We start from the raw sequence: 115343 nt of genomic DNA, 5'->3' as shown, positions 1-115343 counted from the left end.
GAGCAGGCCGAGCACGTGCGGGACCGCCTCGGCGGCGACGACGAGCGAGAGGGTGCCGGCGTCGGCCCCGGGCAGGTCGAGCACCCCGAAGGCCAGTGCCACCGGTGCGAAGGCGAGCCCGAGCATCGACAGGGTGCGCGCGGCGAAGAGCGAGGCGAAGCGTCGCTCGCGCAGCAGACTCAGGTCCTCGCGCATCGGGCTCACCGGCGCAAGATACTCCTGAGTGGTCTCGAGGCTCGCCAGCTCGCACCTCGACCCCCGTTGGTCGAGGTGGCCGAGCGCCAGCGAGGCCCTCGAGACCCGGGGCGCGTGGTAGGCAGAGGACATGGTGCGCGTCCTCTTCGCTCCCGAGACCTTCAACCTGGGGGAGACCTCCCGCGGGGTCGAGGTCGCGCGCCGCATGCGAGCGGACGGGCACGAGGTCATCGTCTGCGGGTACTCGACGCGCTTCAGCGGTCACGTGACGGACGCCGGGCTGCCCCTCGAGTTGCTCGAGCCCCGCCTGAGCGAGGCGGACGCCGACCGTCTCCTCGCCGTCGACCAGGGGCGTGCGGTGCGGCACCCCTTCACCGTCGACATGTTGCGCCGGCGAGTGCGCAGCGAGCTCGACCTCATGGACGAGTGGCGACCCGACGTCGTCGTCATCGGGTCGACGATGAGCACCTTCGTCTCGGCCCGTGCGGCCGGGATCCCCCTCGTCTACGTCAAGCCCTACGCCATGAGTCGCGGGCACCTGTCGTCCATGAGCGACTTCCCGGTGGTTGCCGGGCGGGGGCGCCTCGCGACGGCGGCCAACGCGGTGGCGGGTCGGACGATCCGGACGGTGGGCCAGAGGCTGACCTACCTGCCGGGGGCCTTCCGCGCCGTCGCGGCGGAGCACGGTGTGTGCCTGCCCCCAACCACGCTCGAGGCGCTGGACGGCGATCTCAACCTCATCGCCTCGCTCCCGCCCGCGCTCGAGCCGCTGCCGCTCGGGCCGAGGGACGAGGTCATCGGTCCGGTCTACTCCCGGACGGCGGGGGAGTTGCCGCAGGAGGTCCACGCCCTGACCGCCACCGGCCGGCCCGTCGTCTACGTGGGCATGGGGTCCTCGGCACGCCGCGACCTCGTGCTCGCGGTCCTCGAGGCGGTCGGGGCCCTCGACGTGGAGATCGTCTCCGGGGCCGGCCAGTACCTCACGGACGCCGACCGTCGCCGGCTTCCCCGCTCGGTGGTCATGACCGACTTCATCCCGGCACACCGACTGGCCGGGCTCGTCGACGCGTCCGTGACCCACGGTGGCGAGGGCACGGTGCAGACGGCGTGCGTCTCCGGTGCCCCCTTCGCCGGGATCGGGCTGCAGGCGGAGCAGCGCTGGAACATCCGGCAGTGCGAGCTCGCCGGTCATGCCCTCCCCTTCACCGCCCGACAGCTGCGCCGCGGCGAGCTGCCGGGGATCGTCGATCGCCTGCTCCGCGATCCACGGCTGCGCGAGGCGGCGCGGAAGGTCCGGGACCGGGCCGCTGCGATCGACGGCCCGGCCGCCGCCTCGCGGGCCATCGCCGCCCTCGCCGGGTGATCGGTGTCGGGGCTCCGACGTAGGCTGGAGGGCGAGATGAGCAGCCTCTTCGACGACCTTCCCGATGCCCTCCCCGGTGAGTGGACCACCGACGTCTCCGATGCGGGGGTGCCCACGTGGGCCGTGTCCGCCGAGGGGCCGACGCGGGCCGCGCACAGCCCGCACCAGCGCCCGCCGGAGCGCGACCCCGAGGAGCTCGTCGCGGGTCTCAACCCCGCCCAGCGCGAGGCGGTCCTGCACTCGGGTGGCCCGCTGCTCATCGTCGCGGGCGCCGGCTCGGGCAAGACCCGGGTGCTCACCCACCGCATCGCCCACCTGCTCGCCGCCCGCGGTGCCCAGCCGGGGCAGATCCTCGCGATCACCTTCACCAACAAGGCCGCCGCGGAGATGCGCGAGCGGGTCGAGGACCTCGTCGGTCCCCGGGCCAAGGCGATGTGGGTGATGACCTTCCACTCGGCGTGCGTGCGCATCCTGCGCCGCGAGGCCACCAAGGTCGGCATGAAGAGCAGCTTCTCGATCTACGACGCCGCCGACAGCCAGCGGCTCATCGCCCTCGTCATGCGCGACCTCGACCTCGACCCCAAGCGCTTCCCGCCGAGGGCCATGGGGCACCGGATCAGCAACCTCAAGAACGAGCTCGTCGACGAGGAGGAGTACGCCCGCCGGGTCGCGGCCGACGAGGACGCGCAGCAGCCGGGAGGCACGCAGCAGGACCAGACGCTGTCGCAGGTCTACACCGAGTACCAGCGTCGGCTGCGCCAGGCCAATGCGCTCGACTTCGACGACATCATCATGACGACGGTGCACATCCTGCAGGCCTTCCCCGACGTGGCCGAGCACTACCGTCGCCGCTTCCGCCACGTGCTCGTCGACGAGTACCAGGACACCAACCACGCGCAGTACATGCTCGTCAAGGAGCTCGTGGGCGGCGACAAGGACGCGACCCGGGGCGAGCACGCCGTCGAGCCGAGCGAGCTCGTCGTCGTCGGTGACGCCGACCAGTCGATCTACGCCTTCCGCGGGGCCTCGATCCGCAACATCATCGAGTTCGAGGAGGACTACCCGGACGCGCGCTCGATCCTGCTGGAGCAAAACTACCGCTCGACCCAGACGATCCTCACCGCGGCCAATGCCGTCATCGAGCGCAACGAGTCCCGTCGCAAGAAGAACCTCTGGACGCAGTCCGGCGAGGGCGAGCCGATCGTCGGCTACGTCGGCGACAACGAGCACGACGAGGCCTCCTTCATCGCCAAGACCATCGACGAGCTCCACGACGAGCACGGCGTGCGGCCCGGCGACGTCGCCGTCTTCTACCGGACCAATGCGCAGTCGCGCGCCATCGAGGAGGTCTTCGTCCGGGTCGGCCTGCCCTACAAGGTCGTCGGTGGCACCCGCTTCTACGAGCGGCGCGAGGTCAAGGACGCCCTGGCCTACCTGCGCGTCGTCGCCAACCCCGCCGACACCGTCAACCTGCGCCGGATCATCAACGTCCCCAAGCGGGGCATCGGCGACCGGGCCCAGGCCGCCGTGGCGCAGCTCGCCGAGCGCGAGCGGATCCCCTTCGTCGCGGCGCTCGGTCGGGTCGAGGACGCACCGGGCATCGCGACCCGGTCGGTGACGGCCGTGCGTGGCTTCACCGCGCTCCTCGAGGGTCTGGGCGCGCTGCAGGAGGAGGGGGCCGGCATCGGTGACCTCCTCGAGGCCGTCCTCGACCGCACCGGCTACGTCGCCGAGCTGCAGGCCAGCCGCGACCCGCAGGACGAGACCCGCCTCGAAAATCTGCAAGAGCTGGTCGGCGTCGCCCGCGAGTTCGACGCGACCCGCGAGGAGACCGGTGAGGTCATCAGCCTCGACGACTTCCTCGAGCAGGTCAGCCTCGTCGCCGACGCCGACGAGATCCCCGACGACGAGGCCGACGACCAGGGCGTCGTCACGCTCATGACCCTGCACACGGCCAAGGGTCTGGAGTTCCCGGTCGTCTTCCTCACCGGCATGGAGGACGGCACCTTCCCGCACCAGCGCAGCCTGGGCAAGGAGGTCGAGCTCGAGGAGGAGCGGCGGCTGGCCTACGTCGGCATCACCCGTGCCCGGGAGCGGCTGCACCTGTCGCGGGCCGCGGTCCGCAGCGCCTTCGGTGCGCCGCAGTACAACCCCGCGTCGCGCTTCCTCGACGAGATCCCGCAGCACCTCGTGCGGTGGGAGCGCACCGGGCCGCCGGTCGGCCCGACCCGCTCGACGCGTGCCCCGGCGGTCGCTCGACTGGCTGCGCGGCCCGGTGTCCGCTCGCCCGGCAACCGTCCGGTGATCGCCCTGTCCGACGGCGACAAGGTCACCCATGACAGCTTCGGTCTGGGCACCGTGATCCGGGTCGAGGGCGAGGGCGACAAGGCCATGGCCCACGTCGACTTCGGGGGCGAGGACGGCGTCAAGCGCCTCCTGCTGCGCTATGCCCCCCTCGAAAAGCTCTGAGACGGCATTGCCCTACGGCAATGCAGCCTCGAGGGCGGCCCCCTTCGCATTGCCCTACGGCAATGCAGCCTCAACGGCGGCCCCCTTCGCATTGCCCTACGGCAATGCAGCCTCCGGACGACCGAAGGGGGCCGACGACCAGTGGTCGTCGGCCCCCTTCGGGGTGGCTGGGTGGGTCAGCTGATCCCGCGCTCGGCTAGCCAGCCGGCGGGGTCGATCGGCTCGCCGCCGCCCGGGTGGATCTCCATGTGCAGGTGCGGGCCGGTCGAGCGGCCGGTGTTGCCCGACAGGGCGACGGTGTCGCCCGGGGCGACCTGCTGGCCGACGGAGGCGCTCACCGAGCTCAGGTGCCCGTAGCGCGAGACCGTGCCGTCCCAGTACTTGATGTCGATGTAGATGCCGTAGCCGTCCATCGGACCGGCGCCGATGACCTCACCGCTGCTCATCGCCTTGAGCGGGGTGCCGACGGCGGCGGCGTAGTCCTGACCGGCGTGCAGGCGACCCCAGCGGTGACCGAAGGGGGAGGTGAAGACGGCGTTGTCGAGCGGCTTGACCCAGCCCTGGGCACCGACCGAGTTGGCGTCACCGGAGTCGCTGGTCTCGGCACCGGCGGCCGTGGTGGTCGAGCCCGAGGTGCTCTCGGCGGAGCGCTCGCGGGCGGCGCGCTTCTTGGCCTCGGCGCGGTCGGCGGCCAGCTGCTTGCGGGCCTTGTCGCGGGCGACGCGCTGGCGCTCCTGGGTGCGGCCCTGGTCCTGAGCGACCGAGGTCGACGCGGCCTGGCGGCGCTGGGCGAGACCGTCGGTCTCGTCGGTGATCGTGGCGGACTGGGCGCGGGCGCTCTCGACGACGTCGGGGTCGGAGAGCAGCGCAGCGGCGCTCGGGGTCTCGGCGCCGGCCGGGGTGAAGGCGGCCTGCGCGTGCGAGGCGGCCGAGGTGAACGGCGAGGACTGCGCGGCGGTGGCGCCGGCAGCCGTCAGCACGAGGGCCGCGGCGGCCGCGGTGGGCAGCGCGTAGGCGGGGCCGAAGCTCTTGGGGAGGCGCGATCGGCGCTGCTGGGCGCGGCGCTCGGCGCGGGTGGGCGGCCGGTGTCGACCGGTGTACTCACTCATGAAGGGGACGTCCTCGCAGGGGATCTCGGACTCAGCCCCTGGGGTGGGACCGTGGACAAATCTCGGCAACCCTAGCGTGACCATTTCGTTATGCAAAACTGAGGGTGGCCCAAGCCACACGAGTGTGGTCGACCCCGTCGAGGCCGTCGCGCGCGAGCGCCCGATCAGGCGGAGATGTCGGTGACCGACGCGGTCTGGTTGCCCTCGGAGTCGATCTGCACGAGGCTCGTCGCGATCTTGTGCACGACGGTCGGCAGGATCGGCAGCGACAGGTGTCCGACGCCCCGCAGGCGCACATTGGTCACCTCGACGCCCTCCTGCCGGAGCGAGGCCCCAACCGCCGGAACGATCACCTCGTCGGTGTCGGACCAGAAGGCGATGATCCGGGTCCGGCAGCCGGGCGCGGGCTCGTTGAGCTCCTGCATCAGCGCACTGCCGGGGCGCAACTGGCGGGTGAGCGAGGTGGGCAGGAGGTAGGCCGCGAGCGTGCCCGTGTGCGGCGCGCCGAGCGTGGCGAGGGTGTGGATGCGCTCGTCACCACCGAGGCGGGTGACGTAGTAGCGGGCGACGACCCCACCCAAGCTGTGCGCGACGATGTGGATCCGCTCGTAGCCGGTCTCCTCGACGATCGCCTCGACCTCCTCCGCGAGCTGGGCGGCGGCCGTGCGCACGTCGCGGGTGCGCACGGAGTAGTTCATCGCGAAGACCCGGCTGAAGCCGCGCCGCAGCAGGCCGCGACGCAGCACGGTGAAGATCGAGTGGTTGTCGGCGAAGCCGTGGAGCAGCAGGATCGGCGTCCCGCTCTCGACGAGGCCGGCGACGAGCATGCCGCGGCGCACGGGGTTGAGGTGCTCGATGCGGTAGCCGTGGCGCGGGCCGCCGCGGCGGGGCGAGCGGGCGCCGAAGGGGTAGAGGGAGAAGTGCGTCGTCGCCCAGACGAGCTCGACGGCGGCGAAGACCATCGCCTGCGTCGTCGCCATCCGCCGGGCCTGGTCGACCACGCCGGACCGCAGGCTCGCCGACGTCGGTGCCGGGTCGCCGGTCGCGAGGTCGCCGTCGTGCGGCTGCTGCGTGGCCATGGTGACCCGAGGGTAACCCCGCTTCGGTGCCGTGAGCGAGATCTCGTGACGACTCCGTGATCCACGGTTGAACGACCCCGCGTCGCGAGCGCTCGCGAGACCGGACGTGCTCCCCCTTCGTCCGGGGGCTAGTCTCGTCCCGCACCCCGTTACCACAGCAGAGGACGGAATCACCCTCGTGGATCTCTTCGAGTACCAAGCACGCGACGTGTTCGAGAAGCACGGCGTCCCGGTTCTTGCCGGCGCCGTCGCCACCACCCCCCAGGAGGCTCGAGCAGCCGCCGAGACCATCGGCGCCAAGAGCGGCGGTGTCACCGTCGTCAAGGCCCAGGTCAAGACCGGTGGCCGCGGCAAGGCCGGCGGCGTCAAGGTCGCCAAGACCGCTGACGAGGCCGAGGCGCACGCCGAGGCCATCCTGGGCATGGACATCAAGGGCCACACGGTCCACAAGGTCATGATCGCCCAGGGCGCGCAGATCGCCGAGGAGTACTACTTCTCGATCCTGCTCGACCGCGCCAACCGCACGTACCTCGCCATGTGCTCCAAGGAGGGCGGGATGGAGATCGAGCAGCTCGCCGTCGAGCGCCCCGAGGCCCTCGCCCGCATCGCGGTCGACCCCAACGTCGGCATCGACGACGCCAAGGCCACCGAGATCGTCCAGGCCGCGGGCTTCGACGAGGCCGACCAGGCCAAGATCGCCGACGTCCTGAAGAAGCTGTGGGTCGTCTACCGCGACGAGGACGCGACCCTCGTCGAGGTCAACCCCCTCGTCAAGACCGAGCAGGGCGACATCGTCGCCCTCGACGGCAAGGTCACCCTCGACGGCAACGCCGACTTCCGCCATCCGGACCACGCCGAGCTCGAGGACAAGGCTGCGGCCGACCCGCTCGAGGCCAAGGCCAAGAGCCTGGGCCTCAACTACGTCAAGCTCGACGGCAACGTCGGCATCATCGGCAACGGCGCCGGGCTCGTCATGAGCACCCTCGACGTCGTCGCCTACGCCGGTGAGGACTTCACCGGCGGCAAGGCCAAGCCGGCCAACTTCCTCGACATCGGTGGCGGCGCCTCGGCCGAGGTCATGGCCAACGGCCTCGACGTCATCCTCGGCGACGAGCAAGTCAACTCCGTCTTCGTCAACGTCTTCGGTGGCATCACCGCGTGCGACGCGGTCGCGGACGGCATCGTCGGCGCCCTCAAGACCCTCGGTGACTCGGCGACCAAGCCGCTCGTCGTGCGTCTCGACGGCAACAACGTCGACGAGGGTCGTCGCATCCTCGCCGAGTTCAACCACCCCCTCGTGACCGTCGAGGCCACCATGGACGGCGCCGCCCGCAAGGCCGCCGAGCTGGCCGCGAAGTAAAGGACGACTGAAACAGACATGGCAATCTTCCTCACCGCTGACTCCAAGGTCATCGTCCAGGGCATGACCGGCTCGGAGGGCATGAAGCACACGACGCGCATGCTCGCCTCGGGCACCAACGTCGTGGGTGGCGTCAACCCCAAGAAGGCCGGCCAGAGCGTCGACTTCCCGGGTGGCCAGTCCGTCCCCGTCTTCGGCTCCGTCGCCGACGCGATCAAGGAGACCGGCGCCGACGTGTCGGTCATCTTCGTGCCGCCGGCCTTCGCCAAGTCCGCCGTCGTCGAGGCCGTCGACGCCGAGATCGGCCTCGCCGTCATCATCACCGAGGGCATCCCCGTCAGGGACTCCGCGGAGTTCTACAACTACTCCGTCGGCAAGGCCACGCGCCTCATCGGCCCCAACTGCCCCGGCCTGATCAGCCCCGGCAAGTCCAACGCCGGCATCATCCCGGCGGACATCGCCGGCGCCGGTCGCATCGGCCTGGTCTCCAAGTCGGGCACGCTGACCTACCAGATGATGTACGAGCTGCGTGAGTTCGGCTTCTCCACGGCCGTCGGCATCGGTGGCGACCCGGTCATCGGCACCACGCACATCGACTGCCTCGAGGCCTTCGAGGCCGACCCCGAGACCGACGCGATCGTCATGATCGGCGAGATCGGTGGCGACGCCGAGGAGCGGGCCGCGGCCTACATCAAGGACAACGTCACCAAGCCGGTCGTCGGCTACGTGGCCGGATTCACCGCCCCGGAGGGCAAGACCATGGGCCACGCCGGCGCCATCGTCTCCGGCTCCTCCGGTACGGCCGCCGCCAAGAAGGAGGCCCTCGAGGCCGCCGGCGTCAAGGTCGGCAAGACGCCGTCCGAGACCGCTGCCCTCATGCGCGAGATCATGCAGGGTCTGGGCAAGTAACCAGCCCGACCCACGAGCGAAGGGGAGGGGAGACCGCGAAGTCTTCCCTCCCCTTCGTCGTGCCCGGCAGATCCTGACGAAGGTCTGACCGCAGCGAGGGGAGTTCGTGGGCCCCTCGTCACCTGCGGTCCCTAGGGTCCACGCGGGCCGCCTGCCGCGGCCCGCACCCGACGCCAGGAGACCTCCATGTCCCGCACGACCACCGTGTTCGCCGCGCTGCTCGCGGCGACCGCCCTCACGGCCACGACCGCCTCGGCCGCACCCACCCAGGACCGCCCGACACCCGAGGCCAAGGCGGCCGGCATCACCGAGCCCGGCGACGCGCGCATGGGGTGGAAGGAGCGCTCGCAGCAGCCGACGGCGCGCAGCAGCGCAACCGTGGCCGCGCCCGCGGGCGTCCCGGGCATCGACGTGTCCAACTGGCAGGGCTCGGTCGACTGGACCGCGCAGTGGAATGCCGGCAAGCGCTTCGCCTACGTCAAGGCGACCGAGGGGACCGGCTACACCAGCCCCTCCTTCGCCCAGCAGTACAACGGCTCCTACAACGTGGGCATGATCCGCGGCAGCTACCACTTCGCGCTGCCCAACACGTCCTCGGGCTCCACCCAGGCCAACTACTTCGTCGACCACGGGGGCGGCTGGTCCGCCGACGGCAAGACGCTGCCCGGCGTCCTCGACGTCGAGTGGAACCCCTACGGCAGCACCTGCTACGGACTGACCCAGAGCGGCATGCGGACCTGGATCAACTCCTTCCTCAACCAGTACAAGGCGCGCACCGGCCGCTACCCGGTGATCTACACCAACACCAACTGGTGGAACGAGTGCGTCGGCCACGACACGAGCTTCGCGGCGAAGTCGCCGCTGTGGATCGCCCGCTACTCCAGCAGCGTCGGCACCCTGCCCACCGGCTGGGGCACCTACTCCTTCTGGCAGTACACCGACAGCCCGATCGACCAGAACGTCTGGAACGGCTCGCTCGACCGGCTGCGCTACTTCGCGAAGAACTGACGCGACATCCTCCGGGCCGGTGCCGTGTGGTGAGACCCACGGTGGCACCGACCCGTGAGGGGAGTAGCCTGATGCGCGTACGAGTTCAGTCGTACGCGTGCTCCGGGGTCGGTGTAATTCCGAGCCGGCGGTAACAGTCCGCGAGCCCGTCCTCTCGAGGCCGGGTTGAGCTGGTGGAACTCCAGCACCGACGGTGAAAGTCCGGATGGGAGGCAGCACGCGACGGCGTGGGCCGTGCCGTGCGGGCTCCCTCGGGTGACCGCGTGGTGCGGTCGTCACCGGCTACCCGGTGGTCCCACGTCGTCGTCACGCCATCGGCGTGCCTTCCTGTGCCCCGTGGTCCGCGTCGGACCACGGAGAGGCAGATGCAGCAACCGGTCACCATCGAGTGGGCCATGACCCGCGCCGTCGAGCTGGCGGCGCGCGGGCTCGGTCGCACCGCCCCCAACCCCGTCGTCGGGTGCGTCGTCCTCGATGTGGACGGTGTCGTCGTGGGCGAAGGGTGGCACTCCCGGGCCGGTGGCCCCCACGCCGAGGTCGAGGCGCTGGCTGCCGCCGGAGACGCCGCACGCGGCGGCACCGCCGTCGTCACCCTCGAGCCCTGCCGCCACACCGGTCGCACCGGCCCCTGCACGAGCGCCCTCCTCGCCGCCGGCGTCGCCCGGGTCGTCGTCGCCGTCCCCGACCCCACCGAGACCGCCGGCGGGGGAGCGGACCTGTTGCGCCGCAACGGCGTCGAGGTCGTCGAGGGGGTCGGCCGAGAGGCGGCCGAGCACGGCAACCGGGCCTGGCTGCACGCCGTGCGCACCGGTCGGCCGTGGGTGACGTGGAAGCTCGCCACGACCCTCGACGGACGCACATCGGCCGCCGACGGCACGAGCCGCTGGATCACCGGCGCGACGGCCCGCGAGGCGGTCCACCGGCTGCGCGCCGAGCGTGACGCCGTCCTCGTCGGCGCCGGCACCCTGCGCGCGGACGACCCGCACCTGGCGGTCCGCGGCCTCGACGACGTCACCCAGCCGCTGCGCGTGGTCCTCGACCCGCGCGCCGAGATCGCGCTCACCGCCCGGGTCCTCGACGACGTCGCGCCGACGCTCGTCGTCGTCGCCGAGGGCGCCGACGCGACCCGGCTCACCACCGCGGGCGTCGACGTGCTCGCCCTGCCGGCGGGGGAGCGGGGCCTCGACCTCGCGGCCCTGCTCGCGGCCCTCCACGGGCGCGGAGTGCACTCCGTCCTGCTCGAGGGCGGCGCGCGACTGGCCGCGTCCGCCGTCGCCGACGACCTCGTCGACGAGGTCGTCGCCCACATCGCCCCCGCACTGCTCGGGGCCGGCTCGCCGGTCCTCGCCGACGCGGGGATCACGACCATCACCGAGGCCCTGCGCCTCACCACCACCGACGTCGCCCGCCTCGGCGACGACGTCGCCGTCACCGCCACCGTGAGGAGGGAGCGCTGATGTTCACCGGGATCATCGAGGAGCTCGGGGAGGTGGTCACCATCGAGCCGGGCGCCGACTCCAGCCGGCTCACCGTCCGTGGCGAGGTGACGACCACCGAGGTCGCCCACGGGGCGTCGATCGCCGTCAACGGCGCCTGCCTGACCGTCACCGACCACGAGGCGAAGGGGGGAGTCGTCACCTTCGACGTCATGGCCGAGAGCCTGCGGCGCACCGTCCTCGGCGACCTCGCCGTCGGCGACGTGGTCAACCTCGAGCGGCCGATGGTGCTCGGCGCGCGCCTCGACGGGCACCTCGTCCAGGGGCACGTCGACGGGACCGCGACGATCACCGAGCGACGCCCGGGGGATCGCTGGGAGGAGGTGCGGCTCTCGCTCGCACCGGAGCTGGCCCCCTTCGTCGTGGACAAGGGCTCGATCTGCCTCGACGGGGTGAGCCTGACCCTCACCGCGGTCGGCGACGACCACGTCGAGGTCGCCCTCATCCCGACGACCTTGGAGCTGACGACCCTGGGCCGCAAGGGAGTCGGCGACAGGGTCAACGTCGAGGTCGACATCCTCGGCAAGTACGTGCAGCGCACCCTCGCGCTCGGGACGAAGGACGCACGATGAGCCACGACGAGAGCCTGCTCGACCCGGTCGAGACCGCCGTCGAGGCCATGGCCGCCGGTCGTCCCGTGCTCGTCGTCGACGACGCCGACCGGGAGAACGAGGGCGACATCATCTTCGCCGCGGACGCCGCGACCGACGAGATCATGGGTGCCACCGTGCGCCTCGGCAGCGGGGTCATCTGCGTCGCGATGACGGGCGAGGACCTCGACCGCCTCGCCCTGCCGCCGATGACGGCGATCAACGAGGACGCCAAGGGCACCGCATACACGATCTCGGTCGACGCGCGCGAGGGTGTGACGACCGGCATCAGCGCCGCCGACCGGGCCCGCACGGCGCGGCTGCTCGCCGACCCGGCGACCGGTCGCGAGGACCTGGCCCGCCCGGGCCACGTCTTCCCCCTTCGGGCTCGTGACGGGGGTGTCCTCGTGCGCCGCGGGCACACCGAGGCCGCCGTCGACCTGTGCCGGCTCGCGGGCCGCCGCCCGGCCGGCGTCATCTGCGAGGTCGTCGAGGAGGACGGCTCGATGTCGCGGCTGCCGCAGCTGCGCCGGCTCGCCGACGAGCGCGGCTGGCCGCTGGTGAGCATCGCCGACCTCGTCGACCTGCGCCGGCGCACCGAGGCGCTCGTCGAGCGGGTCGTCTCGACGCGGCTGCCGACGGTGCACGGCGAGTTCACCGCCCACGGCTACCGCAGCGGTGTCGACGGCAGCGAGCACATCGCGCTCGTCCACGGCGACATCAGCGAGGGCACCCCCCTCGTGCGGGTGCACAGCGAGTGCCTGACCGGAGACGTCTTCGGCTCCAAGCGCTGCGACTGCGGCCCGCAGCTCGAGGCGGCCCAGTCGGCCGTCGTGCGAGCCGGGGCCGGCGTCATCGTCTACGTCCGCGGCCACGAGGGGCGCGGCATCGGGCTCGTCGACAAGCTGCGCGCCTACGCCGCCCAGGACGCCGGCGCCGACACCGTCGACGCCAACTCCGAGCTCGGCCTGCCCGTCGACGCGCGGGACTACACGCACGCCGCCCAGGTGCTGCGCGACCTCGGGCTCGGCACCGTGCGCCTGCTGAGCAACAACCCGGCGAAGGTCGAGGCGCTCACCTCGCTCGGCATCGAGGTGTCCGGCCGGGAGCCGTTGCCGCCGAGCATCACCAGCGACAACCTCCACTACCTGCGCACCAAGCGCGACCGGATGGGCCACGACCTCCCGTGGCTGCCGGAGACCCACGACGAAGGGAGCACCCGATGAGCGGGCACGGAGCACCTCGGATCGACCTCGGCGACGCGAGCGACCTGCGGGTCGCGATCGTCGCGTCGAGCTGGCACACCCAGGTCATGGACGGCCTCGTCGCCGGCGCGCGGGCGGCGCTGGGCGAGGCGGGCATCGAGCCGACCTTCGTCCCGGTGCCGGGCAGCTTCGAGCTGCCGGTCGTCGCGGCGCAGCTGGCGAGGACCCACGACGCGGTCGTGGCCCTGGGGGTGGTGATCCGCGGTGGCACACCGCACTTCGACTACGTCTGCTCCGCGGCGACCGACGGGTTGTCGCGGGTGGCGATCGAGACCGGGACCCCGGTGGGCTTCGGCCTGCTGACCTGCGACGACGACGCGCAGGCCCTCGACCGTGCCGGGCTGCCGGGGTCGCGCGAGGACAAGGGGCGTGAGGCGGCGGAGGCCGCGGTGTCGACCGCGCTCACCCTGCGCTCCCTGCGTGGGTGACGCAGGACACATCCGGACGGTGGGGTCCGGGGAGTGACGTGCAGTCCTCCCCGGGCCTACCCTTGGCGACACAGCGCCGACCCGGTCGATCCCCCCTGCTCCCGGGTCGGCGTTGCCGTGCTCGCCGGGAGTGCATCGCCGCGGCTGTCGCTGCGGTCAGTAGGTGATCTCGGCGCCGTCCGGGCCGGTCGTCGTGCTGACGCCGTCACCCGGCATCCAGCCGGTGTCGGTCACCAGGTCGACGTCGCCCAGCGCGGCCTTGGCGAGGTTGCGCATCTCGTCGCTCGAGTAGGTCATGCCGTCGACCTCGGCGACGGTGAGGAAGGTCGTCGTGCGACCTCGTGAGGCCTCGACCCACCAGTAGGTCGAGCCGTCGGGGCCGGTGGCGTGCCACGAGCGGTAGCTCGCGTCGCCGGTGGTGAGCGGCAGCTGCTCGGTGATGCGCGAGGAGACGGTGTAGGTCTCCTCGCAGCGGGCGACGGCCTCGTCGACCGCGTCGGTCGGGGCGTCGGTGCTCGTGGTCGAGGTGCCGATCCACTGCCCGGCGATGACCCGGCCGTCGGCGAGCGTGGAGACGCGTCGGTCCCAGGACCCGCTCTCGGGGGTCTGGAAGCACTGGCCCTGCGGGTCGGCCGACGAACGGGTGCTGGTCACGTCGAGCCCGAGCGCGGCGCTCCACTCCTGCGAGTCGAGCAGGGCGATCGCATCGTCGGTGGCGGTGACGGTCGTGGTGCCGGCGGGTGCGGTGCCGGGTCGGTCCACGACGATCACCGCGGCCGAGGTCGCGACGAGTGCGGCGGCGGCCACGCCGGCGACGACCGCAAAGGTCCGGCGCCGGCGGCGGCCGAGCTCGACGACGGTGCCGGTGGCGTCGTGCTCCCGGTCCCTCGAGCCCTCGGCCCGGGCGCGGATGAAGGCGGGCTCGGGCAGCGGCTCGTCGCGGACGTCGTCCATGAGCGACATGAGCGCCGCCCGGACCAGCTCGTCGTCCTCGGGGTCCCACGGCGGGTCGTGACGGTCAGTCATCGTGGGCCTCCTTGTCGGCGAGGATCTTGGCGAGCTGCGCGCGCCCGCGGTGCAGGCGCGCCTTGATGGTGCCCGGCGGGGTGCCGGTCTGGCGGGAGATCTCCTCCACGGAGAGGTCGGTGAGGTAGTGCAGGGCGAGCGTCTCGCGCACGTCCGGACCGAGGGTGCGCAGGGCAGCCACGACCGCCACGCGGTCCTCGTTGGGAGCGGTGGGGGCGGAGCCCTCGCCGTGGCGTTCCATCGCCGTGGTCCGGTTGGTGTCCTTGCGCCATGCGGAGATCGCAATGCGGCGTGCCACGGTTCGTACCCAGGCGCCCGGCTCGTCCGTGGCGCGGACCTGGTCCCACCGCTGCCACGCCCTGGCGAAGGCCTCCTGGGTGGAGTCCCGAGCCAGCTCGAGGTCGCCCGTCGAGGCATAGACGAGGTGCACGACGCGCTGCGCCGTGGAGCGGTAGAAGTCGTCGAACTCGGCCTCCGCCGATGCTTCGCCTCCCTTCATTCACCCCTCCAGACGCGTCAGGGGGGCACTCGGTTGCCCCCGATCCCGAAATCTTTTGCCGAGCCTCGGCTTGCCTCCACCACCGGCCCCGCGTCGTCGGTGACGATGGGGGTGTGACGGTGATGGAGATGATCCGGTCGGCCACGACCGGGCACGACGCTACCCGCCAGCGGCCCGAGGTGCGGGCTGCGGGGGTCGGCGCGGCGACCGCGGCCGCCGGGTGGTGCGTCACCGTCCTGCTCGTCGTCCTCGCCGGTCTGGCCGTACCGCGGGCCACCGCGAGCTTCGGTGACGTGCTCGGCTCGGGCAGCCTGCTGTGGCTCGTCCTCGGCGGCGGCCGCCTGCACGTGGGCGAGGGCGTCCTCGCCCTCACCCCGCTGCTCGGCACCCTCCTGCTCGTGCTGCTCGCCCGGTGGGGCGCCCGTCGCGGTCTGCCCGACGAGTCCGAGCCGCGGCTGCAGGGCGCCTGGGTCGGCGGTTACGCGCTCTTCGGTCTCGTCGCCGCACTGCTCGGTCTGCTGTCCCCGGCCGCTCCCGGCTGGGCCAGCCTGCCCGTGCCCCTCGTCGTCGTGCCGGTCCTCGGCCTGCTCCTCGCGCACGGCCTGCCCGAGCCGGTCGCCGAGCGGTGGGCGAGCGCGCCGCTCGCGCTGCGTCGTGGCCTGCGGCCCGGGGCGAAGGGGGCCGCCACCCTCGTCGGAATGGGTTCCCTGCTCGTCGTCGTCGCGACGGCGATCCACCTGGGCCGGGTCGGGCACATCCAGTCCGAGCTCGAGGCCGGCTTCTTCGGCGGCCTGCTCCTCGTGCTCCTCCAGCTGCTGCTGCTGCCCAACCTCGGCATCTGGGCGCTGTCCTTCGCCGCCGGCCCGGGTGTCGCCACCGCCGGCGGGGCGATGACCACCTGGTCGGGGGCCGAGGCCGGGCTGCTGCCGATGGTGCCCGTGCTCGCCGCCCAGCCCCAGCCCGGTGACCTGCCGTGGGTGACCCGGCTCCTGGTGCTGCTGCCCGTGGTCGTCGGGGTCCTCGTCGCCCGCTGGGCCCTCCGCGAGGTGCCGCGCCTGGCCCCCACCCAGGCCAAGCTCGCGGCCGTCGCCACCGCCGTCCTCGTCGCCGCCGTCGGGGTGGCCGTGCTCGACGGTCTCGGCGGCGGCTCGATCGGTGCGGTGCGCCTGAGCAACCTCGGTGCTCCCGCGCTGCCGCTCATGCTCGTGCTGCTGCTCGAGCTGGGGCTGGGCGCCCTGGCCGTGCTCGCCCTTGACTGGTGGGTCCTGCGCCGCTGAGCGGATCCCCCTTCGTCCCGCCGGAGTCGGTCCCGGGGTGCGTGACCGACTCGTGATGCAACCGGATCGCGGCTCCGACCGTCTGCTGGGGTGAGCGGCCCCGCAGGGGGAGCCGCAGGACAGGGGCACTCCGATGAACCGCAGGACCCGACCGATCATGACCGTGGCGGCCGCCGCCATCGCCGCGCTCTCGCTCGCAGCCTGTGGCGGTTCCGACCAGGCCGGCGACCCGGCGTCGCAGACCACGGTGACCGAGCGCTCGCAGACGACCACCTCGGCGACGACGACGCAGACTGCCTCCCCGACCGCGAGCGCCACGTCGACCGCGGCCCCGGCCGCGCCCAGCAGCAGCGGGCCCTCCGCGGCGCCGACCGATCCGAGCGAACCCGGGACCGTGCCGCCCGATGCCAACGCGTCCGCACCGTCGGGCGGCGGCGACGAGCTGACGACCCGGGACTCCGAAGCGCTCTTCGTCTCGCCGAGCGGCAGGATCAGCTGTCACATGACCGCCATGGGCACCACCCAGGTGCGGTGCGACCTCGTCGGCGCCACCTTCCCCGTCGCCGATGACGTCGCCGCCGACTGCGAGTGGGACACCGGCACGAGCATGCACGTGAGCAGTGACGGAGGTGCGCAGGTCGGCTGCGTGAGTGACGTCGTCGCCACCGGCAGAGCCGACTCCGAGCAGGCGCGGCTGTGGTGGCAGGAGTCCTTCGGCACCGCGGGCATAGGGCAGGCCGTCCTGCCCTATGGCAAGAGCCTCAACGTCGGTGGCGCCCGGTGCACGAGCACCCGGGAGCACGTGCGGTGCACGGTCGATGGCCAGGGATTCACGATCAGCACCGGCGGGTACACGCTCGTCTGACGTCGACGACGGGTCTCGTCCCCGGGACGACGAGGGGCGCTCACCCACGCGACCTAGACTCGCGGGGTGAGCGCCCCCCTTCGTCTCCTCGTCCTCGTCTCCGGCTCCGGGTCTCTCCTGCAGGCCCTGCTCGACGCCCAGTCCGCGGGCACCCTGCCCGCGCAGGTCGTCGCCGTCGGCGCCGACAAGGAGTGCACCGGCCTGGAGCGCGCGCGGTCGACCGGGGTGGAGACCTTCGTCGAGGCGGTGGGTGACCATGCCGACCGCGGCGCGTGGGACGCGGCCCTGGCCGCCCGCATCGCCGAGCACGCGCCCGACCTCGTCGTCACGGCCGGCTTCATGAAGATCCTCGGGCCGCAGGCCCTGGCCGCCGCCACCTTCGTCAACACCCACCCGGCGCTGCTGCCCGCCTTCCCCGGTGCCCACGGGGTGCGCGATGCCCTCGCGTACGGCGTGACCGTCACCGGCTCGACCGCCCACCTCGTCGACTCCGGCGTCGACACCGGGCCGATCATCGAGCAGCGCACCGTGGCGATCGCGCCCGACGACACCGAGGAGACGCTGCACGAGCGGATCAAGGTCGTCGAGCGCGAGATGCTCGTCGACGTCGTCACCGCCATGGCCACCGGCGGCTGGCGGGTCGAGGGACGACGGGTGCACATCGGCTGAGCCCGTAGACTCGGGGGCACACGACTGGCGAAGGTGGATCACCACCGGGGAGTGAGAGTCGGGGTGCATCGCCCGCCTGGGTGCACCCGCCGCACCGCAGCAGATCTCCAGGAGTACTCGTGTCAGACCGTCGTCCCGTCCGCCGTGCCCTCGTCTCCGTCTTCGACAAGACCGGCCTCGAGGACCTCGTCCGCGGCCTCGCCGACGCCGGCGTCGAGCTCGTCTCGACCGGCGGCTCGGCCGCCACGATCGCCGGTCTCGGCCTGCCGGTGACCAAGGTCGAGGACCTCACCGGCTTCCCCGAGTGCCTCGACGGCCGGGTCAAGACGCTCCACCCGCGGGTCCACGCGGGCATCCTCGCCGACACCCGGCTCGAGGACCACGTGCGGCAGCTCGAGGAGCTGGAAGTCGCCCCCTTCGACCTCGTCGTCGTCAACCTCTATCCCTTCGCCGACACCGTCGCCTCCGGTGCAGGCGTGCAGGACTGCATCGAGAAGATCGACATCGGCGGCCCGACCATGGTGCGCGCCGCGGCCAAGAACCACGCCTCCGTCGCGATCGTCACCGACCCCACGACCTACGGTGACGTCCTCGAGGCGGTGCGCGGTGGCGGCTTCACCCTCGCCCAGCGCCAGCGCCTGGCCACCGACGCCTTCGTCCACACGGCCACCTACGACGTGGCCGTCGCCTCGTGGATGGGCTCGGTCGTCAGCACGAGCGACGAGACGCCCTTCCCCGGCTGGGTCGGTGGCACGTGGGCCAAGAAGTCCGGCCTGCGGTACGGCGAGAACCCGCACCAGGCCGCCGCGCTGTACGTCTCCGAGGGCGGGGGCGGCATCGCCGGCGCCGAGCAGCTGCACGGCAAGGAGATGTCGTACAACAACTACATCGACGGTGACGCCGCGCTGCGCGCCGCCCACGACCACGGCGACCAGCCGACCGTGGCGATCATCAAGCACGCCAACCCGTGCGGCATCGCGGTGGGGGAGAGCATCGAGGTCGCCTACGAGCGCGCCCACGCGTGCGACCCCGTCTCCGCCTACGGCGGCATCGTCGCGACCAACCGCCCGGTGACCGCGGCGATGGCCACGGCCCTCAACGACACCTTCTCCGAGGTCGTCGTCGCGCCCGACTTCGAGCCGGACGCGCTGGAGATCCTCAAGGAGAAGAAGAACCGTCGCCTGCTCAAGGTCGCGACTCCTGCCCCGGGCGGCGTCGAGACCCGGCCGGTCTCAGGTGGCCTGCTCGTCCAGCAGCGCGATGCCCTCGACGGCGTCGTCGAGGCGACGGGGGACGACAAGCCGACGCAGGGCCACGGCGACGACCCGAGCGCCTGGGCGCTCGTCACCGGTGAGGCCGCCGACGAGGCGACCCTCGCCGACCTCGCCTTCGCCTGGCGCGCGGTGCGCGCGACGAAGTCCAATGCGATCCTGCTCGCCAAGAACCAGGGCTCGGTCGGCATCGGCATGGGCCAGGTCAACCGCGTCGACTCCTGCCACCTCGCGGTGAGCCGGGCCGGCGAGGAGCGGGCGAAGGGGGCTGTCGCCGCCTCGGACGCCTTCTTCCCCTTCGCCGACGGGCTGCAGGTGCTGCTCGACGCCGGCGTCAGCGCCGTCGTCGCCCCCGGTGGATCCGTCCGCGACGACGAGGTCGTCGCTGCGGCGCAGGCCGCGGGCATCACGATGTACTTCACCGGTACCCGCCACTTTGCCCACTGACGCCCCCCGGGCGCCCGCGAGCCGGTACCGGCTGGCGCTCATCCTGGCCTTCGCCAGCGGGTGGGGCATGTCGGCCCAGTCGCGGATGAACGGCGAGGTCTCGTCGGTGCTCGGCGCGCCCGCGCAGGCGGCGGTGTGGAGCTTCGGCTCCGGGCTGGTCCTGCTTGGGCTCGCGACGCTCTTGTCGGCCCGGGTCCGTCGCGGCATCGGCCGCATCGCCGCTGCCCTTCGCGAGGAGCGGCTGCGCTGGTGGCAGTGCCTCGGCGGCGTCGGCGGCGGGTTCTTCGTCGCCATCCAGACCGCGGCGGTGCCGCTCGTGGGCGTCGCGATCTTCACCGTCGCGACGGTCGCCGGCCAGACGGCCACCGGCCTGCTCGTCGACCGGCTCGGGATCGGTCCCGGTGGACGCCGCCCGATCCTGCCCAGCCGGGTGATCGCGGCCGTCCTCGCCGTCGCCGGCGTGGGCGTGACCGTCTCCGGCTCCCTGGGCGAAGGTGGACTCTCCCCCCTTCCCGTCGTCCTCGCGGTGGTGGCCGGCGCCGGCCTCGCGATGCAGCAGGGGGTCAACGGCCGGGTCAACCTCGTCAGCCGTGACGTCCTTGCGACGACGGGGCAGAACTTCCTCACCGGCACCGCCTTTCTCGTCGTCTTCCTCGGCGTCCAGTGGCTGCGTGGTGCCTATGAGCCGGTGTCCTTCGCCGGCGTGCCGTGGTGGGCGTGGTGGGGCGGCTGCATCGGCGTGGTCTTCATCGCCGTGGCCGCGTGGGCCGTGCAGCACCTGGGTGTGCTCGTCTTCGGTCTGGCCCTGCTCAGCGGACAGATCCTCTCGGCCCTGGCCATCGATCTGGCCGTGCCCACGGCCGGCCACGAGGTCACCCTCGTCATGGCCCTCGGAGCCGGCGTGACCTTGGCCGCGGCCACCGTCGCCGGGTGGTTCGCCCGCCCCACGCGGACCGCACCCGACCCCTCGACCCTCGTGAAAGGATGAGATCCGTGACTGCACAGATCCTCGACGGCAAGGCGGCGCTCGCGTCGATCAAGACCGAGCTCGCCACGCGGGTGGCGGCGCTCAAGGACCAGGGGATCACCCCCGGTCTTGGCACCGTGCTCGTCGGCGACGACCCCGGGAGCTCGTGGTACGTCGCCGCGAAGCACAAGGACTGCGCCGAGATCGGCATCACGAGCATCCGCCGTGACCTGCCGGGCACCGCGACCCTCGACGAGGTCCTCGAGGTCGTGCGCGGGCTCAACGACGACCCGGCCTGCACGGGCTTCCTCGTGCAGCAGCCGACCGGCCTGGACGAGAACAGGATCCTCTCGACGGTCGACCCGGCCAAGGACGTCGACGGGCTGCACCCGACCAACCTCGGGTGGCTGGTCCTCGGCGAGCCGGCCCCGCTGCCGTGCACCCCGATGGGCTGCATCGAGCTGCTGCGCCGCCACGACGTGCCGATCGCCGGCGCACGCGTCGCGATCGTGGGTCGGGGGATCACCGTCGGCCGTCCGCTCGGGCTGATCCTCACCCGCCGCAGCGAGAACGCCACCGTCGTCTCCTGCCACACCGGCACGCGTGACCTGGCCGCCGAGGTGCGTCAGGCGGACATCGTCGTCGCGGCCGCCGGTGTGCCGGGCATCATCACCGCCGACATGGTCAAGCCGGGCGCCGCGGTGCTCGACGTGGGCGTCAGCCGGGTCGACGGCAAGATCGCCGGCGACGTGGCCGACGACGTCGCCGAGGTCGCCGGGTGGATCAGCCCCAACCCCGGGGGCGTCGGCCCGATGACGCGTGCGATGCTGCTGACCAATGTCGTCGAGGCCGCCGAGCGTCAGCTGCGATGACCGAGCCGGAGCAGCCGACGGTCCCTGCGCGACCGCCACTCGACGTCTCACCGCTCGCCGGCTGGTGGCTCGTCGCGGCGGGCGTGGCCGTCGGGATGCTCTTCCTCGCGACCGACCACGTCCTGCGGGCGACCCTGTGCGTCGGTGGGAGCCTGCTGCTCGCGGCGCTGCTGCGGGTGACCGTGCGCGGGTCGACGATGGGCGGCATCGCCGTGCGGGGGCCGCTCGTCGACGTCATCACCCTCGTCGTCCTGGGTGTCGCGGTCCTCGTCTCGGGCTTCACCCTCGACCTCACCGCGCGCTGAGTGCGACCGTAAATATTCCTTGCGGAAATGGTCAGCGGTCAGTAAATTCACGTCATGACTCATCCCAGAAGCATGGCCCGGCGGGGAGCCCTCGCTGTCTGCGCACTCTCATTGGGGGCGGGACTCGCTGGTGTCGTCGTGACGAGCGCCGCACAGGCAGCGCCCGCGGAGCACGTCACCATCTGCCACGCGACGGGGACACCCGACACCGCGGGCAACGGCTACGTGGTGATCAGCCCGTCGAAGAACGGCGTGATCAAGGGCCATGCCAACTGGGACTTCAAGAACCACGTGGTCGGGGACAACGGTCACGCGGCCGACATCATCCCGCCCTTCGACTACGAGGACAACAAGGGCGTCGCGCGCTCCTTCCCCGGGCAGAACTGGGACACGGAGGGCCAGACGATCTGGCGCGGCGGCTGCACCGGTGACACGAGCGTCTCGGCCCCGATCTGACGCCCATCCACCGGCACGACGAAGGGGGCCCGCCACACCATCACGGTGCGGCGGGCCCCCTTCGCGCTGTCGGGGGTGGCAGGCCCCTCGCCGAGCCCTGGGTCAGCCCTTGATGAGGCCGAGCTTGGTCACGGCGTCGCGCTCCTCGGCGAGCTCGGCGACCGAGGCGTCGATCTTGCCGCGGGAGAAGTCGTCGATCTCGAGGCCCTGGACGATCTCCCACTTGCCGTCCTTGACCGTGACGGGGAAGGAGGAGATGAGGCCCTCGGGGACACCGTAGGAGCCGTCGGAGCAGACCGACATCGAGACCCAGTCGCCCTCGGGGGTGCCGAGCGCCCAGTCACGGGCGTGGTCGACGGTGGCCGAGGCGGCGGAGGCCGCGGAGGAGGCGCCACGCGCCTCGATGATCGCGGCGCCGCGCTTGGCAACGGTCGGGATGAAGGTGCTCTCCAGCCACTCCTGGTCGCCGACGGCCTCGGCGGCGTTCTTGCCGGAGACCTCGGCGTGGAAGAGGTCGGGGTACTGGGTGGCGGAGTGGTTGCCCCAGATCGTCATCTTCTTGATCTCGGTGACCGGCACGCCGAGCTTGGCGGACAGCTGGCTGATCGCCCGGTTGTGGTCCAGGCGGGTCAGGGCGCTGAAGCGCTCGTTGGGGATGTCGGGCGCGTTGTTCATCGCGATGAGGGCGTTGGTGTTGGCCGGGTTGCCCGTGATCGTCACGCGCACGTCGTCGGCCGCGACCTTGTTGAGGGCCGCGCCCTGCGGGGCGAAGATGCCGCCGTTGGCCTCGAGGAGGTCACCGCGCTCCATGCCCGGGCCGCGGGGGCGGGCACCGACGAGCAGCGCGTGGTTGACGCCGTCGAAGACCTTTTCGGCGTCGTCGCCGATCTCGACACCGGCGAGGGTCGGGAAGGCGCAGTCGTCGAGCTCCATGACGACACCCTCGAGGGCCTTGAGGGCCGGGGTGATCTCGAGCAGTCGCAGCTCGACCGGGGTGTCGGGGCCGAAGAGCGACCCGCTGGCGATGCGGAAGAGAAGGCTGTAGCCGATCTGGCCGGCGGCGCCGGTAACGGCGACCTTGACGGGAGTGGTGCTCACGAGAAGTCGTACCCCTTCGTGCGGTGATTGGGGAGCAGATACGGTCTCGACCCTACTCCGAGGCGGGGTGCCGGTGTCACCGGCGTCCGTCAGCCCAGCGCCACGAGTGCCACGGGGTCGGTCGTCGGCTGCTGGGACCCTCCAGTGGGCTCGACGCTCAGGCCGACGCCCTCAGCTGCGGTGACATCACCCTCGAGCACCATCTCGCCGTCGGTGCCGGGCACCATCCCGGCGGAGGTCATGGCGCCCGAGGGGTCCTGCAGCCAGGCCTGGTAAGCGTGCCCGTCGCCGGGGTCGGCGAGCCCTTCGACGCGCAGCACGGCCTTGCCCATGCGCTCGGAGCGCACGACCCGGACCGTGCCGCCGTCGGCGGTGGTGACCTCCTGGGTGCGCGCATCGGGTGCCGCCGCGACCTCCTCGGAGATGCTCGTGGTGGCGCGGTCGACGACCTGCCAGGTGACACCGCCGCCGACGAGGAGGGCGGCAGCCGCGGCGAGGGCGACCCAGCGGCGCCGCGCCCGCCGGCGAAGGGGGAGCACCTCCGCCTCGTCGTCGGCGTGGGTCGGTGCGCGGTGCGCGGCGGGTGGCGGGTCCTGACGGGTCCGAGCGGCCCGGGCCAGGATGTCGTCCCGCAGCGACGGCGGCGGGGTGACCGCGACCGTCTCGGCGAGCAGCGGGGTGACCGTGCCGAAGGAGTCGACCTCGTCGCGGCAGGTCGCGCAGCGGGCGAGGTGCTCCTCGAAGTCGGCGCGCTCGTCGGCGTCGAGGGCGTCGAGGGCGTAGGCCCCGGAGAGGCTGTGCAGGTCGTCGCTCATGGGGTCACTCCCAGCTGGTCCCTCAGACGGATGAGTCCGTCGCGGATACGTGTCTTGGCGGTGCCGAGTGGTAGGTCGAGGAGGGTGGCGACCTCCGTGTGGGTGTAGCCGCCCAGGTAGGCCAGGCTCACGGCCTCGCGCTGGTTGGCGGTCAGGCCGTCGAGGGCCGAGCGCACCCGCGCGGCCTCGATGCGGGCCGTCGCCGTCTCCGCGGTGGTGTCGAAGTCGACCTCTCGGGAGCGGGCGTGCCAGCCGTCGTCGCGGACCGCGGCGGCCTGGCTCGAGCGCACCCGGTCGATGGCGCGGCGGTGGGCCATCGTCAGCAGCCAGCCGATCGCCGACCCGCGCCGCGGGTCGAAGTGGCTGGCCCGGCGCCACACCTCGAGGTAGACCTCCTGGGTCACTTCCTCGGACTGCGCCGGGTTGCGCAGGATCCGCAGGACGAGACCGTGCAGTCGGGGAGCTGTCTCGTCGTAGACGGCGGCGAAGGCGACCTCGTCCCCCTTCGCCACCTGCTTGAGGCGGTGGGCGAGCCGGTCGTGGCCCCCGTGGGCAGGCTCCCGCGCGGAGCCTGTGGGGGCATCCGGCGGGTCCTGCTCACGGGGAGGGGGCACGAGGTCCATGGTGAGGGATCAGGTCACTTCTTGGCGGTCGGCATGAGGACCGAGTCGACGATGTAGACCGTGGCGTTGGCGGTCTGCACGTCGCCGCAGACGACGGTGGCGTCACCGACGGTGAAGTCCTCGCCCGAACCCTTGACGGTGATCTTGTCGCCGGCGAGGGTCTCGTGGGTGCCGGCGAGGTCCTCGGGAGCGAGGCGGCCTTCGACGACGTGGTGGGTGAGCACGGTCGTCAGCAGGCCCTTGGGGTCACCCATCGCCTTGTCGAGCGTGGCCTGGTCCATGGCGGCGAAGGCGTCGTCGGTCGGGGCGAAGACGGTGATGTCCTCCGAGGAGTTGAGTGTCTTGGCCAGGTCGGCCTCGGTGACGGCCTTGACGAGGGTCTTGAGGAGCGGGTTGTTGCTCGCGGCGGTCGCGACCGGGTCGGTCGCCATGCCGTCGAAGGAGCCCTTGCCGTCCTCGGGCACGGAGGCGCACCCCTCGCCGAAGGGAGCACCCGCCTCGGCGGCGTCGGTGGACGAGGACATCGAGTCGTCGGACCCCATCGACTCCGAGCTGCTCGACGAGCTCGCGGAGCTGCCGGTGTCGGTGTCGTCACCGCAGGCGGTGAGGGCGAAGGGGAGCGCGGCTGCGGCGAGCAGGGCGACGGTGCGGGTCGTGGTCATGCGGGACATGTCGTGCCTCCGGTCATCGTGGGTGGCTGTGCGACAAGGGATTCGGAGCCGTCGGGCGTGCGGATGGGTCAGTCCGTCACGGTCACGGCGATCGAGTGCCAGCCGGTGGCGCCGGCGGGGAAGGGAGTGGCCTCCTGACGCGTCTGCACCTCGCCCGTGCCGTCGGTGGCGCGCACGGTGAGGTCGTGCCGACCCGGGGTCGCGTTCCACGGCAGGAACCACTGGCGCCAGCAGTCGACGTCGGCCTCGGTGCCGAGGGTGGCGCGCTGCCAGTCGCCGTCGTCGATGCGCACCTCGACGCGCGAGATGCCCCGTCGCTGCGCCCAGGCGACGCCGCCGATGACGGTGCGCCCGGGGCCGATGCGGCGCAGGGCCCGCGGGGTGTCGATCCGCGCCTGGGTGCGCACCCGGCCGTCGGTCGCCCAGTCGCGGTCGGTCCAGTAGGCGCTCGCCGCGTCGTAGCGGGTGACGGTCATCCGGGTCAGCCACTTCGTCGCGCCGACGAACCCGTAGAGCCCGGGCGTGACGAGGCGGGCGGGGAACCCGTGCTCGCGGGGCAGGGGCGCGCCGTTCATCCCGACGGCCACGAGCGCGTCCCGGTCGTCGAGGAGCGCAGAGAGCGGCGTCGAGATCGTCATGCCGTCGGTCGACGTCGAGAGCACCTGCAGGTCGGGGTCGCGTGGGTCGGTGTCGAGTCCGGCGCGGGCGAGCAGCTCGCGGGTGGGCACGCCGAGCCAGCGGGCGTGGCCGATGTAGGGGCCGCCGACCTCGTTGGAGACGCAGTTGAGGGTGATGTCGCGCTCGACCATGGGCGTGGCGAGCAGCTCGTCGATGCCCATCGTCACCTCACGCGGCACGTCACCGTCGATCGTCAGCGACCACTCGCCGGGGTCGACGCGCGGGGCGAGGAGTGCGGTGTCGATCCGGTAGAAGTCGGCATTCGCCGTGACGAAGGGGGAGATCCCGGACTTGCCGACGTCCACCCCCTTCGGCAGGGCGGGCAGGGGCCGCGTCGGTCGCGGCAGGGTGAGCGTGGGCGGCGCGGACCGGGCGACGAGCGCCTGCCCTGAGCCGCCGATCGCCAGCGCGGCGGCGCCGGTGCCCCCGAGGGCGACGACCCGACGTCGCGTCGGGTGCGTGGGGTCGGCGTGGGCGGAGCCCGAGGGCAGCACCCGGGCGACGAGCAGGTCGAGCGTCAGGATCCCGACGACGGCCGCGACGAGGGCGGGGAGCCAGGCCAGGTCGTCGGCGGTGGGCCGCAGCACCGCGGCCGCGCCGGCGAGGCCGGTGAGCAGCAGGAGGAGCAGCGTCGAGGCCAGCCGGGAGCGTGGCCGCACGGCGCCCGCGACGGCCGCGAGGAGCAGGGAGACGACGGCGACCGAGCCGATGAGGATCGGCTTGTCGGCCGTGCCGAAGGTGCCGACCGCCCACTCCTTGACCGGGGTCGGGGTCGCGTCGATGACCTGGCTGCCGACGGCGAGGACCGGCGACGACGCGGGGGAGGTCAGGGCCGCGACGAGGTGCGCGGCGGCCGTGCCGAGGCCTGCCGCGAGGACTCCGCAGGCGGCGGGGAGTGCTGACCGAGAGCTCATGGCAGGGGTTCGGTGTGACTGCACCAGACGGATGGGTCTCTAGAGGTAACGGAGCCCGAGGCGGACGCTGCCGACGACCCGGCCCCAGGTCTGAGCTGCCTCTCGGACCCACGTCCATCGATACGGTTCCGAGGCGAGGGCTCGCGGCAGCCGCAGCGCAAGAAGCCCCCACCGGCCGATGGTCCGCGGCCAGCTCGAGCGCGGCATGCCGCTGTCGCGGAAGTCGCGGTAGAGGCGCACGTGCGCCTGGCCGGTGCGATACGACTTGCGGGCCGCCGAGGCCAGGGTGGCCCGGTGCCGATAGGCGACGACCGCCTCCGGGGCGTACGCCAGCTCGTACCCAGCGAGCTGGACTCGCCAGCAGAACTCGGTGTCGGTACTGCCGTACTCGTACTCCTCGTTGAACCCCCCGACGTGTGACCAGACGGAACGGCGGACCCCAAAGTTGGCGGTCACGGCCCGCTGGAGGAACCGACCGGTGACCGGGAGCCTGTCGGGGTGGCGGGGCATGTGGCCGGGCGGGAAGGTCTCGTTGTCGAGGCGACCACCGACGGCGTCGTGCAGCTCGAGGGAGGCCGTCATCGCGCCGACCCAGGACGGGTGGACGACGTCGTCGGCGTCGCAGTAGAGCAGGTGGGCGCCGCGGGCCATCTCCGCGCCCGTGTTGCGTGCGGCGTTGGCCCCGGGGCGCTCGCACACCAGGTGGCGAACCCGGGGCCAACGATCGGCGTACTCCCGGATGATGCTCGGGCTCTCGTCTCGGGAGCCGTTGTCGACGAGCAACAGCTCCCACTCGACGTCTGTGTCCTGGGCGGCCAGCGCCGCCAGCTGCTCGGGCAGGGTCAGAGCAGCATCCCGGATGGGGACGATGACGCTGGCCGTCACCCGGTCGGGCCAGTCCGGCTGCGTCGGCATGCTCACCCCCCGACGTCGTGGGCGTCGATGAAGGCCTGGATGTCGTCGGACATCAGCTGGGGGAGAGCAGCGATGAGGCGCTCCTCGCTCCAGTCCCACCACTTGATCCGTTGGAGGGCCTCGATCTGCTCGGCCGGGAACCGGAAACCGGCCACGCGGGCCGGGTTGCCCACCACGAGGGCGTACGGCGGGGCGCTGGCTCGGACCACGCTGCCCGCCCCCACGATGACGCCGTCGCCCAGGGTGACGCCGGAGAGGATGAGGGCCTCGTGCCCGATCCACACGTCGTTGCCGATGGTGACGTCACCGCCCCCCACCGTCGCCCAGTCGACCTTCTCGGCGCTGGCCTCCTTGAACGGCGGGTAGGACGGGAATCGGTAGGTCGAGACGAATTCCGCGTGGTGCTCGCCGCCGAGGATGATCCGGGTGCCGTAGGCGAAGGAGCAGAACTGGCCCACGGACAACCCGCAACCAGCGGTCCGGTAGGACACCGTCAGGTGGCCCCAGGAGTAGCGCCCGATTTGGTACTCCTGCAGGTCCGGGCGCTGGTCCAGTCGTTGTGGGCGAGGCAGCAGGTCCGTGCGGGTCGGAGGCTTCAGCCGCTGGCGCACTCTCTTGACTGCGTGCTTGACCTGTCGGCGCATCGCGTGTTCCCCCTCGCAACCAGGGTGGGGTCGAGCGGCCCCTCGTCGTGATGTTAGTGGAGTCTGGGGTCTGGTGGTACCTCCGACAGAGCGTGCGGGATCGCCTCCGAGGCGGTGCTGCTCAGCGACGCGAGGCCCTTGCGCCGGGCTGTATGTTGCTTGCATAGATCCCGACGAGCGGATGTGCCGATGAACCAGCGCCACGCCCGCGACGGCGTCATCGGCCGTCGACCGTGAGCACCCCCGAGCCGGGATCGCCGCCGCGGTCAGGACCGCTGGGCACCGTGGTTCGCCTGCGGGATGCATGGCGTCGGCTCGCGCCCTTCTTCCGCTCCTCCAGATGGCCGCTCGTGGCAGTCGTCGTCATGTCCATCGTGGCCGGATTCGTCGAGGCCGGCTTGTTGACGCTCATCGCGACGATGGCGGTCGGGGTGGCCGACGGCCGCGACGTCTCCTCGTTCTCGATCGGACCGGTGTCACTGCGCGTGGACCCCTCGACCACCTTCGTGATCGCCATCGGGCTGGCGCTGCTGCGCGCCGCACTGCAGCTCGTCCTCGCCTATCTCCCGGCGCAGATGAGCGCCCGGGTGCTCGCGGACCTGCGTGGCCAGCTGTTCGAGACCTTCACGTCGGCCGCGTGGCCGGTGAAGTCCACCGAGCGCGATGGGGCCTTCCAGACGCTGATGATGCAGAACGCGTCGTACGCGGCCCTGACGGTGATCAGCATGGGTACGGGGCTCACGGCTCTCATCATGTTCGTGACGATCGCGGTGGGCGCCTTCGTGCAGAACTTCGTCGCGGCCGCGGTCTTCCTCGTTGCTGCCATCGGGCTCTTCCTGGCCCTCCGCCCGTTGTCGCGCCGGCTGAGGCGACATGCCAAGCGGCTGAGCGCCGAGAACATGACCTTCTCGAACACCGTCCAGGAAGTCGTCCTGATGGCCGAGGAGACGGAGGTCTTCGGTGCCACCCCCGCCTTCCGTGCCGGCCTCCACGACCGCATCCGGTCCGTGCAGGCCCCTTATGTGCGAACGCGGTTCATGTCGATCGCGCTGCCCGGCCTCTACCAGAGCGTCGCGATGCTGCTCCTCGTCGTGGCCCTCATGGTCGTGGCCCTGGTGGGAGCCGGCGAGCTCGCCGCCCTGGCGGCAGTCATCCTGCTGCTGATCCGTGCCTTGACCTACGCACAGCAGATCCAGTCCTCGATCACGGCCATCGACGAGCGCGTCCCCTTCCTCAACCACATCGCTGACGCCTTGGACCGCTACGGCGACCACCCGCAGCAGGACGGTGAGACCCCCCTCGAGGACGTCGAGGTCATCGCCCTCTCACATGTCTCCCTCGCCTACAAGAGCGGTGTCGACGTGCTGCACGACGTCAGCTTCGACCTGCACCGAGGAGAGGCCATCGGCATCGTCGGCCCCTCTGGCGCCGGCAAGTCCACGATCGTGCAGGTCCTGCTGCGACTGCGGGACCCCCACGAGGGGGCACTGCTCGTCAACGGCACGGATGCCCGAGCCTTCCGGCGTGCCGACTGGCAGCGGCGCGTCGCGTACGTGCCCCAGTCCTCGCAGGTCATCTGGGGCACGGTGCGCGACAACATCGCCTTCTTCCGCGACTGGCTCACCGACGAGGCCATCGTGGCGGCAGCCAAGCGGGCGCACATCCACGACGACATCATGTCGTGGGACCACGGCTACGACACCGTCATCGGCCAACGCGTCAACGCCGTGTCCGGTGGCCAACGGCAACGCATCTGCCTGGCGAGGGCCCTGGTCGAGTCCCCCGACGTCCTCGTGCTCGACGAACCCACCAGCGCGTTGGACGCCAGGTCGGAGGAGCTGGTGCAGGCCTCGCTCGTGGAGATCAAACGGGACACCATGACGGTCCTGGTCGCCCACCGGCTCTCGACCTTGGCGGTGTGCGACCGGGTCGTGGTCATGTCGGACGGCCGGGTCTCTGCCCTGGGTTCGCACGCCGAGCTGATCGAGCAGAGCGAGTTCTTCCGCGAGGTGCACGACATCACGCGCCGTCAGAGCGAGGTCTGACCCTCACCAGCGATCGCCAGGGCCGTGGCCATCGCGTGGTCGGGTGCGCTGGCCATCGAGAGGCGGAAGGACCCGACCCCGCGCGTGAGGGCCAGGTCGCGCATCCGGCCGTGCAGCAGCACCGCCGGCCCGGGGACGATCTCGATGTCGCGCCAGAGGAGCGGGCCGTCGCCGGGGACACGCAGCGCCTTCGCCACGGCCTCCTTGGCCGCCAGCAGCGCGGCGACCTGACGCCCGTCCGCCTCGGCCGCGAAACTCCGCAGCTCGGTCGGGCGGAACCAGCGATCGAGGAACCGGGTTCCGCCTCTGTCGATCAGGCGGGTGAGCCGAGCGATATCCACCACGTCCGTGCCCAGCCCGACGATGCCCGAAGGGGGTCTCACACCGTGGCCTCGACGAGGGCCAGCGACTTCAGGTCGGCCTTGACGACCTTGCCGTTGGCGTTCAGGGGCAGTCGCTCGATCCGTCGCACCTCGTGCGGCACCAGGTGTCGCGCCAGGGATGCCCGGCAGTGGGCGAGCACATCTTCGGGCTGGACACCGTCGGCGGCGACGTAGAAGAGGACGATGGCTTCACCCGCGGCCTCATCGGGTCTCCCCACTGCCGCAGCCGCACTCACCCCGGACAGCTCGATGACGGCATCCTCGATCTCCTGGCTGGACACCCGGATGCCCCACGACTTGATGAAGTCGGCCTTGCGGTCGACGATGTGGATGAACCCGTCCGGGTCGGCGTAGCCGAGGTCGCCGGTGCGCAGCCCGCCGTCCACGAATCGCGTGGCCGTGCCCTCCGGGTCGCGCCAGTACCCCTTTGTGACGCTGGCCCCGCGCGCGAAGACCTCGCCGACGGTCCCAGCCGCGACCTCCTGACCATCGTCGTCGACCACGCTCAGGGTGACTCCGGGAATGCCTCGGCCGATGGAACCTCGGCGTTCCTGACGCAGCTCGGGTGGGAGGTAGGACATGCGGGACGTGGCCTCCGTGGCGCCGTACATGACGAACAGGCGTGCGTGCGGCTGGCAGTCGGCCACCGCGTCGACCTGTGGCTGGGGCAGACGCCCGCCAGCCTGCTGCAGCACCCGGAGCGTCGGAAGGGGGGTGGTCCCGAACGAGCTGGCCCGCAGCAGGAGCTGGTACGTGGACGGGACCCCCGCGAGGACCGTGCACCGGTCCCGCTGGATCAGCTCGACCACGGTCTCGGGGAAGGTGAACGTGTCGCAGATCGAGAGGCTGGCCCCGACGCGCAGGTGCGTGTGCAGGAGGGAGGCGCCATAGCAGTACGAGAAGGGGAGCACGACGGCGATCCGGTCCTGCGGCGTGAGGGCGAGGTACTGCACGATCGCATCGGTGTTGGCGGCGATGTTGCGGTGGCTGACGCGCACGGCACGCGGAGCCGAGGTGGTCCCGGACGTGAACATCAGGACGGCGTCGTCGTCCGGGGCCACAGGGGCGACGGACGGCTCGGCGGCCGACGGCGGTCCGTCGAGGACGGTCGGGTCCACGACCCGGGTGGCAGCAGCTGCCACCCGGGCAGCGGTCGCACCGATCCCGGGGTCGATGAAGAACGAGTCGCAGTCGACGAACTCGGCCTTGACGAGCAGGTCCTGGGGCGCGAGCGTCGTCGCGAAGGGGACGGCGACCTGTCCGGTCCGCAGAATCGCGAGGTACGACGCAGCCCAGAAGAGCGAGTTGCGGCTGAGCACGCCGATCCGGGAGCCGGCGGGAAGGTCCCACGTGGTGACGACTGCTGCCAGCGCGTTCGTGGCCTGTCGGAGGGTGGCGTAGGTGTGGGCGCCGCTGCGGTCGATGAGTGCGACGTCCTCGTCTCGGCCCGCGCCGAGGAGCAGGTCGCCGATGTTGGCCGAGCGTTGGTCCATCTGCCACCCCGTGTGGATCGGAACCCCTGTTCCTTACCGAACCCTTAGAGTAGCGTGACTGTCGTTCGGGGGAAGCCGATCCACACAACTGGAGTGAGGTTGGAATGGGCGACAACGTGCTGGGCGAGGTCCGTCAGTTCATCCTGACCAACTTCCTCTTCGGTGAGGCATCGAAGATGCCGGGTGACTCGGACTCACTGCTGGCCAGCGGTGTCCTGGACTCGACAGGAGTGCTGGAGCTGGTGGAGTTCGTCGAGGGCGACCTCTCCGTCCCCGTCGCTGACCACGAGACGGTCCCGGCCAACTTCGACAGCATGGACAACATCGCCTCCTTCGTGCTCCGCAAGAGGGCCACGACGGCTGTGTGACCCACCCCCCGCTCGCCGGTGTCGACGCCGGTCAACCCCCCCCGGAGGTCGGAATGCCACGGATGCACCGTCGCCATCGAACGTGGGCAGTGACCGCGGTGATGGCTCTGACCGTCTCGGCGGGCTGCAGCGAGTCGACCACGGCCGAGGAACCACCGCGGGGTGGGCCGGTGCCGAGCCCGTCCGATGCGTCGACGTCTGAAACCTCCAGCGGCAGCTCGAGCAGCGGACCTTCGAGCACCGAGCCTTCGGGCAGCACGACGAACAGGCCCGTGCGGTCCGGGGGCGTCCGGCTCGCCGAGGCGGTGGCGGAGAAGCTGCACACGCCGTGGGACGTCGACTTCCTCCCTGACGACTCGGCGCTCGTGACGCTGCGGGACTCGGGGGAGGTGCTCCGCATCGATGACGACGGGACGACCAAGCTCGATGCCGGGGGCGAAGGCGGGGCGGTGGAGGGAGTGCAGCACCAGAATGAGGATGGCCTCCTGGGTCTGGCCATCGGCCCCGACAACGGCATCTACATGTACCTGACGACGGAGTCGGACAACCGGATCGTGCGCTACACCCTGCGCGGCGATGACCTCGTGGACCCCGAGGTCATCCTCGACGGGATCCCCACCAACGAGACCCACTCAGGCGGGCGACTCGCTTTCGGCCCCGACGGCTACCTGTACGTGACCACAGGCGACGCCCGCGACCTCGATCTGCCGCAGGACACCTCGAGCCTGGCCGGCAAGATCCTGCGGCTGACCACGTCGGGCGACCCGGCCCCGGGCAACCCCTTCGACAACGAGGTCTTCAGCTACGGGCACCGCAACGTCCAGGGGATCGGCTGGACCAGCGACGGCACCATGTACGCCTCCGAGTTCGGCAGCCAGAAGTACGACGAGATCAACCGCATCGAGCCAGGCGGCAACTACGGGTGGCCACACATCGAGGGGTGGGCGGATGACAGCGACTACATCAACCCGCTCGTCACGTGGACGACGGACGAAGCCTCACCGTCCGGGATCGCCGTCACCGATGACGGCATCTGGATGACTGCACTCCGGGGGGAGCGGCTGTGGTACGTGCCGATCGAGGCGACCGGAGACCTGGGCACGCCCCAGGACCATCAGCTCGACCTGGGCCGGCTGCGAGCCGTCACGATGTCGCCGGACGACGACCTGTGGGTGGTGACGTCCAACACCGACGGACGAGGCGACCCGTCAGCCACAGATGACCAGATCGTTCGACTGGAGGTCGACTGACCGGACGTGTGGCTGACGGGTCGCTGTTCACCGGTGGTCAGCGGACGGGGTTGCCGGTGTCGTGCCAGACGTTGCTGTCGTCCCAGGTGCTGCCGTCCTGGAGGTTGGCGACGGCGCCGTAGCGGTAGTCCCGGCCGAAGCGGTTGTCGGCGTAGTGGGCGCTGTCGGTGTCTCCCTTGCGGCCACCGTTGATGGTGTAGTTGCCGCCGTTCATGAGGTTGCCGATGACCCGCAGGTTGGTGATCGGGTCGGTGCCGGCGAGGGAGCCGATCTGGAGCGAGGCGTTGAGCGGGGTGTCCAGGGAGGCGACGTAGGCCTGCAGGTTGTTGCGGCGGATGGTCACGTTGTCGCCGCTGCGGATCTGGATGGAGTCGTGGTGCCCGCCCTCGTAGGGCTGCAGGTCGTGGATGTAGGAGTCCTCGACCACCACGTCGTCGGCCTGGATCCGGATGCCGTCCTCGGCGGAGTGGATGTCGGCGTTTCGGATCGTGGCGGTGCCCTGCAGGTAGATGCCGATGCCGGTGCCGCCCTCGTTGTCGATCTCGACGTCCTCGATGAGCGCGCCGGTGCTGCCAGGGGTGACCTTGATCGGGTACATGTCGGTGGGGCTCTGGACCAGGGTGTTGCGGACGGTGACGTTGTCCGCGTCGATGGTGATGGTCCCGTCCACGTGCAGGCCGTCGATGACGGTGTTGTCCTCGGTGATGACCAGCTTGTCAGAGGGCTTGAGCCGGGTCCCGGACGGAACTCCTGTGCTCGCCGCGTTCGGAAACTCGGGGACCACGGACGTCGAGGACGCGCTGGTGTCCGGCGTCGAGGTTCCGGATCGCGGGGACCCGGCGTCTGACGACACCTCGTCTGCCGAACCGTTCTGGCAGGCGCCGAGAGTCACGACGGCCAGGGCGGCGGCCACGGACCTGGTCGCCGGGGTCATCGGGTGGCCCGGCGGCGGGTCGCGGACGTCAGCGTGTCGAAGACGCGCACGTACTCGTCTGCCTGGAGCTTCCAGGCGAGGGTGCCCTCGATCCGGGCGCGACCACGCTGTCCCATCTCCCGGCGTCGACCGGGGTCGTCGAGGAGGTCCGAGATCGCGCGAGCTGCCTCGATCCGACTGGTCCCCGAGACGTACAGCGCGGCGTCCTCTGCGCATCGTCGGGTCTCACGCAGGTCCACGGCCACCACGGGGACCTCGTGGGCCATGTACTCGAGGGTCTTGTTCATCGTCGACCGATGGTTGAACTCGTTGGGCGGGTCGGGGGTGACGCCGATGTCTGCGGTGGACAGCCACCGGCCGATCTCGGCGTGGTCAACCCGCCCGGTGAAGGTCACCCACGGGTCGAGTCCCAGGGCGGTGCACTCCGCGCGCAGCTCATCGGCGCTGTCGCCGAAGCCCAGGAGCGCGAAGTGCGTGTCGCCCCGACCCAGCTCGTGGACGAACGCGTCGATGGTTTCGATGAGGTTGTCGACGCCATCCTGGGGTCCCATGATCCCCACGTAGCACACGAGGTGCTTGCGCGAGTGCCGCAGCTCGGGGTGCTCCGCGCCGCGCTTCATGACCTCCGCATCCGGGGTGCTCATGACGACGGAGGTCAGGTGCCGGGGGACCTTGCCCCGGTCGCAGGCGATGTCCTGGTACCCGGGATTGGGCGAGATGACCCGGTCGGCCACCCTGTAGGTCAGGCCTTCATGCCACAACAGCGCGGAATGCACGAGACCCCCTGGACCGAAGCGGGCCTCGTACACCTCGGGGCAGAGATCGTGCTGGTCGAAGACGAAGGCCCGCCCGGTGAGCTTCCAGAAGGCCCCGAGCAGCCAGTACGTGTCCGGCGGGTTGCACGCCTGCAGGACGTCGAAGGGAGCGGCCCGGTGGACGCGCACGCTCAGTCGTGATGCCTGGACGAAGCTGGTGCCGAACTCCCACACGTACGACAGCAGGGTGCCGGTGCTCTCGAACGCTGGGTACGAGTGGACGTGCACTCCGTCGAGATCGTGCGCGTCGGGTTCTCCGGGGTCTTCCTTCGGGCAGATGACGCTCACTGCATACCCGGCCTGGATCAGCGCCTGGCACTCGTGGCGAACTCGTCGGTCCAGGCGCAACGGGAGGTTCTCGATGATGATGGCCACGTGCGGCTGCTCACCTCGAGGGGCACGGGAGCGCCGGCTCGCGTCGCCCTGGGCTGTCGTGAGGACACGGGCACCCAGCTCCCGTGACCGACGCGCCATCTCTCGAATCCCCATGTGCCCTCCTCGGAGGGGGCCGAATCTCGATCATATGGGCGCGGGAGCGCTGCGGGCTAGACTCATGCATGGTCAGTCTCCGCGCGCGCGCCAGCCGGACGAGGCCGCCCAGCATGTCGGTCGCCCCGGCGGTGCTGGCGGCATTCGGGCTGGACCCGGCATCGGTGGTGACGGTCTCGCCATTGATCTCGGGTGGAGGCATCGTGACCGGAGCCTTGCTGAGGTCGGATGCACAAAAGTGGGCGCTCAAGGGATACACCACGGGCGCCGCGCGTGAACGTCTCGCCATGGCCCACGCCCTGGAGGCCAGGCTGGCCGCGGCCGGTTTTCCGGTGGCAGCGCTCCATGCCGCCCCGGGAGGCGACACCATCGTCAGGGTGGGGCCTGCGTGGTATGCGTTGCACGACTGGGTTGACGGCCGGCACCTGTCCGTCCTTGATCGTGACGGGGTGACGGAGGCCGGGCCGCGCCTCGTCGGTCAGCTGGGGAGCTTGATCGCGACCCTGCACACCACCAGCAGCCGCATCCCCTTCGACGGGGTGCCCGAGGACCCCGATCGGCTCCTGCGGGCCCCCCGGGCGACCCTGCGCCACGTCCGCTGGTCGCGCCGGCGCTGGTTGTCCGGATGGCAGAGGCTGCGCCTGAAGCCGGGCAAGTCCGCCTTCGACTGGTGGGTGCTGGACATCCTCCCCGAGATCGCCCAGCGCGCCGACGCCTTCGCCGAGACCTCCATCGCTGCCCGCGTGCATCCGTGGGAGATCGGGCTCATCCACAACGACGTCAACTGGGAGAACCTCGTCCTCGACGAGCAGCTCGGGGTGCGAGCCGTGATCGACTTCGACAACGTCGTCCGGGCGCCGTGGGTCCTGGAGGTCGGAGCTGCTGCCGTCGTGCTCGTCGGGTCGGCTCCGGACAAGGTCGAGGAATTCGTGTCGGCCTACGAGGACGTCGTGGGGCACGATCTCGATCGTGACCTCGTCCGGTTGGGCATGGAGCTGAAGTGCGTCCGATCGCTCGCGACGTCCATCGCCGCCCACCTCGATGGTCGTGTCGATCCTGGACGGATCGCGCCGTGGTGTCACGATCTCCACGACTCGCTGCGGGCGCTGGACCGGGCGTGACCTGAGCAGCGGACATGGCCCGTTCCGGCGGAGTCACACCTCAGGGACGTCGCCGGCCAGCTCGGGTGCCAGGTGGAGATACTCGGTGGCCCTCCGCTTCTGGTCGATGTCGCGGTAGACGCGATCGAGCTGCTCCGGGGTCAGGCCGGCTGCGGCAGCGACCTCCGCTGTCGGGATGCCGTTGTTCTTGCCGTAGAGGCAGAGGTCCATCCGGTCGTGCGGCAGCGAGAAGTAGAACTCCTCCTGGGACTGCGCCAGCGAGTAGGTGTCCGTCGTCGACGGGCGACGACGGATCTGCTCCGGGACGCCGAGGTGCTCGGCGAGCGCATACACCTGGCACTTGTACAGGTGCGCGATCGGCTTGATGTCGGCGGCACCGTCCCCGAGCTTGACGAAGAAGCCTTGGTCGAACTCAAGCCGGTTGGGTGTACCCGCGACGCCGTAGTTCAGCCGGTCGGCGTGGAAGTACTCCAGTGCCTTGCGCGAGCGTTGCTTGAAATTCGTCGCTGCCACGATGCTCAGGTAGGCCTGCGGCGTCAGTCGGTACTGCTGCTGCTTGCCGTCGGGGTCCACGACCACCACGGAATAGAGGCGGTAGCTGTCCGAGTCGACCACCGACGGGAGCACGATCTTGGACCGGTGGCCCGGGCCGTACTCGGGGCAGACGAGCCGGATCGCGTCGTCCCTGCGGCGATAGGCGCCGAAGGCGTCGAGGATGTCGGTGATGTCCTCTGTGGCGGAGTCGATGCCCAGGGCGTCGGAGAGGCTCGTGCTGATGGTCAGGGTCTCGGGTGACGACTCCCTCTCGGGCATGTGGATCCCGAAGACGCGATCGGCGCCGAGTGCCTCGACGGCGAGTGCTGCCACGACGCTGGAGTCGATCCCGCCGGAGAGCCCGACGACGAGGCCCTTCCTCCGGGTGCGCCGCAGGTGGTCGCGAATGCGGTCGCCGATCTGCTCGGTCGTGCGCGGGAGGTCGATCGCGAGCGTGTGCGGCCCGAATGAAGGTGTCATGTCCATCCCTATCTGTGCGTGGCGTGGTCGATCAGCGTGAAAGGCTCCGGCAAGGGCAGATCCCCTTCGGGCGCACCGTCCTCGACGATGAACTGACGGTGGATCAACTGGGTCGAGAGCATGGCCAGGGCACGCATGTTGTCCGTGTTACCCATGCCCCTGCCCTGCTTCCGCCGACACTTGGCCAGGAGTGCCCCGACGGCGCCGGGATCGAAGATGCCGGCCGCGGTCACTGCCGCCGGATCCATCACGTCATCCACCCATTCGGGTGATCCGCCGCCGAAGAAAGCGGTTGCATCCGGGGACCGATAGGGCTGCTTCGGTCTGGTCAGGATGGACGGCGGCAGCAGGTCGGCGAAGGCGGTCTTGAGCACGTGCTTCTCGTCCAGGCCGAGCAGCTTGTGCCGGGCAGGCAGACGGTTGGCCAGGTCGACGACGTCGCGGTCGAGGAAGGGGAAGCGGCCCTCGACCGAGTTGGCCATGAGCATCCGGTCTCCTTGTGACGCCAGGATGTAGCCGGGCAGCAGGGTCGTCATCTCCAGCCACTGCGCCCGGCTCAACGGGTCCCAGTGGTGGTGCTCCTCAGGCATCCGGTCGACGAGGTCGGCCGTGACATCGGCGGGCCAGTCCGGGTGCGGTGTGACGAGGCCCAGCAGGGAGGCCGTGCTGTCCCAGCGGGGCCGATGGGACATCGCCGGATCGTCCGGCGAGAGGTTGCGGCCGAAGAACTCCCGAGCAAATGCGGGTGCTCGACCCGGAGCCCGCGCCATCCACGGGTAGAGCAGGTCGAGCGCCTCGGGGCGCAGACGGGACGAGGGGTCCCGGGCCACGAACTCGCGCAGCCGGGCCTCACGGAAGATGTCGTACCCGGCGAAGACCTCGTCCGCGCCCTCCCCGGTCACCACCACCTTGTACCCGTGCTCCGCGACAAGTGCGGACAGGAGCAGCATCGGCGCCGGGGCGGCGCGCAGGACCGGGGTCTCCGCGTGCCGCACCACGTCCGGGAAGGCCGCGCCGATGTCGTCGGAGCAGACCGTCACCTCGTGGTGCTCCGTGCCCAGACGCTGCGCCATCTCGCGTTGGAAGGGCCCCTCGTCGAAGTCGGCGTCCGCGAACCGCAGCGAGAAGGTCTGGAGCGGTACGTCGGTGTACCGGGCGATGACGGCGGCGATGACGGCCGAGTCGATGCCTCCGGACAGGTAGGCGCCCACGAGGACGTCGCTGCGCAGGAATCGCAGGCGGACGGCCTCGACGAGCCGCTCGCGCAGGTCGTCCGCGTTGCGCTGGAGGTCCTGCGACTCCTCGCGCCCGCGCTCGGGGAACTCCGGGCGCCAGTACGGGCGGACGTGGTGCCCCTCCCGCGTGATGGTGACCAGGTGTCCCGGTGGCAGCTGCTCGATGCCGACGAAGACCGTGCGTGGTGCGACCGGGCTCCAGAAGGTCATCGTCTGGGCCAGGCCCACCCGGTCGAGCGACCGGGGGACTTCCGGCACCGCGAAGATCGCCTTGACCTCCGAGGCGAAGACGACCCGATCGCGCTGTCGGGTCAGGTACAGCGGCCGCACGCCCAGTCGGTCCCGGGAGAGGACCAGGCGCTCGGCGTCCCGCTCCCAGATCGCGATGGCCCACTGTCCGTTGAACCGGCTGAAGCAGTCTTCCTGCCACTGCTCCCAGGCATGGACGATCACCTCCGTGTCGCTGTGGCTGCGGAACCGATGACCGAGGGCGACCAGCTCCTGCCGCAGCTCGACGTGGTTGAAGATCTCGCCGTTGAAGGTGACCCAGACCGTGCCGTCATCGTTGCCCATCGGTTGCGCCCCACCGGCGACGTCCAGGATGGCCAGCCGCGTGTGCCCGAGCAGGACGCGCGCGTCCCGGTAGATGCCGCTGCCGTCGGGACCGCGGTGTGCCAGTCGCGAGACCATGCGCCGTCCGAGGTCCACGCCCGGGGTGTGGTCGAAGGAGAGAACGCCGGCGATCCCGCACATGGGACTAGTCCTCCAGTCCGTCCAGGACGGCCTGGACCGACTCGCGGTCGCGCAGGTGCTCGACGGTGATCAGCGCGTCGTCGAGGACCACCCCGCAGCCGTCCTCGAGGGCCACGGCGATGGCGATGGCATCCAGGCGGGTGGCCTCCGGCCCGAGCGGGAGCGGCAGCTCGGCGACCACGCGGCCACGATCGGTGCTCATCCGCGTCGCCGTGCTCGAGGAGCGACGATGTCACGTCCGTGCGGCCCGTACTCGGGTCCCCGGATCCCGAGGCCGATGGCCCGCTGCTCCAGCCGGTGCTGCGCGATCTCCCACAGCTCTCCCAGGTGCCGGTCGACGTCGGCCCGCATCACGTGATTGCCGCCGGGGTCGGGGGTGATCTCACCGAAGCAGATGCCCTGGTGGGTGTCGTACATGTCGATGCGGACGTACGGGGACCGGATGGCCTCGGAGAGGGTGCGGCCGGCAGCCACCAGGTCGTCGAGGTGTGGCGGTGACGGGAGCCGCGAGTCGATCAGGGTGTCGGCTGCGGCGTTGCCGAGGTCGGTCCCGTCCGGCGCGAAGTACCGCGAGGCGAGTCGTCGACCGGCGCGTTGCGTGCGCCCGATCACGGCGATCATCCCGACGGCGCCGTGGAAGCAGTGCAGCTTGTAGTCAGGAGGGACGCTGAGGGGCGAGTCGTCGGGGGCGGGCAGGAACTCCTCCAGGAGCACCGTGGCCGGCTCGTCCGCGCGCATGGCATCGTCGACCCGAGCTGTGAGGTCGGCGCGGGAGATCACGTCCGGAGCGCCGCTCAGCAGATCGCGGTACCCGTCGCCGTCGGCGGCCAGCGGCCACACCGCCTGGGCGACGGTCCCGCAGGTCACCTTGACGACGAAGCGATCGGGGACCCCGTCCCAGTCGATCTCCTCAGCCCCGGCGAACTGACCGTAGACGCGGGGGATCGGGACGCCGTGGCTGCGGGCGAAGGCATACCCGGCGGCCTTGTCGTTCAGCTCCCACACGGGGGCGGGGGAGTCCTCCGGGGCGTCCAGCAGGCGCAGTCGCTTGGACTCCCGCAGCTTGTAGAAGAACGAGGGACGTCCACGCTCGGCCATGAGCGCCGCGATGACCGCGTCACGTCTGGTCACTGGGGGGAGCCGGTGGAACATCTGCTTGATGACCATGACCACCTCGCTTCACTCGGCGTCGAAGGGGACATCAGGCCACTCCTCGGGAGCTGGTGTCCCGCTCCCAGCGGGGTGCCGAGCCGACGCGCGCCCGGATGCGCGCCATGACGATCACGGCGACGTACACGGCGGCGTCACCGAGGCGTCCCGGTTCGCGCCCGACGAGCCGGACCAGATCACGCAGCTGGCTTCGCTGGCCCGGGGAGACCGGCCCCCGTCCGGCCTCGACCCACGCGGCCTCCTGGGTCCGGTAAGTGCGGCGCTTGATGAGGAGCAGGCTGCCCAGGCGAAGGGGGGTGTGCACCACGACCGGATCCGTCTCGATGATCTGGATCTCGTCGGTCGTGAACAGCGAGTTGATGAAGAGGTCGTCGGCCACCACCTCGGGGAAGGCGCCGAACCTCGCTCTTCCGGCGCTGGACAGGCCGTAGCACCCGGCGCCCCACAGCTGACGGGAGATGGAGGGCAGCCGCTCGCGGACGGCGTACCACCGTCGGACGGTCCAGTGGGCCCCCCGGGTCTCGAAGCGGTGGGGTGGCCGGGCAGCAAGGGCGCCGTCGGCCAGGGCCCGCAGCGTGTCCACGGCGGCCCGGCCCGTCAGCTCGACGTCGGCGTCGAGGTAGATCCGCGGTCCGGGAGAGGCCACCTCATCCCCTTCGCGCAGGGCCGCGGTCTTGGAGGGCTGTGACCGCTCGCGCACGTGCACACCGACGAACTCGCGGGCCGTCTCCGCGGTGCGGTCGGTACAGCCGTTGCACACCACGACGACCTCGACCAGCCCCTCCCGAACGACCTGCGTAAGGTGACTCAGGGTGCGCCCGATGACGGCTTCCTCGTCATGGGCCGGGATGACGATGCTCCCGATCGGTGGGTTCATCGGCCACCCCCCGGCAGTGCGGCCCGCCGCCGTGGCGACACGAAGGCCCCGAGGGCGGCTCGCGCCTCGCGCCGGTGGGCTCGGACGGTGTTGCTCAGGGCCACGACGCCCGCGAAGCCGGCAGTTGCCAGCCGCCCGTGCCACTTGCCGAAGTAACGGACCCGGTTGACCTCCTGGAGCGCGTGCAGGTCCGAAGAGGTTCCTGACCCGGCACCCGTGTGGTGCACGACGGCATCGGGGACGACATGGATGGTCGTGCCCAGGCTGCGCAGCCTCCGGCAGTAGTCCGTCTCCTCCGAGTAGAGGAAGAACCGACCCGCGTCCCACGGGCCGGCGCGCCCCACCACGACCGTCGCGACGACGAGGACGGCGCCGGTCGCCCAGTCGACGGCCCCTGCCCTCGAATACGCCTCCTGGTCGCGGACGGTCTCGCTCAGCCAGGTCGGGCGCGCGGGCCAGTGGTTGCCCAGGAGTCCGTCCCCGACGACGCGGAGGATGGTCGGCTCCCGGCGCAGTGAGCACTGACGGACACCGTCGTCGTCGCGAATGATGGGGACGGCGGCGTCGCTCCGACCGGCCGCCCTCGCCAGCGCGGCCACGGACCCCGGCCCCAGACGGACGTCGGGGTTGAGGAAGGCCGTCCACCGGGACGGCGGGGCCGCAGCCAACCCACGGTTGAGGCCGCCGGCGTATCCGAGGTTGTCCCCCGACTCGACGAGCTGGACCCGCGGATCACGGGTGACGGCTGTCAGGTCGTCACCCGGCTCGTTGTTGACGACGACGGCGTGCCAGGTGAGGTCCTCGACCGCGGCCGGCACCGACTCCAGCAACTGGGCCAGACCCGGCACGTTGCGGTAGGAGACGACGACCAGCAGGCAGTCGATCATGGCCGGTCCGGGGTCTCCGCCGGTGGAGCCGACCTGATGCGCTGCATCCACAGGGAACCCGTGGGCCGGTCCCGCAGACCGGGTGGGACGAGCTCCGGGTGCTGTCCCCACATCCACGACGTCATCAACCGGACCTGCCACACGTCGTTGTGGGTGAGGAAGGCCCGCAGGAGGTAGGTCTCCGTCCAGTCCCGGCCCTCACGGAGCCACGGCTCGGGATACTCGAAGGGCCAGTGGACGTCGTGGACGTGGACGTGGATACCCGGTGGCAGCGTCGGCAGGACGTGCAGGTAGAGCCAGGCCACGTCGGACCCGGACTTCAGGACGTGGGTGGAGTCGATGAAGAGGAAGTCCCCGGCCGAGAGGCGATCGAAGATCTCGGCCGGTGCGTCCTGGACCGGCCGCTCGATGACTTCCACGTCGTCGCGGGCCCTCAGGCGGGATCGCAGGCGCTCGGGGTTGGGCTCCACGCAGGTGATGTCGAGGTCGGGCAGGTACCGGTCGGCGACGTCCAGCGCCACCGCGGTCGAGTAGCCCGACCCGATCTCGAGCAGGCGCCGGGGCCGGTGGTGCCGGAGCATCGCGTGCAGGACGGCCGCGTCGACCCGCCCGTACATGCCGTTGGTCTGCCACCGGTCCTCGGGCAGCTCCGCCATGAGCGGGCCGATGTCGCGCATCAGGGCCCGCTGGCCGTCCTCGTCCACGTCGACCCCCACCGGCGGCAACGATCGCCAGGCGATGGCCCGCTCGCGATCGGACTGCGACGTGACGGGGGAGTAGTAGTGGCCCGGGGCCACGTAGGGAGGGCGACGCACGGATGTTACGACGGCTCGCGTGGCGCGGAGCGCCTGTCCCGGAATCCCCCTCATGCACCGAGTCTGGCCGAAAGCGGACCGCCTGACCAGAGCCGCGGCGGATCAACCATCCGCACCTCGGCGGACGATCCTGCCCGGGTGCGGGTCCGTCCACGCCCGACGTACCCGCTCGCGGACGTTCGCCGTCAGCGGGGTGGCGACGTACCGGTCTCCGGGGGCGGCGTCCTGCAGCGGCCGGGAGGGGGTGATCCCGTCGAGGCGCCAGAGCGCACCGGTGGCGCCGATGAGGACACAGAGGAGCCCGACGAAGGTCGCGAACGCGAACGAGTCGAAGGTGCCGCTCGCGGCGAGGGCCGCAGGCATGGTGGCCGCCAGGGCCTGGCCGAGGTGCCGCGTCTCCTCATCGCTGCCGCGCAGGCGGACGCTCCGACCGACGAGGTAGGGGATGAGGAGGAGGACGAGGAAGGCCAGGACGGCGAGCATGCCCCCGGCCAGCATGAATCCGTAGATCTGGTTGTCGAGGAGCAGGAACTCCTCCGGGGTGACCATGCCGGCTCCCCAGCCGAAGACTGGTCGTTCGTGCCAGAGCTCCATCACGATCGTGGTCCGCTCGATGCGGGCCGTGACGCTCGGGTCGTTCTCGACGTTGGTGAAGAGGGCCTTGATCGTGCCGAGCACGCCGCGGTTGACCACGTGGAAGACGGCGATCGAGACGACCGAGATCACGAGGGCGTTGTAGCGCATCCGCCACGGCCAGACCGTGGAGAGCACGAGCATGGCCACGGCCACGGTGACGATGGCCGACCGGGAGACGGACAGCGGGATGGCCAGGGCGATGAGGCCGACGCAGAGCCAGCGCCACCACCGAGCCTGGCCCGTGCTGAAGAGCGCGTAGTGCAGGGCCACGGGCAGGACGAGGGCCAGGGCGACGCCGAACTCGATGTAGTGGTTGGCCGTGCCGGCGACGCGAGGGATGCCCTCACCACGCTCGGCCACCCCGAGGGCCGCGGAGTTGTAGCTCAGGCCCGGGATGCGGATGTAGTCCACGGGGTCGACCAGTCCGCTGAACTGCAGGATGCCCACGACCGACATCGCCGCGGCGAAGAGCACCAGGGCCCCGAGGACGCGATCGAGTTCCCGACGGGTGCGCACGCCTTCGGCCACGGCGAGGGTCACCCCCGCGATGGCCGCGACCACCAGGAGCCAACGGGCGGCTGCGCTGGCCTGGCCGAGCGTGGGCAGGCGGTCGTAGCCGACGACGTTGCCGATCACCTGGACGGCGACGAAGAGCCCGACGGCCCACCGAATCGGCTGGCGGCCGTGGGGGAGCTGGCGCCGGCGGATGGCTGACACGACCCACAGGAAGGCCAGCAGGATCCCGACGGCGACGGAGGGACGTCCCGCCGCTCCCATCCCGCCGATGACGAGGCGCGCGGGAATGAGGAACTGCAGGGCGAGGAAGAGGACCAGGACTCCCGCGGTCGTGATGGACCACGGACGCAACAGGAACGGTCGATGGTCCGGCTGCGGCCTCCTCAGCGGACCCGGGACCCGGAGGAGGAGCGGGCGCCAGGAGTCGTCGACGGCCTGGGGCGCGTGCCGGGGTGCCACCCGAGGTGTCAGGTCGGGCTCAGGCCTGACCACGACTCATTGCCCTCTCGCGCCTGCTGCGGGAGGGCGGATCTGGCTCGAGGGTCACCTGTCCGTTGGTCAGCTGCTCCTGCGGCTGCGCCGGTGGCTGTCGTGGGGCGTCGTCCGCCCCGGTCTCCTGGGTGGCGACCTCGTCGGCCGGCCCCTTCTGCCGTTTCCGAGCGCGGGCGCGCCTGAAGAGCCCGAGGAGGTCGTCGAAGAGGAGGGTGACGAGCAACGACAGCGCGGCGCCGACGACGCCGACGACCGCCATGTTGCGCATCTTGCCCTCGGACACGACGTCGGTCAGGGCGGGCTCGCTCAGGACCTGCAACTTGATCTGGGCCCGCTCGGGGACGCCCTCCTGCCGGTCCGCCAGCTCCTGCTCGGCGATCTCGAGCAGCGCCGCCGCGGTGGCCGTGGCCTGCTGCTCGGTGGCACTGAGCACGGTCACGTCCATGATGCTGGTCCGGGAGCGGGTGTCCACCTCGTAGGTGGGGTCCAGTCCTCGATCCGCGAGGGCCTCTCGGGTGTGGGGAGCGCCGAGCACGATGACGATGACGTCGGTGGTGTTGTCCATGCCCCCGTAGGGGTTGGTGGCCTCCTCGGCCTCGACCATCCCGGGGACGAGGATCGAGGTGGCCGTGACCTCGTACTGCGGCTTCACCCCCTGGCCGACGACGTAGGCACCTGCCGCGGACAGGGTGATGAGCGGGAGGAAGACGTACCAGCGGCGCAGCACCGCAATCGTCATGCGCCAAACGTCCACAGGGGCTCCCCTCGTCACGGCCTGACCGCGATGGCCCTGGCACCTTCGCAAGACCGTGCAACTGCAGCATACTCATGACTATGGACCCCCTGCGGCTCTCGACGGCCGGGGCCTTCCGGGCCTCGCGGTCCTTCGCCGAGGACACCTCGTGAGCGCCCGCGCGGACATCCTCATGATCACCTACCGCAGCGCCGGGTACCTGCACCTGAGCCTGCCCCGGCTGCTGTCCACGCTGGGTGATTCGGACCGGGTGTGGTTGTGGCACAACGGAGATGACGAGGCCACCCTGGAGGCGTTGCGTCCCTACACGCACGACGCGCGGGTGCACCGCTTCCACCACAGCCGGGAGAACGTCCGCCTGCGCGAGCCGACCTCGTGGCTCTGGAGCGAGTCCGATGGTCGCTTCCTCTCCAAGGTCGACGACGACTGCCTCGTCACGCCCGGCTGGCTGGAGACCTTCGCCGCCGCCCACGAGGCCAACCCGCAGTTCGGGGTGGTCGGCAGCTGGCGTCACCCCCCGGAGGACATGCGACCGAGGGCGGCGGAGCGCAAGATCCAGACCTATGCCGGAGGGCACCAGCTGATGCGCAACCTGTGGGTGCAGGGCAGCGGGTACCTCATGGCGCGTTCGATGGTCGAACGCGGCGGACTGCTGGGCCCCGACGAGTCCTTCACCCACTACTGCATCCGTGCGGCACGTGACGGCGCGGTGAACGGCTTCTACCACCCCTTCGTCCCCGAGGACCACATGGACGACCCCCGGTCGCCGCACACCTTGATCCACACCGACGCGGACCTTCAGGGGCGGATGCCGTTGTCCGCCAAGGCCAACGGCGTGACGACCGTCGACGCCTGGACGGACCAGCTGCGGCAGAGCGCCTACCTGCTGCAGTCGGCGTCCCTCGACCCCCGGGCCTACACGGGGTGGCGGGCGAAGCGGCGGACGATCCGGCGTCGCCTCACCGCCCTCACGGGGCGACCGGTGCGCTGGTGACGTCCCACGAAGGGGGTGCCCGCGCCCTGGGCGCACTGCGTCTCGTGCTCGCTGGCGCCTCCCTCGGGACCGGCAACCGCGGCGTGGAGGCGCTCGCCCGATCGGTCGTCGACTCGATCGGTGGCCATCGCGCGGACGCCGCCCTGACCGTCCTGGACGACGGCTGGGGGGTGCGCCGGGCGCCCGACCTCGGGCTGAACGCGTCCCTTGCGGGAGTGCGCTGGTCGCGACGGGTGCACCGCCCCGAGAGCTGGGCCCGGATCCGGCTGGCCCAGGCCCTTGGGTCGTCGCGCAACCCGGTGGCCGCCCGGATCGCCACCGCTGACGCCCTCCTCGACCTGAGCGGCGGTGACAGCTTCACCGACCTCTACGGCCCGGCTCGCCTGGCTGCCGTCTCGGCGCCGAAGCATGCGGCGATCAGGGCCGGTCGCCCACTGGTCCTGCTGCCCCAGACGTACGGCCCGTTCGCCACGACACGCGGTCGCAGGGACGCGGAGCGCATCGTCCGCTCCGCGTCGTTGGCCTTCGCGCGGGACCCGCACAGCCACGAGGTCCTCGTGGACCTCGCGGGTGCGGATGCCGACCACACCCGGCTGCGGCAGGGGGTCGACGTGGCCTTCGCCCTGCGGCCCCGACGGCCCGCGGAGGACGTCGCCGCCCAGGTGCTCGAGTGGACCGCGGGACCGGTCGTCGGGGTCAATGTCAGCGGCCTGCTCCTCGGCAGCGACGCCCGGGAGACATTCGCCCTGGCAGGTGACTACCTCGCGACGGTGACGGACCTCGTCCGCAGGTTGCTGGAGGCCGGGTCGCTGGTCGTCTTCGTGCCCCACGTTTACTCCCCGGGAGGGTGCGGGGAGAGCGACATCGTGGCCATCCGGCAGGTCCGGGACCGGCTGGCGCCGGCCGAGCGAGCCCGGACGAGGGTGGTGCCGCCGGAGCTCGGCCCGTCCGAGCTCAAGTGGTGCATCTCGCAGGTCGACTGGTTCGTCGGAAGCCGGATGCACGCCACCATCGCCGCCCTGTCGACGGCCACGCCCGTCGCGGCCTACGCGTACAGCGGCAAGACCGTCGGCGTCTTCGACACCTGCGGCGTGCGCGACCACGTCGTCGACGCCCGCCGGGTCGCCGGCGGTGAGGCCGTGGAGGTGCTCATGGGCTCGTTCGGGGCGCGCGAGACCACCCGGACGGCTCTGGCGCGGTCGGTGCGGGCGGTCGTCAGGCAGTCGCAGGAGCAGGTGGCCGACCTGCTGGCCGCCGTCGAGGGCTGGCGTGAGATCGGCGGCACGGCGCAGCCCATCGCCTGAGCACAAAGCAGTCGCCCCCGTGCATCACCTGGCTGGATCAACCAGCAGATGCACGAGGGCGACCCTTGGTGCTCAGACCTCACCTGTGGAGGTCGGGCCTCACATGCCGTCGATGATCGCGTTGAGCGTCGCGCTCGGGCGCATCGCCGCCGACGCCTTGGCGGCGTCGGGCTTGTAGTAGCCACCGAGGTCGACCGGCGAGCCCTGCGCGCCGATGAGCTCGTCGTTGATCTTCGCCTCGTTGTCGCCGAGCTCGGCGGCCACGCGGGTGAAGCGCTCCTTGAGCTCGGCGTCGGTGTCCTGGGCCGCCAGCGCCTGCGCCCAGTAGAGGGCGAGGTAGAAGTGGCTGCCGCGGTTGTCGATCGAGCCGAGCTTGCGAGCCGGGCTCTTGTTTTCCTCGAGGAAGGTGGCGATCGCCGTGTCGAGGGTGTCCGCGAGGACCTGCGCCTTGGGGTTGTCGAAGTGCGTGGCGAGGTGCTCGAGGGAGGCGCCCAGCGCGGAGAACTCACCCAGGGAGTCCCAGCGAAGGTAGTTTTCCTTGACGAACTGCTGCACGTGCTTGGGCGCGGAGCCGCCGGCACCGGTCTCGAAGAGACCGCCGCCCGCCAGGAGCGGGACGATCGAGAGCATCTTGGCGCTCGTCCCGAGCTCGAGGATCGGGAAGAGGTCGGTGAGGTAGTCGCGCAGGACGTTGCCCGTGACCGAGATGGCGTCCTTGCCGGCGCGGATCTGCTCGAGGCAGAAGGTCACCGCATCGACGGGCGGGAGGATCTTGATCTCGAGGCCCTCGGTGTCGTGCTGCGGCAGGTACTCCTTGACCTTGGCGATGATCTGGGCGTCGTGGGCGCGGGCCTCGTCGAGGAAGAAGACGGCCGGGGCGCCGGTCGCGCGGGCGCGGGTGACGGCCAGCTTGACCCAGTCCTGGACGGGGATGTCCTTGACCCGGCTCATCCGCCAGATGTCGCCCTCCTCGACGGCGTGCTCGAGGACGACCTCGCCGGCCGAGGTGGTGACCGTGACGGTGCCCGCGGTCGGGATCTCGAAGGTCGTCGGGTGCGAGCCGTACTCCTCGGCCTTCTGGGCCATGAGGCCGACATTGGGCACGCTGCCGATGGTCGATGGGTCGAGGGCGCCGTTGCGCTTGTGCTCCTCGATGACCGCGGCGTACATGGGGCCGTAGGAGCGGTCGGGGATCATCGCGAGGGTCTCCTGCTGGCCACCCTCGGCGTCCCACATCTGACCGGAGTCGCGGATGACGACCGGCATCGAGGCGTCGATGATGACGTCGCTGGGGACGTGGAGGTTGGTGATGCCCTTGTCGGAGTCGACCATCGCGAGCGCGGGGCGGCGCTCGGCGAGGGCGTCGATGTCGGCGCGGATCGCGTCGCGGGTCTCGGCCGGCAGCTTGTCGAGCTGGGTGTAGAGCGAGGCCAGGCCGTAGCGCAGGTCGACGTCGGCCATGAGGAAGGACGCGGCGTGCTTGTCGACGAGGTCACCGAGCCACGCGGCGACGCCGTGGCCGAAGAGGATGGGGTCGGAGACCTTCATCATCGTCGCCTTGAGGTGCAGCGACAGCAACAGGCCCTCGGCGCGGGCGGCCTCGATCTGGGCGTCGTAGAAGGCGCGCAGCGCCCTGGCCGACATGAAGGTCGCGTCGACGATCTCCCCCTTCGTCACCGGGACGGAGTCCTTGAGGACGGTCTCGGTGCCGTCCTGGGCCGTCAGCGTGATCTTCAGGGTGTCGTCGGCGGGGGAGACGATGGACTTCTCGTTGCCGTAGAAGTCGCCCTCGCTCATCGAGGCGACGCGGGCCTTGTTGTTGGCGGTCCACGGGCCGAGCTTGTGCGGGTGCTTCTTCGTGAAGTTCTTGACCGCGAGCGGGGCGCGGCGGTCGGAGTTGCCCTCACGCAGGACGGGGTTGACCGCGGAGCCGAGCACGTTGGCGTAGGCCGCGGCGACCTGCTGCTCCTCGTCGGTGCTCGGGTTGTCGGGGTAGTCCGGCAGGTCGTAGCCCTGACCCTGCAGCTCGGCGATCGCTGCCTTGAGCTGCGGCACGGAGGCCGAGATGTTGGGCAGCTTGATGATGTTGGCCTCGGGCGTCGTGGCCAGCTGGCCGAGCCCGGCGAGGTTGTCGGCGACGCGCTGCTCGTCGGTCAGCCGGTCGGGGAACTGGGCGAGGATGCGGCCGGCGAGCGAGATGTCGCTCGTCTCCAGCTCCACACCGGAGCCCGAGGTGAAGCCCTGGACGATCGGGAGCAGCGAGTAGGTGGCCAGTGCCGGTGCCTCGTCGATCTTGGTCCAGACGATCTTCGCGGTCATGTGTGTCCCTCCGTGGGGTGTGGGGTGGGTCTCCCCAGATCCTCCCACGGGTCGGGCCGGTCGCGATCCGCGGTCCGACGAAGGGAGGTCACCCCCGGTCGTCGTCGTGGACCGGGGGGATGCGTGGTGGGCCGAAGCGGATGAGGCGCAGCTGCTCGATCGTCTCCTCGAGGAGCACGCGGTTGGTGCGTTGCAGGTCGGCGATGATGAGCAGCGCGAAGCTGAACAGGGCCCCGACGAGCAGGGTCGTACCGAAGATCAGCGATTGGATGTGGCCGGCCGAGTCGCCCATCGCGGCAAGGACGAGGAAGCGGACGAAGGGGATGAGCCCCAGCACGAGCAGGACGCTGCCGACGATGCCGAAAAAGGCGTGCGGCTTGAACATGATGAAGGAGCGCACGATCGCCGAGGCGGACTTGGCCATGTGTTGCCAGATGCTCGTGAAGAGCCGGGACTCGCGGGTCTTGTCGTTGGTGACGACCGGGACGGACTCGATGGCCAGCCGCTTGTGGCCGGCCTGGATGATCGTCTCCATGCAGTAGGAGAACTCTGTGACGATGTTCAGCCGCATGAGCGAGGCGGCGGAGTAGGCGCGGAAGCCGCTGGCCGCGTCGGGCAGGTCGGTGCTCGCGGCCCGGTTGACCACGGCCGACCCGAAGGACTGCATGCGCCGCTTGAAGGGGGAGAAGTGGGCGATCGTGGCGGTCTGCCGGTCGGCGACGACGATGTCGGCGCGGCCGGCGATGATCGGCTCGACGAGGTCGCCGATGCGCTCCTGGGGGTACTGGTTGTCGCCGTCGGTGTTGACGAGGATGTCGGCGCCGTGACGCAGCGCGAAGTCGGCGCCGTCGCGGAAGGAGCGGGCCAGGCCCAGCGGGCGGCTGTGCCGGATGACGTGGGTGACGCCGAGCTCGCGGGCGATCTCCGCGGTCCGGTCGCTCGAGCCGTCGTCGATGACGAGGGTCTCGACGACATCGACGCCGGGGATCTGCGTCGGGATCGTGGCGAAGACCAGGGGAAGGGTGGCCTCCTCGTTGAGGCAGGGGATCTGGACGATCACCTTCATGGTCACGGCCTCCGCCGACGTCGCTGCTGGTGCCCGCAGCATCTCAACCTCGGCTGCGGTGCTGCCACCCGGGGGTCGTGCGACGAGCGAGCCGTCGCGGACGATCTTCGGCGGGCGACGGAGACCACACAAAATTTTGGTCAAGGTATGGCAAGGATAGCAAGTGAACGGTAAAGTCTCTCCTCGAGATCGTGGCCGGGGAGGTCCACGAGTTCGGGGCGGACAGACCGCCACTCGACCCTTCGCTGGGGAGGCGAGATCGTGCACATGGAGACTCTGCTGCTCGTGGGGTGGGCATCCGTCCCGGTCGTGGCCTATGGCGCAGGCATGTCGTTCCTGCGTCTCCGTGGCCGCAAGACAGCTTCTGGCGGTGGTGCTGACGCGTCGGCCCGGCTCGAGGAGTTGCGCCGCCGTCCTGTCGAGGGAGGTGCGACTCGGGGGCGGATGGCCGAAGCCATGCTGCTGGCCGACGGGCCGGTTGCCCCGTCCCTGACCAGCCCGCGAGCTTGACCGTGGTCGGCCTGCCACGTCTGGCTCCCGACGTCGGCGCGGGCCGGGCGGCGCTCCGGCCGCTCCAGGGACTGCTCGCCCTGACCGACTTCCTCGTCATCATCTGGGCCGCCTTCGGTGCGCAGGTCGTCCGATTCGGCATCGACGGCCGGACCGACGTCGCGGCGACGAGTGGCGATGCCACCATCAGCTACACGTGGTTCAGCATCCTCCTCGTTCTCGCGTGGTGGCTGGCTCTGCGCTTCCACGGCGCATACGACATGCACATCCTCGGGCACGGGACCGTGGAGTACCGGCTCATCGCGACGGCCACGCTGCGGATCTTCGCCGTCGTGGCCATGGCTGCCTTCGCGCTCCAGGTGCAGGTGGCACGCGGGTACATCCTGCTCGCGCTCCCCGCAGGGATCATCGGCCTGTGGGCCGCTCGTCGGGTCTGGCGCACCTGGCTGGGTCACCGCCGGTCGGCGGGTGACCTCAACCATGACGTCCTCGTCGTCGGTGACCCGAGCACGGTGCGCCACCTCGTCGACACGTTCGCGACCGTGCCCGAGGCCGGATACCGCGTCATCGGGGTGTGCACGGCGGCGGCCCCCGATGGCCTCGCCGACATGCCTGTGCTGGGCACCGAGCGCGAGGGGGCGCGCGTGGCGATCGAGCTCGGGGTCGACGTGGTCGCCTGCGCCGACACGCATGCCCTCGGCCCGGGCGGCCTGCGCCGTCTCGGGTGGGCGCTCGAGGGCAGCGGCATCGAGCTCGTCGTGTCGCCCGGCCTCACGGAGGTCGCCGGCCCACGGGTGCTCACCCGCCCGGTGGCGGGGCTGCCCCTCCTGCACGTCGAGGCCCCGGCCTTCTCGGGGCCCCGACTGGCCGTCAAGGCCACCCTCGACTGGATCGGGGCGCTCGTCCTCACGCTGCTCTTCTCGCCGGTGCTGGTCGTCGTCGCCGTCCTGGTCAAGCTCTCCGACGGAGGTCCGGTCTTCTTCCGGCAGGAGCGGGTCGGTCTCGACGGTGAGATCTTCCGCATGACGAAGTTCCGGTCGATGGCCGTCGACGCCGAGGCCCGTCTCGACGCACTGCGGGAGCAGGCGTCGGACGGCGTCGACCGCGGGGTGCTCTTCAAGATCAGGGACGACCCTCGTGTCACCCCGATCGGCCGCTTCATCCGCCGGTACTCGATCGACGAGTTGCCCCAGCTCTTCAACGTCCTCGCGGGCCGGATGAGCCTGGTCGGTCCCCGTCCGCCCCTGCCGGCAGAGGTGGAGCAGTACGAGCACGACGTCCATCGTCGTCTTCTCGTCAAACCCGGCATGACGGGGCTGTGGCAGATCAACGGCCGCAGCGACCTCACCTGGGAGCAGTCGGTGCGCTTCGACCTCTACTACGTCGAAAACTGGTCGGTCGCCCAGGACCTCGTCATCCTCTGGAGGACCTTCCACGCGGTCGTCACCAAGGACGGCGCTTACTAGTGCCCGACGTGCGTCGCCGCTGGAGCGCCCCCCTTCGGCCCCGCAACTACCGCGCGGTCTGGTCCACCCTCCTGACGAGCCACCGACCCGTGGACTCGCTCTCGCGCTATGTCCGGGGCAGTGGCCGCTACCCGTGGCGGGCGCGCCTGCGGACCCCGACGGGTCCCGTCGAGCTCCTCGTGCCGCACCCCCACGACGTGCGCACCGTCAACGAGGTCTTCCACCGGCACGACTACGGCACCGGGGCGCCGCGCGTCGTCGTCGACATCGGGGGCAACATCGGGGTGAGCGCGGTGTGGTTCCTCAGCCGGTCGCCGCACACCCGGGTCCACGTGTGGGAGCCGGTGCCGCACAACCTCGACAGCCTCCGGGTCAACGTCGCCCCCTTCGGCGACCGGTGCGTGGTCCACGAGGCGGCGCTCGCTCCCGAGGCGGGGCCGGCCACCTTCCTCGTCGACCCGATGGGGCGCTACAGCGGCCTGGCCGACTTCCAGCCGGGTGCCGACGGCAAGGTGGCCGTCGAGGTCGTCTGCGAGGGCGTCGCCGACGCCCTGCGCGCGGTTCTGGCCGCAGAGGGGCGCATCGACCTGGTCAAGGTCGACACCGAGGGCAGCGAGGAGGCGATCATCGCCGCGATCCCCGCCGACGTGTGTGCCGCGATCGGCGAGATCGTCCACGAGTACCCCGGAGGGGTCCGGCGCTTCCGCCCCTGAGGGCGTCAGGCCCGGTGCAGCAGCCCGCGCTCCACGAGCTCCGCGACGAAGGCCTCGACGTCCGCGCGGACTTCGTCTGCGTCGTGCCCGAGAACATCGGCCACGACGTCGACGACGTCGCCGCCGCCCTCGACAGCGGCGAGCCAGATGACGGCCGACTGGTCGGGCAGGACCGAGACCGGGCCGTTCGGCAGGGGCGCCACGTAGACGATTGTCCGGCCCCGGTCATCGGCTGCCTCGGTCCACCCCACGCCGCGAGGCACGGTCCAGTGGGTCTGCCGGGTCATCAGCGACCACCTGCTCGGACGATCTCCGCGATGCCGCGACGGGAGCGGTCGACGAAGGCCCGCACCACATCGAGGCTGGAGGGGCGGTGCCCGAGCTCGTGGGCGAGGTGGTCGGTGTTGACGAGCAGGGCGCGCAGGAGGAGGACGCCCCGGCTGCGCAGGTCCGGCGCGACGGCGATGCGGGCTCGCCACTCGCGCACCCGCCCCTCCGAGGCCACCGCCTGCCACAGGTCGCGCTCGGGGGAGGGCGGGAGGGAGCCGAGGTCTCCGGTGCCGGCGGTGAAGGCCACCTCGGCCCCCATGTCCGTGACCCACGCGCGCACCAGTGAGCGCTGGTCCGGGCTCGCCCGGTGCCAGACGTGGTCGACGTCGGCGGACGTCGGCCCGTCCGCGGGGCTGCGCGCCGCGTGCATGACGAGGATCGCTGCCTGGGCCGGGAGCGAGGGCACCGGGCAGGTCACCCCGGCGATGCTCTGGGTGCCGCGCGCGGCCCACATCCGCTCGAAGGCCTGCGCCGGTGGCAGGCCGATCCCGGGGTAGTGACGGTGCACGTCCAGGTGCCCCCACTGCCCGTGCCACAGGGTGCGGGAGTGCTCAAAGGGGGAGCTGGTCTCGAAGCGCCCCTCGGACCGGTAGCCGGCCCGGGCACAGGCCTCCAGCAGGCGGTCGAGGTGCTCGGGCCGGACCAGGACGTCCGCGTCGCTCGTCAGGCGGTCGGGGTGTGTCAGGTCGGGGTCGAGCGCCGCACCCTTGATGTGCAGCAGGTCCAGGTCGTGGGCGTCGGCGAGCCACTGGACCGCGGCGTGGCCGAAGCGGGCGCGGACGCCGAGAGGGACCTCGACGCGTGGCACGTCGGTGCGCGCGACCCGACCCAGGGCCAGGTCCATCTCGGCCACGCGGTCGGCCCACGTGGGGACCTCGGCGTCGGCGCCGGTCGGGAAGTGGTCGGTGGCAGGCACCGCAGCCAGCACCGCCTCGACGAAGTCCGCCGCGGCGGCGACGCGCAGGCGTTCGTCCTGTGCCTCGCGGAACCCGGCCACGGGTGTGCTGACGACCGGCCGGCCGACGGCCCGGTACTCGTAGAGCTTGATCGGGTCGAGGCTGTCGGTGAAGTCGTCGACGACGTGCGGCACGACCAGGACGTCGGCGTGCTGGAGGTAGGCCGGGACCGACCGGTGGCTCTTGGCCCCCAGCAGGAGCACTCCCGCCGCCGCGAGCCGGTCGCGCTCGCCGTCGGCGAGGGCGTCGGGGCCGACGAGGACGAGGGTCGCGGTCCCGGCGAGGGCGCGGGCGGTGGAGACGCACAGGTCGATGTCGAGCCGGTCGGAGTGCAGCGTGCCGACGTACACCGCGACCGGTCCCTCGGGCAGGTCGCCGGGTCGCGCTGTCGGTCGGGTGGCCGCGGCGATGTCGACGGCGTTGTGCAGCAGGGTGACCGGTCGCCGTGCCGACTTGGACTCGACGAGCGCCGGGGAGCACACGACGACCTCGCGGGCCGCGGACAGGAGGGCGTCCTCCTGCGTGGACAGCCGCTGGAGCGTCGCCGGGTCGCGGTCGGCGAGCAGCCAGTCGTCGGTGATGTCGTAGAGCGTGGGCCACCCGGTGGCACGCATGACCAGGGCGCCCCGTGGGTCGTTGACCCACAGGGTCGGGTCGGTCAGGCCGACGCGCTCGGTGGCCCGGCGGACGAGGTCCGCCCACCGCTCGTCCTGGTCCGGGTCGAGACGTCGCGGCAGCAGCTTCGTCGGCTCGAGGAGCCACAGCGCGTCGTGGTGCACCCCCGGCAGGTGGGGGCCGCGGCGCAGCCCACGACCGCGACGCGGCAGGCGTCCCAGCCGCGCGGCGTGCAGTGGGTCGCGGCCCGGCTCGACGAAGAGCACCCGCAGCCCGGGGTCGGAGGTGAGCAGCCCGTGGACGAGGTGCTGGTTGCGTCGCCAGACCCGGTCCCACGGCTCCAGGGAGATGACGACGAGGTCGCGCTCGCCCGGGCCCCGGTGCGCGGGCGCGGGTGACGCCGCGGCGAGCGCGTGGTGGTAGACGGCGTCGGTCGCCCTCGCCTGCTTGGTGATCGTCAGGGCGCCGCGCTGCCGATCACGCAGTGCCTGACCGTAGCGGTCGAGGCCCGCCGTGTCGGCCGCCAGCTCGGCGAGAAGTCGTCCGGCAGCCTCGTGGTCACCGGCGGGGAAGAGGGCGGCGTGCTCGACGCCACCGGCACTCTCCAGGTGCCCACCGGCGGCCGCGGCCACCACGGGCAGACCGGATGCCATGGCCTCGATGACCGACAGCCCGATGCCCTCGATCGCGCAGGGCGCGAGCAGCACCGCGGAGGTGGCCATGAGCTCCTCGACGTCACGTCGGTGGCCGAGGAAGTCGGTCGCCGGACCGACGCCGAGGGTCTGCGCCTGCCGCTCGAGCGCGGGGCGCTGCGAGCCGTCGCCGGCCACGCGCAGTCGCCAGCCCCGGTCGGCGAGACCGGAGGCGGCAAAGGCGGCCACGGCGACCTCCGTCGACTTCTCCGGCTCCAGCCGCTGGACCACGAGGACCGTGCGGTCCCGGTGCGAAGGGGGCGGGAGGTCGGGGCGGTCGGGGACCCCGGGGAGGACGACCGACGCGTCGACGTCGATCGAGCCGGCGATGTACTCGCTCACCGCGATCTCGGCGGCCAGGCGCGGCTGCAGCCGCTCGGCGACGGACCGGTGCGCGGGCGTCGCCCCGCGACGAGCGGCGAAGTGCCGGGTGCTGACGACCGGTGTGCGCAGCAGCGTCGGACTCGTCAGCGCGACGATGTCGGCATCGGTCATGTGGGTGGCGACGAGGTCGGCATCTCGTCCTGCGCGTCCGAGCAGGTGTCGTGCCGCGGTCGGGCGGTCTGCTGCCGGGACGGTGCTGACCCCGGGGCGGTCGATCGCGGCCCGCATGCGCTCCTGTCGGCCCCCGAGGACGGTCACCTCGTGCCCGAGGTCGTGCTGGGCGGCGGCCAGCAGGGCGACGTGGCGCTCGACGCCGGCGAAGTTGTCCGTGCACACCACGTGCGTGATCCTCATCGGCTGCCGACCTCGACGTCCGTGTCGGCGGCCCGGCGGGGCGCGCTCGCCTCGAGCCGGGCCCGGGCACGCTGCTCCTCCTCGTGCCAGGCGTGCATCCCGAGGCAGATGCCGGCGATGACGAAGGGGATGGAGGTCTGGGCGGCGACCCAGAAGGCGTCGAGCTGGCCCTGGACGAAGCGCCCGAGGACGACGAGCACCGCGACCATGCCGTACTCCGGCGGCACCCTCCACAGGACGAGCACCGAGCCGACCATCAGGGCGAGGAACCCGCCGAGGCCGACGAGACCCGAGGCGGTGATGACCTCCAGGAGGGCGTTGGGCGGCTGGATGCCACCGGGGAAGCGGTCGGTGTACCACCACCGCATCCCGACCCCGACGACGGGCTGCGTCGACCAGATGTCGAGAGCCTCCTGGAACCACGACACCCGGGAGAAGAAGGAGTTGTGCTGGTTGCCGCTGGCGATCTGGTCCCGCACGAGGGTGAGCACGACGAGGACCGAGGGCACGATGAGCAGGAGGATCAGCCGGGACCGTCGGCGATCGGTGCGGGTGCGCAGCACGAGCACGGTGAGGACCACCGCGAGGGCGACGATCGCCTGACGTGACTGGGTGATGGCGATGGCAGCGGCGAGCCACCAGAAGATGACGGTCGCCGGCACGGGACCCAGCCGCAGCCACCGGGGGCGGACGTAGGCGATCACCGCGACCGTGCCCAGGACGGTGCCGAGGAAGTTCTTGTGCATGCGGTAGGGCAGGTAGACCGGCTCGAAGTTGCCGTCGAGGTACTGCACCGCGCCGGCGACGACGACCCAGGTCGCCAGCACGAGCCCGGCGGCCAGCAGCAGGAGCAGGCCGGCGCGGCCCAGGCCCTCGCGGCCGATCGCCCAGCCGGCGAGCAGGCCCCCGCCGACGAGCACGGCGGAGTGGCCCCACTCGAGGACGTTGGCCGCGTAGGGGTTGGCGACCACGGTGAAGAGGGTGCTCACCTGGTAGACGACGACGAGCCCGACGAGGCTGCGCATCGGGGCGCTCAGCGGGCGTCGCGCGAAGAGCACCGCGGACAGGACCGCCACGGTCAGGGCCAGGTCGGAGACCGACAGGTCGGTGCCGCCGTAGCCGGCACGCTGGGCGACGAGGAGCAGCGGCAGCACGGCGAGGGGAACCGCCGCGCGCTGCAGGGCGCTCAGCCCGATGACGAGCACGGCGGCAGCAGCCGCCAGGGCCAGGGGCGGGTGCTGCGGCGCCAGCCATCCCACCGCGAGAGCGAGGGCGGCGGCTGCCGCCAGGACCAGCACCGTGGGGCCGCGCTCGTCGATGACCGCCCTCATCGGCGGTCCGCGTGGTGGGGCGCGGGGCGGACCCGGGCCTCGAGCCGAAGGGGGCCACGCACGTACCGCCGCACGCGGTCCCGGGCGGACGCCGACCGCGCACCACGCAGCAGGACGGCCCGGGCCGCCGACCCGACGACCACCGCGGCCCGTGTCGCCTGCCACCCGGCCGCGCCGAAGTGCTTGCGGTGGTAGCGCTCCTGCGAGGCGTGGAAGTACGTCTCCCGCAGCGTGGAGTCCGAGCTCGTCGCCGCGCCGAGGTGCAGCGCGGTCACCTCCGGCACCACCGCGTGGCGCCAGCCGAGCCGGGACGCGCGCCGAGCCCAGTCGGTCTCCTCGGCGTAGAGGAAGAAGGACTCGTCGAGGCCGCCGACCTGCGCGAGGGCCTCCCGCCGCAGCAGCAGGACCGACCCGATGACGAAGTCCTCGGCACGCCGCAGCCCGCCGAGGCCGACCGCCTCGGCGACGGCGCCCCACGGGCTCGGGAAGGGCCAGGCGACCCGTGCGGTGCCGCCCTGCCCGTCGACCTGCCGCGGCCCGACGCTGGCCAGGTCCGGCTCGGCGCGCAGCCTCTCGTGCAGCCGACGCACCCCGTCGCCGTCGACGACCGCGTCGGGGTTGAGCAGGAGGACGTCGGCCTCGGGTGCCAGGCGGTCGGCCAGTGCGTGGTTGACCCCGGCGGCGAAGCCGCCGTTGTGCCCCGGGTCGAGGTAGCGCACGCCGAGCTCGTCGCAGACGGCCCGCACCTCGGGGTCGGAGGAGTTGTCGACGACCGTGATCGGCAGGTGGGTGAGTGGCGCCAGGCTCTGCCGGAGCAGCTGCGGGTGGTGGTAGGCGACGACGACGACCTCGGGCGGGGACTGGGGTGAGCTCGCGCCGGAGGCGACCATGCCCTGGTACAGCTCCACGTAGGTCCCCCCGATGCGATCCCAGCCGAACTCGCGCGCCCGCGCGATCCCCTCGCGTCGCATTGTGGCCGACAGCCGCGGGTCGGTGCCAGCACGTCCCAGCGCCTCGGCCAGGGCCGTCACGTCGCCCGGGGGCACGAGCAGGCCGGCGCCACGGACGACGTCCGGCAGGGCGCCGCTGTCGCTCGCGACGACGGGCGTGCCGCAGGCCATCGCCTCGACGGCCACCCGGCCGAACTGCTCCACCCACCCGGGGGTCGTGAGCGAGGGCACCGCGAGGACGTCGAGCCCGCGGTAGAGGTCGGGCAGGTCGGCCTTGGCCACCGCGCCGACGAGGTCGACCCGCCCCGCGAGGTCCGGCCGGCCGGACCGCTCGCGCAGCCGGGCCTCCTGCGGGCCGGCGCCCGCGACGACCAGGCGCAGCCGGGGGTCGGACGCGACGGCCTCGAGGAGCACGTCGACGCCCTTGTGCGGGGCGAGGCGGCCGACGTAGCCGACCCGCACGGTGCCGTCGGGCGAAGGGGGGCGCTGCGCTCCGGGGGAGAACTCCTCGGGGTCCACGCCCAGCCCGACGAGCACGGCCCGGCCCGTGAGGCCCTTGCGGGTGACGATCTCCCCGGCCTCGCTGTTGCACACGCTCACCGCTGTCGCGTGCTGCAGGGACCACCGCTCCAGCCAGCGGAAGGGGGGCGGGTAGCGCTTGTCGATGTTCTGCGCGGAGTAGAGGCAGTAGGGGGCGCTCGAGCGGCGCAGGGCCCGCAGCGCGAGGACCTCGGCGGTGGCCAGGGCGAAGGGCTCCTCGTGCAGGTCCAGGACGTCCCAGCGCTGCCCCAGCAGTCGCCACAGCGGCCGTGGGTCGTAGAGGAAGAGCGCCGGGTGGCGCCCCAGGGTGCGCACCCCGATGACGTCCTCGCCCGGCCGGGGGTCCAGCGCGACGGGGCGGCCCCCTTCGTCCCAGACGTCGGCGACCACCGAGGTGACGTCGTGGCCGTGGCGGCGCACGACGCGGTCACGCTCTCGCCACGCATCCACCGACCCGCTGTGGGAGATCCGGAGGACGCGCACCTTATACACTCCTCGCAGCAGGTGGGGGATGTCACGGGCGACCCTACCTTCGGGCCACCGTGGGGTGGGCCGATCGCACGGGGCAGGGAGTCGAGAGTGCAGTTCAGCGAGTTGTTGGGTGTCGTGCGCCAGCGGTGGCGGCTCATCGCGGCCTGTGTCGTGCTCGCTGTCGCCGCGGCGATCGCCGTGACCCTCACGACGACCCCGGTGTACGAGGCCCGGGCGCGCATCTACCTCAGCGCCGAGCAGACGAGCAACAGCTCCTCCGAGGGCGGGGTCTTCGTCCTCACCTCCGAGGACCTCGACACCTACGTCTCGATCCTCGACACGCCCGCGGTCCTCGAGCCGCTGCGCGAGGAGCTCGGGCTCGAGCCCGGGCACCCGATCACGGTGAGCGCGCAGACCAGCGGCTCGACCTCGATCCTCAACATCACGGCGCGGGCCGCCGACGGGCAGGAGGCGGCCGACATCGCCAACGAGGTCGGCCCGCAGCTGGGCAAGGTCGCGGGGGAGTTCTCCACCCTGCTGAAGTCCTCCGGGCAGACGGTGGTCTCCACCCCGATCCAGCCCGCGTCCGCCTCGTCGCGGCCGGTCTCGCCGGACCCGGTGCGCAACATCGGTCTCGGCCTGCTCGCGGGTCTCGTCCTCGGGCTGGGGCTGGCCTTCGTCCGGCACGCGCTCGACACCAAGGTGCGCGGCGAGGACGACATCCGGCCCCACTCCGATGCGCCGATGCTCGCCGGGCTGCCCCTGGAGCGGTCGTCCAAGAGCCTCGTGAGCGTCGAGGACGACCCGCACGGCCGGCACGCCGAGGCGATCCGGCGGCTGCGGACCAACCTGATGTTCGTCGACGTGACGACCGGTCGGCACTCCTTCGTCGTCACCTCCGCGATGCCGGGCGAGGGCAAGACGACGACCGCGGTCAACCTCGCGCTCGCCATGGCCGACTCCGGCCGGCGCACCCTGCTCGTCGACGCCGACCTGCGCAACCCGTCGGTGGCCAGGGCACTCGGCATGGAGGGCAGCGTCGGGCTGACGACCGTGCTCCTCGGTGACGCCGAGGTCCACGACGTCATCCAGACCTGGGGGAGCGCGGGCATGGACGTCCTGCCCTCGGGGCAGGTGCCGCCCAACCCCAGCGAGCTGCTCGGCTCGGCCCCGATGGAGGCCCTGCTCAGCTCGCTCGTCGACGAGTACGACTTCGTGCTCGTCGACTCCCCGCCGGTGGTCCCGGTCATCGACGCGGTGGTCGTCGAGCGGCTCACCGGTGGCCTGCTGATGATCGTGGGCATCGACCGCACGAAGAAGAAGGACCTGGTGGCCGCGCTCAAGCAGCTCGACACCGTGGGGGCGCGGGTCTCGGGCTTCGCCCGCAACTTCGTCCAGGGCAAGGGCGGCGAGTACCGCTACGGCTACCACACCTACGAGCAGGCGATCGCCCAGGACAAGCGCCGGGGGCGCCGCCGGGCCAAGGAGCGTCGGGCGTCGGAGCGGGCCCGGGCCTGAGCCTCGGGCCGCCGACGGTCAGGGCGCGGGATCATCCCACGAAAAGCCTGTTCGTGCAGGATGAAGTGCGCTAGCATCCAGTCCAACAAGGGCGAAGCCGATGGGGTCGGTGTGGATGCCCTATGACAAGCGGGGAAGTGAACATGGGGCAGAGCAACACCTCAGTGCGTCGTCGTCAGGTCGTCAAGGGCGCGGCGTGGACGGCACCAGTGATCGTCATGGGTACGGCCGCGCCCGCGCAGGCGGCGTCGCCCCCACCTCCTGGTCTGCAGGGTTGGGTCACCGTCGGCAAGAACTGCGGGACTGACCGCCTGACGATCGACGGCACGGGCGGTAACGGCGCAGAGCCTCCCAACACCGGCACCCGTGGCCTGTGGATCTACAACACCACCGCGTCCACGCAGATTGCGAATCCCCGGATCACTCTCTACTACCCGAGCTCGCTCGGGACCATCACGTGGACCGCGGTTTCGGGCAACAGCAACTGGTCCGTCCCCGTGCCGTCGACGGTGGACCCGCCGATCGCCGGCTACATCGCCTACACCACCTTCTACACGGGCGGTTGGCAGTTCAGAAGCGCCTACGGCTACAGCCGCGCCTCGGGCCGGCCCAACTTCCAGGCATCTGTCAACATCAGTTGCAGCGGCACGATCCCCATCTACGCGCGTCGCACGGTCACCGTCAGCGGGGAGACGATCTCCTTCATCCGCGGACCGGTCAGTCTCTGACGCGACCATCGAGCCAGCTCATCCAGAATTCGTTCGAGAGGATCCGATCCATGTCTGAGTCCCCTACGCCCGACACGACCCCCGAGGCCGAGGACGTCCCCACGCCGGAGGCCACGGCGGACGAGCAGGTCAAGCCCTCCCCGGAGACGACGGAGTCCGCGAGCGAGTCGAGCGACACGGACTCGACCACCGACGACGACCGGTCCAACGTCACCGTCTACGCCCAGATCTGATCTCGTCGCGCCCTTGTCGGCGCGGCGCGTCAGCGGGGCGCGGCAGGCTCTCCGTTGGGCGGCCTTCGGCGCGGTGTACCTCCTGCTCGTCGTCAGCCCGACCGGGCAGGAGCTCGACGAGTGGCTGCTGGGCCTCGCCCAGCGGCTGGGACCCGGGCCCCTGGCGCAGCTCTGGCCCCTCCTGGGCAGGCGAGTGCTCCCCTTCGGGCTCGTCGTGCTGGTGCTGGGCCTCGGCGCACTGCGGGTGCGTCGTCACCCGTGGCAGGTGCTGCGGGTCGGCGTGCTCGTCGGCGCGAGCACCGGTCTGAGCCTGCTGCTGAAGCAGTCCCTGCCCCGCCCGCTCCACGGGCGCGAGCTCGGCTACCTCACCAACACCTTCCCCTCGACGCATGCGTCCGCCACGCTCGCCCTGCTGGTGGCCGTGTGGTGGCTCTGCCCGCGGCGCCCGGTGTGGCTGACCCGGCTGCTGTGCGCGGCGGCCGGCGTCGCCGCTCTCGGCAACGTCGTCGGTCACGCCCACCGACCCAGCGACGTGCTCGGCTCGGCGCTCCTCGTGGGTGTCGGGGCCAACACGCTGCGAGCGGCCACGAGCCGGCGGGCCAGCGGATACTCTGACGACGCCCACGACCGGTCCACCGAGGGCAGGGCGGGGCTCACTGGGAAGGATGGCTGCGCGTGAAGGCACCACAAGGGGAGAGCCGGACGCCTCGGCGGGTGATGGTGACGGGCGGTGCGGGCTTCATCGGGTCGCACATCACCGAGCGGCTGCTCAACCAGGGGCACGAGGTGCTCGTCGTCGACAACTACTACTCGAGCACCCGACGCAACCTCACCCACCTGCTCGACCACCCCAACATCGAGGTCATGCGCCACGACGTGACCTTCCCGCTCTACGTCGAGGTCGACGAGATCTACCACCTGGCCTGCCCGGCCAGCCCGATCTTCTACCAGCGCGACCCGGTCCAGACGACGAAGACGAGCGTGCACGGCTCGATCAACATGCTCGGGCTGGCCAAGCGGACCAGGGCCAAGATCCTCCTGTCGTCGACCTCGGAGGTCTACGGCGACCCACAGGTCCACCCGCAGACGGAGGACTACTGGGGCAACGTCAACCCGATCGGCATCCGCTCCTGCTACGACGAGGGCAAGCGCTGCGCCGAGACGCTCTTCTTCGACTACGGCGCCAGCACGACCTCGGGATCAAGGTCGCGCGCATCTTCAACACCTACGGCCCGCGCATGCAGCCGGACGACGGTCGGGTCGTCTCCAACTTCATCGTCCAGGCCCTGGCCGGCGAGCCGCTGACGATCTACGGCGACGGCAGCCAGACCCGCTCCTTCTGCTTCGTCGACGATCTCGTCGACGGGCTCATGGGGCTCATGGCGACCGACCACGAGGTCACCGGACCGATCAACATCGGCAACCCCGTCGAGTTCACGATGATCGAGCTGGCCGAGCTCGTCCTCGAGCTCACCGGCAGCTCGTCGGCGATCGACCACCGACCCCTGCCGCAGGACGACCCGACGCGCCGTCGGCCGGACATCGGTCAGGCCCAGTCCGTGCTCGGGTGGGAGCCGCGCACCCGACTGCGTGAGGGCCTGGAGCGCACCATCGAGTACTTCACCGAGCACGTCGGCTCGTGACGGAGGGGACCGAGCAGCTCGAGCCCGAGAGGCGACGGGTCAGCGAGGGTCTCATCAGCGGCACCGTGTGGACGGCCGTCCACGTCCTCGTCTCCGTCCCGATCGGGTTCCTCGTCAACGTCGTCGTCGCGCGCCGCCTCGGCGTCGTCGACTACGGGCAGCTGGCCATCCTCACCATGGTCCTCAGCCTGGCCACTGCTGCGGCCTCGCTCGGCGTGGGAGCCGCCCTGATGCAGTTCGTCACCAAGGCCTCGGAGAGCGGGCGGCGTTCCGATGTCACCCGGACGATCTCCGGTGCGCAGGGTTACAACATCTTCGTGGCGGCCCCGCTCGTCGCCCTGGTCGTGGCACTCGTCGTCGACGTGCCGTGGCCCCTGCTCGTCGCGGCGGTGGTCTTCGGCGTCCTCGCGCCAGCGGCACTGCAGGCGGGGCCGATCCTGCTGTCCACGGAGCACCGCTCCGACCGCGCTGCCCAGCTGGCGATGGTGAGCAACCTCGGCATCCAGACCGCAGTCGTCGTGACCGTGCTCGTCCATCCGGTCGCCACCTCCGTATGGGTGGCGAGGATCGTGGCCACCGGCGCGCTCATGGCCCTTCCCTTCCTCGCGCTGTCTCCGCTGCTGAGGCGGGCGGCCGTGCGTCCCAGGGCGCCGTGGTCACTTCCCCGAGCCTTCTGGGCCTTCGCCGTCCCGACCGGTCTGGCGACGCTGGTGAGCACCCTCGTCACGGACCGGGTCCAGATCTTCTTCTTCCAGTGGCTCGGTGACGCCGTCGCCGTGGGTCTCTTCGCGCTCGGCTTCGGACTGGCCGCGCAGGTGCTCGCGCCGGTCCAGGCGATGGTAGGGCCGCTGCTGCCTGCCTTCGCGGCGCTGCGGGAGCGTGGCCCGGGCCCGGCCCGGGAGGGGCTGCTGCGTGTCACTCGCGTCTCCGCGGTGGTGACCGGAGGGATGCTGGTGCTGGGGGTGCCGGTGATCGTCGGCCTGGTCCCGTGGATCTACGGCCAGCAGTACGCGCCCAGCGGTGACTACTTCCTCGTGATGTCCTGTGCCGTGGGCTTCGTCGTCGTGGGGTCGGGCGCGTACGCGTCGCTGATGTCCCGGCTGCGCGGTCGCACCTACCTCTGGGTCAACCTGGGCTCGCTGGTCGTCATGGCGGGTGTGGCGCTGGCGCTCATCCCGCCGCTAGGGGCCTGGGGTGGCGTGGCATCGATGGTGTGCGGGACGGTCACCCGCGCCCAGGCAATGACGCTGATCGAGATGCGCTCGCACCGGATCCCGTTGCGTCGCATGACGTCTGCGCAAGCACCGGTCCTCGTGGCGACGCTGGTCGTGGTACTGGCCTGGTTCGGGACGTCCGGGCTGCTCCAGGGATCGCCCGCAGCACGGGGGTTCATCGTCGGCGTGGTGGGTCCGTTGTGCTACCTCGCCGTCCTGCGCATCGCAGGTCTGGGCCTGTCGCCGGCGGACGGTGACAGCCTCGTACGGTCCGTGCCGGCGCCGGTGCGCGCCGTCCTAGCCCCAACCCTGAGTCTCGTCACCTCCGCGAGGACGTAGCCGACGTCGTCGAGGGTGGGAGCCGTCGGGCGTCGGCTCAGGTGGAGTTGTCGTGGCGCCGGTGGCCACGCCGAGACAGCACGACTTCGTAGCCCACGAGCGTCTGCCGCGCCGTCTGCGACCAGGTGTAGCGCTGCGCGATCCGCTCCCGCAGATCGGTCGAGGGCCCGCTCGCCAGTGCCCGGTCGACGGCCGTGCGGATCGAGGTCGGGTCGGCCGGGTCGCAGTACCCGGCATCGTCGCCGAAGTACTCGCGGGCGTGCCCCCGGTCGGTGGTCACCACGGTGCAGCCCGAGGCGGCTGCCTCCAGCGACACCAACCCGGTCGTCTCGTACCACGAGGCGAGCACGTGGGTGTGGTGGCGGGCGTACAGGTCCGGCAGGTCGGCGTGGTCCACCCCGGGCAGGAGCGTGACATTGCTCGTGGCAGCGGCGGCGGACCGGCACTCCTCGTGGTACCGGGGGTGGTGGGGGTGGGGCGGGCCGACGACGGTGAGCGTCATCCCCGGTGCGTCGCCGAGCGCGCGGATCGTGCCCAGCTGGTTCTTGTGCGGCTCGATCCGCCCGACGCACAGGACCGAGCCGGCGGGGCGGGCGCGGCCGGCGCCGGGGGAGAAGAGGTCGACGTCGATGGCGTTGGGTACGACGAGGCACTCGGTGAGCACCCCGAGGTCGTCGCGGACGTGACGGGCCTCCCCTTCGGCATTGGGCAGGAGCAGGTCCGCCATCGACCACGCCCGGACACGGTCGAACTCTTCGTGGGCCTCATCCAGGGCGAGGCGAGTGAGATGGTCCCTGCCTCGCACACTGGCCCGGAGGTACCGCAAGCCGCGACGACCCCGACCGAGCTGGTCCCGGAGGTCGAAGTGGTCCGTGCGGTTGCCGGCGGTGTATGTCAGGCCCCAGTAGATCGTCGACATGACGACGGGCACCCCGCGGGAGCGCATCGCGGCGACCTCGCGGGGCCCGAGTTGGAAGCCGTGCACGACGTCCCAGGTGCCCTCGGGATGCTCGGGCCCGAGGTGCTCGTCGACGTCGACGCCCAGCTCGCGCAGGGCTGCGGCGGTCCGTTGCATCTGCACGCGGTGTCCGCCGGGGATCTCGGCCCCCCGGTTGAGCCACATGAGGACCCTCACGATCGGCTCCCGTCGCGGCCGCACACGTCGCGGTAGAGCGCGAGGTAGCGCTCGCCGATGCGTGCCCACGCGAGGGACTCGGCGTGGGCACGGGCGTCGCCGGGCTCCACGGGGTCGCGGTGGGCACGCACCATCGCCGCCGCGAGGGCCTGGGCGTCGGTGGGGTCCGCCGGCTGGCCGAGGCCGGCGGTGGCATCGGCCAGACCGCCGTTGGTGCTCCACACGACGCCGCGACCGGCGGCCATGGCCTCGACGGCGACGATGCCGAAGGGCTCGAGGCGGCTGGGGACGACGGCCACCCGGGCACTCGTCAGCAGGGCCTGCACGCCACCTCGGTCGAGGGGGCCGAGCAGGTCGACCCCGGGTCCGGCCATGGCGCGCAGCTGCTCGTGCTCCGGCCCGTCGCCGCCGATGCGCAGGACCGCGTCCGGCAGCTCGCGCCGCACCAGGGTGAAGGCGTCGAGCAGCAGGTCGAGGCCCTTCTGCGGGACGTGCCGACCCCAGGCGGCGAAGACGGGTGCCTCAGGCAGGGGGGTGACGGTCCACTGGTCGGGGTCGACGCCGTTGGGGACCACCTCGCACCCGCGGAAGCGGCGCGCGATGTCGGCCGCGTCGTCACCGGCCCGGCGCGAGCACGCCGTCAGGGCTGCCGCCCGACGACTGCCGAGGCGCAGGACCGCCCGGATCTGGGCGCTGCGCTGGTAGATGCGGCCCGCGTCCATCGTCACCTCGCCCTGGGTGGTGAGGACGAGGGGCACTCGGCGCAGCGTGGTCCACAGCGACAGGGCGAGGACCTGGTTGGACGCGCACTGCACGTGCACCAGGTCCGGTCGCGGCCCGAGGTCGTCGAGGTCGCGCAGCTGGCGTCGCAGGGCGAAGGGGAAGCCCGCCAGCCGTCGTGGGTGGGACCCCGGCAGGTCGAGGGCGACGCGGCGGACCGGGACGCCCTCGACGACGTCGGTGCTCGGGAGGTCGGCCGGGTGCCGGTGGACGACGACGGTCACCTCGTGCCCGCGGGCGAGGTACTCGCGGGCGAGCTGCAGGGTCAGCTCCTCGACGCCCCCCCGTGACGGGTGGAAGGCGCTGGGCGCCAGCCAGACCCGCAGCGGCCGCTCCCGGCCGGTCACCCGGTCACCTTCCGGTAGACGTCGAGGTGGGCACGGGCGGCCGTGTCCCACGCGAAGGTGGCTGCGCGGGCGAGGCCGCGACGCACGAGGTCGTCGCGGTCGATCTCGTGCCGCCCGACGGCCAGGAGGGCCTCGGCGATCGAGGGGCCGTCGGGCTCGGTCATCAGCGCATTGCCCCGGGCGACCTCGGGGGTCGCCCCCCGGTCGACGGCGACGACCGGGGTGCCGACGGCCATGCCCTCGAGGGTGGGCAGGCCGAATCCCTCGTAGGTGCTCGGGACGACGACGGCCTCCGCCGCGGCCATGACCTTGCCGACGGCGTCGAGGTCGACCTTGCCAGCGAGCACGACCCGGGGCAGATGGCCGAAGAGCTCCTCGCGCCGACCGTGGGGCGGACCGAGGAGGACCAGCTCGTGGTCGGGCAGCTCGGGGGCGGCGATCGCCCAGGCCTCGGCGAGGCCCTCGAGGTTCTTGCGTCGGGTGACCCCGGCGGCGTGGACGAAGAAGGGGCGGGAGACGCCCAGTGCCCGCTGGTCCTCGGGTGACGACGGTGCGGGCTGCCGGAAGCTCGGCCGGACCCCGTAGGGGATGACGGTGACGCGGCGGGCGCCGACGAGCTCGGTGACCTCGCTCGCCGCGAAGTCGGAGGGGCAGATCACCTCGACGTCCGAGGGGAGCGGCTCGGTGCACCACGCGGGCAGGCGGCCCTCGTCGGGGAAGCGCATGGGGGGCAGGTCGTGCATCGTCAGCACGTGCGGACCGCGGGCCGGCGGCACCCGCAGGTCGAAGCGGTGCACCAGGTCGTGCCGCAGGCCGGTGGCCGCGCCGACCAGCCGGGCCCCCCGACGGTCGTCGAGGACCCGCTGGGGGATGCGCAGGGTCGCGGCGCTGCGGCCGCTGCCGACGCTCGAGGCGCGGAAGTCCCACCCCGGCTCGGCGAGGTCGCGGACCGCCTGCTGGATGCTCGTCTCGTAGGTCTGCTGGCCCATGGGGACCGACGTGTGCAGCGTCAGCCAGTGCACCCGCCGTGCGTGCGCCCCCCGCGGTCCCGATCGCGCCCCTTCGGCATGGTTCCCCGCCATGGGCGTCACAGTAGTGCCTGGCTGGGAGCCGGTCGGCCCGGGCACCGGTGTCCCGTCACGCGGCTGGGCGAGTCGCGGTCGAGTTCGCGGTGGCCGTCAGGGGGAAGGTGCGACGGCCGTACTGGTGGGACGGCCGCTCGACGAGCACATAGAGCAGCCAGGCCGTCCCGGCGGTGGCGGGCAGCGCGACGACGAGGCCGGCGAAGAGGGCCAGGGCGTCGGAGGCGATGTGGTCCCTGACGAGGGGACTCATCAGCAGGATCACCGGCTGGTGGACGATGTAGAAGCTGTACGAGCCCAGACCCCATCGCTCCAGGGGCGTGCTCGCGAGGCCTTGGCCGGCCGGCCCTGCGACGAGGAGGATGAGGGCGGCGCAGGGGAGGGACCAGGCGAGCACCCGACCGGGCTCGAAGGCGGCGGTGCTCCAGCCGAGCGCGACGAGCCCACCCAGCACGACCACCAGCCAGAGCACTCGGGACGACGGCGTCCGACGGCTGACGTACAGGTGGGCGCAGCCGACCCCGAGGACGAACTGCACGAGTCGGATCGGCAGGTTGTGCTCATCGGTGAGGGCATCCCACAGCGCACCGTCGGCGGGGACCGTCGACATGACGACCGACAGCGTCGCGGTGGCGAGGACGACTGGGAGGACTCCCCACCGCCTGACCGCCAGAACGACCAGCGGGAAGACGAGGTAGAGCTGCGCCTCCAGTGCGACGCTCCACAGGGAGCCGTTGATGCTTCCCAGCCGATCCGGGTTCCACGTCTGGGCGAAGAGGAGGTGCCACGCGACGTCGGACCACCGGGCCGGCTCGGGGACGAACCAGCGGGCGATGGGCGACATGGCCAGTGCGGTCGCCAACGCGAGCGCGACGAGGTAGGGAGGCGCCAGACGCCAAGCGCGGCGGGCGAGGAAGTTGTCCATGCGCAGCGATGCGCCGGCGCGGAAGGCGGCCAAGCCGAGAACGAAGCCGGACATGACGATGAAGACGTCGACGCCGTGCGCGCCGACGTCGAGGAGCTGCGGGAGCTTCGCGGGCAGCTCGGAGAGCTCCCAGTAGGCGCCGAGGTGGCACACGAAGACCGCCAGCGCAGCCAGTCCCCGCAGCGCGTCCAGTCCCACCACTCGTGGGTGGTGCTCCTGGTTCCCCACCATGGCGGTCACAGTAGCGTGCGCGGGGCCGTGCGAGACTCCTGCACGTGCGCGCCCGCAATCCGGCTCCGTGGCTGGCCCTGCTGTGGGGCCCTGCCCTCGTCATGGCCGCCCTGCTGGCCGTCTGGGCTCCACCGGGTCAGCCCTACGACGAGCCGGCACACCACAGCAACGTCGTCTTCTACGCACGCGAGCTGCGCTTGCCGGTCCTCGGCGAGCCAGGAGTTCACTACGAGGCCCAGATGGGCCCGGTGTACTACGTCCTCGCAGCGCTCCTGCTGCGCTTGACCGGCACGGCCGAGCTGCCGGAGGCGGGTCTAGCCGTCCTGCGGTCAGCCGGTCTGGTGCTCGTGCCGCTCCTCGGGTGGTTGACATACCGGCTTGCCCGCACGCTGGGCGCTCGCGAGCTCCCCTCTGTCGTCGCCTCCGGGCTGGTCGTGCTCAACCCGACTCTCCTCGCCGTCGCCGCCTCGGCGCAGAACGACTACCTCTGCCTCGTCGTCACGGCCGCTGCGGCGCTGGTCGCGCTCCGAGCCCTGCGCGGCGAGGCGGATGGGACCCCCTTCGTCGTCGGTGCCCTGGTCGGGCTGGCGGTGCTCACCAAGGTCTTCGCCGGGGCGCTGCTCGTCGGCTTCGTCGTGGCGGTCCTGCTCGACGGGCGGCGCGGCGTGCGCGCCCGCACGGTCGACGCCTCGCTGGCGGTCCTGGGGACCGCCGTCGTGAGCGGGTGGTGGTTCGTGCGCAACCTCGTCCTCTACGGGGACCTCACCGGCTCCGGAGCGGTCGACCGGACGGGGGTCTCCTTCGACCCGCTGGAGTACGCGGGCATCGGGTCGGTAGTCGGTTGGGGGCGGTCGCTCGTCTCCTACGCCTTCGCGCCGACGGAGTACTACCGCAATGCCTTCGACGCGCCGACGGTGGTCAAGGCGGCCGCGGTGCTCCTCGCGGCGGCTCTGCTGCTCTTCGCCGCCTGGGCTCTCGCGAGCAAGGCGAAGGGCGGCCGCCGCGTCGTCGAGGACCCCCGAGTGGTCTTCGCAATCTCGAGCGTCCTCGTCGTCGTCGGGGTCTACATGATCGCGGCGTGGAGCGTCCAGGCGATCGCGCCGCGACTGGTGGCGGTGGCGGCGCCGCTGGCCCTAGCGCTGCTCGCCCGCGCGGCGCGCTCGCGGCCGCGTCTGGTCGTGCTGGCCACGGTGCTGATGGGGTGCGTGCTCCTCGACGGCTGGCTCCTGTCCGAGGTGGCGGCGATCCCGACCGACCCCGACCTCTTCCCCTGGTGAGGCAGGGGCTCAGGCTGCCGGTGTCGCACCCGGCCCATAGACTCCGCGGCATGGCGGAGCAGCGGGGTGCGGTCAGGGTCGCGATCCTCGACCACACGGCGCAGCTCGGGGGCGTCGAGCTGGCGACGATCCGCCTCATGGACACCCTCGCCGCCCGTGACGACGTCGATGCGCGGGTCATCCTCTTCGCCGACGGCCCGCTCGTGGCGCGGCTGCGCGAGCGCGGCCACGAGGTCGAGGTGCTGCCGCTCGACGAGCGCATCGGTACGACGACCCGTGAGCAGGCCGCGGGAGTGCTCACGGCCGTGCGGTCCGCGGTGGGGGGCCGCCCCCTTCGTCCGCCGGCTGGCCGCGCGGCTGCGTGAGCTCGACGTCGACGTGGTCCACACGACCACGCTCAAGGCCGACCTCCTCGGCGTCCCCGCCGCCCGTCTGGCCCGCCGCCCGCTCGTGTGGCACATCCGCGACCGGATCGCCCCCGACTACCTGCCGGAGGCGGTCGTGCGGCTGCTGCGTCAGGTCGCGACGTGGGGGCCGCAGCGCGTCGTCGCCAACTCCCGGGCGACCGCCGAGACCCTGCCCGGTGTCGACGCCGCCGTGGTCCACCCCGGCCTGGTGCCCAGCCAGATCCGCGGGGCGCCGCGCCCCCGACCGGACGTGCCGGTCGTCGGCCTGCTCGGCCGGATCTCCCCGACCAAGGGGCAGCTCGAGCTCGTCCGCGCCGCCGCGCAGGTCGTGCCCCGGCACCCTCAGGTGCGCTTCCGGATCATCGGGGTCACCGATGTTCGGCCACGAGCAGCACGAGTGGGAGATCCGCCGCGAGATCGAGCAGCTGGGTCTGGCCGACCACGTCGAGCTCGCCGGCTTCAGCGACGACCCGGCCGCCGAGCTCGACGGCATGGCGCTGGCGATCCACGCCTCGCCGGTGCCCGAGCCCTACGGGCAGGTCGTCGCCGAGGCGATGGCCCGGGGGGTGCCCCTCGTCGCCACCGACGCCGGAGGCGTGCCAGAGATCGTCGACGGCGGCCCCGCCCGGGTCGGCTGGCTCGTGCCGCCCGGTGACGTCGACGCCCTCGCCGCCGCCATCTCTGCCGCGCTCGACGACCCCGACGAGGCCGAGCGCCGCGGCGCCGCCGGCTGGGAGCGCGCCCGCACCGACCTCGGCATCGGCCCGAGCACCGACACGCTCGTGCAGGTGTGGCGCACCGTCGCCGGCCGCGACCGACCGCGCGTGGCGATCGCCCACGACTACCTCACCCAGCGCGGGGGAGCGGAGCGGGTGGTCCTGGCGCTGCTGCGCGCCTTCCCCGACGCCACCGTGCACACGACCCTCTACGACCCCGACGGCACCTTCCCCGAGTTCCGCGACGTCGACATCCGGGTCAGCCCGCTCAACCGGGTCGGCCTCCTGCGCCGCCACCACCGGGCGGCCCTGCCGGTCCTGGCCTTCGCCTCCCACTGGCTGCGCATCGACGCCGACCTGGTCGTCGCGAGCAGCAGCGGGTGGGCCCACGGCTTCCCGACGACGGGGCGCAAGCTCGTCTACTGCCACGCGCCCGCCCGCTGGCTCTACCAGAGCGAGCGCTACCTCGGCGGGGACCCGCGACGCTCGCCCCGGGGGCTGGCGCTCATGGTGCTGCGTGGCCCCCTTCGTCGGTGGGACCGCCTGGCCACCGCGACGGCCGACGCCTACCTGGCCAACAGCCACGTCGTGCGCGAGCGCATCCTCGAGGCCTACGACATCGAGGCCGAGGTGCTGCCGCCCCCCTTCGCCGTCCACGCGACGGGCGAGCTGGAGTCCGTGGACGAGGCGGTGGAGCTGGGTGCCGGCTACCACCTCGTCGTCTCCCGGCTGCTGCCGTACAAGAACGTCGACCAGGTGGTCAAGGCCTTCCGCGGGCTGCCCGAGCGGCTCCTCGTCGTCGGCGCCGGCCCGCTGCTGGAGCAGCTGCGGGAGGCCGCGCCGGACAACGTGCGGATCGCCACCAACCTCGACGACGCGCAGATGCGCTGGGCCTACGCCCACGCCCGCGCGCTGGTCGCCGCGAGCCACGAGGACTTCGGGCTGACGCCGCTGGAGGCCGGGGCCTTCGGCCGACCGACCCTGGCGCTGCGCGCCGGCGGCTACCTCGACACCATCGCCGAGGGCGTCAACGGCGCCTTCTTCGACGAGCCGACCGCGGCGGCGATCCGCGCCGCCGTCGTCGCCGACCGCGACGTCGTGTGGGACGAGGCGGCGATCCGGGCGCACGTGGAGGCCTTCTCGCCGGACCGTTTCGTCGAGCGCGTGCGAGCCGCCGCGGCACGGCTGGCATCATGACCCCCATGACCAGCCCTGCACCTGACCGGCCCCGCATCCTCTCGGGGATGCAGCCCACGAGCGACTCCCTGCACCTCGGCAACTACCTGGGCGCGCTGGTCAACTGGGTCGGTCTGCAGGAGGACTTCGACGCCTACTACTTCGTCGCCGACCTGCACTCGCTCACCGTGCCGACCGACCCCGAGGTCATCACCCGCCGCACCCGGGTCACCGCCGCGCAGTACATCGCCGCCGGCGTCGACCCGGAGCGCTCGGCGATCTTCTGCCAGAGCCACGTGCGCGAGCACACCGAGCTGATGTGGGTGCTGGCCTGCCAGACCGCCTTCGGCGAGGCCAGCCGGATGACGCAGTTCAAGGACAAGACGGCCAAGGGGCACAACGCCAACGTCGGCCTCTTCACCTACCCGATCCTCATGGCGGCCGACATCCTCGTCTACGACGCGGCCCGGGTGCCGGTCGGTGACGACCAGCGCCAGCACCTGGAGATCACCCGCGACCTCGCCGAGCGCTTCAACGCGCGCTACGGCGAGACCCTCGTCGTCCCCGACCCGCACATCCTCAAGGAGTCGGCGCGGATCATGGACCTCACCGAGCCGACGTCGAAGATGTCCGGCTCGAGCTCCCCCGACAAGGGCCTGATCTTCCTCTCCGACGAGCCCAGGCGGATCGAGAAGAAGATCAAGTCCGCCGTGACCGACACCGAGGGCGAGGTCCGCTTCGACCCCGAGACCAAGCCCGGGGTCTCCAACCTCCTCGTCATCCACTCGGCGCTGTCGGGCACCCCGGTCGACGAGCTCGAGCAGCGCTTCGCCGGGCAGGGCTACGGCGCGCTCAAGGGCGAGGTGGCCGAGGTCGTCGTCGAGGCGGTCAGCCCCTTCAGGGCCCGCATGGACGAGCTCATGGGCGACCCGGCCGAGCTCGACAACATCCTCGCCAAGGGCGCCGCCCGGGCCGCCGAGGTCGCCGCCGCGACCCGTGACCGCGTCTACGAGCGCGTCGGGCTGCTCCCCCCTAAGGCCTGATCGTGGCCGTCCATGGCGTGTCCATTGCGATCCCCGAGCCCTGGGGGTCGCAGCTGCAGCAGCAGCGCGAGGACGTCGGCGATCCGATGGCCCGGGCCATCCCGCCCCACGTCACCCTCATGCCGCCGACCGAGGTCCTCGAGCGCGAGCTCGCGGCCTTCACCCACCACCTCGGGTCCGTCGCCTCGGCCCACGGGCCCTTCACGATGCAGCTGCGGGGCACGGGCACCTTCCGCCCGGTGAGCCCCGTGGTCTTCGTCCAGGTGGCCCAGGGGATCCCGATGTGCGAGCGGCTCGAGCAGGCCGTGCGGCGCGGGCCCGTCGTGCGCGAACTCGAGTTCCCCTACCACCCGCACGTCACGATCGCCCACCAGGTGAGCGATGCCCAGCTCGACGAGGCCTTCGGGGCGCTCGCGACCTTTGACGCGACCTTCGAGGTGACCGACTTCCACCTCTACGAGCACGGTGACGACGGCGTGTGGCGTCCCATGACCGACTTCGCGCTCAGTGGGGAGCCTCTGCAGCCTTCATCGTGAGGTGCCCCTCCGGGTCGAGCCGGTCGAGGACGGCCGAGCAGATGTCGGACAGCTGGCCGACCTGCTCCGGGGTGAGTGCGTCGAGGACCTCTTCGCGCACGAGCGACACGTGACCTGGGGCGGCCGCGACGATTGTCTCCCAGCCCGCGTCGGTGAGCGTGGCGTCGGTGGCCCGCGCGTCGGTCTGGCTGGGTCGCCGGACGAGCAGCCCGCGCTCCTCGAGACGCCGCGCGACGTGCGACAGGCGGGGGAGGGTGGCCTGGGTCCGCTGGGCCAGCCACGACATGCGCAGCGTGCGCTCGGGTGCCTCGGAGAGCATCGCGAGCACCTGGTACTCGAAGTGCGTCAGGGCCGAGTCACGCCGCAGCTGAGCGTCCAGACGCGATGGCAGCAGCTCCGCCAGGGCGATGAGGCGCAGCCACGCCGTCAGCTCGTCGTCGGTGAGCCAGCGGGGTTCCATGGCCGCAGTCTCCCAGACCCGAGGCCGGACGAAGGGGAGATCCCTCCCTTCGACCTGTGGTGCCGTCAGGCCGCGCGCGTGCCGATGGCCCGCTCGTAGTGGCCGACGAGCTGCTCGGTCAGGCTGCCCCACGAACGGTCGGCGACCATGGCCGGCCCCGCGGCACCCATGGCCTCGCGGGCGCTCGGGCTGTCGACGAGCTCGGCGACCCAGCGGGTGATGTCGCCGCGCACCTCGGGGTCGAAGAGGTAGCCGGAGCGGCCGTGGTCGACGAGGTCGAGAGGTCCGCCGACCGCCGGCGCGACGACCGGCAGTCCGGCCGCCGCCGCCTCCTGCAGCGTCTGGCCGAAGGTCTCCTTGGTGCCCGTGTGGACGAAGACGTCGAAGGCTGCGTAGGCGCGGGCGAGGTCGGCGCCCGTGCGGGGACCGAGGAAGGCCGGGGGCAGGTTGGGACGCCCGGGGCTCGCCGCGACCGCCTCGGCCAGACGCGCGCCGAGCTCGTTGCGGCTGGGGCCCTCTCCGACGAGGACCAGGCGCGTGCCGGGCAGCTGGGCCAGCTCGGCGAGGCGGTGCAGCTCCTTCTCCGGGGCGAGCCGGCCGACGTAGCCGAGGATGACCTCGCCGTGGGGTGCGAGCGCCTGCTTGAGGGCCAGGGTCTCCGGGTCGTCCTTCCACTCCGGCGTGAAGAGGCGGGTGTCGACACCGCGACCCCACAGGTCGGTGCGCGGGATCCGGTGCTCGCGCAGCTCTTCGAGCGTCGGGCGGCTCGGGGCGAGCGTCAGGTCGGCGCGCTCGTGCAGCCGACGCACCCACTCCCACGTCAGCGTGGACGCCCCGCGCCCGAGGGCCCCGGGACCGTGCTGCCTGACGTAGTTGGGCATGTCGGTCTGGTAGATCGCCACCGTCGGCAGGTCGAAGGTCTCGGCGTTGTGCAGGCCGCGTGCCCCGACGAGGAAAGGGGAGGCGACGTGGACGACGTCCGGCCTGAAGTCGCGCAGCGCCCGGCGTACCCCCCGGGTCGGCAGGCCGGCGCGGAACCCGCGGACCGGGACCGCCGGGAGGGTCCGCACGACGTGCCCCGCGAAGGTCGCCGGGGCGGGGCCGGGAGCGATGATCATCGCCTTGTGGCCCTGCTCGCGCAGGTTCTCGGCCACCCGGCAGACGCTCGTCGTGACGCCATTGAGGCTGGGCAGGAAGGACTCGGTCGCAATAGCCACTCGCACGGTCTCCAATCTGACGGTGAGGCCACCTCCCTTCGGTGTCGTGCAGGGGGGTGTCCGGTGATCATCAGGTGACGACTTGGTCGAAGGGGGGACCCCTCCCGGTCACGAGGCGGCGGCCGGGGGTGGGCCGGGTACGGTGCCTGCCATGACGACGTCAGGGGATCTTGATCGGTTGTGGGCCGTGGTGCCCGCCGGCGGCGCCGGGACGCGGCTGTGGCCGGTCTCGCGGGCGGGGTCGCCGAAGTTCCTGCACGACCTGACCGGCAGCGGCCGCACGCTCATCCAGGCGACCGTCGACCGGCTGCGGGTCCTCGCCGGCGAGCGGGTGCTCGTCGTCACCGGCGCCGCCCACGCCGACGCGGTGCGCGAGCAGGTGCCCGACCTGCCGGAAGACCTGCTGCTCGCCGAGCCCTCGCCGCGCGACTCGATGGCGGCGATCGGCCTCGCTGCCGCCGTGCTGGAGCGACGCGACCCCGACGCGATCATCGGCTCCTTCGCCGCCGACCACGTCATCAGCGACGAGGGGGCCTTCGCCGCGGCGGTCACCGAGGCCGTGGCCGTCGCCGCGCGCGACGACCTGCTCGTGACCATCGGCATCGAGCCGACCTTCCCGTCCACCGGCTTCGGCTACATCCAGATGGGTCCGCGGTTGCGCGCCCACCCCAGCGCGGCGCGCGTGCGCCAGTTCGTCGAGAAGCCCGACGCCCGCAAGGCCGCCTCCTACCTGGCCACCGGCGAGTTCCGGTGGAACGCCGGCATGTTCGTCGTGCGCGCCACGACCCTGCTGGACCTGCTCGCCGAGTGGCACCCCGGCCTGGCGGCGGGGCTGCGCGAGATCGCCGCCGACCCGAGCCTGCTCGAGAGCCGGTGGGAGACGCTCGAGAAGATCGCCATCGACCACGCCGTCGCCGAGCCGGCCGCCGACGAGGGCCGCGTGGCCGTCGTCCCCGGGACCTTCGACTGGGACGACGTCGGCGACTTCAAGTCGCTCTCCTGCCTGCTGCCGGCCGGCGACGGAGCGATGACCGTCGTCGGTGACCCCGAGCGGGTCCAGGCCATCGACTCCGGCGGGCTCGTCGTCTCCGGATCGGGCCGGATGGTGGCCGTCGTCGGCCTCGAGGACGTCGTCGTCGTCGAGACCGACGACGCCCTCCTCGTCGCCAGCCGCGAGCGCGCCCAGGACGTCAAGCTCGTCGTCGAGGCCCTCAAGGCTGCCGGGCGCACCGACCTGGTGTGACGCCGCGCGTTCACCCGGTGGGCACCTCCACGTCTCCGGCCGTGGACGTCGGTAGAGTCGCACCGCCATGACTGCTCCCCTCGCCCCGACGCTGCTGCGTGTCGTCGACCGGCTGGTGCCCGAGCTGATCGACTTCCGGCGAGACCTGCACCGCCACCCGGAGATCTCCTTCCAGGAGCACCGCACGACCGCGCGCCTGCGCGAGCGGCTGGAGGCCGCCGGGCTCGAGCCGCGCTCGGTGAGCGAGACCGGGCTCGTCGTCGACCTCGGGGCCACCGAGCCGCGCCGCCGCGTCGCCCTGCGCGGCGACATCGACGCCCTGCCCGTGCGCGAGCGCACCGGCCTCGACTGGAGCTCGACCGTCGACGGTGTCTGCCACGCGTGCGGCCACGACGTGCACACCACGGCGCTGCTCGGTGCCGGGCTGGCGCTGGCCGAGGTCGCCGACGAGCTCGCGGCACGTCACGTCGGTGTGCGACTCGTCTTCCAGCCCGCCGAGGAGCAGATGCCGGGCGGGGCGCTCACGTTCGTCCAGTCCGGGGTGATGCAGGGCGTCGACACCGTCTACGCGGTGCACTGCGACCCCTCGCTCGACGTCGGCGAGATCGGCCTGCGCGAGGGTCCGCTCACCGCGGCTGCCGACCAGGTGACCGTCACCCTGCGGGGGCGCGGTGGGCACACCTCGCGGCCCTTCCTCACCGAGGACCTGACCTACGCCCTCGGCAAGGTCGTCACCGACGTGCCGGCCGTCCTCAGCCGCCGGGTCGACCCCCGCGCCGGGCTCGTCGTCGTCTGGGGACGCGTCTCTGCGGGCGAGGCGATCAACGTCATCCCCTCGACGGGCGTCGCGCAGGGCACGCTGCGGATGCTCGACGTCGGCTTGTGGGAGGAGATCGGCCCGCTGCTCCACGACGTCGTCGCCGACGTCGTGCGTCCCTACGGCGTCACCGCGGCCGTCGACCACATCCGGGGCGTCCCCCCGGTGGTCAACGACTCGGCCGCCGTCGCCGCGCTCGGCCGGGCGACGATGGCCGCCGGCCTGCGCCCGGTCCCTACCCCGCACAGCCTGGGCGGCGAGGACTTCGCGTGGATGCTCCACGAGGCGGAGGGCGCGATGGCCCGGCTCGGGACCCGCACCCATGGCGGCCGCACCTTCGACCTGCACCAGGGCGATCTCGTCGTCGACGAGGGCGCGGTGCGGGGCGGCACCGCGCTGCTCACCCTGGCCGCGGCGGGGGAGTGGACCCGCGTCGAGGACGCCTGACCCGCAACCCTGCACCCGGGTGAGGGTTTTCCCCCTTCGGTCGCGGTCTCATAACAGTTGGTCCCACCGATCACACGGACTCCTGATGTGGGGGCTACCGCGACGTAGCATCCCGCGATGGCGCTCGTGCGTCACTCGTACCCCTGCTCGAGAAGGAGAGCGCCTTGCGTCACACCGTGAAGGCCGCATCGATCATGTCCGTCGCCGCCTTGGCCCTGACCGCCTGCGGCAGCAGCGATTCCGGCGGCGACGCCACCTCCGGGGAGGGCTCCGACGTCAAGGCCTGCCTCGCGTACGACGTGGGTGGCCGCGGCGACCAGTCCTTCAACGACTCGGCGGCCAAGGGCCTGGACCAGGCCAAGGAGGAGCTCGGCGTCGAGATCGAGGAGGTCGAGGCCAGCCAGGGCGAGAACGACGCTGCCCGCGAGGACCGCCTCAACCAGCTCGTCGACGCCGACTGCACCAACATCATCGGTGTCGGCTACATCTACGCCAAGGCGATCGGCGGGGCGGCCAAGGACAACCCGGACGTCTCTTTCGCGATCATCGACGACGCCTCGGCCGACTCCGAGGGCGACAACGTCGCCCAGCTCGTCTTCGCCGAGCACGAGGGTTCCTTCCTCGTCGGCGCGGCCGCGGCGCTGAAGTCCAAGAGCGGCAAGGTCGGCTTCATCGGTGGCACCGACGTGCCCCTGATCAACAAGTTCGAGGCGGGCTTCAAGGCCGGCGCCCAGGCCGTCGACCCCAAGATCGACATCCAGACCAAGTACCTGGCCGAGGACGGCTCGGGCTTCGCTGACCCGGCGAAGGGCAAGACCGCCGCCGAGGGCATGTATGACAAGGGCGCCGACGTCATCTACCACGCGGCCGGCGGCTCCGGATCGGGCCTGTTCGAGGCGGCCAAGGCCAACAAGAAGATGGCCATCGGCGTCGACTCCGACCAGGCCAAGACCGCGGAGAAGGACGTCCAGGACGTCATCATCACCTCGATGGTCAAGAACGTGGACGTCGCGGTCTTCGACTACATCAAGGCCTCGACCGAGGGTGAGCCGCTCACCGGCCTCCAGGAGTTCGACCTCAAGGACGGCGGTGTCTCGTACGCCACCACCGGCGGCAAGATCGACGACATCACCAAGGAGCTCGACGACTACAAGCAGCAGATCGTCGACGGGAAGATCACCGTCCCGTCCAAGTGACGCCGACCGGCACCCCGGGGCCCGTTCGCACGCACTGCGTGCGACCGGGCCCTGGCCCGTCCGGGATCGCTACCCTTCGCCTGCGGCACCAACCCGCGGACGTCCCACGGAGGCACCATGAGCACGACCGTCCCAGACCCCCCTTCGGCCTCGAGCCCACCCACCGGTGACCTCGCGGTCGCGGTCGAGGGCATCACCAAGCGCTTCCCGGGCGTCGTCGCCAACCGGGACATCTCCTTCGGCGTCGAGCGGGGCACGGTCCACGCGATCGTCGGTGAGAACGGTGCCGGCAAGTCGACGCTGATGAAGATTCTCTACGGGGTCCAGCGGCCGGACGAGGGGACCATCTCCGTCGGTGGCGAGCCCGTCACCCTGCACAGCCCGGCCGACGCGATCAAGCACGGCATCGGCATGGTCTTCCAGCACTTCATGCTCGCCGACAACCTCACCGTCGCCGAAAACGTCGTGCTCGGCGCCGAAAAGCCGCACGGCATCGGTGCCGCGGCCCGCGCCGAGATCACCCGGATCTCCGACGAGTACGGCCTCGGGATCGACCCCCGCGAGCTCGTCGCCGACCTCGGCGTCGGAGCCCGGCAGCGCGTCGAGATCCTCAAGGTGCTCTACCGGGGTGCGCGCACGATCATCCTCGACGAGCCCACCGCGGTGCTCGTGCCGCAGGAGGTCGACGAGCTCTTCGACAACCTGCGTGAGCTCAAGCGCGAGGGCATCACGGTGCTCTTCATCTCGCACAAGCTCGACGAGGTGCTGTCCGTCGCCGACCGGGTCACCGTCATCCGCCGCGGCACCACCGTCGACACCGTCCTGCCCCAGGACGTCTCGGCCCGCCAGCTCGCTGAGCTCATGGTCGGGTCCGAGCTGCCCACCCCGGAGACCGAGGAGTCGACGGTCACCGACCGCGTCGTGCTCTCCGTCCGGGACATCACCCTCGCCGGCGCCGGGCGCAACGCCCTCGAGGACGTCACGCTCGACATCCACGCCGGCGAGGTCGTCGGCATCGCGGGCGTCGAGGGCAACGGCCAGGCCGAGCTCGTCGAGGTGCTCATGGGCATGCGCGAGCCGGTCAGCGGCCGCATCGAGCTCGAGGGCACCGACATCTCCGACTGGGACGTGCGCCGCATCCGCGAGGCAGGCGTCGGCTACATCCCCGAGGACCGCCACCGTCAGGGCCTGCTGCTCGACGCCCCGCTGTGGGAAAACCGGATGCTCGGTCACCAGACCCAGGCCCCTGCCTCCCGCCGCGGGATCCTCACCCCGTCGGACGCGCGCGCGGACACCGAGCGGATCGTCGCCGAGTACGACGTGCGCACACCCGGCATCCACGTCACCGTCGGCTCGCTGTCCGGCGGCAACCAGCAAAAGCTCATCATCGGGCGCGAGATGAGCCATGCACCCAAGGTGCTCATCGCCTCGCACCCGACCCGTGGCGTCGACGTCGGAGCCCAGGCCGCGATCTGGGACCTCATCCGGGAGGCCCGTCGCGAGGGCCTGGCGGTGCTGCTCATCAGCGCCGACCTCGAGGAGCTCATCGGCCTCTCCGACACGATCAAGGTCATCCTGCGCGGACGCATCACCGGGGAGTTCGACCCCGACAAGGTCACGAGCCAGGAGCTCGGCAGCGCCATGACCGGCGCCGGGAAGGACGCCTCATGAAGCTCAGCCTCCGTCGCCTCCTGCTGACGCTGGCCGCCCCCGCGCTCGCCATCGTCGTCGCCTTCGTCGTGACCTCGCTCGTCCTCGTGCTCGTCGGTGACCCCGTCGGCAAGGTGTGGTCGACGCTCCTGTCCGAGCCGCGCCCGCGCACGATGGTCAACATCATCAACAGCGGGATCACGTACTACATCGCGGCCGTCGCCGTCGCCGTCGGCTTCAAGATGAAGCTCTTCAACATCGGCGTCGACGGTCAGTACCGGATCGCCGCCTTCGCCGCGGCGCTCATCGCCGGTCAGGGCTGGCTGCCCGGGGTGCTCAACATCGTGCTCGCGATGCTCGTCGCGATGCTCGTCGGTGGCTTCTGGGCAGGCATCGCCGGCTGGCTCAAGGTCCGCCGCGGAGTCTCCGAGGTCATCTCGACGATCATGCTCAACACGATCTCCGCCGGACTCGTCGGCTGGGGGCTGCGGACCTGGGGCCAGCGCGCCGAGGGGAGCAACACCCGCAACACGCAGGAGATCCCCGAGTCGAGCCAGCTCGAGGGCTTCGCGGTCTTCGCCGACGCACCCAACCGGGTCTACACGCTGCTCGTGCTCGCGATCGCGATCGGCATCGCCTACTGGTTCGTCATCAACCGCACCCGGTTCGGCTTCGACGTGCGCGCCACGGGTGAGTCCGAGTCGGCCGCCGTCGCGAGCGGTGTCAAGGTGCCGCGCATGGTGCTCATCGCGATGATCGCCTCCGGCGCCGTCGCCGGCCTCATCAGCATGCCGGCCTTCTTCGGGGCCGACCACAGCTACGGGCTGAACTTCCAGGAGGGCGTCGGCTTCATCGGCATCGGCATCGCCCTGCTGGGTCGCAACCACCCGGTCGGCATCGCCTTCGCCGCGCTCCTGTGGTCGTGGCTGGAAAAGGCGAGCGACGGCCTGCAGCTGCAGGCCGGCGTCTCCCCGGCGCTCGTCTACATCATCCAGGGCGTCATCCTGCTGGCCGTCGTCATCGCCTACGAGGTCGTCGCCCGATTCGAGCGGCGCTTCGAGCAGAAGCAGGTCACCCGCCAGCTCGATGCCGGCGTCACCACGGAAGGAGCCACGGCATGAGCCTGAGTGTCGGCACCGAGACCGAGATCGCTCCGTCCACGACTGCCCGCCGCATCCCCTTCTGGGCCTGGCCGCTCGCCCTCGCCGGCGTCCTCGTCGCGCTCTCCGCGATCCGTCTGGTCACGGGGATCAGCGACATCTCCTCCTCCGGCACCCTCGGTGCCACCCTGGCGCTCGCCATGCCCCTCGCCCTCGCGGGTCTCGGTGGCCTGTGGTCCGAGCGGGCCGGGGTCATCAACATCGGCCTCGAGGGCATGATGATCCTCGGTACGTGGGGGGCCGCCTTCGGCGCGATCCACGGCGGCCCGTGGATGGGCATCGTCGGTGCCATGGTCTGCGGCGCGGTCGGCGGGCTCGTCCACGCCCTGGCGACCGTGACCTTCGGCGTCGACCACATCGTCTCCGGTGTTGCGCTCAACATCGTCGCCATGGGCGTCGCGAGCTACCTCGCCGCCCGCTTCTTCGGCGAGCTCGAGGGCGGCAGCGACGTGCAGTCGCCGCCACTCCCTTCGCTCCCGCGGGTGGGCATCCCCGGCATCTCCGACCCGCTGAAGTCCGTCGAGGACAAGGGCTGGTTCTTCGTCTCCGAGCTCGCCGCGCTGCTGCGGGCCGCCACGACCAACCTGTCGATCCTCACCGTCATCGCCCTGCTGCTCATCGTCGGCACGTGGTGGCTGCTGTGGCGCACCCCCTTCGGCCTGCGGGTCCGCTCGTGCGGTGAGTCGCCGGTCGCCGCCGAGACCCTCGGCGTCAACGTCTACCTCTACAAGTACGTCGCGGTGACGGCCTCCGGTGCACTCGCCGGTCTCGGCGGCGGCTTCCTCGCCATGGTCGCGTCCAACGCCTACCGCGAGAGCCAGACCGACGGCCGCGGCTACATCGGTCTCGCGGCGATGATCTTCGGCAACTGGCGCCCCGGCGGGGTGCTCATGGGTTCTGGGCTCTTCGGCTTCATGGACGCCCTGCAGCTGCGCGGTGGCGGCGACGCGATCCACGCGCTGCTCCTGCTCATCGCGGTGCTGCTCGTCGGTCTCGGCCTGTGGCAGGTCCTGCGCCGCCAGCGCTACGTCCAGGGCACCATCGCCGTCGCCATCGGTGTCGCCGTCGGCGTGATCTTCGTGATCACCGAGACCGTCCCCGGCGACGTCACCCGGTTTGCCCCGCACCTGACGACCCTGCTCGTCCTCGCCTTCGCCAGCCAACGCCTGCGCATGCCGGCGGCCAACGGCAAGGTCTACCGCCGCGGAGAGGGCCACTGACGTGGCCGGCCCCGCCGCGACGGACTGGCAGCGACTGCGCGAGGCCGCGGTCGAGGCGATGGAGCGGGCCTACGCGCCCTACTCCAACTTCCCCGTGGGCGTGGCCGGCTACGCCGACGACGGGCGCCTGCTGAGCGGGTGCAATGTCGAAAATGCGTCGTACGCCGTCGGCCTGTGCGCCGAGTGCGGGCTGATCAGCGACCTCGTGCGCACCGGGGGCGGCCGGCTCGTCGCCGTGTGGTGCGTCGATGCGCGAGGTGAGACGCTCATGCCCTGCGGCCGCTGTCGCCAGCTGCTGTGGGAGCACGGCGGGCCGCAGTGCCGCATCCAGACGCCGGAGGGCGAGCGGGGCCTCGCCGAGATCCTGCCCCAGGCCTTCGGTGCCGATGACCTGACGAAGGGAGCACCGTGACCGAGCAGCACGACGCCGTCGACATCATCCGGACCAAGCGGGACCGCGGGGAGCTGACGCCCGAGCAGATCGACTGGGTCATCGACGCCTACACCCGAGGGGTCGTCGCCGACGAGCAGATGTCCTCGCTCGCGATGGCGATCCTGCTCAACGGCATGACCCGTCCCGAGATCGCCCGGTGGACCGCGGCGATGATCGCCAGCGGCGAGCGGATGGACTTCTCCGGCCTGAGCCGGCCGACCTCCGACAAGCACTCGACCGGTGGGGTCGGCGACAAGATCACCCTGCCGCTCGCGCCCCTCGTCGCGGTCTTCGACGTCGCGGTGCCGCAGCTGTCGGGCCGCGGTCTCGGCCACACCGGCGGCACCCTCGACAAGCTCGAGTCGATCCCCGGCTGGCAGGCCGACCTGACCAACGACGCGATGCTCGCCCAGCTCGAGGACGTCGGCGCGGTCATCTGCGCCGCGGGTGCCGGGCTGGCCCCCGCCGACAAGAAGCTCTACGCCCTGCGCGACGTCACCGGCACCGTCGAGGCGATCCCGCTGATCGCCAGCTCGATCATGAGCAAGAAGATCGCCGAGGGCACCGGGGCGCTCGTGCTCGACGTCAAGGTCGGCTCGGGGGCCTTCATGAAGACCCGCGAGGACGCGAGCGAGCTCGCGCGCACGATGGTCGACCTCGGCACCGACGCGGGGGTCAACACCGTCGCGCTCATCACCGACATGTCCGTGCCGCTCGGTCTGACCGCCGGCAACGCCCTCGAGGTGCGCGAGTCCGTCGAGGTCCTCTCCGGCGGCGGGCCGCAGGACGTCGTCGACCTCACCGTGGCCCTGGCCGACGAGATGACCCGCGCCGCGGGCCAGGAGGTCGGTGCCGACGAGCTGCGCGCCGCGCTGGCCGACGGGCGGGCCATGGACGTGTGGCGCCGGATGATCTCGGCGCAGGGTGGCGACCCCGATGCCGACCTGCCGACAGCCGCCGAGACCGAGACGATCACCGCCGACGCCGACGGTCACCTCGAGCACGTCGACGCACTCGCCGTGGGTGTCGCCGCCTGGCGCCTGGGTGCCGGGCGGGCCCGCAAGGAGGACCCGGTGCAGGCCGGCGCCGGCGTCGAGCTGCACGTCCGCCCGGGTGAGCGGGTGAGCGCGGGCCAGCCGCTGATGACGCTGCACACCGACACCCCGGAGCGCTTCGCGCGGGCGCAGGAGTCCCTCGAGGGTGCCTGGCGGATCAGCGAGCAGGCCCCTGCCGCGCGCGAGGTCGTCCTCGACCGGATCACCGCCCGAGGGGCCTGAGGTGCCCGAGCTCAACGCCGAGCCCTCGATCATCGACGTCCCCGGCGGCAAGGTCATCGCCGAGCACGTCGGCCGGGTCGCCACCGGCAGCACCGCGATGTCGGTGGCCCACATGAAGGCCCCGGCCGGGTGGTCCGAGCCGGCCCAGCGGCCCGACTTCGACGAGGTGACGCTCGTCGTCGCGGGGACGGTCCTCGTCGAGCACGACGGCGGCACCACCGAGGTGCACGCCGGGCAGAGCATCGTCACGCGGGCGGGGGAGCGGGGTGCGCTACTCGACCGGCAACTCCGGTGCCGAGTACGTCGCGATCTGCACCCCGGCCTTCGCTCCGGACACCGTGCACCGCGAGGACGAGGCATGAGCCTCGACGAGGCCGCGATTCGGGCCCTGCCCAAGGTCGTGCTGCACGACCACCTCGACGGGGGCCTGCGACCGGCCACGGTCCTGGAGATCGCCGACCAGGTCGGCCACGAGCTGCCGGTGAGCGGTGCCGACCGGACCGCCGAGGGTCTGGCGCGGTGGTTCCGCGAGTCCGCGGACTCCGGGTCGCTGGAGCGCTACCTCGAGACCTTCGCGCACACCGTCGGCGTCATGCAGACCGCGCCGGCGCTGCGGCGCGTGGCCCGCGAGTCGGTGCTGGACCTCGCTCGCGACGGCGTCGTCTACGCCGAGTCCCGCTACGCCCCCGAGCAGCACCTGGCGGGTGGGCTGAGGCTCGAGCAGGTCGTCGAGGAGGTCGACGCCGGCTTCCGCGAAGGGGAGGAGCTGGCCGCCGCCGAGGGCCGTCCGATCGTCGTCCGGTCGTTGCTCACCGCGATGCGGCACGCCGCAAAGTCGCGGGAGATCGCCGAGCTGGCCGTGCGCTACCGCGACCGGGGTGTCGCGGGCTTCGACATCGCGGGCGCCGAGGCCGGGTACCCGCCGAGCCGGCACCTCGACGCCTTCGAGTACCTACGCCGCGAGAATGCGCACTTCACGATCCACGCTGGGGAAGCCTTCGGTCTCCCGAGCATCTGGGAGGCGCTGCAGTGGTGCGGCGCCGACCGTCTCGGGCACGGCGTGCGCATCGTCGACGACATCGGCTTCCGCGGCGCGACGGTGACCGACGACCCCCTGGCGGCCAACGAAGCAGCGCGCGAGGACCCCTCGCAGCTGCGGCTCGGGCGTCTGGCCGCCTTCGTCCGTGACACCCGGGTGCCGCTCGAGATGTGCCCGCACAGCAATGTCCAGACCGGGGCTGCGCCCTCGATCGCGGCGCACCCGATCACCCTGCTGGCCAAGCTGCGCTACCGGATCACGCTCAACACCGACAACCGGCTGATGTCCGACACGTCGATGACCCGCGAGATGCACGCCCTGGTCACCGAGGCGGGCTGGGACCTCGACGACCTGCGCTGGGTGACGACCAATGCGATGAAGTCGGCCTTCCTCCCCTTCGACGAGCGTCTGGAGCTCATCGAAGGGACGATCAAGCCCGCCTACGCCGCCGCTGCAGCCGCCGGCTGACTCGCTCCGCGGTCGATCGCGTCGCCGCGCGCGGTGGAGGTGAACACGCCGACGAGTCCTCGGCGTGTTGACCTCCACTGGTCATCCACAGATCGGTGGCGAGGCGTCCCACCCTCCACAGACGAAGGGCGGAGCCGTGCTGCCCGTCGGCTGTCGACTGTGCTGTGGCGATGATCCAACGCGCCAGGACCGTGCACGAGGTTGCCACCCGTGCGGCTGCCGATCACGACGGAGTCGTCAGCCGGCGGCTGCTCCGGGCCGTGGGGGTCGACCGGAACGAGGTTCGCCGTCAGCTGCGAGCCGGTCGGTGGCGATCACACGGCAGGTGGACCATCGCTGTGCACACCGGTGACCTCAGCCCCCTGGCCCGACGGTGGCGGGCCGTGTGGGAGGTCGGTGAGCGCATCGCCGTGATCGACGGGGCCAGCGCCCTGCACCACCGCGGGCTCAAGGGGTTCACGACCGAGGGCATCCACGTCTCGATCCCGCACACCGCGACCCCGCACGCGGTCGAGGGCGTGGTCCAGCACAAGGTGCGCCGACCCTCCCCGCGGCCCGTGGCCCCGGGCGCCCTGCCCGTCGCTACCCCCGGCCCGGCCGCGGTGCGGGCCGCCCACTGGGCTAGATCCGACCGCGAGGCGGCCCTGATCCTGGTGCTCCCTGTCCAGCAGCGGCTCGTCACGGGCGACCAGCTCCTGTCGGCGACCACCAGCGTGCAGGGGCGGACCCGACGCAAGTTCATCAAGACCATCGCGGCCGACATCGCGTTGGGTGCCCAGGCACTCGGTGAGCTCGACTTCGCCCGGATCTGCCGTCGCCATGCACTGCCTGAGCCCGACCGGCAGGTCGTCCGACAGGGACCCCGTGGACGGATCTACCTCGACGTGAGGTGGGCCTGCGGGCTGGTCGTCGAGATCGACGGGGCCGGGCACCGGTGGGGGCTCGCGGTGTCGGAGGACAACCTGAGGCGCAATTCCGGCACTCTGTCCGGGGACCTGGTGCTGCAGATCGACACCGTCGGCCTGCGGCTCTTCGAGGACACCTTCATGGAGCAGGTCGTCGCGGCACACCGACTGCTCAGGGGTGGAGGTGTACACGCCGACGAGTCCTCGGCGCGTTTACCTTCACCCGAAGGCAAGGGAGCGGTGGGAGGGGCGACTCAGTAGGTGGCGCTCGGCCCGGCGTCGGCGGTCTGACCCGGCTCCGGGACGAGCAGACCGGCCGCGCCGACCTGCTCTGCCTCGGCGAGCAGCGCCGCGGTGCTCGAGGTGCCGATGCGGGTGACGCCCTCGGCGAGCATCGCCAGGAGGGTGGGGATGTCGCGGACGCCGCCGGAGGCCTTGACCTCCATGGAGTCGGGGGTGTTGGCCCGCATGAGCGCGACGTCGGCCAGGGTCGTGCCCCCGCCGGCGAAGCCCGTGGAGGTCTTCGTGAAGTCGGCCCCCGCGTCGGCGCTCGCCCGGCAGGCGTCGATCTTGGCCCGCTCGTCGAGCAGCGCGGTCTCGAAGATCACCTTGACGATGACGCCGGCCTCGTGGCCCACCTCGACGACCGCAGCGATGTCGTCGCGCACGGCCGTGACGTCGCCGCCGCGCAGTCGGCCGATGTTGAGCACCATGTCGAGCTCGGTGGCTCCGTCGGCGAGGGCCTGGCGGGACTCGGCGACCTTGGCCGCGGTCGACGTCGTGCCGTGGGGGAAGCCGATGACCGTGCACACCCGGGTCGGGCTGCCCTCGACGGAGGCGATGGCCTGCGCTGCCAGCGCGACGTCGCTCGGCCGCACGCACACGCTCCAGATGCGCTGGGCGGCGAGCTCGCGGACCGAGGCGGACACCTCGTCGGGCGTCAGCTCGGGCTTGAGCAGGGCGTGGTCGATGAGGTCGGCGACGTCCTGGACGGTCAGGGTCGTGCCGGGGGCGAAGGGGGGACGGCGGGTCATGCCCTCAGCCTAGGGCGTCGACCCAGCGCGACCCCACCTCGCGCAGCCGCCCGGAGCCGGCGGTCAGCTCGGCCACGAGGGGGCCCAGGGCGGCGACTTCTGTGGCCGGGACCCCGAGCGTCAGGGTGACCTCGGCGGCGTAGTCGGCGTCGACGACGTGCACGCCTCGTGAGCGTAGCTCGTTGTCGACCCGCCCGGCCTCGACGTGCGAGACGGTCAGCGCGTGCTCGACGACGAGCTCACGGCGCAGCACACCGACCTCGTCGAGCCCGGCCCGCACCGCGTCGCCGTAGGCGCGCACGAGCCCACCCGTGCCGAGCAGCACCCCGCCGAACCAGCGGGTGACGACCGCGACGACATCGCTCACCTCGTGCCCGGTGAGGACCTCGAGCATCGGGGCTCCGGCCGTGCCGGAGGGTTCGCCGTCGTCGGAGGAGCGGGTCACCCCCGCGTCGGGACCCAGGACGAAGGCGGAGCAGTGGTGCCGGGCGTCCCAGTGCTGCTTGCGCAGGCGCTCGACGACGGCCCGGGCACTCCCTTCGTCCTCGACTCGCTCGAGGGTGCACCGGAAGCGTGACCGCTTGACCTCGAGCTCGACCTCGCCGTCACGGGCGATGGTGCGGTACGACGTCGGGCCCACGGCACTCAGGCGCCGGCGAGCTCGCGCTCGGCCTGCGTGGGGGTGGCGCAGCGCGCGCCGAGCTCGACGTGCCGGGCGACGACGCGCGGCTCGTCCCGCATGAGGACCAGACCGCGGCGGACGAGGGTGAGCGGCGGCTTGCGGCGCTCCTTGAGGTCGCGGGCCAGCCGCAGTACGAAGGTCTTGAGCCGGTGGTGGCGTATGCACCAGGCGGAGTGGAGCAGCCCGGCCTCGCGCAGGGCGGGGATCGCCTCGGCCGCGAAGATGCCCTCCGCGACGACGAGGTCGTCGGGTCGCGCCGTCACGGTGTGCTCGCCCGTGGCCCGCGAGACGCTGATGTCGTAGATCGGCATCGCCGCCGTCCCGGTCGCCAGGAGGGCGCTCATCGCGGCGACGGCCGCCGGCTCGTCCCAGCTGTCGGGGTGGTCCCAGTCGACCATGCCGAGCTCCTCGCTGCGGGGCAGGTCGGGGGCGTCGAGGTCCTTGTAGAAGTCGTCGAGCCGCACGACCGGCCACCCGTGGTCACGATGCAGGCGGGCGGCGAGACGGGACTTGCCGGAGCCACTCGGCCCGGCGAGGACGACGACACGTCCGGTCGAAGGGGGCTGGGCTGGCGTCGGCACGAGAGCCAACAATACGTGGGTCGAGGTGCGAGGAACGAGCCTCGAGACCCTAGAGCGCCGTGAGCGACTCCATTGCCGCGCGCACCCGACCGAGCCGCTCGGCGGCCCGGTCCCGTGCCGGCCCCAGGTCGTCCTGGTCGGCGACCGGCTCGATCGCCTCGAGGTAGACCTTGAGCTTGGGCTCGGTGCCGGAGGGACGCACGATGATCCGGGAGTCGTCGTCGAGCAGGTAGCGCAGCCCGTCGGTCGGCGGCAGTCCACCGGCGCCGGCCGAGAGGTCCTCGGCGCTCGCGACGGGAGAGCCGGCGACCTCGGCGGGCGGTGTCTCGCGCAGCCGGGCCATGATCCGCCCGATGTCGGCGAGGTCCTCGACCCGGATGGAGAAGGCGTCGGTGGCGTGCACGCCGAGCTGGCGGTGCAGGTCGTCGAGCACGTCGAGCAGGGTCCGGCCCTCGGCCTTGAGGATCGCGGCGAGCTCGGCGATGAGCAGCGCCGCGGAGACGCCGTCCTTGTCACGCACGAGGTCGGGGGCGACGCAGTAGCCGAGCGCCTCCTCGTAGCCGTAGTGCAGGTCGTCGACGCGGGCGATCCACTTGAAGCCGGTGAGGGTCTCCTCGTGCGCCACCCCCGACAGCCGGCACATCGCGGCGAGCAGCCGCGAGCTGACGATGGAGTTGGCCATCCGGCGGCCTTCGGGCACGCCGCGCATGATCAGGTGCGAGGCGAGGAGCGCGCCGAGCTCGTCGCCGCGCAGGAGGCGCCAGCCGCCGTCGACGTCGCCGTCGGGCACGGCGACGGCGCAGCGGTCGGCGTCGGGGTCGTTGGCGATGACGAGGTCCGGGCCGCTCTCGCGGGCCGCGGCCAGGGCCGCGTCGAGGGCGCCGTCCTCCTCGGGGTTGGGGAAGGTCACCGTCGGGAAGTCGGGGTCGGGCTCGGCCTGCGAGCCGACCGTCTCGGGGGCGGCGAAGCCGGCCCGCTCGAAGGCCCGGCGCACCGTCGTGTCGCCGACGCCGTGGAGCGAGGTGTGCAGCACCCGCAGGTCGCGGGGCGTGTCGAGGCCGACGACCCCGGAGACGGCGTCGAGGTAGGCCTCGAGCAGCTCGTCGCCGAGCACCTCCCAGCCCGACTCGGCCCGCGGGACCGATGCGACGCTCGCGACCCGGTCGATCTGGGCGGCGATCTGCGCGTCGCTCGGCGGCACGATCTGGCTGCCGTCGGCGAGGTAGACCTTGTAGCCGTTGTCCTGCGGCGGGTTGTGGCTGGCGGTGACCATGACGCCCGCGTCGGCGCCGAGGTGACGGATGGCGAAGGCCAGCACCGGCGTCGGCAGCGGCTCCGGCAGGAGCACCGCCCGCCCGCCGGCACCGGTGACGACCGCAGCCGTGTCGATGGCAAAGGCGTCGGAGTTGTGCCTCGCGTCGCGCCCGATGACGACGAAGGCGCCGTCCTGAGGTGCGACGGAGTCGCCTCGAAGGGGAGAAGCGCTCGCCTCCTGCAGGTGGGCCACGAGCCCGGCGGCGGCGCGGATGACGACGGCGCGGTTCATCCGGTGGGGGCCGGCGCCGAGGGCGCCGCGCAGGCCGGCGGTGCCGAACTGCAGCAGCCCGGTGAAGCGGTCGGCGAGGTCGGCGGATGCGGCCGGGTCACCCCCCTTCGTGGCTCCTCCGTCGCGCCTCAGGACGGCGCCTTCGGCAGCAGCGACGATGGCGAGGAGCTCCTCGCGGGTCACCGGGTCGGGGTCGTCGGCGGCCCACTCGCGCGCTGCGACGAGCAGGTCGTCGGGGACGTCGGCGGCGTGGCGGGAGGTGTAGCTCATGGGGGCCTCAGATCCGGGCGACGATGCTGGCGAGGAGGGTGCCGCAGCGCTCGGCGGCGGCCTGGCCGGCGGCGACGACCTCGTCGTGCGCCAGGGGAGTCTCGCTGATGCCGGCGGCGGCATTGGTGACGAGCGAGACCCCGAGGACCTCGAGGCCGGCCTCGCGCGCGGCGATCGCCTCGAGCGTCGTCGACATGCCGACGAGGTCGGCGCCGAGGACTCCGGCCATGCGCACCTCCGCGGGGGTCTCGTAGTGCGGCCCGCGGAACTGCGCGTAGACGCCCTCGTCGAGCTCGGGGTCGACCTCGCGGGCGAGCTCGCGCAGGCGGGGGGAGTAGAGGTCGGTGAGGTCGACGAAGTTGGCGCCCTCGATCGGCGAGGTCGCGGTGAGGTTGATGTGGTCGCTGATGAGCACGGGGGTGCCCGGGCCCCACTCGGGCCGCAGCCCGCCGCAGCCGTTGGTCAGCACGATCGCGCGGCACCCGGCCGCGGCGGCGGTGCGCACCGCGTGGACGACGGAGCGCACGCCGCGGCCCTCGTAGAAGTGCGTGCGGGTGCCGAAGACGAGCGCCCGCCGGTCGGTGTCGGCGATCTCGACCGAGCGCAGCTGCCCGGAGTGGCCGGCGACGGCCGCGGCGGTGAAGCCCGGCACCTCGGCCTGCTCGACGGTCGCGACGGTGCGTCCGACCCGGTCTGCGGTCTGGCCCCAGCCGGAGCCGAGGACGAGGGCGACGTCGTGGCTCGCCACGCCAGTGCGGTCGGCGATGACGGCCGCCGCGTCGCGGGCGAGGGCGAAGGGGTCCTGGGTGTCAGCGGTCTGGGTCACAGGCGCAATCTACAAGGGTGGTTGGATGGGAGGCGTGACTCGAACCAGCTCTGTTGTGATCCTCGGCGGCGGCCCCGGTGGCTACGAGGCGGCCCTCGTGGCCGCGCACCTGGGGGCGTCGGTCACCGTCGTCGACCGGGACGGCATCGGCGGGGCCGCGGTGCTCACCGACTGCGTCCCGAGCAAGACCCTCATCGCGACGGCCGACTACCTCGGTGGCATCGAGACGGCCTCCGAGCTCGGCGTGCACCTCGAGGACCACGAGGGTGATGTGGCGACCGAGACGGTCGCCGAGCTCGACGCGATCAACCGCCGCGTGCTCAGCCTCGCGGCGGCGCAGTCCGCCGACATCACCGCCCGGCTGCAGGAGGTCGGGGTGCGGGTCGTGTCCGGCACCGGCCGACTCGCCTCGCCGAGCGAGGTCGTCGTCGAGGGCACCGACGGCGCGATCGAGACGATCAGCGCCGACGTCGTGCTGCTGAGCACGGGGGCCACGCCGCGGGTCCTGCCGAGCGCGCAGCCCGACGGCGAGCGGATCCTCACCTGGCAGCAGATCTACGAGCTGCCCGAGATCCCCGACAAGCTCATCGTCGTCGGCTCCGGCGTCACCGGCGCCGAGCTCGCGCAGGCCTACCTCGGCCTGGGCACCGACGTCACGCTCATCTCCTCGCGCGATCTCGTGCTGCCGGGCGAGGACCAGGACGCTGCTGCCGTCATCGAGGACGTCTTCCGCCGACGGGGCATGACCGTGCTCAACCGCTCGCGCATGGCGTCGGCCGAGCGGCGCGGCGACGGTGTCGTCGTCACCCTCGAGGACGGCCGCGAGGTCGAGGGCAGCCACGTGCTCATCGCCGTGGGTGCCGTGCCCAACACCCGCGACATCGGTCTCGAGGAGGTCGGCGTCGAGCTCAGCGAGTCCGGCCACATCGTCACCGACCGCGTCTCGCGGACCTCGGTCCGCGGCGTCTACGCCGCCGGCGACTGCACCGGCGTCTTCGCGCTCGCGTCGGTCGCGGCGATGCAGGGCCGCACGGCCATGGCGCACGCTCTCGGCGACGCGGTGACCCCCCTTCGGCTCTCGGCGGTGTCGGCCAATGTCTTCACCGACCCCGAGATCGCCACGGTCGGCATGAGCGCCGCCGACGCCGCGGACAACTCCGACGTGGAGGCCGTGATGATGCCGCTCTCGCGCAACCCGCGGGCGAAGATGCTCGGCATCGAGGAGGGCTTCGTCAAGCTTTTCGCCTACCGGGGGACCGGCACGCTGCTCGGCGGTGTCGTCGTCGCGCCGCGGGCGTCCGAGCTGATCTTCCCGGTGGCCCTGGCCGTGGCCAACCGGTTGTCCGTCGACCAGGTCGCCTCGACCTTCACCGTCTACCCCTCGCTCACCGGCACCATTGCCGAGGCGGCCCGTCGGCTCCACCCCCTCCATGGGGAGTGAGTGCTGCGCCGCACCGATGGAGCCCCGCCGCTAGGGTCGAAGGGGGCCGACCCGCGGCCCGCGACGAAGGAGCCGAGGATGAGCAACACCCCGCAGCAGTTCAACGGCGGCGAGTACGTCGACAAGGCACGCGACGCGGCGCGCGAGCACCCGGACCAGGCACGCGGTGCGATCGACAAGGTCCAGGAGGCCGTCGACAAGCGCACCGGTGGTAAGTTCACCTCGATCATCGACAAGGCCGGCGACTTCGTCGAGGACAAGCTCGGCCTGCCCGAGGACAAGAAGGCGGAGCCGGCGGGCAAGGAGTCCCCGGCGCCGAAGGGGGACAAGGCCGAGCCCACGGGCGAGAGCACCGAGCCCACGGGGCAGGACAAGACGATGCCGGGCACGACGCCCCAGGGTGACGGGCAGCAGCCGTCAGGCGGTGTCCTGCCCGACTGACCGGCGTCGGTCCTCCGGACGGGTGACGGCCGCCGCCTGCAGTTGCAGGTCGGTGCGCACCGCGGAGCCGCCGACCGCGACGGTGCGGCTGACGATGGCGCTCGTGGCCCGGTCGAGGGCCGTGACGACGTAGACGCCCTCCTTGGGCACCGGCAGGTCGTAGGCACCGTCGGCTCCGGTGCGCATCCAGTCGACCGACCCGCCGGCGCGGCGGGTGATGACGACCGAGATGTCGGGTGCGGGCTGCCCGTCGACGCCGGTCACCGTGCCCGAGATGCTCATCCGGTCGTGCAGCACCAGGGGCGGCACCCGCCGCCCCTGACCGAGGTCGACGTAGGCGCTCACCGGTGCCCAGCCGGGCGCGGTGACGACGAAGAGGTGCTTGATCGGGCCGCCCGTCGCCACCGAGTAGTCGCCCGCGGAGTCGGTGTGCGACCAGTCGACGTGCGAGCCTTGGCCGCCGAGCACCGTGACGACGGCGCCGGCGACCGGCTGCCCGGTCGCGTCGGTGATCCGGCCGTGCACGACGTGGTCGGCCTTGTGCTCCTCGATGTCGGGGCGGGCCGGGGCCTCGGCGGAGCGCTGCCGCAGGAAGGGCAGGATCAGCCCGAGGCTGATGAGCGAGGCTGCCGTCGCCAGGCCGAAGACCGTGGCCATCCCCGTGTAGGTCGGGAACCCGCTGGCCGTGATCGTCGCCGCGAGCACGGCCGTCGTCACGGCGCTCGCCGTGGACGTGCCGACGGAGCGCAGCAGCGTGTTGAGACCGTTGGCCGCCGCGGTCTCGGTGACGGGCACCGAACGCATGATGAGGGTCGGCAGCGCCGAGTAGGCCAGCGCGGTGCCGACGGTCACGGTGATCGTGCCGAGGACGACGAGACCGATCGAGTGGCTGAAGGGGATGCGCGCGAGGTAGGAGACCGCCATGATCGCGGCGCCCGCACCGATCGCCAGCTCCGGGCCGAAGCGGCGGGTGACCCACCCCGAGACGGGCGCGAGCAGGCCGAAGGCCATGGCGGACGGGGCCATCCACAGGCCGGCGTGGAGGGCGTCGAGCCCGAGCCCGTAGCCGGTCTCCTCCGGGGTCTGCAGCAGCTGGGTCGACACGAGCATGTTGACGAACATCGCGAAGCCCATGAAGACCGAGATCGTGTTCGCCGCGACGACGACCGGCTGCGACGCGGTGCGGATGTCGACGAGGGGGTTGGGCACGCGCAGCTCGATCGGGACGAAGACGCCGAGCAGCGCCAGGCCCGCGGCGAAGCAGCCGAGGGTGCGCACGTCGAGCCAGCCCCAGTCGCTCCCCTTGGAGACGGCGAGGAGGAGCAGCACGAGCGCCAGGCTGAGCAGGACCGCGCCCCGCATGTCGAAGGCGCCGGAGGTGCGCACACTCGACTCCGAGACCGCGAGCAGGACGAGCGCGATCATCAGCAGCGCGAGGACGCCGGGCAGCCAGAGGACGACGTGCCAGTCGAAGGCCTCGGCGAGGTAGCCGCCGAGTGGTAGCCCCACTCCGGCGCCGATGGCCAGGGTCGCGCTCATCAGGGCGACGGCGAGCGGCACCTGCTCGGGGTCGAGCTCGTCGCGCATCGTCGCGATGCCGACCGGCACGAGCGCCATGCCCATGCCCTGCAGCGCCCGGGCGAGGATGAGGAAGGGCAGCGACGGGGCGAAGGCACCGACGAGGGCGCCGAGCGCGACGATGCCGAGGGTCACGAGGATCATCCGCCGCTTGCCGTACATGTCGGCCATGCGGGAGATGACGGGCGTCGCGACGGCTCCGGCGACGAGCGTGGCCGTGACCATCCACGAGGCATTGCCGGCGGTCGTGCCGATGAGGTCGGGCAGCTCCGGGACGAGTGGCAGCACCATCGTCTGCTGCAGCGAGACGACGGTGCCGCACAGGGCGAGGACGGCGATGACGACGCCGCCCCCGGCACGCCGGGAGGGCGTGCCGGGGGCGGCGTCGGTGCTGTTGGTGGAGGCGGTCATCAGTCCTTGATCTCGGCCAGGACCGCGCCGTTGCTCACGGTGGCCCCGACCTCGGCCTGCAAGCCGGTGATCGTGCCGGACTTGTGGGCGTTGATCGGCTGCTCCATCTTCATCGCCTCGAGGACGACGACGAGGTCACCCTCGGCGACCTCCTGGCCCTCCTCGACGGCGAGCTTGACGATCGTGCCCTGCATGGGCGCGGTGAGGCTGTCGCCGGAGGCCGCGGCACCGCCGCCACCTCCGCCGGAGCGCTTCGGCGCCTTCTTCTTGGCAGCGCCACCGCCGCCACCGAGGGAGAGGCCACCGGGCAGGACGACCTCGAGGCGCTTGCCGCCGACCTCGACGGTGATCTTCTGCCGCTCGCCGTCGTCCTCGGCCGCCTCGCCGACCTCGCCGCCGTAGGGGGCGATCTGGTTGTCGAACTCGGTCTCGATCCAGCGGGTGTAGACGGAGAAGGGCGCGTCACCCTCGGGCGCGAAGGCCGGGTCGCGGACGATCGCCTGGTGGAAGGGCACGACCGTCGGCATGCCGTCGACGACGAGCTCGTCGAGGGCCCGGCGGGAGCGCTCGAGCGCCTGCTGGCGGGTGGAGCCGGTGACGATGAGCTTGGCGATCATCGAGTCGAAGGCACCGGCGACGGTGTCGCCCTCCTCGATGCCAGCGTCCCAGCGGACACCGGGGCCGTGGGGGACGCGCATCTTGGTCACGGTGCCGGGAGCCGGCATGAAGTTGCGACCGGCGTCCTCGCCGTTGATGCGGAACTCGAAGGAGTGACCGCGGGCGATCGGGTCGTCGTAGCCGAGCTCCTCGCCGTCGGCGATGCGCAGCATCTCGCGGACGAGGTCGATGCCGGTGACCTCCTCGGTCACGGGGTGCTCTACCTGCAGGCGGGTGTTGACCTCGAGGAAGGAGATCGTGCCGTCCTGGGCGACGAGGTACTCGCAGGTACCGGCGCCGACGTAACCGGCCTCCTTGAGGATCGCCTTGGAGGCGCGGACGAGCTCGGTGTGCTGCTCGTCGGTGAGGAAGGGCGCGGGCGCCTCCTCGACGAGCTTCTGGTTGCGGCGCTGCAGCGAGCAGTCACGCGTCGAGACGACGACGACGTTGCCGTGCTGGTCGGCGAGGCACTGGGTCTCGACGTGGCGCGGCTTGTCGAGGAACTTCTCGACGAGGCACTCGCCGCGGCCGAAGGCCGTGACGGCCTCGCGGACGGCCGACTCGTAGAGCTCGGGGATCTCCTCCATCGTGTAGGCGACCTTGAGCCCGCGGCCGCCGCCGCCGTAGACGGCCTTGATGGCGATCGGCAGGCCGAACTCCTCGGCGAGGGCGACGACCTCGTCGGCGTCCTTGACCGGGTCGTTGGTGCCGGGGGCGAGCGGCGCGTTGGCCTTGACGGCGATGTGCTTGGCCTTGGCCTTGTCACCCAGCGCGTCGATGGCCTGGGGGCTCGGGCCGATCCAGATCAGCCCGGCGTCGAGGACGGCCTGGGCGAAGTCGGCATTTTCCGCGAGGAAGCCGTAGCCCGGGTGGACCGCGTCGGCGCCGGCGTCCTTGGCGACCTGCAGGAGCTTGTCCTGGAGCAGGTAGCTGTCGGCCGGCGTCTGCCCGCCGAGGGCGTATGCCTCGTCGGCGACCTTGACGTGCAGGGCGTCGCGGTCGGGCTCGGCGTAGACGGCGACGGAGCCGATGCCTGCGTCGGCGCAGGCGCGGGCGATGCGGACGGCGATCTCGCCGCGGTTCGCGATGAGGACTTTGCTGATGGCCATGGGTCGCAGACTACTGCGTGCCTGCCACCCCCGGCGGGTCGCCCGCATCGTGGCGCCGCACACCCCCTTCGCCCACCCCCGGCACGGGCGAAGGGGGCGCCCGTCACCTCGACCAGCCGCGGGAGTCGGTGCACTGGGTCGGGTCGTCGTAGCGCTGCAGGATCTCGTCGGCGCGGGAGCGGGCGAGGTTCCATCCGGCGAGGGTGGCCTCGTCGCCCGCGCCGTACACCTGGTGCATCGACAGCGCGCACTGCTTGATGTGCGTGGGCAGGGCGCTCGACTCGATGGTCGGCACGGCGTCGGCCGGCAGGCTGCTGAGGTACCAGGTGTCGATCTTGCCCGTCGCCTGCCAGCGCTCGATGTTGCGGTCGGCGACCCAGGCGCTCGTGTTGCCGACGGTGCCGACGATGGTCAGGGCGGCCGCCGTGACGAGGACCGTGCGCCCGAGCCAGCGCCGGGTGGGGGTGAAGAGGGAGACGAGCACCGCGAGCACGACGAGCCCGAGCCAGATCTCGAAGAGGTCGGCGTTGATCCGCAGCGTCGTGTAGCCGAAGGCGTCCTGGTAGAGGGCCATCCGTCGCAGCGCGGAGGCGACGACGAGCAGGGTGAGGACGCACAGGGTCGCGTTCATGGCGCGCATGACCCGGCGGTCGCGCTCGGTGCTCGTGCGACCGAGGGCGCGGACCCCCGCGACGAGCAGGAGGACGAGCGCGGTGGCGACGGTGAGCTGGCCGAAGCCCTGGCGGGCCGACTCGGCGTAGGTGACGCCGGCGGTGCGCATGACGTAGTCGTGCCCGCCGACGACGGCCGCGGCCTGGGCGACGACGAAGGCGACGAAGAGCGCGATGACGACCCCGAGCGGGACCTGCCACTCGCGCTCCGGGATGCGCGGCGCCAGCCGGGCGCCGTCGACCGTGGGCGGGTTGATCGCGAGGTAGAGACCGGCGAGCGTGACGCCGGCGAAGAAGACCAGGACGAAGACCCGGAAGACCGCCATGTCGCTGATGTCGGGCACGAGGGCCGAGGCCCAGGAGCCGAGGACGGCGTCGGCCGAGGCGAGCAGCCCGCCGAAGACGAGGAGCAGGGCGACGCTCACGACGGCCGTGCGCAGGATCGACCAGGCGCTGCCGCGGCGGGCGAGGACGCGGATCGTCCGGTCGAGCAGTGGCAGCCCGCGCAGCGCCGAGAGCGGCCACGCGATGACCGAGGCGGCGATCCCGCCGACCGTGCGCGCATCGGTGCACGCGGTCGCGGCGAGCACCCCGGCGACGGCGGCGGCGAAGAAGCTCACCGCCGGGTCGTCACGCAGGACCGTCGTCAGGCCGAGGGGCAGGGCCAGGGCCGCGGTGACCCACGACCACGGGTGGGCCCGGCGGGGCGAGGCGAGCCACAGCGCCGCGCCGCCGGCGGTGAGCACGACGAGCAGCCCGAGCCCGATCGCGTTGCCCGGCAGCAGGATCGCGGCGAGCAGGCCGACGGCGAGCGCGGTGAGCAGCAGCCGCGGCTGCCCCTCGGTGACGTGCTCGGGCCACCAGCGAGACAGCGAGATCCCCGCTCCCTGGACTTCCTCGCTCCCTGAGGACGTCGCGAAGCGACCGTCTCGAAGGGAGGGGGCGGATTCTGCGGTCATGACGGACTCCTGGGTCGTGAGAGGTGCAGGCGCCCTTCGAGACGCTTGCAGAGCAAGCTCCTCAGGGGCCGAGAAGGGCGGCGGGGTGAGCGGGAGGTCGAGCTGGAGCCGGGCCCCGGACCCTTCGAGAGGTTCGCCCGCTGCGCGGACTCGCTCCTCAGGGACCGGGGTGGGCAGCGCACGGATCGTGCCGCCGTGCATCGAGGCGACCCACGCGGCGATGGCCAGGCCGAGGCCGGTGCCACCCCCTTCGTCCCCGCCGGGACCGAAGCGGTCGAAGAGCCGCTCGGCCCGCTCGGGGGACAGGCCGGGGCCCTCGTCGGCGACGGTGAGGGTCCACGCGTCGTCGGTGGTGCGGGCGGTCATCGTCACGGTGCCGCCGCCGGGGCTGTGCCGGATCGCGTTGTCGAGCAGGTTGGCGGTGACCTGCGCGAGGCGGGCGCGGTCGCCGGTGATGGTGAGGTCGCTGGGCTCGACGTCGACGACGAGGGTGAGGTCGCGACCCTGGAGCGATGCTTCGGCGACGGCGTCGTCGAGCAGCTCGCCCACGCGGATCCGACTGGGGGAGAGCGGGATCCGGCGACTGTCGGGGCGTGAGAGCTCGAGCAGGTCCGTGACCAGGGAGCCGAGGCGCTCAGACTGCGCGAGGGCGGCCCGCAGGGTCGTCTCGTCCGGGGTGGTGACGCCGTCGGCGAGGTTCTCGAGCAGGGCCTGCTGGGCCGACAGGGGCGTGCGCAGCTCGTGGGCGACGGTCGCGACGAGGCGACGGCGGTGTTCCTCACCCTGCTCGAGCTCGGTGGCCATGCTCGCGAAGGCCCGCGCCAGGGCGCCCACCTCGTCCTGCCCGGTCGTCGTGATGCGGGCGCGGTAGTCCCCCTTCGCCATGCGCTCGGCGGCGGTGGTCATCTCGAGCAGGGGGGTGGTCATGCCCGTGGCGAGCCATCGGGTCACGACGAGGGCGAGGCCGATGGTCGCCGGCAGCCCGAGCCACAGGGGGACCCCCGCGTCGGTGCCGATGGTGCCGACGACGGCCGCGACGACGATGCTCGCTCCGACGAGCACGGCGAGCCGGGTGCGGATCGAGGAGAGACCGAGGAGAGGGGCGGAGCGGCTCATCGGTCGATCCCGTCGTCGAGGGCGTAGCCGACGCCGTGGACCGTACGGATGCGGTGGCTGCCGACCTTGGCGCGCAGGGTCTTGACGTGGCTGTCGAGGCTGCCGCGACCGAGGCCGTCGTCCCAGCCCCACAGGTCGGCGACGATCCGCTCGCGGCGCAGCACCGCGCCGGGCTCGCGGGCGAGCAGGGCGAGCAGGTCGAACTCCGTCGGCGTGAGGTGGACCGCGTGGCCGTCGACGGTGCAGCGTCGGGTGCGTTCGTCGAGGGTGAGTCCGGCGTGGTGGGTGATCGTCTCGTCGGGGCGCCCGAGCTCGGCGGCGCGCTCGACGCGGCGCAGCAGGGCCCGGACCCGGGCGACGACCTCGCGCATGCGGAAGGGCTTGGTGAGGTAGTCGTCGGCACCGACCCCGAGCCCGACGATGATGTCGCTCTCGTCGTCGCGGGCGGTGAGCATGAGGACCGGCACGGGGCGCTCGGACTGGATCCGGCGGCACACCTCGAGCCCGTCGAAGCCCGGCAGCATGAGGTCGAGGACGACGACGGCCGGGTCGTGCTCGGCGTGGGCGGCGACCGCCCCCGGGCCGTCGTGCGCCCGGACCACCTCGAAGCCCTCCGCCGTGAAGCGGTCGGCCAGGGCCTGGTTGATCGTCGGGTCGTCCTCGACGACGAGCACGCGGGGTGCGGGAGCGGTCATGGGATCAGGCTAGGGAGCCCGACTGGTGGATCCCCGGGAGCAGATCTGGAGATTGTCTGCAGATCCGCGGCGACCGTGGGGAGGACGCAACGAGGGGACGTCACCCGGACGCTGCATTGCCCTACGGCAATGCAACGTCTCGACGTCAAGACTCTGCATTGCCGTAGGGCAATGCAGTGGGCGAAGGGGGAGTGGGTGCCCTCAGCCGACCGGCAGGCGGGAGACGAACTGCCGCAGCTGCTCGATGTTGCGTACCTCGTGCATGTCGACGACCTCGGCGTAGCGGCTGGCCACCGAGTCGCCGGTGTCCCACATGCGCTCCGCCTCCGGGTTGAGCCAGGCGGCGTAGCGGGCCTGGGAGACGAGGATGCGCAGGCGGTCGATGCGCGGGTCGGTGCCGTTGGTGCGGGCGTCACCGAGGATCAGCACCGTCGAGCGCGGTCCGATGGCGTCGAGGTGGTGCTCGACGGCGTCCTCGAAGGCCGCGCCGTAGTCGCTCGACCCGTGCCATCGGGTCATCTGCGCCTCGCGGGCCACCCGCTCGCTGATGTCCTCGCCGACCTGCGCCTCGCGCACGAGGTCGGTGATGTCGTCGCACGTGTTGACGAAGCCGATGAAGCGCACCCGGCGGAAGACCCCGGCGAGCGACTGCAGGAGCAGCATCGTGAAGCGGGAGAAGCCGGCGACCGACCCGGACATGTCGCACAGCAGGACGATGTCGGCCCGGCTGCGGGTGCGCCGTTTGTAGGCCGGACGCACCGGTACGCCACCGGTCGACATCGCAGCGCGCAGGGTGCGACGGATGTCGATGGTGCCGCGTGACTGCCGCCGCTGGCGCGCGGCGAGCTTGGCCGCGAGCTTGCGTGACAGGGGAGCGATGACCGCGTGCAGCTCGGCCGCCTCGGTCTTGCCGGTGAGCAGGAAGTCCTTGCGCTCCAAGGGGTCTCGCACGCCGTAGCGGGAGATGCGGTCGCGCCCGCGGACCTCGGCATTGCGTCGCGCCGACTCGGTCTCGACCTTGCGTCGGAAGGCTCCGACCCGGCGGCGGATCTCGTCGCGGTCGTAGCGGTCGCTCAGCTGCTCCGGCCGCCACGCGCTGCCCGCGCCGCCGCCACCGCTGCCGGTGGCGCCGCCGCTCCCTTCGCCCGATCCGCCGGAACCCTCGCCGGACCCGCCGGTGACGTCGCCGGCATCGCGGGCTCGCTGGAGGGCGGCCGCGATCGCGGTCTGCGGGGCGAGCCGCTCGATCGCCTGGCTGGCCGACCAGCCCCCGGTCGACGACTCGTTGGCCAGACGGCCGAGCTCGCTCACTGCGCGGGCCGCGAGGCGGTCGAGCTCCTGCTGGTCACCGCGCGCGAGGGCCTCGACGAGCTCCTCGCGGATCGCCGCCGCGCGCTCGCGGGCTCCCGCGGTGTCCGTCGGCGCGAGGTCCGGCGCTTCGCCTGTGCGGTGCCCCACCGCCGGCGGGAAGTGGATGTCGAAGAGCTGGTCGAAGACCGCCCGGTCCGCCGACCGCCGCATCATCGTCGCGGCGAGACCGGTGCGCAGGCGCTCGCGGTCGTCGAGGCCGAGCGCCCTTGCGGCAGAAGCGGCGTCGGCCACCTCGGAGGTCCCGACCGTCACGCCGTGCCGGCGCAGCGCCCGGGACAGGTCGACGAGGCGCTCGCCGAGCGGGTCAGGCGAGGGCACGGTCCAGGTCCAGGGTCTGCACGGCGAGCTCGATGTCCTCGCGGTGCTTGAGGACGACGCCGAGGGTCGCGCGGACGATCTCGGGCGCCAGCTCGCCGCCGGCGCCCAGGCTGACGAGGGTGCGCGCCCAGTCGATGGTCTCGGCGACGGAGGGCGACTTGCGCAGCCGCATCTCGCGCAGCGCGCCGACGAGCCGCACCACGGAGGCCGCGAGGGTCTCGTCGAGGTCGGGCACGGTGAGGCGCACGATGCGCAGCTCGAGGTCGGCCTCGGGGTAGTCGATGTGGAGGTAGAGGCAGCGGCGGCGCAGGGCCTCGGACAGCTCGCGGGTCGCGTTGGAGGTCAGGACGACGAAGGGGGTCTGGCTCGCCCTGATCGTCCCGAGCTCGGGCACGGTCACCTGGAAGTCGGAGAGCACCTCGAGGAGCAGTCCCTCGATCTCGACGTCGGCCTTGTCGAGCTCGTCGATGAGCAGCACCGTCGGGTGCGCGTTGCGGATCGCGGTGAGCAGCGGCCGGGAGAGGAGGAACTCGTCGGTGAAGATGTCCTCCTTGACCGAGGACCAGTCCGCCTCGTCGGCGCCCGCGGCGTCGTGGTGCGCGCCGGCCGCGGTAATGCGCAGCAGCTGCTTGGCGTGGTTCCACTCGTAGAGCGCCCGCGCCTCGTCGACGCCCTCGTAGCACTGCAGACGCACGAGCTCGCCGTCGGTCGCGGCCGACACGGCCGCGGACAGCGCGGTCTTGCCGACACCCGCCGGCCCCTCGATGAGCAGCGGCTTGCCGAGCTGGTCGGCGAGGTAGACCGTCGTCGCGATCTCGTCGGAGGCGAGGTAGCCGTGCGCCGCGAGGCGCTCGGTGACGTCGTCGACGGAGGCGAACCGGGGGGTGTGCGTCATGCCGTCAGTCTGCCGGACCCGGTCGGGCCGCCCCGCGCCGGATAGCGTGGCACTCACCACGGCGGAGAGAGCGGGCACGGGCGAGTGACCAACCTACGGCGTGCCGGGACGGGTGGGCAGGGGGAGCGCTCCCCAGTGGGTACGGTGGCGACATCCCTCGCACCCTCGGCAGGACGGAGCCGCACCGTGACCGACGACCAGGTCCGACGACTCAAGAGCCGGATGCTGGCCCAGCGCGCGGAGCTGGACCTGCTGCGCGACTTCACCCGGCACCCCTTCGCCGACATCACCGTGCCGCAGCGGGTCGAGGAGGTCATCGCCGCAGTCCGCGAGGAGCACCTGACCTATCTGGGTGAGGACGACCTGCGGCTCCTGGCCGAGCTCGTCGTCGAGGCGGACCGGGCCGGCCGTGAGGGCATGGTCGTCGAGTGCGGGACCGCGCTCGGTGGCTCCGCGATCGTCATGGCCGCGGCCCGGGCGAGCGGACGCCCGATGCGCGTCTTCGACGTCTTCGGGATGATCCCGCCGCCCACGCAGGAGGACGGTCGCGACGTCCACGACCGCTACGAGGCGATCCGGCGTGGGGAGTCCTCGGGTCTCGGCGGGCAGACCTACTACGGCTACCGCGAGGACCTCCTCGGCGAGGTCACCGCGTCCTGCGCGCGGCACGGGGTGCCGGTGGGGGAGAGCGGGGTCGAGCTCGTGCGTGGCCTCTTCGAGGACACCGTGCACATCGACGGCCCGGTCGCGCTGGCTCATCTCGATGGTGACTGGTACGCCTCGACCCGGGTCTGCCTGGAGCGTGTCGCCCCGCAGGTCGTGCCGGGTGGCCGGATCGTCCTCGACGACTACTACCACTGGTCCGGTGCCCGCACGGCCACCGACGAGTACTTCGCCGACCGGCCCGGGTGGCGCATCGAGCACCGGGCCAAGGTCCACGTGGTCCGGGAGACCTGACGTGGCCCCTCGTGTCATCCACACGGCGCAGGCGCTCGTCGACGTCGTCGTCGAGGTGCCCAGCCTGCCGCGGCGCGGCGGCAACGTCATGGCCGACGTCGCCACGCGCCACGCCGGGGGAGCGGTGACGATCCTGCTCGCGGCGGTGCGCTCGGGTGTCGAGGCCGTCCACGCCGGCGCCCACGGGCGGGGGCCCAACGGCGACCTCGTGCGCGAGACCCTCGCCGCCGAGGGTGTGGTCCTGTCGGCGCCTGTCGTCGAGGACCTCGACACCGGCACCTGCCTCGTCCTCATCGAGCCGTCCGCGGAGCGCACCTTCGTCACGACACAGGAGGCCGAGCGGCACATCAGCGTCGAGTCGCTCGCGACGAGCGCCCCGGTGGCCGGCGACCTCGTGTGCGTCAGCGGCTACAGCCTCGTCGGCCGCACCCGGGACCCGCTGGTCGCCTGGCTGGAGTCCCTGCCCGAGGGCGTCGTCGTGGTGCTCGACCCCGGCGACGTCTTCGCGGAGCTGGAGCCCTCCCTTCGCTCCCGGGTCGTCGCGCTCACCGACGTCTGGACCGGCAATGCCGAGGAGTCCGAGCACTTCGGTGGGGCGAAGGGGATGGGGCCGGCCGCCGAGGCCGTCGCCGCACTGCTGGAGCCAGGTGCCGTCGCCGTCGTCCGCGACGGCGACCGGGGGTGCGCCGTGCGGGTCGACGGGGTGACGACGATTGTCCCCGGCTTCCCCGAGACGCCCGTCGACACCAACGGCGCCGGCGATACCCACACCGGCGTGCTCCTCGCCGAGGTGGCCCGGGGCAGCGACTGGGCGCAGGCCTGCCGCCGGGCCAATGCCGCGGGCGCCATCAAGGTCACCCGCAAGGGTCCGACGACCGCCCCGACGGCCGCCGAGATCGATGCCTACCTGAGCTCTCGCGCCTGACCGCGGCGAGTCGGGTCAGCGCTCGTCGACGAGCTCGGCGTAGACGACGACGTTGTCGACGTGGTGACCCGTCTCACCGTCGAAGTGGCCGCCGCATGTGATGAGCCGCAAGGCGGCGTGGTCGACCTCGCCGTAGACCTTGTCGGTGGGGAAGTCGGTCTTGGGGTACTGACCGACGTCGGTCACCTCGAAGACCGCGGTCGACCCGTCCGCGCGGGAGACCTCGACCCGCTGCCCGTCGCGCATCGAGCCCAGCTCGAAGAAGACCGCGGGCTTCTTGTCCCACGTGACGTGACCGGCGAGGACGGCCGGACCCAGCTCCCCGGGGGTGGGGCTGCCGGTGAACCACCCGGTGCTCGCGGCGTCCTGGGGTACCTCCATGGTGTCGTCCGGCTGCCGGCCGAGGTCGATGACCGAGCTGGTCACGCCCAGGGAGGGGATGGACACGGACGTCGGCCGTGAGCGGGACATCCGTTCGGTCGTCGCGGTAACGGCCGCGCCCTGGCTCGCCGGACTGCTCGTCCCCGGGCCCATGTGGTGCCCCGCGTGGCCGGACCCGGAGGTGGGGCTGCCCGTCGGGGACGAGCCCGTGGTCGAGCGGCCGTGCCCGGCGTGCCCGCCCTCGGACACGGCGGCGGGCGGGGGCATGCGGGTCTCCTGCTGCGACAGGCCGAAGGCCGTCAGGCCGCCCCCGGCGACGGCGAGGGCGAGGACCGCGACCGCCACGCCACGCGCGCGACGGTCGCGACCCCGGGTGTGCTCTCGCACGACCGGCTCAGCTCTCCCGTGTCAGGCGTCGGCGGTAGGCGAGCAGGCCGACCGCGCCGACCATGGCGAAGGCGCCGGCGCCCAGGGCGCCCTTCGCCTCGACACCCTCGGTGCTCCCGCCGCCCGTCTCGACGCCACCCGTGGGCGGTGCGCCGACGGCCGCGCCGGTGACCGTGCCGCACGTCGCCGGGTTGGTGGCCTCCTCCGGGATGCCCTCGACCCCGACGGACTTCGCGAAGCTCGACTCGCCGAGCGCGTCGAGGTCGTACGTGTCGTTGCCGTTGGCGTCAAGGCCGTGCTGCACGATGTGCAGGTTCTTCAGCTTGGCGCCCGCGCCCTCGGGCAGGGTGATCGTGCGCGAGTACGACAGGTTGCCGTCCGCGTCGGCGGTCGGCATGCGGTCGACGGCGAGGCCGCTGTCGGGGCTCGTGTCGCCCTTCGTCGTCAGCGAGATCATGATGTCGCCGTAGGTCGGCAGGCCCTCCTCGGTGTTGACCTGACCGTCGCCGTCCGCATCGGCGGCCGACGTCGGGCAGGTGAAGTCCTTGTTCTCGTCGAAGGAGCCGTGGAAGTGCTGGGCGTGGGGCGAGTTGGGGGTGAACCCCGTGCCCGTGATGTCGATCGTCAGCTGGTCACCGGCGAGCGACATCTGTGCGGTCGACGAGGACCCGCTGTCGTTGCCCATCGTGTCCGTGAGCTTCATCGTCCACTTCTCGTCGGCGCTGGCGCCGGTGGCTCCCGCGAGGAGGATCGCGCACGCGGCCGGGGTGGCGAGTGCGGCCTTGGTGAGGGTGTGCATACCTGACTCCTTCGTCGTGGCCGGGCGATCTCGGATGACCGGAGGCCTCGTGCGGGGAGTTCGGGGCGAAGAGAGAAGCGGATGGGTCAGCGGGCGTCGAGCTCGGCGCGACACCGTTGCTCGAAGGTCTCCAGCTCGGTCAGTGCCTCGTCGAGGTCGCGTCGGCGCTGCTCGAGGTCGGCGCGCCGCTCGTCGATCTGCGCGAGCACGTAGGTCAGCTGGCTGCGGCGGCCCCGCGGAGCATCGTAGAGGTCGATGATCGTCGCGATCTCGTCGAGCGGGAAGCCCAGCCGCTTACCCCGCAGCACCAGGCTCAGCCGGGTGCGGTCGCGCCGGTGGAAGATCCGCGTCGTGCCCTGCCGCTCGGGGGAGATCAGGCCGAGGTCCTCGTAATGCCGGATCGTGCGCGTCGTGATGCCGAACTCGTCGGCGATCTCGCGGATCGTCCACGTCGACTCGGGCTGCGCGGCGGCGACGTCCGCGCTCGCGGGAGTCGCCCCCTTCGTCCGGCTTGTCATGAGCCGAGATAATGCTTTACGTTGACGTCAACGTCAAGCAAAGGTGCTGCCGCTACCCCGGGTGGGCACCACGGGAAGGTCGGGCATGTTCGAGCTGTCGCAGGACCACGAGGACTTCCGCGCGAGCGTGCGCGACTTCGCCGAGCGCGAGGTCGAGCCGCACGTCGCCCAGTGGGACAAGGACCACCACCTGCCGCTCGAGGTCGTCGGCCGCATGGGCGACCTCGGCCTCTTCGGCCTCGTCGTCCCCGAGCGCTGGGGCGGGTCCGCCGAGACCGTCGACGGCGTCGTCCAGTCCGACTTCACCGCGCTGTGCGTCGCGATCGAGGAACTCGGCCGCATCGACCAGTCCATCGGCATCACGCTCTCCGCGGGCGTGGGCCTGGGCATCAACCCGATCCTCACCTACGGGTCCGACGAGCAGCGCGACCGCTGGCTCCCCGACCTCGTCGCCGGGCGCGCGCTCGCCGGCTTCGGTCTCACCGAGCCCGACGCCGGCTCCGACGCGGGCGGCACCCGCACGACGGCGAAGCGCGACGGCGACGAGTGGGTCATCGACGGCGCCAAGTCCTTCATCACGAACTCCGGCACCGACATCACCTCGCTCGTCACGGTGACCGCGCGCACCGGCACGAGCGCGGAGGGCCGCCCGCAGATCTCCGCGATCATCGTCCCGAGCGGCACCCCCGGCTTCACCGTCGAAGCGCCCTACGACAAGCTCGGGTGGAACATCTCCGACACCCACGGCCTGAGCTTCTCGGGCTGCCGCGTCCCCGCCGACCACCTCGTCGGCGCCGAGGGGCAGGGCTTCCGCCAGTTCCTCAAGACGCTCGACGACGGCCGCATCGCGATCTCGGCGCTCGCGACCGGCCTGACCCAGCGCATGCTCGAGCTGGCCACCGACTACGCACAGACCCGCACCGCCTTCGGTCGGCCGATCGGCGTCAACCAGGGCGTGAGCTTCCAGGTCTCCGACCTCGCCGTCATGGCCGAGACCTCGCGCGTGCTCACCTACAAGGCCGCCTGGCTCAAGGACGAGGCCGACCGCGGTCGCCGCTCGACCCAGGAGGTCGCCAAGGCCGCGTCGATCGCCAAGCTCTACACCTCCGAGGCCGCGGTGAGCGCGACGCGCATCGCCACCCAGGTCTTCGGCGGCAACGGCTTCATGGAGGAGTACCCCGTCGCGCGCTTCTACCGAGACGCGAAGATCCTCGAGATCGGCGAGGGGACCTCGGAGGTCCAGCGCATGGTCATCGCCCGCCACCTGGGTCTGCCGGCATGAGCAGCTATCCGCTCGACCCCGCCGTCGAGGACGTCCGCCGTCGCATCCACGAGGCGCACGAGGCCTCCGAGCGCCCGACCGACAAGGCCGCGGCGAAGCTCGAGTCCCAGGGCAAACTCTACGTCCGCGACCGCATCGCCCTGCTCGTCGACGAGGGCAGCTTCGTCGAGGACGGGCGCTACGCCAACGCCCTGGCCGCCGGCCTGCCGGCCGACGGCGTCGTCACCGGGCGCGGTCTCGTCGACGAGCGGCCGATCATCGTCATCGCCAACGACCCGACGGTCAAGGCCGGCTCGTGGGGCGCCCGCACGGTCGAGAAGATCGTCCGCGCCACCCAGAGCGCGCTGCGCGAGGAGCTGCCGGTCTTCTGGCTCGTCGACTCCGCGGGTGCGCGCATCACCGACCAGGTCGAGATGTTCCCCGGTCGTCGCGGTGCCGGCCACATCTTCCACAACCAGGTCGCGCTGTCGGGCAAGGTCCCGCAGATCTGCTGCCTCTTCGGCCCGAGCGCGGCCGGTGGCGCCTACATCCCCTCCTTCACCGACCTCGTCATCATGGTCGAGGGCAATGCCTCGATGTACCTGGGCAGCCCCCGCATGGCCGAGATGGTCGTCGGCGAGCGGGTCTCTCTCGAGGAGATGGGCGGGGCCCGCATGCACTGCACCGTGAGCGGCGTCGGCGACGTGCTCGTCGCCGACGACACCGAGGCGATCGAGGCGGCCCGTCTGTGGCTGAGCTACCTGCCGCAGAACTGGCGCAGCGACCTCCCTTCGTACCAGCCGGAGGAGCCGGCCGCAGCGCTCACCTCCGCCACCATCCCCGAGCGCGAGTCGCAGCCCTTCGACGTGCACGACGTCATCGACGGCCTCATCGACGACGACTCCTTCTTCGAGGTCAAGGAGCTCTTCGCGCCCGAGCTCGTCGTCGGCCTCGGTCGGATGGCGGGGGAGACCGTCGGCATCGTCGCCAACAACTCCATGGCCAAGGGCGGCGTGCTCTTCACCGACAGCGCCGACAAGGCCGCCCGCTTCATCTGGCTCTGCGATGCCTACTCGATCCCCCTGATCTACCTCGCCGACGTCCCGGGCTTCATGATCGGGTCCGAGGTCGAGCGCGGCGGCATCATCCGGCACGGCGCCAAGATGGTCTCGGCCGTCGCCTCGGCCACGGTCCCGCAGTTCTGCGTCGTGGTCCGCAAGGCCTACGGCGCCGGTCTCTACGCGATGGGCGGGCCGGGCTTCGCGCCGGACGCGACGATCGCGCTGCCGACCGCGCGCATCGCCGTCATGGGTCCCGAGGCCGCGGTCAACGCCGTCTACGCCAACAAGATCGCTCAGGTCGAGGCCGACGAGGGCGAGGCCGCACGCGACGAGTTCATCGCCGCGCGTCGCGCCGAGTACCTCGAGGACGTCGACCTCGAGCGGTTGGCGGCGGACCTCGTCATCGACCAGGTCATCGAGCCCGAGGCCCTGCGCGAGGAGCTGCTCGCCCGCCTGCGGCACGCCCGCGGCCGCGATCGCCGCTTCTCCGAGCGCCGTCGGGGGATCCCTCCGGTCTGACGGACGAGGCAGGGCGAAGGGGGCGTGACCCGTCTCCCACCCCGCTCGCGCTGCGGGGGCGCCGCCTCGTCGTTACCGTGGGGTAACCAACGCTCCCTGACGAAGGACCCCTCGATGAAGACCTGGACCGCCCCCTTCGCCGCCGCTGCCTGCGCGGTCGGCCTCGTCGTCACCGCCGGTTCGGCCGGTGCCGCCACCGACGACCCGCTGCGCGACGAGCTCTACGGTCTGGACCAGGTCCACGCCGAGCAGGCCTGGTCGAGCAGCCGCGGTGCCGGCACCGTCGTCGCCGTCGTCGACACCGGTGTCGACCTCGGTCACCCCGACCTGCAGGGCCGGCTCGTGCCGGGCGCCGACTTCGTCTGCGGCGAGCAGAAGGGCTCGTGCGGCAACGGCAGCTGGAAGGGCCAGGACGGCGAGGGTCAGGAGCCCGACGTCCACGGCACCCACGTCGCGGGCACCATCGCCGCCACCGCTGACAACGGGATCGGCGTCGCCGGTGTCGCCCCCGACGCCAAGGTCATGCCGATCAAGGTCCTCGAGGACGGGTCGGGCACCAACGAGGACATCGCCGAGGGCATCCGCTACGCGGCGGACAACGGCGCCGACGTCATCAACCTCAGCCTGGGTGGCCTGCCGGGCACCCAGATCTTCTCCATCCTCGGTCTCGACACGACGATGAAGGACGCGATCCAGTACGCCCGCGACAAGGGCACCCTCACGGTGGCCGCGGCCGGCAACACCTCGACCCTGCTGTGCAACGACCCGGCCTTCAGCAGCGACTCGATCTGCGTCGGGGCCACGGACAAGAACGAGATGAAGTCCTACTTCTCCGAGCTGCCCGTGACCTTCCGCGGCAAGGGCGTCGCGGCGCCGGGCGGCTCCGGCCGACTCCTCGGCGGCGACTGCTCCGAGGACATCCTCTCGACCGTGCCGCGCGGCACCGGCACCGGCGAGTGTGGCGAGGGCAAGGACTACGCGGCCTTCGCCGGCACCTCGATGGCCACCCCGCACGTCGCCGGGGTCGCTGCGATCCTCTTCGGCCAGGACCGCAGCATGGCGAACGTCGAGCGGGCGATCCTGTCGACCTCGCGGCACCCGCTGCTCGGCGCCCGCGGCGGCTACAGCGCGCTCTACGGCCGCGGCATCGTCGACGCGCAGGCCGCGGTCGCCTACCCCAGGGACTGAGCGGACGCGACCTGCCACCAGTCGACCCCGAGGTCGGCGAGCAGGCGCCGCAGCAGCGGCAGGCAGAGACCGATGACGGTGCTCGGGTGGCCCTCGATCGACTCGACGAAGGGGGCGCCCAGCCCGTCGAGGGTGAAGCCGCCGGCCACGTGGAGCGGCTCGCCCGTCGCGACGTAGCCGTCGATCTCGGCGTCGGTCACGGATGCGAAGTGGACGGTCGCACTCGCCGGAGCCCCGGCGGTGCGGCCGTCCCGCAGGTCGACGAGGTGGTGGCCGGTGTGCAGCACCGCCGAGCGGCCACGCACCTGCTGCCACCGCTCGCGGGCGACCTCGGGCGTGCCGGGCTTGCCGTGGACCTGCCCGTCGACCTCGAGGACCGAGTCGCACGCGAGGACCCAGCGGGGCTGCTCGGCGTCCGCCTCGCCAGCCGCGGTCCCTCCCGACTCGTCGCGCAGGTGAGAGGCGACGACGGCGCCCTTCGCGTCGGCCAGCAGCTGCGCGAGCTGAGCGGGTGACAGCTGCGGATCCCGTTGCCGCGCAGCGGATTCGACGGCCTTCT

At 72.0% G+C, this 115343-nt stretch carries 104 protein-coding genes, 2 pseudogenes and 2 riboswitches (2 of these 108 running past the window's edge); of the genes and pseudogenes, 54 read left to right on the top strand and 52 right to left on the bottom strand.

From position 1 onward, the window contains the following. Positions 1-195, bottom strand: partial view of an MFS transporter gene (locus H7A72_RS12125; RefSeq protein WP_185222389.1) — the start only. 1077 nt of this gene lie to the left of the window's left edge; only the first 195 of its 1272 coding nucleotides appear in the window; its start codon is at positions 193-195; its stop codon lies beyond the left edge, outside the window. A gap of 130 nt (positions 196-325) precedes the next feature. Between H7A72_RS12125 and H7A72_RS12120 the strand changes: the two genes are divergently transcribed. Both H7A72_RS12120 and pcrA read left to right on the top strand, forming a co-directional pair. Next, positions 326-1558 (top strand): nucleotide disphospho-sugar-binding domain-containing protein, encoded by a 1233-nt coding sequence (locus tag H7A72_RS12120; RefSeq protein ID WP_185220693.1) that lies wholly within the window; start codon positions 326-328, stop codon positions 1556-1558. Between the two features lie 36 nt (positions 1559-1594). Next, positions 1595-4027, top strand: coding sequence for a DNA helicase PcrA (gene pcrA / locus H7A72_RS12115; protein ID WP_185220692.1), 2433 nt, complete (start codon positions 1595-1597; stop codon positions 4025-4027). A 176-nt stretch (positions 4028-4203) separates the two neighbouring features. Here pcrA and H7A72_RS12110 read toward each other — a convergent pair whose 3' ends face one another. After that, positions 4204-5136 (bottom strand): M23 family metallopeptidase, encoded by a 933-nt coding sequence (locus H7A72_RS12110; protein WP_185220691.1) that lies wholly within the window; start codon positions 5134-5136, stop codon positions 4204-4206. A 164-nt stretch (positions 5137-5300) separates the two neighbouring features. Next, on the bottom strand, positions 5301-6215 hold the full coding sequence (locus H7A72_RS12105) for a triacylglycerol lipase (protein ID WP_223277632.1): 915 nt from the start codon (positions 6213-6215) through the stop codon (positions 5301-5303). Between the two features lie 178 nt (positions 6216-6393). Here H7A72_RS12105 and sucC point away from each other — a divergent pair, with 178 nt between their 5' ends. From sucC to ribH, 7 genes are all read left to right on the top strand, one after another. Further along, positions 6394-7575, top strand: coding sequence for an ADP-forming succinate--CoA ligase subunit beta (gene sucC, locus H7A72_RS12100; RefSeq protein ID WP_185220690.1), 1182 nt, complete (start codon positions 6394-6396; stop codon positions 7573-7575). A gap of 18 nt (positions 7576-7593) precedes the next feature. Next, positions 7594-8484, top strand: a complete 891-nt coding sequence (sucD, locus tag H7A72_RS12095; protein WP_185220689.1) for a succinate--CoA ligase subunit alpha — start codon at positions 7594-7596, stop codon at positions 8482-8484. A 186-nt stretch (positions 8485-8670) separates the two neighbouring features. Further along, positions 8671-9492, top strand: a complete 822-nt coding sequence (locus H7A72_RS12090) for a lysozyme (RefSeq protein WP_185220688.1) — start codon at positions 8671-8673, stop codon at positions 9490-9492. 93 nt (positions 9493-9585) lie between these two features. Next, a riboswitch (FMN riboswitch) is annotated at positions 9586-9715 on the top strand. A gap of 142 nt (positions 9716-9857) precedes the next feature. Next, positions 9858-10949 (top strand): bifunctional diaminohydroxyphosphoribosylaminopyrimidine deaminase/5-amino-6-(5-phosphoribosylamino)uracil reductase RibD, encoded by a 1092-nt coding sequence (gene ribD, locus H7A72_RS12085; protein WP_223277631.1) that lies wholly within the window; start codon positions 9858-9860, stop codon positions 10947-10949. After that, positions 10949-11560 carry a riboflavin synthase gene (locus tag H7A72_RS12080; protein ID WP_185220687.1) on the top strand — a complete coding sequence of 204 codons (612 nt, stop codon included), beginning with the start codon at positions 10949-10951 and terminating at the stop codon, positions 11558-11560. Before ribD ends, H7A72_RS12080 begins: the two co-directional genes overlap by 1 nt. Beyond that, positions 11557-12804 carry a bifunctional 3,4-dihydroxy-2-butanone-4-phosphate synthase/GTP cyclohydrolase II gene (locus tag H7A72_RS12075; RefSeq protein ID WP_305066828.1) on the top strand — a complete coding sequence of 416 codons (1248 nt, stop codon included), beginning with the start codon at positions 11557-11559 and terminating at the stop codon, positions 12802-12804. Before H7A72_RS12080 ends, H7A72_RS12075 begins: the two co-directional genes overlap by 4 nt. Beyond that, positions 12801-13271 (top strand): 6,7-dimethyl-8-ribityllumazine synthase, encoded by a 471-nt coding sequence (gene ribH / locus H7A72_RS12070; RefSeq protein ID WP_084450253.1) that lies wholly within the window; start codon positions 12801-12803, stop codon positions 13269-13271. The genes H7A72_RS12075 and ribH overlap by 4 nt, the downstream gene beginning before the upstream one ends. 156 nt (positions 13272-13427) lie before the next feature. Here the strand turns inward: ribH and H7A72_RS12065 are convergent, their stop codons facing one another. Together H7A72_RS12065 and H7A72_RS12060 are read right to left on the bottom strand one after the other, a co-directional pair. Continuing rightward, on the bottom strand, positions 13428-14297 hold the full coding sequence (locus tag H7A72_RS12065; protein WP_185220686.1) for a hypothetical protein: 870 nt from the start codon (positions 14295-14297) through the stop codon (positions 13428-13430). Next, entirely contained in the window at positions 14290-14796 is a 507-nt protein-coding gene (locus tag H7A72_RS12060) for an RNA polymerase sigma factor (RefSeq protein ID WP_072625269.1), read from the bottom strand. Before H7A72_RS12060 ends, H7A72_RS12065 begins: the two co-directional genes overlap by 8 nt. Before the next feature lie 122 nt (positions 14797-14918). Here H7A72_RS12060 and H7A72_RS12055 point away from each other — a divergent pair, with 122 nt between their 5' ends. The 8 genes from H7A72_RS12055 to H7A72_RS12020 all read left to right on the top strand — a co-directional run bounded on the left by H7A72_RS12055 (position 14919) and on the right by H7A72_RS12020 (position 21925). After that, positions 14919-16073 (top strand): DUF6350 family protein, encoded by a 1155-nt coding sequence (locus H7A72_RS12055; RefSeq protein ID WP_223277916.1) that lies wholly within the window; start codon positions 14919-14921, stop codon positions 16071-16073. A gap of 133 nt (positions 16074-16206) precedes the next feature. Continuing rightward, entirely contained in the window at positions 16207-16938 is a 732-nt protein-coding gene (locus H7A72_RS12050; protein ID WP_185220684.1) for a hypothetical protein, read from the top strand. 66 nt (positions 16939-17004) lie between these two features. Continuing rightward, positions 17005-17607 (top strand): phosphoribosylglycinamide formyltransferase, encoded by a 603-nt coding sequence (gene purN, locus H7A72_RS12045; protein WP_185220683.1) that lies wholly within the window; start codon positions 17005-17007, stop codon positions 17605-17607. A gap of 10 nt (positions 17608-17617) precedes the next feature. Beyond that, positions 17618-17696: riboswitch (ZMP/ZTP riboswitch) on the top strand. Between the two features lie 30 nt (positions 17697-17726). Then, positions 17727-19325: a bifunctional phosphoribosylaminoimidazolecarboxamide formyltransferase/IMP cyclohydrolase gene (purH, locus tag H7A72_RS12040; RefSeq protein ID WP_185220682.1), complete on the top strand. Its 1599-nt coding sequence runs from the start codon at positions 17727-17729 to the stop codon at positions 19323-19325. Next, positions 19315-20313: a DMT family transporter gene (locus H7A72_RS12035; RefSeq protein WP_185220681.1), complete on the top strand. Its 999-nt coding sequence runs from the start codon at positions 19315-19317 to the stop codon at positions 20311-20313. The genes purH and H7A72_RS12035 overlap by 11 nt, the downstream gene beginning before the upstream one ends. A gap of 5 nt (positions 20314-20318) precedes the next feature. Continuing rightward, a complete protein-coding gene (locus H7A72_RS12030; protein ID WP_185220680.1) occupies positions 20319-21164 on the top strand; it encodes a bifunctional methylenetetrahydrofolate dehydrogenase/methenyltetrahydrofolate cyclohydrolase in 846 nt (281 codons plus the stop codon). Then, a complete protein-coding gene (locus H7A72_RS12025) occupies positions 21161-21469 on the top strand; it encodes a DUF3017 domain-containing protein (protein ID WP_185220679.1) in 309 nt (102 codons plus the stop codon). Before H7A72_RS12030 ends, H7A72_RS12025 begins: the two co-directional genes overlap by 4 nt. 138 nt (positions 21470-21607) lie before the next feature. Further along, complete coding sequence (locus tag H7A72_RS12020; RefSeq protein WP_185220678.1) at positions 21608-21925, top strand: hypothetical protein; 318 nt, start codon at positions 21608-21610, stop codon at positions 21923-21925. Positions 21926-22027: 102 nt separating this feature from the next. Here H7A72_RS12020 and H7A72_RS12015 read toward each other — a convergent pair whose 3' ends face one another. From H7A72_RS12015 to H7A72_RS17005, 7 genes are all read right to left on the bottom strand, one after another. Beyond that, a complete protein-coding gene (locus H7A72_RS12015) occupies positions 22028-23023 on the bottom strand; it encodes a malate dehydrogenase (RefSeq protein ID WP_084450263.1) in 996 nt (331 codons plus the stop codon). Positions 23024-23112: 89 nt separating this feature from the next. After that, the gene (locus H7A72_RS12010; protein WP_185220677.1) at positions 23113-23838 is read right to left on the bottom strand and encodes an anti-sigma factor domain-containing protein; all 726 of its coding nucleotides are present in this window, start codon (positions 23836-23838) and stop codon (positions 23113-23115) included. Next, complete coding sequence (gene sigK, locus H7A72_RS12005) at positions 23835-24461, bottom strand: ECF RNA polymerase sigma factor SigK (protein ID WP_185220676.1); 627 nt, start codon at positions 24459-24461, stop codon at positions 23835-23837. Before sigK ends, H7A72_RS12010 begins: the two co-directional genes overlap by 4 nt. Positions 24462-24475: 14 nt before the next feature. Further along, positions 24476-25132 (bottom strand): fasciclin domain-containing protein, encoded by a 657-nt coding sequence (locus H7A72_RS12000; RefSeq protein WP_185220675.1) that lies wholly within the window; start codon positions 25130-25132, stop codon positions 24476-24478. Between the two features lie 68 nt (positions 25133-25200). Continuing rightward, entirely contained in the window at positions 25201-26724 is a 1524-nt protein-coding gene (locus tag H7A72_RS11995; protein WP_185220674.1) for a molybdopterin-dependent oxidoreductase, read from the bottom strand. Positions 26725-26763: 39 nt separating this feature from the next. Continuing rightward, positions 26764-27639: a glycosyltransferase family 2 protein gene (locus tag H7A72_RS11990; RefSeq protein WP_185220673.1), complete on the bottom strand. Its 876-nt coding sequence runs from the start codon at positions 27637-27639 to the stop codon at positions 26764-26766. Positions 27640-27641: 2 nt separating this feature from the next. Further along, on the bottom strand, positions 27642-28283 hold the full coding sequence (locus H7A72_RS17005; RefSeq protein WP_185220672.1) for a CatB-related O-acetyltransferase: 642 nt from the start codon (positions 28281-28283) through the stop codon (positions 27642-27644). A gap of 350 nt (positions 28284-28633) precedes the next feature. Here H7A72_RS17005 and H7A72_RS11980 point away from each other — a divergent pair, with 350 nt between their 5' ends. After that, positions 28634-30328 carry an ABC transporter ATP-binding protein gene (locus tag H7A72_RS11980; protein ID WP_223277629.1) on the top strand — a complete coding sequence of 565 codons (1695 nt, stop codon included), beginning with the start codon at positions 28634-28636 and terminating at the stop codon, positions 30326-30328. Here H7A72_RS11980 and H7A72_RS11975 read toward each other — a convergent pair. After that, positions 30313-30711, bottom strand: coding sequence for a holo-ACP synthase (locus H7A72_RS11975; protein WP_185220671.1), 399 nt, complete (start codon positions 30709-30711; stop codon positions 30313-30315). The genes H7A72_RS11980 and H7A72_RS11975 overlap by 16 nt on opposite strands. After that, entirely contained in the window at positions 30708-32204 is a 1497-nt protein-coding gene (locus H7A72_RS11970; RefSeq protein WP_185220670.1) for a class I adenylate-forming enzyme family protein, read from the bottom strand. Before H7A72_RS11970 ends, H7A72_RS11975 begins: the two co-directional genes overlap by 4 nt. Before the next feature lie 104 nt (positions 32205-32308). On the opposite strand from H7A72_RS11970, the gene H7A72_RS11965 reads away from it, so the two are divergent. Beyond that, a complete protein-coding gene (locus H7A72_RS11965) occupies positions 32309-32572 on the top strand; it encodes an acyl carrier protein (protein WP_185220669.1) in 264 nt (87 codons plus the stop codon). Positions 32573-32844: 272 nt separating this feature from the next. Continuing rightward, positions 32845-33822, top strand: coding sequence for a sorbosone dehydrogenase family protein (locus H7A72_RS11960; RefSeq protein ID WP_223277628.1), 978 nt, complete (start codon positions 32845-32847; stop codon positions 33820-33822). A gap of 37 nt (positions 33823-33859) precedes the next feature. Here the strand turns inward: H7A72_RS11960 and H7A72_RS11955 are convergent, their stop codons facing one another. Then, positions 33860-34606, bottom strand: a complete 747-nt coding sequence (locus tag H7A72_RS11955) for a right-handed parallel beta-helix repeat-containing protein (protein WP_185220668.1) — start codon at positions 34604-34606, stop codon at positions 33860-33862. Positions 34607-34752: 146 nt separating this feature from the next. Then, the gene (locus H7A72_RS11950) at positions 34753-35946 is read right to left on the bottom strand and encodes a glycosyltransferase family 4 protein (protein WP_223277627.1); all 1194 of its coding nucleotides are present in this window, start codon (positions 35944-35946) and stop codon (positions 34753-34755) included. A gap of 83 nt (positions 35947-36029) precedes the next feature. Here H7A72_RS11950 and H7A72_RS11945 point away from each other — a divergent pair, with 83 nt between their 5' ends. Then, positions 36030-37181: a phosphotransferase enzyme family protein gene (locus tag H7A72_RS11945; RefSeq protein WP_185220667.1), complete on the top strand. Its 1152-nt coding sequence runs from the start codon at positions 36030-36032 to the stop codon at positions 37179-37181. 33 nt (positions 37182-37214) lie between these two features. Here the strand turns inward: H7A72_RS11945 and nadE are convergent, their stop codons facing one another. The 9 genes from nadE to H7A72_RS11900 all read right to left on the bottom strand — a co-directional run bounded on the left by nadE (position 37215) and on the right by H7A72_RS11900 (position 46315). Continuing rightward, on the bottom strand, positions 37215-38195 hold the full coding sequence (gene nadE / locus H7A72_RS11940; protein WP_185220666.1) for an NAD(+) synthase: 981 nt from the start codon (positions 38193-38195) through the stop codon (positions 37215-37217). Between the two features lie 8 nt (positions 38196-38203). Beyond that, complete coding sequence (asnB, locus tag H7A72_RS11935) at positions 38204-40183, bottom strand: asparagine synthase (glutamine-hydrolyzing) (protein ID WP_185220665.1); 1980 nt, start codon at positions 40181-40183, stop codon at positions 38204-38206. A 4-nt stretch (positions 40184-40187) separates the two neighbouring features. Then, positions 40188-40385, bottom strand: coding sequence for a hypothetical protein (locus H7A72_RS11930; protein WP_185220664.1), 198 nt, complete (start codon positions 40383-40385; stop codon positions 40188-40190). Beyond that, positions 40382-41350, bottom strand: a complete 969-nt coding sequence (locus H7A72_RS11925) for an ATP-grasp fold amidoligase family protein (protein ID WP_185220663.1) — start codon at positions 41348-41350, stop codon at positions 40382-40384. The genes H7A72_RS11930 and H7A72_RS11925 overlap by 4 nt, the downstream gene beginning before the upstream one ends. A gap of 34 nt (positions 41351-41384) precedes the next feature. Continuing rightward, on the bottom strand, positions 41385-42230 hold the full coding sequence (locus H7A72_RS11920) for a glycosyltransferase (protein WP_185220662.1): 846 nt from the start codon (positions 42228-42230) through the stop codon (positions 41385-41387). Further along, positions 42227-43117 (bottom strand): glycosyltransferase family 2 protein, encoded by an 891-nt coding sequence (locus H7A72_RS11915; protein WP_185220661.1) that lies wholly within the window; start codon positions 43115-43117, stop codon positions 42227-42229. Before H7A72_RS11915 ends, H7A72_RS11920 begins: the two co-directional genes overlap by 4 nt. Then, positions 43114-43932 carry a class I SAM-dependent methyltransferase gene (locus H7A72_RS11910; RefSeq protein ID WP_185220660.1) on the bottom strand — a complete coding sequence of 273 codons (819 nt, stop codon included), beginning with the start codon at positions 43930-43932 and terminating at the stop codon, positions 43114-43116. The genes H7A72_RS11915 and H7A72_RS11910 overlap by 4 nt, the downstream gene beginning before the upstream one ends. 102 nt (positions 43933-44034) lie before the next feature. Further along, complete coding sequence (locus H7A72_RS11905; protein ID WP_185220659.1) at positions 44035-45435, bottom strand: O-antigen ligase; 1401 nt, start codon at positions 45433-45435, stop codon at positions 44035-44037. A gap of 127 nt (positions 45436-45562) precedes the next feature. Continuing rightward, positions 45563-46315, bottom strand: coding sequence for a hypothetical protein (locus H7A72_RS11900; RefSeq protein WP_185220658.1), 753 nt, complete (start codon positions 46313-46315; stop codon positions 45563-45565). A 163-nt stretch (positions 46316-46478) separates the two neighbouring features. On the opposite strand from H7A72_RS11900, the gene H7A72_RS11895 reads away from it, so the two are divergent. Then, on the top strand, positions 46479-47324 hold the full coding sequence (locus tag H7A72_RS11895) for a glycosyltransferase (RefSeq protein ID WP_223277626.1): 846 nt from the start codon (positions 46479-46481) through the stop codon (positions 47322-47324). Beyond that, complete coding sequence (locus tag H7A72_RS11890) at positions 47321-48628, top strand: polysaccharide pyruvyl transferase family protein (protein ID WP_185220657.1); 1308 nt, start codon at positions 47321-47323, stop codon at positions 48626-48628. The genes H7A72_RS11895 and H7A72_RS11890 overlap by 4 nt, the downstream gene beginning before the upstream one ends. Positions 48629-48727: 99 nt before the next feature. Here H7A72_RS11890 and H7A72_RS11885 read toward each other — a convergent pair whose 3' ends face one another. Together H7A72_RS11885 and H7A72_RS11880 are read right to left on the bottom strand one after the other, a co-directional pair. After that, a complete protein-coding gene (locus tag H7A72_RS11885) occupies positions 48728-50947 on the bottom strand; it encodes an NADP-dependent isocitrate dehydrogenase (RefSeq protein WP_185220656.1) in 2220 nt (739 codons plus the stop codon). Between the two features lie 88 nt (positions 50948-51035). Continuing rightward, positions 51036-52013 carry a glycosyltransferase family 2 protein gene (locus tag H7A72_RS11880; protein ID WP_185220655.1) on the bottom strand — a complete coding sequence of 326 codons (978 nt, stop codon included), beginning with the start codon at positions 52011-52013 and terminating at the stop codon, positions 51036-51038. A 512-nt stretch (positions 52014-52525) separates the two neighbouring features. Between H7A72_RS11880 and H7A72_RS11875 the strand changes: the two genes are divergently transcribed. Next, on the top strand, positions 52526-53989 hold the full coding sequence (locus H7A72_RS11875) for a sugar transferase (protein WP_223277915.1): 1464 nt from the start codon (positions 52526-52528) through the stop codon (positions 53987-53989). Beyond that, positions 53989-54702 carry an FkbM family methyltransferase gene (locus H7A72_RS11870; protein WP_185220654.1) on the top strand — a complete coding sequence of 238 codons (714 nt, stop codon included), beginning with the start codon at positions 53989-53991 and terminating at the stop codon, positions 54700-54702. The genes H7A72_RS11875 and H7A72_RS11870 overlap by 1 nt, the downstream gene beginning before the upstream one ends. A gap of 5 nt (positions 54703-54707) precedes the next feature. On the opposite strand, the gene H7A72_RS11865 is transcribed toward H7A72_RS11870, so the two are convergent. From H7A72_RS11865 to H7A72_RS11850, 4 genes are read right to left on the bottom strand one after another with little or no spacing between them, the layout of a single operon-like run. Then, the gene (locus H7A72_RS11865) at positions 54708-54989 is read right to left on the bottom strand and encodes a PqqD family peptide modification chaperone (RefSeq protein WP_185220653.1); all 282 of its coding nucleotides are present in this window, start codon (positions 54987-54989) and stop codon (positions 54708-54710) included. Then, positions 54989-58033 carry a glycosyltransferase gene (locus H7A72_RS11860; protein ID WP_185220652.1) on the bottom strand — a complete coding sequence of 1015 codons (3045 nt, stop codon included), beginning with the start codon at positions 58031-58033 and terminating at the stop codon, positions 54989-54991. The genes H7A72_RS11865 and H7A72_RS11860 overlap by 1 nt, the downstream gene beginning before the upstream one ends. Continuing rightward, a complete protein-coding gene (locus H7A72_RS11855; protein ID WP_185220651.1) occupies positions 58030-59364 on the bottom strand; it encodes an O-antigen ligase in 1335 nt (444 codons plus the stop codon). Before H7A72_RS11855 ends, H7A72_RS11860 begins: the two co-directional genes overlap by 4 nt. Beyond that, positions 59361-61337 (bottom strand): glycosyltransferase, encoded by a 1977-nt coding sequence (locus tag H7A72_RS11850; protein ID WP_223277625.1) that lies wholly within the window; start codon positions 61335-61337, stop codon positions 59361-59363. The genes H7A72_RS11855 and H7A72_RS11850 overlap by 4 nt, the downstream gene beginning before the upstream one ends. A 96-nt stretch (positions 61338-61433) precedes the next feature. Here H7A72_RS11850 and H7A72_RS11845 point away from each other — a divergent pair, with 96 nt between their 5' ends. From H7A72_RS11845 to H7A72_RS11820, 6 genes and pseudogenes are all read left to right on the top strand, one after another. Next, entirely contained in the window at positions 61434-62843 is a 1410-nt protein-coding gene (locus H7A72_RS11845) for a polysaccharide biosynthesis tyrosine autokinase (RefSeq protein WP_185220650.1), read from the top strand. 143 nt (positions 62844-62986) lie between these two features. Further along, on the top strand, positions 62987-63571 hold the full coding sequence (locus tag H7A72_RS11840; protein WP_185220649.1) for a hypothetical protein: 585 nt from the start codon (positions 62987-62989) through the stop codon (positions 63569-63571). A gap of 50 nt (positions 63572-63621) precedes the next feature. Then, the gene (locus tag H7A72_RS11835; RefSeq protein WP_185220648.1) at positions 63622-63804 is read left to right on the top strand and encodes a hypothetical protein; all 183 of its coding nucleotides are present in this window, start codon (positions 63622-63624) and stop codon (positions 63802-63804) included. A 13-nt stretch (positions 63805-63817) separates the two neighbouring features. Further along, positions 63818-64483: a phosphatase PAP2 family protein gene (locus H7A72_RS11830; RefSeq protein ID WP_185220647.1), complete on the top strand. Its 666-nt coding sequence runs from the start codon at positions 63818-63820 to the stop codon at positions 64481-64483. Positions 64484-64521: 38 nt separating this feature from the next. Then, positions 64522-65447: pseudogene (locus tag H7A72_RS17205) on the top strand (UDP-glucuronic acid decarboxylase family protein). Then, the gene (locus H7A72_RS11820) at positions 65444-67000 is read left to right on the top strand and encodes a lipopolysaccharide biosynthesis protein (protein WP_185220646.1); all 1557 of its coding nucleotides are present in this window, start codon (positions 65444-65446) and stop codon (positions 66998-67000) included. Before H7A72_RS17205 ends, H7A72_RS11820 begins: the two are co-directional and overlap by 4 nt. A gap of 37 nt (positions 67001-67037) precedes the next feature. Here H7A72_RS11820 and H7A72_RS11815 read toward each other — a convergent pair whose 3' ends face one another. From H7A72_RS11815 to H7A72_RS11800, 4 genes are all read right to left on the bottom strand, one after another. Further along, positions 67038-68135, bottom strand: coding sequence for a glycosyltransferase family 4 protein (locus H7A72_RS11815; protein ID WP_185220645.1), 1098 nt, complete (start codon positions 68133-68135; stop codon positions 67038-67040). After that, positions 68132-69262, bottom strand: coding sequence for a glycosyltransferase family 4 protein (locus tag H7A72_RS11810; RefSeq protein WP_185220644.1), 1131 nt, complete (start codon positions 69260-69262; stop codon positions 68132-68134). The genes H7A72_RS11815 and H7A72_RS11810 overlap by 4 nt, the downstream gene beginning before the upstream one ends. Continuing rightward, complete coding sequence (locus tag H7A72_RS11805) at positions 69259-70284, bottom strand: glycosyltransferase (RefSeq protein ID WP_185220643.1); 1026 nt, start codon at positions 70282-70284, stop codon at positions 69259-69261. The genes H7A72_RS11810 and H7A72_RS11805 overlap by 4 nt, the downstream gene beginning before the upstream one ends. Before the next feature lie 115 nt (positions 70285-70399). Further along, positions 70400-71500, bottom strand: a complete 1101-nt coding sequence (locus H7A72_RS11800) for an acyltransferase (RefSeq protein WP_185220642.1) — start codon at positions 71498-71500, stop codon at positions 70400-70402. A 44-nt stretch (positions 71501-71544) separates the two neighbouring features. Between H7A72_RS11800 and H7A72_RS11795 the strand changes: the two genes are divergently transcribed. The 6 genes and pseudogenes from H7A72_RS11795 (at position 71545) to H7A72_RS11775 (ending at position 76655) form a co-directional block, all read left to right on the top strand. After that, positions 71545-72777 (top strand): glycosyltransferase family 39 protein, encoded by a 1233-nt coding sequence (locus tag H7A72_RS11795; protein ID WP_185220641.1) that lies wholly within the window; start codon positions 71545-71547, stop codon positions 72775-72777. Positions 72778-72827: 50 nt separating this feature from the next. Further along, complete coding sequence (locus tag H7A72_RS11790; protein WP_185220640.1) at positions 72828-73142, top strand: hypothetical protein; 315 nt, start codon at positions 72828-72830, stop codon at positions 73140-73142. Then, positions 73054-73329 (top strand): annotated as a pseudogene (locus tag H7A72_RS17200) (glycosyltransferase); the annotation flags it as partial. The gene H7A72_RS11790 and the pseudogene H7A72_RS17200, both read left to right, overlap by 89 nt. A 229-nt stretch (positions 73330-73558) precedes the next feature. Next, a complete protein-coding gene (locus H7A72_RS11785; RefSeq protein WP_185220639.1) occupies positions 73559-75097 on the top strand; it encodes a glycosyltransferase in 1539 nt (512 codons plus the stop codon). Next, positions 75094-76119 (top strand): tryptophan--tRNA ligase, encoded by a 1026-nt coding sequence (gene trpS, locus H7A72_RS11780; protein ID WP_370543536.1) that lies wholly within the window; start codon positions 75094-75096, stop codon positions 76117-76119. Before H7A72_RS11785 ends, trpS begins: the two co-directional genes overlap by 4 nt. Before the next feature lie 17 nt (positions 76120-76136). Beyond that, positions 76137-76655: a 2'-5' RNA ligase family protein gene (locus H7A72_RS11775; protein ID WP_370543535.1), complete on the top strand. Its 519-nt coding sequence runs from the start codon at positions 76137-76139 to the stop codon at positions 76653-76655. Here the strand turns inward: H7A72_RS11775 and H7A72_RS11770 are convergent. Together H7A72_RS11770 and H7A72_RS11765 are read right to left on the bottom strand one after the other, a co-directional pair. After that, positions 76624-77115, bottom strand: a complete 492-nt coding sequence (locus H7A72_RS11770; protein WP_084450287.1) for a MarR family winged helix-turn-helix transcriptional regulator — start codon at positions 77113-77115, stop codon at positions 76624-76626. The genes H7A72_RS11775 and H7A72_RS11770 overlap by 32 nt on opposite strands. Before the next feature lie 65 nt (positions 77116-77180). Then, positions 77181-78338, bottom strand: a complete 1158-nt coding sequence (locus H7A72_RS11765; protein ID WP_185220636.1) for a glycosyltransferase family 1 protein — start codon at positions 78336-78338, stop codon at positions 77181-77183. 145 nt (positions 78339-78483) lie between these two features. Between H7A72_RS11765 and H7A72_RS11760 the strand changes: the two genes are divergently transcribed. The 10 genes from H7A72_RS11760 (at position 78484) to H7A72_RS11710 (ending at position 90448) form a co-directional block, all read left to right on the top strand. Beyond that, positions 78484-79575, top strand: coding sequence for a mannose-1-phosphate guanylyltransferase (locus H7A72_RS11760; RefSeq protein ID WP_185220635.1), 1092 nt, complete (start codon positions 78484-78486; stop codon positions 79573-79575). Positions 79576-79642: 67 nt separating this feature from the next. Beyond that, positions 79643-80839, top strand: a complete 1197-nt coding sequence (locus H7A72_RS11755; protein WP_185220634.1) for an amidohydrolase — start codon at positions 79643-79645, stop codon at positions 80837-80839. 164 nt (positions 80840-81003) lie between these two features. Then, a complete protein-coding gene (locus H7A72_RS11750; protein WP_084450299.1) occupies positions 81004-82035 on the top strand; it encodes a BMP family protein in 1032 nt (343 codons plus the stop codon). Between the two features lie 117 nt (positions 82036-82152). Next, complete coding sequence (locus tag H7A72_RS11745) at positions 82153-83706, top strand: ABC transporter ATP-binding protein (RefSeq protein WP_185220633.1); 1554 nt, start codon at positions 82153-82155, stop codon at positions 83704-83706. Beyond that, positions 83703-84806 (top strand): ABC transporter permease, encoded by a 1104-nt coding sequence (locus tag H7A72_RS11740; protein WP_072625236.1) that lies wholly within the window; start codon positions 83703-83705, stop codon positions 84804-84806. The genes H7A72_RS11745 and H7A72_RS11740 overlap by 4 nt, the downstream gene beginning before the upstream one ends. Beyond that, on the top strand, positions 84803-86065 hold the full coding sequence (locus tag H7A72_RS11735) for an ABC transporter permease (RefSeq protein ID WP_185220632.1): 1263 nt from the start codon (positions 84803-84805) through the stop codon (positions 86063-86065). The genes H7A72_RS11740 and H7A72_RS11735 overlap by 4 nt, the downstream gene beginning before the upstream one ends. 1 nt (position 86066) lies before the next feature. Then, positions 86067-86477: a cytidine deaminase gene (locus H7A72_RS11730; protein WP_084450302.1), complete on the top strand. Its 411-nt coding sequence runs from the start codon at positions 86067-86069 to the stop codon at positions 86475-86477. Further along, on the top strand, positions 86474-87775 hold the full coding sequence (locus H7A72_RS11725) for a thymidine phosphorylase (protein WP_185220631.1): 1302 nt from the start codon (positions 86474-86476) through the stop codon (positions 87773-87775). Before H7A72_RS11730 ends, H7A72_RS11725 begins: the two co-directional genes overlap by 4 nt. Before the next feature lie 358 nt (positions 87776-88133). Further along, positions 88134-89282 (top strand): adenosine deaminase, encoded by a 1149-nt coding sequence (locus tag H7A72_RS11715; protein WP_185220630.1) that lies wholly within the window; start codon positions 88134-88136, stop codon positions 89280-89282. Between the two features lie 338 nt (positions 89283-89620). Then, entirely contained in the window at positions 89621-90448 is an 828-nt protein-coding gene (locus tag H7A72_RS11710; protein ID WP_185220629.1) for a hypothetical protein, read from the top strand. Here the strand turns inward: H7A72_RS11710 and deoC are convergent. Genes deoC through H7A72_RS11685 form a run of 5 tightly spaced genes read right to left on the bottom strand, consistent with a single transcriptional unit; the run spans position 90442 to position 95126 of the window. Beyond that, positions 90442-91221, bottom strand: coding sequence for a deoxyribose-phosphate aldolase (gene deoC / locus H7A72_RS11705; protein ID WP_084450307.1), 780 nt, complete (start codon positions 91219-91221; stop codon positions 90442-90444). The genes H7A72_RS11710 and deoC overlap by 7 nt on opposite strands. A gap of 4 nt (positions 91222-91225) precedes the next feature. After that, positions 91226-91861 carry a YigZ family protein gene (locus H7A72_RS11700; RefSeq protein WP_084450308.1) on the bottom strand — a complete coding sequence of 212 codons (636 nt, stop codon included), beginning with the start codon at positions 91859-91861 and terminating at the stop codon, positions 91226-91228. Between the two features lie 5 nt (positions 91862-91866). Then, entirely contained in the window at positions 91867-92484 is a 618-nt protein-coding gene (locus tag H7A72_RS11695) for a uridine kinase (RefSeq protein WP_084450309.1), read from the bottom strand. 49 nt (positions 92485-92533) lie between these two features. Then, positions 92534-94300 (bottom strand): phospho-sugar mutase, encoded by a 1767-nt coding sequence (locus H7A72_RS11690; protein ID WP_185220628.1) that lies wholly within the window; start codon positions 94298-94300, stop codon positions 92534-92536. Between the two features lie 7 nt (positions 94301-94307). Next, the gene (locus H7A72_RS11685; protein ID WP_185220627.1) at positions 94308-95126 is read right to left on the bottom strand and encodes a purine-nucleoside phosphorylase; all 819 of its coding nucleotides are present in this window, start codon (positions 95124-95126) and stop codon (positions 94308-94310) included. Between the two features lie 25 nt (positions 95127-95151). On the opposite strand from H7A72_RS11685, the gene H7A72_RS11680 reads away from it, so the two are divergent. Together H7A72_RS11680 and H7A72_RS11675 are read left to right on the top strand one after the other, a co-directional pair. Then, positions 95152-96567, top strand: a complete 1416-nt coding sequence (locus H7A72_RS11680; RefSeq protein WP_185220626.1) for an NAD(P)H-quinone dehydrogenase — start codon at positions 95152-95154, stop codon at positions 96565-96567. A 78-nt stretch (positions 96568-96645) separates the two neighbouring features. Further along, positions 96646-97008: an antitoxin gene (locus H7A72_RS11675; RefSeq protein ID WP_185220625.1), complete on the top strand. Its 363-nt coding sequence runs from the start codon at positions 96646-96648 to the stop codon at positions 97006-97008. Here H7A72_RS11675 and H7A72_RS11670 read toward each other — a convergent pair. The 6 genes from H7A72_RS11670 to H7A72_RS11645 all read right to left on the bottom strand — a co-directional run bounded on the left by H7A72_RS11670 (position 96985) and on the right by H7A72_RS11645 (position 106788). Further along, positions 96985-98997, bottom strand: coding sequence for an MFS transporter (locus H7A72_RS11670; protein ID WP_185220624.1), 2013 nt, complete (start codon positions 98995-98997; stop codon positions 96985-96987). The genes H7A72_RS11675 and H7A72_RS11670 overlap by 24 nt on opposite strands. Beyond that, on the bottom strand, positions 98997-100763 hold the full coding sequence (locus H7A72_RS11665; RefSeq protein ID WP_185220623.1) for a biotin carboxylase N-terminal domain-containing protein: 1767 nt from the start codon (positions 100761-100763) through the stop codon (positions 98997-98999). Before H7A72_RS11665 ends, H7A72_RS11670 begins: the two co-directional genes overlap by 1 nt. A 103-nt stretch (positions 100764-100866) precedes the next feature. Continuing rightward, a complete protein-coding gene (locus tag H7A72_RS11660; protein WP_185220622.1) occupies positions 100867-103509 on the bottom strand; it encodes a DUF4153 domain-containing protein in 2643 nt (880 codons plus the stop codon). Continuing rightward, positions 103506-104204: a response regulator transcription factor gene (locus H7A72_RS11655; RefSeq protein ID WP_185220621.1), complete on the bottom strand. Its 699-nt coding sequence runs from the start codon at positions 104202-104204 to the stop codon at positions 103506-103508. The genes H7A72_RS11660 and H7A72_RS11655 overlap by 4 nt, the downstream gene beginning before the upstream one ends. Positions 104205-104405: 201 nt before the next feature. Beyond that, positions 104406-105893: a VWA domain-containing protein gene (locus tag H7A72_RS11650; protein WP_185220620.1), complete on the bottom strand. Its 1488-nt coding sequence runs from the start codon at positions 105891-105893 to the stop codon at positions 104406-104408. Continuing rightward, on the bottom strand, positions 105880-106788 hold the full coding sequence (locus H7A72_RS11645) for a MoxR family ATPase (protein ID WP_185220619.1): 909 nt from the start codon (positions 106786-106788) through the stop codon (positions 105880-105882). The genes H7A72_RS11650 and H7A72_RS11645 overlap by 14 nt, the downstream gene beginning before the upstream one ends. 186 nt (positions 106789-106974) lie before the next feature. Between H7A72_RS11645 and H7A72_RS11640 the strand changes: the two genes are divergently transcribed. Both H7A72_RS11640 and H7A72_RS11635 read left to right on the top strand, forming a co-directional pair. Further along, entirely contained in the window at positions 106975-107745 is a 771-nt protein-coding gene (locus H7A72_RS11640; protein ID WP_223277624.1) for a TylF/MycF/NovP-related O-methyltransferase, read from the top strand. Between the two features lies 1 nt (position 107746). Continuing rightward, the gene (locus H7A72_RS11635; protein ID WP_185220618.1) at positions 107747-108670 is read left to right on the top strand and encodes a PfkB family carbohydrate kinase; all 924 of its coding nucleotides are present in this window, start codon (positions 107747-107749) and stop codon (positions 108668-108670) included. Between the two features lie 15 nt (positions 108671-108685). Here H7A72_RS11635 and H7A72_RS11630 read toward each other — a convergent pair whose 3' ends face one another. The 3 genes from H7A72_RS11630 to H7A72_RS11620 form a co-directional block, all read right to left on the bottom strand. Then, positions 108686-109438, bottom strand: coding sequence for a class F sortase (locus H7A72_RS11630; RefSeq protein WP_185220617.1), 753 nt, complete (start codon positions 109436-109438; stop codon positions 108686-108688). Positions 109439-109445: 7 nt separating this feature from the next. Continuing rightward, positions 109446-110237: a hypothetical protein gene (locus H7A72_RS11625; RefSeq protein ID WP_185220616.1), complete on the bottom strand. Its 792-nt coding sequence runs from the start codon at positions 110235-110237 to the stop codon at positions 109446-109448. An 86-nt stretch (positions 110238-110323) separates the two neighbouring features. Further along, a complete protein-coding gene (locus H7A72_RS11620; protein WP_185220615.1) occupies positions 110324-110755 on the bottom strand; it encodes a MerR family DNA-binding transcriptional regulator in 432 nt (143 codons plus the stop codon). Between the two features lie 85 nt (positions 110756-110840). Between H7A72_RS11620 and H7A72_RS11615 the strand changes: the two genes are divergently transcribed. From H7A72_RS11615 to H7A72_RS11605, 3 genes are all read left to right on the top strand, one after another. Beyond that, on the top strand, positions 110841-112037 hold the full coding sequence (locus H7A72_RS11615) for an acyl-CoA dehydrogenase family protein (RefSeq protein ID WP_084450324.1): 1197 nt from the start codon (positions 110841-110843) through the stop codon (positions 112035-112037). Continuing rightward, positions 112034-113596, top strand: a complete 1563-nt coding sequence (locus tag H7A72_RS11610) for an acyl-CoA carboxylase subunit beta (RefSeq protein ID WP_185220614.1) — start codon at positions 112034-112036, stop codon at positions 113594-113596. The genes H7A72_RS11615 and H7A72_RS11610 overlap by 4 nt, the downstream gene beginning before the upstream one ends. A 114-nt stretch (positions 113597-113710) precedes the next feature. After that, entirely contained in the window at positions 113711-114784 is a 1074-nt protein-coding gene (locus tag H7A72_RS11605; protein ID WP_185220613.1) for a S8 family serine peptidase, read from the top strand. On the opposite strand, the gene H7A72_RS11600 is transcribed toward H7A72_RS11605, so the two are convergent. After that, on the bottom strand, positions 114769-115343 hold the 3' portion of the coding sequence (locus tag H7A72_RS11600; protein WP_370543534.1) for a nucleoside triphosphate pyrophosphatase. 97 nt of this gene lie beyond the right edge of the window; the window shows 575 of its 672 coding nt (coding positions 98-672); its start codon lies off the right edge, out of view; the stop codon is at positions 114769-114771. The two genes, H7A72_RS11605 and H7A72_RS11600, sit on opposite strands and share 16 nt — an antisense overlap.

Origin of the sequence: Janibacter sp. YB324 (assembly GCF_014217915.1) — a bacterium.
Classification (GTDB): domain Bacteria; phylum Actinomycetota; class Actinomycetes; order Actinomycetales; family Dermatophilaceae; genus Janibacter; species Janibacter indicus.
The sequence above is the reverse complement of the archived record's forward strand: the minus strand, read 5'-3'. Positions and strand labels throughout refer to the sequence as shown.

Excerpts from the sequence above, each read along its gene's own strand:
- H7A72_RS12120 (WP_185220693.1), top strand. The coding sequence starts at position 326 with ATGGTGCGCGTCCTCTTCGCTCCCGAGACCTTCAACCTGGGGGAGACC.
- pcrA (WP_185220692.1), top strand. The coding sequence starts at position 1,595 with ATGAGCAGCCTCTTCGACGACCTTCCCGATGCCCTCCCCGGTGAGTGG.
- H7A72_RS12110 (WP_185220691.1), bottom strand. The coding sequence starts at position 5,136 with ATGAGTGAGTACACCGGTCGACACCGGCCGCCCACCCGCGCCGAGCGC.
- H7A72_RS12105 (WP_223277632.1), bottom strand. The coding sequence starts at position 6,215 with ATGGCCACGCAGCAGCCGCACGACGGCGACCTCGCGACCGGCGACCCG.
- sucD (WP_185220689.1), top strand. The coding sequence starts at position 7,594 with ATGGCAATCTTCCTCACCGCTGACTCCAAGGTCATCGTCCAGGGCATG.
- H7A72_RS12090 (WP_185220688.1), top strand. The coding sequence starts at position 8,671 with ATGTCCCGCACGACCACCGTGTTCGCCGCGCTGCTCGCGGCGACCGCC.
- ribD (WP_223277631.1), top strand. The coding sequence starts at position 9,858 with ATGCAGCAACCGGTCACCATCGAGTGGGCCATGACCCGCGCCGTCGAG.
- H7A72_RS12080 (WP_185220687.1), top strand. The coding sequence starts at position 10,949 with ATGTTCACCGGGATCATCGAGGAGCTCGGGGAGGTGGTCACCATCGAG.
- H7A72_RS12075 (WP_305066828.1), top strand. The coding sequence starts at position 11,557 with ATGAGCCACGACGAGAGCCTGCTCGACCCGGTCGAGACCGCCGTCGAG.
- ribH (WP_084450253.1), top strand. The coding sequence starts at position 12,801 with ATGAGCGGGCACGGAGCACCTCGGATCGACCTCGGCGACGCGAGCGAC.
- H7A72_RS12065 (WP_185220686.1), bottom strand. The coding sequence starts at position 14,297 with ATGACTGACCGTCACGACCCGCCGTGGGACCCCGAGGACGACGAGCTG.
- H7A72_RS12060 (WP_072625269.1), bottom strand. The coding sequence starts at position 14,796 with ATGAAGGGAGGCGAAGCATCGGCGGAGGCCGAGTTCGACGACTTCTAC.
- H7A72_RS12055 (WP_223277916.1), top strand. The coding sequence starts at position 14,919 with ATGGAGATGATCCGGTCGGCCACGACCGGGCACGACGCTACCCGCCAG.
- H7A72_RS12050 (WP_185220684.1), top strand. The coding sequence starts at position 16,207 with ATGAACCGCAGGACCCGACCGATCATGACCGTGGCGGCCGCCGCCATC.
- H7A72_RS12025 (WP_185220679.1), top strand. The coding sequence starts at position 21,161 with ATGACCGAGCCGGAGCAGCCGACGGTCCCTGCGCGACCGCCACTCGAC.
- H7A72_RS12010 (WP_185220677.1), bottom strand. The coding sequence starts at position 23,838 with ATGAGCGACGACCTGCACAGCCTCTCCGGGGCCTACGCCCTCGACGCC.
- sigK (WP_185220676.1), bottom strand. The coding sequence starts at position 24,461 with ATGGACCTCGTGCCCCCTCCCCGTGAGCAGGACCCGCCGGATGCCCCC.
- H7A72_RS12000 (WP_185220675.1), bottom strand. The coding sequence starts at position 25,132 with ATGTCCCGCATGACCACGACCCGCACCGTCGCCCTGCTCGCCGCAGCC.
- H7A72_RS11995 (WP_185220674.1), bottom strand. The coding sequence starts at position 26,724 with ATGAGCTCTCGGTCAGCACTCCCCGCCGCCTGCGGAGTCCTCGCGGCA.
- H7A72_RS11990 (WP_185220673.1), bottom strand. The coding sequence starts at position 27,639 with ATGCCGACGCAGCCGGACTGGCCCGACCGGGTGACGGCCAGCGTCATC.
- H7A72_RS17005 (WP_185220672.1), bottom strand. The coding sequence starts at position 28,283 with ATGCGCCGACAGGTCAAGCACGCAGTCAAGAGAGTGCGCCAGCGGCTG.
- H7A72_RS11970 (WP_185220670.1), bottom strand. The coding sequence starts at position 32,204 with ATGGACCAACGCTCGGCCAACATCGGCGACCTGCTCCTCGGCGCGGGC.
- H7A72_RS11965 (WP_185220669.1), top strand. The coding sequence starts at position 32,309 with ATGGGCGACAACGTGCTGGGCGAGGTCCGTCAGTTCATCCTGACCAAC.
- nadE (WP_185220666.1), bottom strand. The coding sequence starts at position 38,195 with ATGACACCTTCATTCGGGCCGCACACGCTCGCGATCGACCTCCCGCGC.
- asnB (WP_185220665.1), bottom strand. The coding sequence starts at position 40,183 with ATGTGCGGGATCGCCGGCGTTCTCTCCTTCGACCACACCCCGGGCGTG.
- H7A72_RS11930 (WP_185220664.1), bottom strand. The coding sequence starts at position 40,385 with ATGAGCACCGATCGTGGCCGCGTGGTCGCCGAGCTGCCGCTCCCGCTC.
- H7A72_RS11925 (WP_185220663.1), bottom strand. The coding sequence starts at position 41,350 with ATGGTCATCAAGCAGATGTTCCACCGGCTCCCCCCAGTGACCAGACGT.
- H7A72_RS11920 (WP_185220662.1), bottom strand. The coding sequence starts at position 42,230 with ATGAACCCACCGATCGGGAGCATCGTCATCCCGGCCCATGACGAGGAA.
- H7A72_RS11915 (WP_185220661.1), bottom strand. The coding sequence starts at position 43,117 with ATGATCGACTGCCTGCTGGTCGTCGTCTCCTACCGCAACGTGCCGGGT.
- H7A72_RS11900 (WP_185220658.1), bottom strand. The coding sequence starts at position 46,315 with ATGACGATTGCGGTGCTGCGCCGCTGGTACGTCTTCCTCCCGCTCATC.
- H7A72_RS11885 (WP_185220656.1), bottom strand. The coding sequence starts at position 50,947 with ATGACCGCGAAGATCGTCTGGACCAAGATCGACGAGGCACCGGCACTG.
- H7A72_RS11880 (WP_185220655.1), bottom strand. The coding sequence starts at position 52,013 with ATGAAGGTGATCGTCCAGATCCCCTGCCTCAACGAGGAGGCCACCCTT.
- H7A72_RS11865 (WP_185220653.1), bottom strand. The coding sequence starts at position 54,989 with ATGACCCGGCAGACCCACTGGACCGTGCCTCGCGGCGTGGGGTGGACC.
- H7A72_RS11860 (WP_185220652.1), bottom strand. The coding sequence starts at position 58,033 with ATGAGGATCACGCACGTGGTGTGCACGGACAACTTCGCCGGCGTCGAG.
- H7A72_RS11855 (WP_185220651.1), bottom strand. The coding sequence starts at position 59,364 with ATGAGGGCGGTCATCGACGAGCGCGGCCCCACGGTGCTGGTCCTGGCG.
- H7A72_RS11840 (WP_185220649.1), top strand. The coding sequence starts at position 62,987 with ATGGGGCAGAGCAACACCTCAGTGCGTCGTCGTCAGGTCGTCAAGGGC.
- H7A72_RS11835 (WP_185220648.1), top strand. The coding sequence starts at position 63,622 with ATGTCTGAGTCCCCTACGCCCGACACGACCCCCGAGGCCGAGGACGTC.
- H7A72_RS11800 (WP_185220642.1), bottom strand. The coding sequence starts at position 71,500 with ATGGTGGGGAACCAGGAGCACCACCCACGAGTGGTGGGACTGGACGCG.
- H7A72_RS11790 (WP_185220640.1), top strand. The coding sequence starts at position 72,828 with ATGGCGGAGCAGCGGGGTGCGGTCAGGGTCGCGATCCTCGACCACACG.
- H7A72_RS11785 (WP_185220639.1), top strand. The coding sequence starts at position 73,559 with ATGTTCGGCCACGAGCAGCACGAGTGGGAGATCCGCCGCGAGATCGAG.
- trpS (WP_370543536.1), top strand. The coding sequence starts at position 75,094 with ATGACCCCCATGACCAGCCCTGCACCTGACCGGCCCCGCATCCTCTCG.
- H7A72_RS11770 (WP_084450287.1), bottom strand. The coding sequence starts at position 77,115 with ATGGAACCCCGCTGGCTCACCGACGACGAGCTGACGGCGTGGCTGCGC.
- H7A72_RS11760 (WP_185220635.1), top strand. The coding sequence starts at position 78,484 with ATGACGACGTCAGGGGATCTTGATCGGTTGTGGGCCGTGGTGCCCGCC.
- H7A72_RS11755 (WP_185220634.1), top strand. The coding sequence starts at position 79,643 with ATGACTGCTCCCCTCGCCCCGACGCTGCTGCGTGTCGTCGACCGGCTG.
- H7A72_RS11745 (WP_185220633.1), top strand. The coding sequence starts at position 82,153 with ATGAGCACGACCGTCCCAGACCCCCCTTCGGCCTCGAGCCCACCCACC.
- H7A72_RS11740 (WP_072625236.1), top strand. The coding sequence starts at position 83,703 with ATGAAGCTCAGCCTCCGTCGCCTCCTGCTGACGCTGGCCGCCCCCGCG.
- H7A72_RS11735 (WP_185220632.1), top strand. The coding sequence starts at position 84,803 with ATGAGCCTGAGTGTCGGCACCGAGACCGAGATCGCTCCGTCCACGACT.
- H7A72_RS11715 (WP_185220630.1), top strand. The coding sequence starts at position 88,134 with ATGAGCCTCGACGAGGCCGCGATTCGGGCCCTGCCCAAGGTCGTGCTG.
- deoC (WP_084450307.1), bottom strand. The coding sequence starts at position 91,221 with ATGACCCGCCGTCCCCCCTTCGCCCCCGGCACGACCCTGACCGTCCAG.
- H7A72_RS11690 (WP_185220628.1), bottom strand. The coding sequence starts at position 94,300 with ATGAGCTACACCTCCCGCCACGCCGCCGACGTCCCCGACGACCTGCTC.
- H7A72_RS11680 (WP_185220626.1), top strand. The coding sequence starts at position 95,152 with ATGGGAGGCGTGACTCGAACCAGCTCTGTTGTGATCCTCGGCGGCGGC.
- H7A72_RS11675 (WP_185220625.1), top strand. The coding sequence starts at position 96,646 with ATGAGCAACACCCCGCAGCAGTTCAACGGCGGCGAGTACGTCGACAAG.
- H7A72_RS11670 (WP_185220624.1), bottom strand. The coding sequence starts at position 98,997 with ATGACCGCCTCCACCAACAGCACCGACGCCGCCCCCGGCACGCCCTCC.
- H7A72_RS11665 (WP_185220623.1), bottom strand. The coding sequence starts at position 100,763 with ATGGCCATCAGCAAAGTCCTCATCGCGAACCGCGGCGAGATCGCCGTC.
- H7A72_RS11660 (WP_185220622.1), bottom strand. The coding sequence starts at position 103,509 with ATGAGCCGCTCCGCCCCTCTCCTCGGTCTCTCCTCGATCCGCACCCGG.
- H7A72_RS11655 (WP_185220621.1), bottom strand. The coding sequence starts at position 104,204 with ATGACCGCTCCCGCACCCCGCGTGCTCGTCGTCGAGGACGACCCGACG.
- H7A72_RS11645 (WP_185220619.1), bottom strand. The coding sequence starts at position 106,788 with ATGACGCACACCCCCCGGTTCGCCTCCGTCGACGACGTCACCGAGCGC.
- H7A72_RS11625 (WP_185220616.1), bottom strand. The coding sequence starts at position 110,237 with ATGCACACCCTCACCAAGGCCGCACTCGCCACCCCGGCCGCGTGCGCG.
- H7A72_RS11620 (WP_185220615.1), bottom strand. The coding sequence starts at position 110,755 with ATGACAAGCCGGACGAAGGGGGCGACTCCCGCGAGCGCGGACGTCGCC.
- H7A72_RS11615 (WP_084450324.1), top strand. The coding sequence starts at position 110,841 with ATGTTCGAGCTGTCGCAGGACCACGAGGACTTCCGCGCGAGCGTGCGC.
- H7A72_RS11610 (WP_185220614.1), top strand. The coding sequence starts at position 112,034 with ATGAGCAGCTATCCGCTCGACCCCGCCGTCGAGGACGTCCGCCGTCGC.
- H7A72_RS11605 (WP_185220613.1), top strand. The coding sequence starts at position 113,711 with ATGAAGACCTGGACCGCCCCCTTCGCCGCCGCTGCCTGCGCGGTCGGC.